This window comes from Shewanella schlegeliana (assembly GCF_016765635.1).
Taxonomy (GTDB): domain Bacteria; phylum Pseudomonadota; class Gammaproteobacteria; order Enterobacterales; family Shewanellaceae; genus Shewanella; species Shewanella schlegeliana.
In genome coordinates this window covers 288,357-403,699 of sequence record NZ_JAESVD010000001.1, presented here as the reverse complement: position 1 = coordinate 403,699, position 115,343 = coordinate 288,357, and the positions used below count along the sequence as shown (strand labels likewise).

Below are 115,343 nucleotides of genomic sequence, written 5' to 3'. Positions count from 1 at the left end.
AGAGGACTGCGTGAGCAATTTCCTGCGCCTGACCAAGTCTTTCCATTGGTACCTGAGACATAATAGCTTGTTGCTGCTCTTCCGTCAGCTCATCCGTCATATCTGTCTGGATAAATCCAGGGGCAATAGCATTAACTGTAATCTGACGAGATGCAACCTCTCTTGCAAGAGATTTTGTAAATCCAATCAGGCCAGCTTTAGCTGCAGAGTAGTTAGTCTGCCCTGCATTACCCATGGTGCCTACAACTGAGCCAATGTTAATAATACGCCCATGACGTTTCTTCATCATAGGTCTCATCACCGCTTTCGAGGTACGGAAGATAGATGTAAGGTTAGTATCTAGGATATCATTCCATTCATCATCTTTCATGCGCATTAACAAATTGTCACGAGTAATACCTGCGTTGTTGACTAAAATGTCTACATCGCCAGCTTTTTCTTTTATTGTTTCAAACAAAGCTTTAACAGAGTCAGCATCAGTCACGTTTAAAACAAGACCGTAGCCCTTATCGCCTAAATAGGCTTGTATCGCTTCAGCGCCACGTTCACTGGTTGCAGTACCGATAACGACTGCACCAGCTGAAACTAATGTTTCTGCAACTGCACGTCCAATACCACGGCTGGCACCTGTTACTAAGGCAACTTTACCAGTCAAATCAAAACTTATACTCATCAGATTTCCTTATTCGGTCAACGCCGTTAATGATGCCACATCGTTTACAGCTTGCGCTGAAAGCGAGCGATTAATACGTTTTGTTAGACCTGTTAATACTTTACCAGGTCCCATTTCAAACAGATTAGTGATCCCCTCTTGAGCCATTAACTCGACAGTTTCAGACCAACGTACAGGACAATATAATTGACGCACGAGTGCATCTTTAATATCTGCAGCAGACTGAGGTCTAGCAACATCAACATTGTTGATCACGTTAACTGAAGGTGCACTGAACTCAATTGACTCTAGTGCCACTGCAAGTTTATCTGCAGCAGGCTTCATTAGTTGGCAGTGAGATGGCACGCTAACTGGTAGCGCAACCGCCATCTTAGCACCGTTGGCTTTACATAATGCCGCAGCGCGCTCAACAGCAGCCTTTTCACCAGCGATAACCACTTGGCCTGGGCTGTTGTAGTTAACAGGGCTAACCACTGCGCCTTCTGACGCCTCTTCGCACGCTTTGGCAATAGCGTCGTCTGCTAATCCAATAATGGCAAACATAGCGCCAGTACCAGCAGGAACCGCTTGTTGCATCAGTTGCCCACGGAGCTCAACTAATTTAATCGCTGCCTCAAAATCAATCACGCCGGCACACACAAGTGCAGAGTACTCACCCAAACTATGGCCAGCCATAACACTTGGTAAGCCTTTACCCGATGCTAAATATGCACGGTAGATTGCTACGCTTGCAGCTAACAATGCAGGCTGAGTCTTATCGGTTTCATTTAGGGTTTCAACAGGTCCTTGCTGAACCAGTTCCCATAAATCGTATCCAAGAACTGAGCTTGCCTGAGCGAAAGTCTCACCAACTACCGGATGGGTTTCGGCTAGCTCAGCTAACATTCCTAATGCTTGAGAACCTTGTCCTGGGAATACAAAAGCTGTATTTTCCATATTAATCTACCTTCTAAATCGACGCCTATTGACGGTTATCAACCAACCGTTATCTTAAGATATTATCTAAGACGATAATTAAAAACGAACTAAAGCACTTCCCCAGGCAAACCCTGCACCGAAGGCTTCAAGTAGCAATAGCTGACCACGCTGAATACGACCATCTCTTACCGCTTCATCGAGTGCAATTGGCACTGAAGCCGCAGAGGTATTACCGTGCTTAGCCAGCGTTAGCACGACTTTATCTAAACTCATATCGAGTTTCTTAGCCGTAGCTTTAATAATTCTAAAGTTAGCCTGATGTGGCACAAGCCAATCAATCTCAGACTTATCTACGTTATTATGGCGCAAAGTTTCTGTCACGACATGAGATAACTGAGTTACCGCAACCTTAAATACATCGTTGCCTTTCATTGTCATATAACCCACGGCTTCAGAGGTTTCTCCTTTACGCGGCGGGATAGAACACTTTAGCAGGTCGCCTTGACGGCCATCGGCAAAGATATGCGTCGAAATAATACCTGGCTCGTCAGCTCTACCGATGACCGCAGCGCCAGCTCCGTCACCAAATAGAATAATCGTTGAGCGGTCTTCTGGCTCACACAAACGAGAAAGCACATCGGCACCGATCACCAACACATTTTTAGCCGCACCAGATTTTACAAATTGATCCGCCACAGATAAGGCATATACAAAACCTGAGCAAGCCGCAGCGATGTCAAAGGCCGGAATAGTATGAACTCCTAACATGGCCTGTATTTCACATGCTGCCGCAGGAAATGCGTTACTAGCACTGGTAGTACCGCAGATGATCATATCAATTTCAGTTGCTTCGATACCCGCCATCTCAATGGCTTTTAACGCAGCTTGATATCCCATGGTCGAAACGGTTTCGTCCGCTGCTGCGATTCTACGTTCTGAAATACCTGTGCGCTCCACAATCCATTGATCAGTGGTTTCGACCATCTGTTCAAGATCGTGATTACTACGCACCTGCACCGGTAGATAGCTACCAGTACCAAGAATTTTTGTATGCATAAGGAATTTATCAGCTATTAATGTCTAAAAGAATCGACTCTAGACGATCTTCGATCATCTGAGGGAGTCGACGTTGCGCTTCGGTTACTGCCAAAGTAATTGCTTGTAAAAAAGCAGCTTCATCTGCGCACCCATGACTTTTTACTACAATTCCGCGCAATCCTATCAGACTTGCGCCATTATAGTGGTCGGGGTTCATCTGATTTAACAAAGAACGTATACGTGGGGCGATGATTTTAGCAAGGATCCGAACGAAAAATCCGTCACCTAAGCCTTTCTTCAATTGATGGATCAGCAAACGAGCAATGCCCTCTGAGGTTTTCAGAGTGATATTACCCACAAAACCATCACACACAATCACGTCTACATTACCCGAGTAAATCTCATCACCTTCAATAAAACCGGTATAGTTTATTTGAGGAATTTGTTGCAGTAACTGACCAGCCTGTTGAACTTGATCATTACCTTTAATCTCTTCGATACCAACATTGAGTAACGCGACCTTAGGTGACACCGTTTTATCAACAGTTTCACTGAGCACCGAACCCATAACCGCAAATTGGAATAAGGTTTCGGAATCACATGAGATATTTGCGCCCAAATCGAGTAAATAAACAGGTGTATTATTTACCGCGGGTAAACAGCTTACTAATGCTGGACGGTCGATACCCGGCAGGGTTTTAAGCAATACTTTAGACATCGCCATTAGCGCGCCTGTATTACCTGCGCTCAGACATGCCTGCGCCTTTCCGTCACGTACTAACTCAATGGCTAAACGCATCGAGCTTTGCTTACGATTTCTTAAGGCATGAACAGGCCGATCAGACATAGTAACCACTTCGGTCGTATGTTTAATCTCAATGCGGCTTTTTATTGCTGGTTCGGCAGATGCTAAATGTTCGTCGATCTGGGTTTTATCACCCACGAGTACGATTTTTAGGAGGGGGTTTAAGCGAAGTGCCTGCAAAGTTGCAGGCACTGTGATGCGGGGACCAAAGTCGCCCCCCATCGCATCTAACGCAAGCGTCAGATTTGTCATAAGGGTCTCAACAAATTACTTGTTGATAACCTTTTGACCACGGTAGAAACCGTCCGCAGTCACGTTGTGACGACGGTGTAGTTCACCACTCGTTGCATCCACAGATAATTGAGCTGTGCTCAAAGAATCGTGTGAACGACGCATACCGCGCTTAGAACGAGATTTTTTATTCTGTTGTACAGCCATTGGCCCTGTCTCCTAGATTACTTGCTCTTCAGTTTTTCTAACACTGCAAACGGATTTGGACGCTCCTCTTGAGCGGGTTCGATCTCGCCTACTACTATATCTTGTTTGCCTAGATGACAATCTTCATTCTCATGCATGGCAATCAAAGGCATAGCAACTATCAATTCATCTTCAATCAATTGATGCAGACGAATTTCGCCAATTTCATTGCACTCAATAGGCTCATACGCATCCGGGAGCTCATCGATTTCAGCTTCAGTCTTACAAAGTCCAAAACTAAACTCGACCGTAACCTCAGTGGTAAATAGTGTCATACAACGTTGACAATCCAGAGTGAGCTCCGTCACAGCCTTCCCGTTAAGGTAGACTATCCCCTGTATATCTACGCCGCATTCAAGCGACACTGCCACGTCAGAACAGTCGCCGGCACATAATTCATTTAATCGCTTTAACTGCTTACCAGGTACCATGCCTTCATACGAAATCTGGCTACTGGCAGCGCGAACGGGATCAATTGAAACCGGTATCTTTACTGTTTGCATAAGGCGCGCATTTTAGGTGAATTTTAGCAGAAGTCAATACTCTTGTACGTTCAAGATGAATAACCACTGTTTGATTCAGCTAAGTGAGTTGTTAGGTGACCGCATTGTACAAGAAACAAAGCCGCCAATACATTATATTTCACCTATAAATGCGTTTAAGTGTTCGTAAATCCATCGGCGACATCTTTTTTTGTGACCTTGTTAATAAAGCAGCTCTATAAACAGTTACAACAAAAGAGTCATCACTATCGATTAATGGTTCAATTTTAAGCCAAGCGTTTTAATCTAAGCAGTTGAATAGTTTAATAACACCTTCGACTCGGCATCTAAATTAGGATGCCTCGCCCTTAGAAATGACTTTTCAAGCATCACTCATTTGCATTCAAAGGCACTATATTAATATAGTTTAACTTTCAGGTTTGTTGGCGTGCTTAACACCTGATGCCCAGTGCACTACCACATGGTCAAGCCTTGCAATGCCTTCCCTCGCAAGCGCTCCAAGCACCATTGCAAACAAGATTGTTGGATAAAATGGACGGCTAACATCGCCACTTAAGTGAACCACTACAGACAACATAATCAAAATTGCAATCCATAATTTAAGCATAACCATACTCCTATCTATACTGTCTTAATCATCTTAGTTCCAATACACAATACGGTTTACCTCCTGTATGCCAGCTGAATACGACCTATTGATATCAATTTCAGTCGAGTTACGATATAAATAGCACTTAACTAGTCAGTGTTAACCTTTTATCTACCTACCAATTACCATAGATAACGATTGATATAATTATTCCATTAAAAAATCTCGATAAGACTTGCCCCGATGTAGCAAGTTTAGTGACAATATCATCTTTATCTTGAGCGAAAGCCTCTCGATAGCCGCAACAAGGTTTGGCTCACTCACTAAACTTTAGGCAATCGTAAACATCACAAGGTCCACTATGTCTACATCCATCGTTTTAGCTTCAACCTCCCCTTTTAGGCAACAACTGCTCGAAAAGTTAGCATTGGAATTTGACAGCTGCTCTCCTGAGGTCGATGAAACTCCGCTTGATAACGAATCCCCGACCGAATTGGTTTTGCGCTTAGCGAAGCTAAAAGCGGCTGCAGGAGCGAAACAAAAGCCAAACTCGATTGTGATTGGCTCAGATCAAGTTGCCGTGATAAATAATCAAATCATTGGTAAGCCACTTAAACGTGAGACGGCCATCGAGCAGTTAACGGCTGCCAGTGGTCAGTCAATCACCTTTTATACAGGTCTTGCCCTGCATAACGGCAACACTGGTGAAGTCGAAGCGATTGTAGAGCCGTTCATCGTGCACTTTCGAAGCCTGACCCACGAACAGATCTGCAATTATGTCGACATGGAGCAACCTTATTACTGCGCAGGCAGTTTCAAGAGCGAAGGGCTTGGAATCGCACTATTTGAAAGACTTGAAGGTAAAGACCCAAACACATTAATAGGCCTACCATTAATCTCACTTATCGACCTTCTCCACCGTCAAGGCGTCAACGTGCTTTAAACGCTCAAGTGAGCTGCAACAGGCTTCTTGCGAATAACGAGCTGTTCTAGCGCTATTACCCCAAATTAGCGCTAGTAGCCCTGTTGCGAATGATTTACTGAACCTTAAAAACGGTTAGATTAACGACATCATCATTAGCTTGGTTACGAACAAATACGCCGTCTACGACTATTTCAACTTAGATTTACAGTCGAATAAGGCAATGCTTAGCGGCTTAAACTCACCGTATATGGTTTAGGGATTGGGATAAGAACGGCACTGAACAAGCATTGCTCTACTAGTCACACCTTGTTCCTATGACACCTTATGCCGACGAACAGTTTTACTCGAGTATTAAAAGCACTCACTCTTATCAGTAATTGTCGCTGGGCGGGCTTTGCTCAGTCCTCATACAAGAAAGTATACGGGGGAGTCATTGCATTTTTCGATGGTGATAGATCTTCCTCGTTTTGAGTTAATAGCAAAATTGCGAGTTTATAGTTACCAAGCTGAGAAAGCGTTAAACCATAATAGGGAGGATTTGGCCACAAAATGAGGAACAGCACAAACATCTGACTTCACTTAGTGAATACTCCTTTAGACGCCCTCTCTTCATTAATCAATTATGTCGATAATGAAATGTTCGAACAGAAACAAGGATACTGACTTAGGGGGAGTACAGACCAAGTTTCCATTGATAGCAGGAATTCTCATCGGACAATGAAAATAGAGTTATAAGGTAATAGAGGCGTAAAGTTTTAGCCCCGGGTTTATATTATCGGGGCTAAACTCGCAGACAGGCTATGAAATTAGGAGCTAAAGTTAAGAGCTATCAGAATTGGCCAAAGCTAGTTCAATTAGCATTAAAGCTATAGAAGCTAGGCTAATACACTTAACAATTCTATCGGCCTGTGAATAATAGCCTTTGGCTGGGCCAAAAGTAGTTTTGATTCACTATGAGCACCATAACTGACACCAACCGCGTCGATACCGGCATTATTAGCCATATTTAGATCATGTAATGAATCACCAACCATTATCGCTCGATGAGGCTTAACTTTCAGCTCATCCAATAACTCATGGATCATATCAGGGTTAGGTTTACTCTTTGACTCATCCGCACAGCGGCTTGATTCAAAGTGATGACCTAAACCTGTTTCAGTTAATACTCTATTTAAGCCATTACGCCCCTTCCCTGTTGCCACAGCTAAGCGGTAACGATTCGCGCTCAGCTGGCTCAGTAACTCTTCACTACCGTCAAACAGGGGGCTTGGTGTCGTATTTAGCGTTAAGTAATGCTCTTTGTACGAATTAATCATGGGTTCGAAGTCGACTGACGGTAACGTTGGATACAAGGTTTTAAGTGCCTCTTCCATCGATAAACCGATCACATCGCGAATTGCTAACTCTGAAGGCGTGGCAATAGATAACGATTGCGCCATCTGCTGCATACAGGTAACAATTTTACTGATGGAGTCCATTAAGGTTCCATCCCAATCAAAGATGACTAATTCGTAAGGCTTCATACTTTCTTTAACTTCTTTAAGGTTGATTCGAGTATTGTGTCTAATGGCGCTTTAACCTGCATCACCTCTTCCGTGTCGGGATGAGTAAACTTAAGCTGCGCCGCGTGTAAAAATAGTCGATTTAGTCCTTGTGCTCGCATCGAGTCATCAAACTTCTGCTCACTATACTTCTCATCACAAGCAATTGGGTGACCCGCATATTGACAATGCACACGAATTTGGTGAGTACGTCCCGTCACTGGACTCGCCTGTACTAGCGTTGAATCGCTATAGCGCTGCAAAACTTTAAAGCGGGTTTCAGACTCTTTACCCTCTTTATTAACACGAACGATACGCTCACCAGATTTAAGCGTTAATTTAAGTAAAGGTGCTTTTATCACCTTATCGTGGCTCTGCCACTCGCCTCTGACCAGTGCGACATAATCCTTTTGCATCTTCTTAAAGCGAAGTTGATCATGTAGGTGTCTTAGTGCGCTACGTTTCTTGGCAATAAGCAACACGCCCGATGTTTCTTTATCGAGTCGGTGAACCAATTCCAAAAACTTCTGTTGTGTACGTAAAGAACGCATCGCCTCGATAACGCCGAACTCCACACCACTACCACCATGTACGGCGATCCCCGAAGGCTTGTTTAGCACAATAAGAAATTTGTCTTCATACAAAATCCGCTCTTCGAGCTGAGACACTTTGGTTAACTTTGCTGATGGACCAGGTCGGCCTTCCGATTCAGAAACCCGGACTGGGGGAACACGCACAACGTCACCATCGGCCAACTTGTATTCTGGCTTGATGCGTTTTTTATTGACTCTGACCTCGCCCTTACGCACGATCCGATAGATCATACTTTTAGGGACGCCTTTTAGTTTTGTCAGAAGAAAATTGTCAATACGTTGTCCAACGTGGTCTTCATCAATCGTGACCATTTGAACTTGTGCTTTTAAAGGTGGAGTATTCATGCTGCGCCATCGTGTATTTCGTTGCCACGCATTGTACACAACTCAAAAGATTTATGCCTTTCCATTTGCTGATTTTATCTATTATTGCTATATTTCCCCGGCTATCGGTGATAAATAGTGGATAAAGTGTCCATAACTCGCCGCAGCATAGCGTTACAGCACGAGACTAAAAATGTTTTAATTTTGATAGTAAATCATTGATTTACGGGTCGTTGTATCAATTAAAAAGCTTAACATATGCTTTCACGACTAAATCGAAATGAAAACCCAACTTACAACTGGTTTCTCTGCTGCATACGCCCCCATTTCGAAGAATAATTTTAACTCGTCGTCAGACGCTACCGTTTCGAATTGGCATTACTGGAAAGTATTTAAAGAATTTATGGGGTTGGTTGACGTTTAACAACGAATTCCTTGTTTTTGTAAACATTAAAAAATAAGCCATAAATAGGATGCGACACGCAGAGAATGCGTCTAACAGCAATGCGCACCTTGCCTAGAGGCCGACCGTGAGGTCCTGTTTAATAATCCTAGGCCCGTAATGCAGTGAAATAAGTATCGTTTGATGACCTACTATTAAAGAAGAATTACGTCATCATGAAACGGATGTTAATCAATGCGACTCAATCTGAAGAGTTGCGCGTTGCCCTTGTTGATGGGCAACAACTGTATGATTTGGATATCGAAAGCCCAGGTCATGAACAAAAGAAAGCCAATATTTACAAAGGCACAATTACACGAGTAGAACCGTCTCTTGAAGCGGCCTTCGTTGATTATGGTGCTGAACGTCACGGCTTCCTACCTCTTAAAGAAATTGCTCGTGAATACTTCCCTAAGGGTTACTCTTTCCAAGGCCGTCCTAGCATTAAGGAAGTGGTTAAAGAAGGTCAGGAAGTTATCATTCAAATTGATAAAGAAGAGCGCGGCAATAAAGGCGCCGCACTGACTACCTTTATCAGTCTAGCGGGTTCTTATCTTGTTCTTATGCCAAATAACCCTCGTGCCGGCGGTATTTCACGTCGTATCGAAGGTGATGAGCGTACTGAACTTAAAGCTGCTCTAGCAGAACTTGAAGTGCCACAAGGCATGGGTCTAATCGTTCGCACCGCAGGTGTGGGTAAAGATCCAGCAGAACTAAAGTGGGACTTAAAAGTACTACAGCATCACTGGGCTGCAATCAAAGAAGCTGCAGAGAGTGCACCAGCACCTTTCCTAATCCATCAAGAAAGTAACGTTATCGTTCGTGCTATCCGTGACTATTTACGTCGCGATGTTGGCGAGATCTTGATCGACCACCCACGCATCTATGAGCAGGCAAAAGAGCACGTTTCACTTGTTCGTCCTGACTTTGTCGAGCGTATTAAGCGTTACGACGCTGAAGTACCACTATTTACACATTACCAGATCGAAACTCAAATCGAGTCTGCATTCCAACGCGAAGTGCGTCTACCATCTGGTGGCTCGATTGTAATCGATCCGACTGAAGCGCTAACCTCTATCGACATTAACTCAGCCCGCGCAACGAAAGGCGGTGATATCGAAGAGACGGCACTAAATACTAACCTTGAAGCCGCTGATGAAATTGCACGTCAATTACGTCTACGTGACTTAGGTGGTTTAGTTGTTATCGACTTTATCGATATGACTCCAGTACGTCATCAACGTGAAGTTGAAAAACGTATGCAAGATGCCGTTCATCACGACAGAGCTCGCGTACAACTAGGCCGTATCTCTCGCTTTGGCTTGATGGAGATGTCGCGTCAGCGTCTACGCCCTTCACTTGAAGAGTCTGCAGCACATTTATGCCCACGTTGTCATGGCCAAGGTACAATTCGTGGTACAGAATCTCTTGCGCTCTCGATTCTTCGTCTAATGGAAGAGGAAGCAATTAAAGAGAACACATCGCAAATTGAAGCGGTTGTGCCTGTCGATGTTGCCGCTTTCCTACTAAACGAAAAGCGTAAAGCTATCCGTATCACTGAAAAACGCCATAACGTTGAAGTGTACGTGATCCCAGATCCAAATATGACCACACCGGATTACCGTGTTGTACGTCATCGTAAGGATGATGAGATCAGTGAGTCTAGCTACAAGTTACTTGAAAAAGAAGAGTCTAAGCTATACGAACCACGTAAGCTTGAAAGAGCTGCGGCTCCACAGCCAGCACTAAAAGGTTTCTCTACGCCAAAGAAAGCACCAATAGTTGAAACTAAGCCTGCTGCACCAAAGAAAGAAGAACCTGGTTTCTTTGCTAAGATTGCTGCAGCTATTAGTTCTCTATTTGGTAGCAAAGAAGAGCCAAAAGCTGAACCTAAGAAGCAAGATAAAGACAGCCGCAGCAGCCAAGGCCGTAATAATAACCGTCGTAATAGTAATCGCCGTAATGACCCTCGTCGTAACCGCAATGAAAACCGTAACGACACAGAGCAGACTAAAGAGAAGCGTAGCAAGAACAGTCGTAACGATAGAACCGACGATCGTTCTCAGTCTCAAGAAGATACAAGCAAACGTCAACCTCGCGCCGAAAAAACACGCTCTCGCCAAGAGAGTAGCAACGAGAACGAGCAGCCTAAGCAAGAAGCAGCACGTGAACGTCGCCAACGTCGTAACATGCGTCGTAAAGTGCGTGTAAGCAACGAGACTGAAGAGGTTAAAGCGGAAGCCGCTAAAGTTGATGCTCCAGCACCAACTTTAGCGACAAACGAAGATAAGCCTGCACGTCCAAAGCGTCAGCCACGCAAACCTAAGGCTAAAGTTGAAGCGACTGAAGTAGCAGAACAAGTTGAAGCGACAACTACGGTTGAAACAGCTGTTGAAGCACCAAAGCCTGCTGTAGAAACGCCAGTTGAAGCTAAGGTTGAAAAAGTTGCTGAAACAAACGTAGAGGCTAAAGTTGACTCAACTGAAGAAGTGACTTCAGAAGAGAATGCACGTGAGCCACGTGAAGGCCAGCGCAGAAGCCGTCGTAGCCCGCGTCATCTTCGCGCTGCAGGTCAACGTCGCCGCCGTGATGGAGACGCAGCTCAGCAAACAGAAGAAGGTCAATCTGCAGTTGCAGCCATTGAGCCTGTAACGACTGTCGTTGAAAGCACTTCTGATGTTGTAGTTGTTGCACCAGCTGAAGCAAAAGCTGCTGTTGAAGCTCAACCTGTAGTTGAAACTAAGCCAGAAGTTGAAGCGAAACCTGTAGTCGAAGCTAAGCCAGAAGTTGAAGCGAAACCTGTAGTTGAAGCTAAGCCAGAAGTTGAAGCGAAACCTGTAGTTGAAGCTAAGCCAGAAGTTGAAGCTAAACCAGTAGTTGAAGCTAAACCAGTAGTTGAAGCTAAACCAGTAGTTGAAGCGAAACCTGAAGTTGAAGCGAAACCTGTAGTTGAAGCTAAACCAGTAGTTGAAGCTAAACCAGTAGTTGAAGCGAAACCTGAAGTTGAAGCTAAACCTGAAGTTGAAGCGAAACCTGTAGTTGAAGTGAAACCTGAAGTTGAAGCTAAGCCTGTAGTTGAAGCTAAGCCAGAAGTTGAAGCTAAGCCTAGCGAACCTGCTAAAAAGGTAGAGGCCTCTTCTAAGACAGCTTCAGCCCCAATGGCAAAACCTGCTGCTATTCAGGCAACTCAACAATCAACAGTAGAAGCCATTGCTGAAAAAGCACCGGTTGTCGAGACTGCAGTTGAAGTTAAGTCTGTCGCTAAAGCAACTAGCCGTTTTGGTTCTATGGTTATGTCAGATACAACTAAGCCTACAGTTGAAACCAGAGCAAATATTGCTACCCCTACAGGGCGTCAATATGAAGCGAGCGAATCAGCCGAAATTGCAAAGCCAAGAACTGCAAACAGTGCTAATTCAGAAACTGTCCGCACATAAACTGAGTTAATCGGTTTACCTAAAAGCCATGCTTTATAGCATGGCTTTTTTATTTAAAAACAGGCCGAAATTTGTTAGTATTCGCGGCCGATATTCATTACTACTACAACAAAATTATAACAGAGGCTAAATGTTCGATCTTATTCGTCACAAAACTGCCAGTCACAGAGCTGACTTACTTTCAGGGCTAACCGTTGCCCTTGCATTAGTCCCTGAAGCGGTTGCATTTGCATTCGTTGCAGGTGTTGAGCCTATGGTTGGCTTATATGCAGCTTTCATTATGGGTCTTATTACGGCGCTTATTGGTGGTCGTCCAGGTATGATCTCAGGTGCCACCGGAGCCATGGCTGTGGTCATGGTTGCCCTTGTTGCCGAGCATGGGGTTCAGTACTTATTTGCTGCCGTAGTGCTTGCGGGATTAATTCAAGTTTCCGCGGGTGTCTTTAAACTCGGTAAGTTTATTCGTATCGTTCCCTACCCTGTAATGATAGGTTTTGTGAACGGCTTAGCAATCGTGATCTTCTTAGCTCAGCTTGGTCAGTTCAAAACACCCGATGCCAACGGCGTGCTCAGCTGGCTGCCACAAGATCAACTCCTGTTGATGCTTGGTTTAGTCGCGTTAACGATGGCTATTATTCAGTTCTTACCAAAGCTTACTACTGCAATACCGTCGTCATTGGCTGCAATATTAACTGTGACGTTACTGGTTACCTTCTTTAACCTAGATACTCGCACCGTACTAGACTTTTTAAAGTCAATGAGTGGTAACGACAATGCGACCATTGCAGGTAGTCTGCCAACCTTCTCTATTCCTGCCGTTGAGTTCAATCTAGAGACGCTTTATATCATTCTTCCTTACTCGCTTATTCTTGCGGCAGTGGGCTTGATTGAGTCACTGTTAACCCTAACGGTTATTGACGAGATGACTGGTACTCGTGGACGTGGTAACAAAGAGTGTATTGGTCAAGGCGTGGGTAATATTACTAGCGGCTTCTTCGGTGCCATGGGTGGCTGCGCCATGATTGGTCAGTCAATGATTAACATCAACTCAGGTGGACGTGGACGACTATCGGGCATAACTGCAGCGCTTGCTTTACTTGCATTTATCCTGTTCGGTTCAGCATTTATCGAGATGATCCCACTAGCGGCTCTCGTTGGTGTGATGTTTATGGTGGTTCTCGGTACATTCGAGTGGGCAAGCTTTAAAGTGATGCGCAAAGTGCCTAAGCACGATGCATTCGTTATCATCCTTGTGACCATAGTGACGGTATTTACAGACCTTGCATTCGCGGTATTTGTTGGTGTTATCGTTTCTGCATTGGTATTTGCTTGGGAACATGCAAAACATATCAACGTAGAGATCAGCGAAGATCAAAATGGCTGGAAAGTGTATAAGCTAAACGGCCCGCTATTCTTCGGTTCAGTTGCTGAATTCTTAGAGCTATTCCACGCTAAGACCGATCCACAAGATGTTATTGTCGATTTCCAAAACTCACGAGTGTGCGATCACTCAGCCCTAGATGCTATCGATACGCTAGCCGAGCGTTATGTAGGTGCAGGCAAACGACTGCATTTACGCCATTTAAGCCGTGACTGTAAGAAGTTGCTAGATAAAGCGGGTGATTTAGTTGAGGTTAACTTGATTGAAGATCCTCACTATAAAGTGGCCGATGATAAGCTAGACTCGTAAATCGATTCAGGCTAATAGCTAAAGTGATAAAAAAGACGGGTATAGCCCGTCTTTTTGTTTTCGATATTACAGTTAAAAAGAAAAGCTACTTTAACCTATCTGCAAACAGGGCTTTAATTTTATCGACCTTAGGTTTCACCACCATTTGACAGTACGGCTGCTCTCCATGGAGCTCAAAATAGTCGTTGTGATAATCTTCAGCAGCAAAGAAACCATCATAGGCAACCACTTCAGTCACAATTGGATTGGGCCACGCCGCAGCTTTAGTTAAGTCAACTATCATTCTATTGGCGATTAAAGCCTGCTGCTCATTATGAATAAAGATCACCGAGCGATATTGCGCCCCCACATCATTGCCTTGCCGATTTAATGTCGTCGGATCGTGACTTTGCCAAAACACTTCAAGCAAACTTTCAAAACTGACTTCTCTTGGATCAAACGTTATCTGTACTACCTCAGCATGTCCTGTCATACCACTGCATACGGCTTTATAATTAGCGTCATCAGCAGCGCCTCCCGCATAACCAGAAGTGACTTTGCTTACGCCCTTAATCGCGGCAAATACGGCTTCGATACACCAAAAGCAGCCTCCACCCAATGTAGCTAACTCTGTGGCGCTTGAGTTATCTATAAGCTCATCTGCAGATTTAAAAACCATGGAGACAGAATTGACGCAGTGCCTGATGTTGTTCGGCGTTAACTGTTCGCCTTCAAACACATGACCAAGATGACCATCACAATGGGCACAAACAATTTCAACTCGCATGCCATCGGCATCCATATTGCGCTTTACCGCACCTTCAATTTCATCATCAAAGGCTGGCCAACCACAATGGGCGTTAAACTTACTTTCTGAGCGATATAAAGGCGCATCGCACTTTTTACAACAATATACCCCCGGTGCATCATGTTGATAATACTCACCACTAAAAGGTCGCTCGGTGCCCTTCTGCTCAATTACATGCTTTTCAAATTCTGTTAATTTACGCATCTATCACTTCTCTATCTAGGCTCATTGGTCTCTAATGTTCTGGGTCCGCAATCAGTAGACCCTACAGATTAACAAAAGCTTTCAAATGGGTTAGCGAACTAATCATGATAAATTATCACCTCCTCACAGGCTGCGCTTCTGACTATCGTTAAGTACGATAATTTTAGCCCCCTAATTTAATGACCATAACTTAAGTGGCGTAAATTAAGGGGGATAACCAAGAGTAACGCAAAAAAACCTCCACTTTTAAAATTAAATTCTCCTCCCCTTGTTGATAGCTAAACAGTTAACCCATATCGATTTATCGAGAGCCTCGGCCACACTTTTTTTACAGCTAAACAATCAGCAGCGTGATCTACATCACATCTGTTTGCATCGCGAATTTGTCCTCGTTACACTTGCCTTGGGTTTAATAATAAGAAGAATCAAAATGAGATTAGAAACAATAGATTACCAAGCAAGCGATGCAGCAGAGAGATTTGTATCCTCACTAAAAGAAACCGGTTTTGGTGTGTTAACTAACCACCCTATCGATAAAGATCTGGTTGAGAGCATCTATCAAGAATGGCACGCATTTTTTAACACTGCAGAAAAGCGAGCATTTCTATTTAATCCTCAAACACAAGACGGTTTTTTCCCAGCCGAAATATCTGAGACAGCTAAAGGCCACTCAGTTAAAGATATCAAGGAATACTTCCATGTTTACCCGTGGGGACGCATTCCAGACTCACTGAAAGACAATATCTTAAAGTACTACGATAACGCCAACGCCTTGGCTGCAGAGTTACTACAGTGGGTAGAGAGTCACTCACCAAGTGAAGTAAAACAAAGATTTTCAATCGCACTGCCAAAGATGATTGAAAACAGCCAAAAAACACTATTACGAGTACTGCACTACCCTCCAATGTCTGGCGATGAAGAGCTAGGGGCGATACGCGCAGCTGCTCATGAAGATATCAATCTACTAACCGTGCTTCCAGCAGCAAATGAACCTGGATTGCAGGTGCAGCTAAAGGATGGCAGTTGGATAGATGTCCCTAGTGATTTTGGTAACTTAATCATTAACATTGGCGATATGCTGCAAGAGGCCTCTGCGGGTTATTATCCGTCAACAAGCCACCGCGTGATCAATCCTGAGGGGATGGACAAAACCAAGTCTCGTCTTTCACTACCGCTCTTTTTGCATCCAAACCCTGAAGTAAAGTTGTCAGACAAATACACCGCCGACAGCTACCTGATGGAACGTCTCAGAGAATTAGGGGTAATTTAGGCTCATTCACACTCAATAAGTACCCAATAAGCGCCTTAGGGCGCTTTTTGTTTGTTAAACTTAAGCAGAACAAGGTAAAATCCCCTTAATTTAGTAATTTGATAGTAGAGCGCACACATGGCAATTCAGTGGTATCCAGGACACATGCACAAGGCACGAAAAGAGATCGAAGAGGTTATGCCTCAAGTCGATTTGGTGATAGAAGTGCTTGATGCGAGGATCCCTTACAGTAGCGAAAACCCTATGGTGCAAACGCTGCGTGGCGATAAGCCCTGTATCAAATTACTCAACAAATCTGACTTAGCCGATCCAGAAACAACGCAGCAGTGGATTGAATACCTTGAGCAAGAGCAAGGTGTTAAGGCAATGGCAATTACCACTTTACAAGCATCACAAGTGAAGAAGATCCCGGACTTGTGCCGTAAGTTTGTGCCTAGCCGAGATAAGATAGAAAAAGATATTCGTACCATGATTATGGGGATCCCAAACGTAGGTAAATCCACCATTATCAACACGCTTGCAGGCCGCATGATTGCAAAAACTGGTAACGAGCCTGCTGTGACTAAAACCCAGCAGCGGATCAATCTTAGAAACGGTATTGTTCTATCTGACACACCTGGTATTTTGTGGCCAAAAGTCGATAACGAAAAGAGTAGTTACCGCCTTGCTGTAACGGGTGCGATTAAAGATACCGCGATGGAGTATGAAGATGTGGCTATGTTCGCCGCAGAATACTTCCTTCAAGCGTACCCAGAAGCGATTGCTGAGCGTTACAAGATCAAGCAGATGCCTGATACTGACATTGAACTGCTAGAAGCGATTGGCCGCAACCGTGGTGCACTACGCCCAGGTGGACGAATCGATCTGCATAAGGCATCAGAAGTGTTATTGCATGACTTCCGAGCGGGTCGTATCGGTCAACTATCGCTAGAAACACCGGCGATGGCTGAAATTGAAAAAGCAGAAGTTGCGAAAATTCTTGCAGAGAAGCAAGCAAAAGAAGATGCTCGTAAAGAGCAAGAGCGCTTGAAGCGTTCAGGAAAACGTTTAAGCTAACCTCTTATCTACCGAGTACTAAAAAAGCGCTATTTAGCGCTTTTTTAGTACTTCATTAATATAAACCCATCTCGAGTACTTGCAGTAAACCAGCAATATCCAGCGTTCTATATTCTACTATATGCTCAGTAGGATAATGCTTACAGCAAGCCTCTTTGAATACGCTGCAGCAGATGACTAGAACTATTCTCAAGCAGGTCTAAAACTAACTCAAAACCATCACCCGCACCATAATACGGATCGGGCACTTCTGTGTACACTATCTCGTGACTTTGAAAATCACAAAAATCCAGTATCAAAGCTAATTTATGCTGATGTTCCATCGGGCAGATCCGCTTTAAGTCCTGTAGGTTTTGCTTATCCGCAGCAAGAATCAAGTCAAAATAAGTAAAGTCAGTCTGCTCTACCTGTCTCGCTCTCATGCCATCAAAGTTTAAACCGCGCTTAACCCCTGCTGCAATCGAGCGTCTATCGGGTGCATTACCTTGGTGATAGGCAATAGTCCCCGCCGAGTCGATCTCAATTTCTAGCCCAGCTACATTCGCTTTCGCTCTAAACATCGCCTCAGCCGAAGGAGAGCGACAGATATTGCCCATACATACAAATAGAACAGAGGAAATTTGTTTCATATCAGTATCCTAACTAAATGTTGTTAACTATCTATGCGCTATTGAGCCATCATTTTGTGCCCTAGTTAACTACAATTTGCATTCAGTGAATTAACAATATCATGCCCAACCTTTTTATAGCTTCAACGTACTAATAAGCAATAATTATCAAAAAAAAATTGATGATAAATCAACAAACAAACACTATTTCATTGCTTTAGATACAGGTAGGATAGCAGCAACTAATTTATTGATTTACCTTGCCACATTAGGACACAAATATGACACACCAAATTATTACCGATCTTGAAAACCGCTACACAACAAAGTGTTATGATGCGTCAAAGCGTATTCCTCAGGCTGACCTTGATGTGATCTATCAGGCAATGAACCTATCAGCATCATCTATCAACTCACAGCCTTGGAAGTTCATTGTGATTGAAAGTGATGAAGCTAAGCAACGTATGCACGATACATTTGCCAATAAATTTCAATTTAATCAGCCTCATATTAAATCAGCTTCGCATATTGTGCTCTTTGCTCACAACCCACACTACAGTCGCGAAGATTATGCAAAAGTGATTGATAAAGGTATTACCGATGGTCGCATGGGAGCAGAAGACAGAGAGCAAGCATTTGGCGCTTTTGCTTTTGTTGAGCTCAATACCGATGATACTGGTAACAACGCCGCTTGGACTAAGTCTCAGGCCTACCTAGCCTTGGGCAATACGCTGCATACTCTTGCCCGACTTGGAATTGACTCCACCACAATGGAAGGGGTTGACAGTGAATTAATCGGTGAGATCTTTAAAGAGGAACTTGGTGGTTATCAATGTAATGTTGCATTAGCCATGGGCTACCACAATGCTGAAAAAGATTATAATGCAGCCCTACCTAAATCACGTCTGGCCATTGAAGATGTGCTTCAGGTGCTTTAGACCTACTTTAATAGCTCACTTACTTCAGGTTCGAGAGAACGCCCGAACCTGAAGTCGTTTTTTTATTCACTACTATTGAGCCTTTCTCACGCGTAAAAAACTCGCAAACCTGGGTGTACCTTTTTGCGTCAACCCATAGTATTTATAGGTCACTAAACTTCCAATTCTTGGCGGGCTTTGTCTTTGCTCTAGGGTGAAACCGGTTCCTAGATTAAATGTTTTACCCTGTTTATTTTTAACGATTAACGCCCCCATCATGCCACTAAAGCGCCCCTTTCCTGGGGAATAACCAATTACCTTTGCCTCAGCATCATCAAATGGCTTAACTTTGACAATATCTTTACTGCGCCCAGCTGTATAGAAGGCGCTTTTCTTATGTAACATTAGACCTTCGCCACCTTTGGCTATCACCTCTTGTAAATCAGTATCTAATGATTGGTAATTCTCAACCTGGTATTGAGTTATCACCTTTAGGTATGGACTGATATGACTTAGCTCCTTTACCGCTCTATGGTAGCGTAATTCAAAAACGCTAGCCTCTCCAGGCAGGTCAAACACCATAAATTTGACGGTTTGCCACTCCTCTTTGGTCGCTTGGGATTTTCTAACTATTGCGGATACTTGCTCGAATGCGCCACGTTTAATCCATAACTCGCCATCTAATGAGTAGTTTGGAAACCCCTTAACAAACCAAGCTGGCACAGCTATTTTTCGGCCTGAACGGCTATACATAAACTTACCATCCCAATGACCTCGTACTCCATCGAGCTTTTCACTGACTAGATACTCGGTAATATCGGCAACAGGTTTTTGTAATGTTGAGGCTAACTGAATAGAGGGTTTATCTGGTGCTTTATCGTGAGACTCTTCGGCGTAAAGCTTGTCAATACAGCCAAGGTAAGCCAAAAGTGACCAGAATATGAATCCGTTGAACTGTCTCAATAACATCATACTTGCTCCTTGCATGGGTCCGCACATCCTGTGCACTCTATCGACTAGCGATAGTTCTTGCTCACTAAAGCTTAAGCCTAGACCCATTTAACCGAGTTAGCTAAGTTCAACAGCATTGACGGGCTTTAAGTTACGACTTTTAGGTTTCGTTTTTTGAATTAAATCAAAAGTGGAACATGCTATACTCCGCGGCAAATGTTAATCATCAGACCAAAGATATCGTTATCAAATGAGTCCCCAACGATGAAACACTATTATGAATACTATTTTGGAATGCTATGAAACCTGCTAATAATCATGGAATAAAGCGCATCATCAGAGCTACTGGGTTTTCAATACAAGGCCTAAAGCTCGCGTGGCAGCACGAGGCGGCGTTTAGACAAGAGTTGATCTTAGCGGCGATTATGTTACCCATCGCGTTATTAGTCGATGTAACAACAGTGGAGCGAGTTTTGCTTCTGTTAGGACTATTTTTAGTATTAATTGTCGAACTTCTTAATTCTGCAATTGAAGCCGTCGTCGATAGGATTAGCGATGAGCACCATCCTTTAAGTGGCCAAGCTAAAGATATTGCCTCGGCAGCGGTATTTATGAGCCTCGCATTCTGTGGCTTGACCTGGGCAATTATCTTATTGCCTAAGCTTTTTGATATTCTATCGTTTTAAACCCTACTTCGATTTTAATGCCTAGAGGTCGATGAACTCTAGGCATTAAATCTATGAACTTCTCAGCATAACCACAGTTAACTCAATATTCACTCTGTAATAATCGACCTTTTGATAATGAGTGATAAATCTTACCCCAACTCTACAGTTTGCTTCTTCTCTAGTGTATTTATCGGTTTGCTAACTCGAATTTATTGATAAAAGCTAACCCGCCAATGCCGGGACACACTATTCTTGCATTAAATCAAACAACCAACACATTTTTTGAAACAATTTATTCACATCACCAATAATCCTGCTATGCTAAAGGCCGAATAATAAAAGCGCTTTATAAATTAAGTGCTAATAAGAACAAGAAAAACGGAGTGACTTTTAATGGTTAAAAGTTTCATCATTCGCAGTGCCGCTACAATGGCTTTGGTCGCGAGCCCTATAACTTTTGCGGATAACAGTACTGTCATCCGGGTCGGTGGCTTTTATGCCAATACTGACTCAACCATTGATGTTAACGATCCTATTTTAGGTAATGAATTTGTACTGGATTTCGAAGCCGATCTAAAACTAGAAGAGTCTCAATTTTTACCCTTCTTCGAGTTTTCTCATCACTTTAACGATCGCCACACCTTATATGCCGATTGGAAACAGCTTCACCGCAGTGCTTTAGTTCAGTCGGTTGAAAAACCATTCCAATTTACTTGGGATGACACTACCTACGATATCAAATCTGGAATTTCGTTAGATAGCACCCTTAATATCGATATTATGCGAGTGGGTTATGGCTACGATATTTGGCAAGGTCATAACTATGATGTGGGTGTTTCAGTAGGCTTACATGCCATGTTTATCAAAACAGCATTTAAGGGAAACATCGGGATCTGTGACGCTGCCACGGAGACTCGCTGCCCCGATATGGTAGAGATCCCAAAAGTGGTAGATGAAAAGCTCACAGCGCCGCTACCCGATGTTGGTCTTTATGGCTCCTATGAGTTTTACCCCGGCTTTAAACTTAATGGTCACGCACAATATTTTTATATCACATTAGACGATCTTAAAGGTGGTTTAGTCGATGTTAGAATGGGCGTAGAGGCCGCTATCAGTGAGAACTGGCATATGACCGCAGCCTTTAATTATTATGAGGTTGATGTCGAATACACATCAACCATTACAGCTGCCGATATCAAAATTGCCGATTACAACATCTATTACAGCTTTATAGGGCCTATGCTTTCGGTCAGTTATCAGTTTTAAATCTGCACTTCCAAGCCAAAATATTTAGCACAGGAGGCAAGTAAAGAGATTTTCAAATCGAAGGATCTTATTTACTCTCTTGTCGTTAGCTCTTTTGGTTTTGCACACCTACTTGCTCATTTATTGTTCTGTTTGAGTTTTTTAAAGTTCTGTCTCGGCGAAAAACATAATAGAATGACTATATATAATGCACAACGGTATCACCAGCTCATTGCATGCAAACAATAAAATCAAAAACTAATACGCAATTAAGGCACCGCAATGGCTAATCCACTGCTAAAGGAGTCGGCATTAAAGTTAAAAAAAGCCATTCCCCTGATGCTTAAGCACCAAATCCCAACCACACCGACAAACTATGCTCTATGGTATGCCTATGTCGGCGAGAAAAACCCTAAACTCAATCAACACCTAGATGAGATTGTTGGCCAATATAACACTTGTCCTCCCAGTCACAGTGAGCGCCTATATCGAGAGTATTTAGCGGATCCGGCTGCACTGAATGTGGTCGATATGCGCCTTAATCTCGATGCTATGGTCACAGAACTGTCGCAGTCACTCAAAGACACTAACCTTGATGCGAGTCAGTTTCATCATAAGATAAACAATAATTACGATAAGCTAAATAAAATTGACAATGAAGGCTTTACCATTGAAGAGGTTTTAACAGTTGTTAAAGGCCTAGTACGAGACTCCAATGAGATCCGAGTCAGCGCTCAGCATTTCTCCGCTCAGCTAGCAAAAGCGCAATCAGAAATCGATGTACTAAAACAGCAGTTAAAGCAATCCGAACATGAGATGCACTATGACGCATTAACGGGATCGCTGAACCGCCGAGCATTTGATAATGATCTTAAAGGTATTTTAGCGCAACATCCCGATGGACTTTGCCTGATTATTGCCGATATCGATCACTTTAAAGCCTTTAACGATACCTACGGCCACCAGCTAGGTGACCAAGTGCTAAAAGCCGTTACCAAACGTTTAACTGAGGCCTGTAAAGACGGTACTAAGTTGTATCGATTTGGTGGGGAAGAGTTTGCGCTTATCGTACCAAAGAGCCAATTAAGACGTGCACGCCAACTGGCAGAATCTATGCGCCGTAGTTTAGAAAAGCTGACCTTAAAAGATAGACGCAAAGGCGAAACAATAAATAACATCAGCGCATCTTTTGGTGTTGCCCAGTATCAAGTAAACGATAACCATGGCTCGTTAATTGATCGGGCAGACAGCCAGTTGTATCAAGCGAAAAATCTTGGCCGAAACCGAGTCATGCCAATAGTGGGCTAAATGCCAGCTCAAGCTTTAGTCCGCTCAGGCGTAAAAATACTTAAACATGAGTTAGCCAAGAATGTCGACCTGCTTCATGACTAAAACAGGTCGATATTTTTAAATGGGTTCTGCCTTAACCACAAACCGCAGCGGACCACCAGCAAAGCTTGCGCCAAATGGATAACAGGTTACTAAGGTCAACTGCTTCTCTCCCCGCTCTTGGGTCACACTCATATCTGACTCATGGGTCACTTGAGTTACAAACACACGATAAAGACTGTGTTTACCAGAAGCGCTCTGCACTTTGATTAACTGCCCGACTTTAACGCCATTGAGCCTAGCGAAGTGGGTGTCTCTATGGCCTGCGATAACTGTATTACCTTGGGCATCAAATTCTGAGCTCGATAACATCAATGCAGGACCGAACGCCAAGTTTCTCCCTGATGCTCCCGACAGAACATAAAGACTGTCACCTTGCTCACTATCATCTAACGGCTTGCTCCCCTTATTTGTGCTACTCGATAGAAACTCTAACTTTGCAACGGGATAGGTATCGGCCCATGACCAAGGTTTATGAGGTTTACTGTCTTCGAGTGTTTTTTGCCAAGCTTGCTGAATAAGAAACTGGGCAAAATGTGCTTTAACTTGCATATATCCGCCTTGGGTGACTAACACCACTCCCATCGCCAGTAGCAGCCATGGGAAATATCGATGGAAGCTCTTGCTGAGCTTTTTAGAAAGTCTTTTATCACTATTCGAGTAAATGACCTGCTCAACAGTTTTTGTCATCACTCTAAATCCTTGAGGCACGCCCGGCTAAATGCTCCTCGACTAAAAGACAGACGATAGAGTACCGCTAGAAACAACAACACAGATCCAAAAATAATGAAGACATAACTGTTGGTGCCTGTTTGTGGTAGCGTTTGTAACTGATTTTGTAACGACCCTCGCCAACCGTCGGGTAGATGCTGCATCACCTTGGCAGATTTAGCGTCAATGCCTTGTGGTTTTGAGGGGGTTAAATCTACCGCCACCAAACTGGTATAGGCACTCATAATATGGAAATTCATCGCGATAGCCGTGATCTGTTTTTCAATACGCTCTCGATTAGCTCTCTGCTTGCTGAGTTCCAGCGCAGCTATCTGCTTACGCGCCCAAACTAGGTCTAACCCTTTTGCCACTTTGGTGCCATTGACCGATAACCGGCGTTGCCAAAACTGTCCCGCTAACTGCCCTTGAATTAACAGATCGTGACTCACATAACTCGGTAACTTAACCGCTACCAAGAGGGGGTCGTGAGCATAAAGATCCGGAATACGCACTGGCCAATAGTCTGGAACGCTACCATCGCTAAACCTTAGATCCACATCTGTCACCTGAGGCTTCTCAATCTTCTCAAGTAAGTTCACGACTTTTTGATTGACCTCATCTAGCTTACCAATGTAGGTATAAGTACCGCGACCTAATTGCGCAGCCCGTTGCATGAAGTGGGCATTGGGCGCAGAACCAATCCCTATGGTGAACAAACGACTTTCACCTAGTTGCGCTTCAATCTGTTCAAATAACATCGCCTCATTCGCAACCGCGCCGTCAGTAATAAATAACACCTGACGCAGCCAGTCTTCTTTAGATAAACTTTCACTGCCTAAGTTTTCACTATATAAGTTCTCACTGTCTAAGATGTCGCCATTCTTACTGATTATTGCAGTGTCGCTACTCAACGCCGCATAAAGTGCAATCGACATCTCGGTGCCACCATTAGCCTGCAAGTGATTAATATAGTTTTGCGCTCGACCGAGATTTACTGCCGTTGCGGGCATGGCAACATCAGACCACTTATCAACCACCGAATTAAACTGCAAAATATTGAAGCGGTCTTGCGGCCTTAAGCCTGCAAGGGCATATTTGAGTGCGGTTTTGGCTTGAATAATCGCATCTCCAGACATAGAGCCAGACGTGTCGATCACTAAGATTAACTCCCTTGGGATCGCTGAATCATGTTCAGTAGCCCCTTGAGGTGGCATCAACATCACTAGGGCATATTTATCGCTGGTCGTTAACGGTTGAGCCGCTCCCACTGATGACGGCTCAACAGTTGAGTTTGATAAGGCCTGGTTTAAGGGAGCAATATTTGAGCCCGCAGGGTCTGAATAAATGTTAGAGGCATGTGTTTTGCCCACTTGAGCAAACACCGCAGCCATAGGCTCACTGCCTTGAATAGGCCGCCAACTCAATACGAAATCTTTGTTCGCGATAGCCTCTCTTTGTAAGCTAACTAACACACCACTATCCTCAGCTATCCGCACATTAATTTGATGATAGGGACTACGGATCTGCTCAATGGGCATCGCGCTATCAAATGCCACCTTCAATGTCACTCGATTGTTATTACGCTGCTCAGCAACTGTCGCCTCCTCAAGCATTAGATCTGGGGCTACGACTTGCTCATGAATATCAAATGAGTGGCGTTGCTGAGTATAATACTGCACATATTCAGCAGGCTTAATACTGCTATCAATCTCATCACTTAAGGCTTTCGCATTATCTTTTAAATAAGCACTATCTTTTAAATAGCCACTGCGAGTTCGCTTTGGCGCGTACCTTGGCGCAATAACCATAGGAAAGCGCAAGCTAAACTCCCCGTCTCGATAGTCTATGGTTTCTTGGTAGGTCAGCTCTACAACCAACATCTGATTGGGGGCGAGATTTGCCACTTTTGCGCTAAAGATATTGGGCCGCTTCTGCTCCAACAGACTGGCCTTCTTTCCCTGAGACTTGGCTTGTTCAAATATCGCCTTTGCCTTAGCTTTAGGCTGAACTTGTCCCTCTATAACCCTATCGCCAATATGCAGTTTAAGCTGGTCAACGGCCGCTTCATTAGGCAAAGGAAATAGATACTCGCCATTAACCCAATCGCTGCTGTTATTTTTAAACTCGTGCCGCACTGAAACTCGATTGGTCCAACCGGAAACTTGCATACTGACCTTGGTTTTCATTGGCAGTGTTAAGGCTATCTCACCTTGAGCGTTTTCAAACACTAGGCTCCCCTGCTTAACATCATCGATTGAAAAGGTTTCTGTCGCTTGCATCGCCATTGCATTGATTGGCAACAGCAAACAAACCACTGACAACATCGCTACTTGCAAGTTGATTTTTGCTGCCATCAACGCCCCAATACGGGGGCCTCCTTGGCGATGACTTAGCTTTGATAAATACACAGTCATCGATTACTCCTCTTTATAATCACTTATTACTTTTTACTTGCTACTTAGCCGCATTGGCAGCCAGTGCACTGTTTTGATTCTGCAGTTTCAGTGTCACTCGACGATCAAAGAAGTCGTTCTCAAAGCTTTGCTCGGCCATCAATGGCGAAGAGTCACCAAAAGCCTGATTATGCAGACGCTCTTCGGCTACGCCCTGTTCAACTAAGTAACTTTTAACTTCAGCAACCCGTTGCTCAGACAAGGCTTGGTTGTAATCACCATCACCTCGGCGGTCTGCATAACCGGTAAGATCCAGCGTTAGCTCTGGCGATAACGACATTGCATAGGCGATATCATTAAGCTGTTGTTGGAAATGAGGCTCGATAACTGATGAGCCGGTTTTAAATTGCACATTAAGCCCCAGTGCCAACTCGGTTAGCTTCTGCTCCTGTGCCATCTTCAATGTGGTTAATTGCTGCTGCGCTTGCTCATATTGATCTGATAGTTCAACCAGCGACTGCTTTTGTTGATTTAAGGCGACAAGCTCTTGCTCTTGTTCGGTTAACATAGCTTGCTGGGTTTGTAATGCGTCATCATCGCCAACAGACTTACCCAGTAACGTGCCGGTAAACGCGCCAATGATTGCCCCTACAGGGCCGCCGACTATAGCCCCGACAACAATGCCCGAGCTCAGGCCAATTAACTCTTCGTTGTGACTGCGATCCGTTTCAACAACCTGCTCTGCAGAGGCGGGAGTTGAAAGCATTAAGGCGCCGATAACTAGAGTAGAGATAAGTTGCTTTTTCATAGGTAGTTCCCTTTTATGTCGCTATGTAATTGGCGGGCTTAAACGCCATAATTTGGTTTAAGAAGTTGTATCTATTCGATGAGGCTATTAAACCGCAGTGAAATGGCTTTTAAGGGGAGTAAAAGTGGCAAATTAAATATCAATTGTGGCAACAAAATGGCAATCGCTGCTCGCATCTTTAAACGCGACTGATTTCCTGTATAGTCACAATCAATTAGACAGTTAATGCCAAATACAAGAAGTCATGAAACGAATTGCCATAGTAGAAGATGAAGCTGCGATTAGAGAAAACTATAAAGAGGTTTTGCAGCAACAGGGTTACTGCGTACAGGCTTATGCCAATCGCCCCGAAGCCATGTTGGCGTTTAACACACGCCTGCCGGATCTGGCGATTATCGATATCGGTTTAGAAAATGAGATCGATGGCGGCTTTACTCTCTGCCAATCATTAAGAGCCATGTCGAGTACCTTGCCGATTATTTTCCTAACTGCACGCGATAGTGACTTTGACACCGTTTGCGGCCTTCGCCTCGGGGCAGATGATTACTTGAGTAAAGACGTGAGTTTCCCCCACCTGATTGCAAGGCTAGCGGCACTATTTAGGCGTTCCGATCTTAAAAATGTGGGCAGCGACGACAGCCATATTATCGAGCACGGTCTGCTCACCATAGATGTTAATCGTATGCGAGTGTGCTGGAATGCCATACAGATTGAACTGACGGTAACCGAGTTCTGGATGGTACATGCACTAGCGAAACGCCCTGGGCATGTGCGTCAGCGTCAAGAGTTGATGCAGGAAGCAAAAATATTCGTTGATGATTCGACGATTACCTCCCATGTAAAACGCATTCGAAAAAAATTTATTGCCCAAGACCCTAACTTTAACTGTATTGATACCGTCTACGGGATGGGCTATCGCTGGGATTCACACAGTTAATACTCTTTTATTATTAAAGTGCCGCTTTATCGCGTCACGAAAGCAACTTCATTAAGATCATTAGGTACAAGATTCATCTATGTTTAATTTGCCCATAGGTCTGCGCACTAAAGTCGCAGTGTTATCTCTGTTTCTACTCTGCCTGCCTTGGCTTGGATATCAGTACGTATGGGAGATGGAGAAATACCTGCGTCACGGCCAAGAAAAAACCTTAGAGGGCACGACTCAAGCATTAGCGACAGCGCTTCACGAGAGACCAAAGCTATTTGATAGCCAAGCGAGCTTTTTGACTCAGGTCGAAAAAGGCCGCGATCTATATGCCTATCCGCTTTCTGGCCCTATTCAGCTCGATGGTAAGTTGGCAGATTGGAGCAGTTATCGTCATCGCGCGCTGAGTTATGGCAGTGACTACCAGATCTATAAACGCGATGAAACCCAGCCACTCGCACTGAGCTTTACCCATATGGTAGGCAAGTACGCGGGATATCTGTACGCCTTCTTTGAGGTCAATGATCCCCAGGTGATCTACCGTGGCAAAAACAGCCTTAGCATAGATAGAAACGATCATATTGCCATTGCCACGCTTGCTCCCGATGGCATGTTTCGCCGCTATATCATCGCCACGACCCAAGATGGTTGGATCAGTGCCTTCGAGCTGCCTGAAGATCCCAGCCTTACTAAACCTGTAAGCCCTGAGGTGAAAATTCAAGGTAAATGGACCAAGACTAAGCAAGGTTACAATGTCGAGCTGAGGATCCCACTTGATATGGTGGGCAGTAAGCTAGGCTTTGCCGTTTACGACGTCAATGATAACAAGACCCGTACCTTAGATGCCGTTGTTGGTACCTCGGCTATTGATGATGTCAGCAAGTTAGGCACTGTACTGGTGCCATCACCTGAGATAGAGAGCATCATCAAGGGGATGAGCCATAATAGCTCGCGAATTTGGGTGGTGGATAAACACGGCCGCGTACTAGCTAAGTCCGGTGACATTCGCTCCGACAACAGCGTTTGGTCGCGATCAACCATAGAAAAAGAGAGCAACTCGGGTTGGGAGAGGTTTAAGCGAGAGTATTTACATCCGCTGTATTATAAAATCCTCACCACCCCAGCCAAAGACTTTATCGACTCCTTGCAAGACTCCACCGTACTGCAAGGTAGCCATATCTCCAAAGCACTCAATGGTGAACAAGGCTCCACCTGGCGACTCACTCCAGATAACAAGGCAGTGGTGCTCGCTGCGGCAAGCCCTATCTGGATCGATGACAAGGTGATGGGCGTTGTTATCGCAGAGGAGACCACCCACGGCATTCGAACGCTTAGAAACAAAGCGTTAGAAAAGCTGTTCAATGTGATCCTCACCATTATGAGTATGGGCACCTTAGCGCTATTTTTCTTTGCTTCCAATATCTCTAGCCGTATTCGAAAACTGCGCGATGAAGCCGAGCAAGCTATCGACAGCCAAGGGCGAATTAAGAATGAAATTCAGGGCTCAAAGGTGCGTGATGAAATTGGCGACTTATCACGTAGCTTTGCAAGTATTGTCAGCCGCTTAAGTCAATATACTCATTATTTAGAGAATATGTCATCACGCTTATCTCATGAGCTCCGAACCCCTGTTGCCGTGGTGCGTTCATCACTAGAACATCTTGGGTTACAAGAACTTAACCCAGACACTCGAAAATATGTTGACCGGGCACAAGAAGGGGTTAATCGCCTCAACATGATTTTGAATAATATGAGCGAAGCAACACGCTTAGAAGAGAGCCTATCTCATGCTGAACAAACCGTATTTCCCTTAGAGAAAGTCATCAGCGGTTGCATGCAAGGCTATCAGATGACCTACCCTGCACAAACATTCAGTCTGGATATCGTCAAGGAAGAGATCGCAATTCTTGGGGTACCTGAATACATTGCACAGCTAATGGATAAGCTTATCGCCAACGCATTGGAGTTTAGTAATCCGCACACGCCGATTGATGTCTCACTCACGGTAAAGAGTAAGTTTGCCGTATTAAGTGTCAGTAATCAGGGGCCTGCCCTGCCAGAAAATATGGCTGAACAAATTTTCGAGTCGATGGTATCTGTTCGTCCGCAAAAGGCGCAAGACAAGCCTCATCTAGGTTTAGGTTTGTATATTGCACGCTTGATCTGTCAGTTCCATCAAGGTCAGATAAGCGCCAGTAATGTGCAGCAAAAGTCCGGCGAGATCACCGGTGTTGAGATAAAGATTAGACTGCCATTGAGCAAAGAGAGCCTGTCGTAAACTTAAGATAGCCCAAATATGGGCTTAAAGGCAGTGCCACCAATCAACACCAGTAAGCAATAAAAACAGATCATGAAAAGATAGACACTTATTCTGATAGGCACTTCTTGTTAAAGACACTTTCCTTTAGCCGTTTAGATGTTAAGATGGCTAAAAAATTAAACTGATGGAATTTGCCCTATGAAAAAAGAAACTCAAATAGTCAGTCTTGGTCGCGATAAGAAATGGACACAAGGGGTGATCAACCCACCAGTTTACCGCGCCTCCACCATGGTGTTCGATACCATAGAGGATATGCGCTTTGCAGCAAAGAACAAGGCTAATGGCGAGATGTTCTATGGTCGCCGCGGCGGTCCAACTCACTTTGCCTTTCAAGCAGCTATCGCCGAGCTTGAAGGCGGTGTGGGTACGGCGCTCTACCCATCGGGCAGTGCAGCTATCAGTAATAGCCTACTCTCTTTCTTAAAAGCGGGAGATCATCTACTGATGGTCGATAGCGCCTATGAGCCGACTCGCGATCTTTGTAATAAGTTGCTTGCGGGATACGGTATCGAAACCACCTACTATGATCCTATGATAGGTGATGGTATTGAAGCTTTGATCCAGCCAAACACTAAAGTGCTGTTCTTGGAATCCCCAGGCTCTATCACCATGGAAGTACAAGATGTACCTAGGTTAAGCCGCATCGCCCACCAGCACGATATCGTTGTGATGCTCGATAATACCTGGGCATCGCCTATAAACAGCCGTCCATTTGAGATGGGCGTTGATATCTCTATTCAAGCGGCGACCAAATATATTGTAGGCCACTCAGATGTGATGATGGGCACCGCGACTGCAAACGAAAAGCATTGGGAACAGCTGCGAGAAAATAGCTACCTACTTGGCCAGTGTACCTCTCCCGATGATGTATATCTTGCCAGCCGCGGTTTGAGAACCTTAGGTATTCGTTTAGCCCAGCATGAACAAAATGCGCTTAAGATTGCCAATTGGCTAAATAGCCGGCCAGAAGTCGATCATCTACGCCATCCCGCTTTCGAGTCTTGCCCAGGCCATGAGTTCTTTAAACGTGATTTTAGTGGCTCAAATGGCCTGTTTTCATTTGTGCTCAAACAAGGCAATATCAAGTCGGTGACCGCCTTTGTTGAAAATATGCAGCACTTTAAAATGGGCTTCTCTTGGGGCGGATTTGAGAGCCTGATCTTAGGCGTATTTGGTATAGAGAAACTGCGTACAGCCACCGAGTGGGACAGTAGCAAACCACTTATTCGTTTACATATTGGTCTTGAAAATGTTGATGACTTAATCGCCGATCTCGATGCTGCATTTGAGCGTTATAATCAAGTATTGAATAGCTGATATTGTATTACTGAGCTTTGAACGCTTATTAGTTAATAGTGACAAACTGTATCACTACAAGCCGACTTAAATGTCGGCTTGTTTGTATATATCACTCGAAAAAGATTATTTATTTTAGCTATTAGATTAAATACTTTATTATTAAGTAACGTAAACTCCCTAATTCTAGAGATTTTTTCAATGCAGCGCACAATGGCCTCCAAGGGCTTTACCCTAATCGAACTTGTCATCGTGATTATTGTGCTGGGTATTTTAGCTGTTATCGCAGCCGCCAAATATGTCGATTTAAAACGTGATGCCGAGATTGCGCGGGTAAAAGCCACCGCTGCGGCGCTACAGCAAGCTGTCACCTTCTCCCATACCAAGTGGCAGCTTATCGCTGGCAATGGTGCATTAAACGATCTGCCTGATTACGCTGGGGGGGAACTCGATATGAATAGCTATGGCTACCCGTTAGGCATAAATAAAGGTAACCCAATGAGCCAACCTAAAAATATCGGTAAAGGTGAGAGGGGCTGTGTCGATCTTTGGAATACCCTACAGCAGGAGCCAGCCTCGGTGTCACTGTCGAGCGTCAATGACGATAGCGACTTTCAAGCCTACCGTCATCAGGCGGACGTTAACCCCGATGGTGAGACACAATGCACCTATGTGCTGCGCACTCTTGGCGATACCAAAGGCCGCCAACAAGCTGATATCAAAATTATTTACGACTCTGTTGCCGGTAGTGCTACAGCGCTTATTAATAACTAGCGGTTAGCAGAACAGTAAAACACATAACAAAAAGGGCGAATACTATTCGCCCTTTTTAATGCATCATCAATCTCACCATGAAGTGAGTTAACCAATCAGTGAGTGTTAACGGCACCGCCAGCAATCCATGCCTGTGTACCATACAGAGGTACCGTTGAAAGCGCATGTTTATGGCTACCGTTGGTCTCTTTAGTCGAGTACGACAGGTACAGTAAGGTTTGATTTTTAGCGTCATATATTCGGCGAACCTTAAGCGACTTAAACAGAATACTTAAGGACTCTTTAAAGACCACTTCACCGTTTTTACTCTTATCGATATTAGCAATTTCAGCTGCGGTAATTGGCCCTGTTTGACGGCAAGAGATACTCATATCTGATGGATCTGCCAAGCTTAAGTCCGCTTCAATACGGCTAATATGACAAGTCACACCAGGTATTTTAGGATCGTGCCGCGCATCAATAATCACATCCTTTGTGGTAAATAAGCCTAGACTCACCTTACCCACATCATCGCCGCACCCACTAAGACCTAGAGCAAGAAGCATAGATAACCCAACGCCTGAAACTAGCTTTTTTGTTAACCCTGTCATATCCATTTCCTTAAGATATTGAGCCAATAATATGATTAAAATGTTTAAATCAAAAACGGTTAAGCAAACACTCTTTGCGCCCAACGTGTTAAACCTGCGGTCACACTACCGAAGTGATCGCCGACGACGATTGGGATCTCAGGGAATAGCCCAGAGATCCGCTTATAGATAGCAGGACTTCGCGCCGTACCACCAGTCACATAGATCCTGTCAGGCATCACACCCGCTTGCTCAAGCGCTTCTCGCATCAAGGCTTCGACTTTTGATAGCGGGATCGTAATCGCATTTTCAAAATCTTGTTCGCTCACCCTAGCATGTAACCCACCGTGGATATATTCCAGCGGCGTATCCACGCTTGCGTCACTAGACAGTGCAATCTTACTCTGTTCGGCGCTGCGTACTAATTTATAACCTAGCTGCTCTTTTTGAACTTTAAGCAGGCGCAGAATAAGTTCTGGCTTTTGCGCATCTTTTATCAAGTCTTCGATTAACTTCTTCGACGCCAAAGCGCTAAAATCTCGCTGCGCACTAATATCATTTACCGCAACAGCATTCCAAAAAGGTTTACTTGGCACTGGCAGTTGATTAACCATTAAACTACCTAGACCGAGATGCGGCATAAATGAAGCCATAGACAATGCGATATCTAAGTCATTACCACCGATGCGCTGACCGCTGTGACCCAAGAAGTCGGCGCTTCTGTCGCGGTTATCGATATGATTCGGTCCCATTTTTACCATAGAGCAATCGGTGGTACCACCGCCTACGTCCACCACCAATACAGTGAGGTTTTCATCGAGTGAAGCTTCATAGTCCATCCCAGCCGCCAAAGGCTCAAACAGAAAATCGACTTCGGTAAAACCTGCGCGCTTAGCAGCTAAAGAGAGAATGGCTTCGGCTTGCTGATTACTCTGCTCACCGCCTATGCCCTGAAAGTTTACCGGACGCCCAATCACCGCATGGGTGATCTGCACAGCTTTCGAGAAGTTGCTTTCAGCTTGCTGCTTAATATGCATCATCATTAGAGTGACAATATCTTCAAACAAGGCTATTTGGCTGTCTCTCAACCCTGTCGCGCCGAGAAAAGATTTTGGCGAACGAACATAAAACCCTTCATCAGGCAGATCTAAATAGGCTTCAATTGCCTGCTCACCAACAAATACCGCTTGCTCATTAGGCAACAGATCAAGCTCACGACGCGCCGCTTGTGCTCGACTTAATTGTGCCGCACGCGCCCTTGCGTACTCGGCTTTTTGCTCTTGAGGTAGTTGATTGAGTACCGCCTCGGCAATCAATTCTCTATCCATCGCATACAGCGTCGAACTTAAATACTTAGAGTCACCAGATAAGGGAACCAAGCGCACTTCACCGTCTTCAATAACACCAATAGCGCAGTTAGCACTACCGTAGTCAAAACCTACAAACATCCCCTATCCCTCAAACGGTAAAAAAGCCGTGCAAAATAGCACAGTAAGACGCGAGGCAAAAGTGCATTTTGGAAATAATAAAGCGCTCTTTTAAGGGAAAGCATTAACTTGTGTACAGGTTAACGAAAACTGAAGTTTGAACAAATTTTGCCATCACTAATTCTTGCTATTGCAAGACTGGCATCCTATTGAAAGAGATAAATGAGCATTATTGATTGTCATTTAAGCCTTATCGGTTAAAAATAACGCTAACCTCACGAATAAACAGTTAAAACATGTCTCTACCTGTACTCTATTCCTTCAGACGTTGTCCCTACGCTATGCGTGCCAGACTCGGCATTTTATTATCGGGCCAAAAAATCAGCCTCAGAGAAATCGTCCTCAAACACAAGCCCGAAGCGATGCTTACCGCCTCTCCTAAGGGCACGGTTCCGGTGCTTATCTTGCAAGATGGAGCTGTTATTGAACAGAGCATAGAGATCATGTGTTGGGCACTGATGAAAAGTGATCCACACAATCTGTTGCTTAATGATATGCCACAGCAGCAAGAAGTTGCTCAGGCGCTTATTCACTGCAACGATAACCAGTTTAAACCTTGGCTGGACAGATATAAGTATGCCGATAGACACCCAGAGCATAGTGAGCAATATTATCGTCAGCAAGGGGAGATATTTATCGACCAACTTGATAGCTTATTGTCAAAGAATCCACAGCTATTAGGCCACAAACCTTGTATCGCAGATTACGCCATCTACCCGTTTATCCGCCAATTTGCCTCTGTAGATAGAACTTGGTTTGATAATAGCGGCTATTTAAATGTGCAGCGCTGGCTAAAAGCACATATCGAAAGTGATAATTTTAAAGCGATAATGAATAAATATCCCACTTGGCTTGAGAGTGGCCGGAGCTTTGAGTTCGGCTAGCGGCATAAATAATCCTGATCAAAGTAGGCAAGAATTGCCTACTTTGATGGCTTGTACACTAGTAGTCATCTAAACGGCGATTTTTAATGGCCTCGATAAATATTCTGGCTTTAAAGTATCTCCCTATTCCGGGCATAAAAGAGATGGGGTGTAGCACCCTTAAAACATTATAATGAGCAATCAGATCCGTTTTACCTATTTCAAAGCCTGCACTTTTCAATAAGTCACAGTTGCTCTGAAGATCCCGCACCGCTATATGTTCAGGAAACTGCTTCACAATAAAGTTATGTTTTTTCATTATTTCAAGAAAGAACTCAGCGTTGGGCGTGTGAATGTAAAGCCTGCCGCCCTCTTTTAAAGAGGAGTTGATCGCCTTCAAAATATTCAGCCACTCTTTGTCATACACATGCTCTGAGAAATCCATGGCAAATGCCAAATCAAAAACGTCTTGGTTTTCTGAACAAAATTTAGAAATATCCGCGCATACAAAGTTAATGTTAGAGCCTGAGCGCTGGTTTTTGATCTTAGCAGCCTTAATAAACTGCTCCGAAAAGTCGATGCCTGTATAGCTATCGACTCTATCTGAAAGCAAAGGAACAAGCATTCCACTACCACAGCCAAAGTCGGCGACGTTATGGCTTTTAGACACGGGTAACGAACTGATAAGACGAGCTAACCTTAATTGAGACTGTTCTTTTTCAAAGGATTCAACATATGCCTCTCCGTGCATCTGCTTTAACTTATCTTTTGATAACATTAAGCTTCCTCAATATGCTCGTTCCGTAATACACCATATTCCCGCTATAGCCGTAGATAGAAAAGAGTATAAAACCTATTCGTTGGAAATATTAACTCTGTTAGCTTCCATCCAACAAAGTCCATATAAAAACAAGTAATATACTCATGATAAGAACCCTGACACGGCTATTAATATCATTTTAGCTTCCTTGTTAATATTTTGAGTAAAAACTAATGCTACATGTAAACCACGAAGCGCAATCCACCCCTAACGACCACTCAAGATCCGCCAGTAAAGCCATTGACGAACATCGAACTCAAAACGACAAGGCCTTTATATTAAATTATGTATAGGGCTTAACAGCGCCATTTCGACTATGCCAAGCGCTTAATCCACCATCACCAAAAATATTAGCGAATAATCATCGGAATCGTCACTAGCAGTACCCCCCCCATCCCCCAGTTAAAGCTTTTTCTTCTGGTTGGTGTATTGAGCTTATTTCGAATCGCCGCCCCTAAAATCGCCCAGGCAAAAGATGCGGGAAAACCCACAATGTTAAACACTAATACTCCCATGATGGCACTGAACCAATAGCTATCACCCGAAGCAGTAAAAGCAGTGCATAATGTGATAGTTGCAAGCCAAGCTTTGGGGTTTATCCACTGAAATAATGCCGACTCTTTAATTGTCATCGGCTGACGCTCAATTACGGTTAGCTCATTATCAACTGGCATCGTAATAACCCGGTAGCTAAGAAATAATAGATAAGCGAGTGACGCCAATCTCAAAACTTGATGCATCATAGGCCAAGCCTCAAATATGCCACCTAACCCCAAGAGTATTGCGATATGCAGCAGTGTCTGGCCAACTCGGATCCCCACAAGGTGTGGCAAGGTGCGTCTAACACCAAAATTAGCGCCCGATGTCGCCAGCAGTATGTTGTTTGGCCCGGGGGTCATCGTCATCGTTGCACAAAATATTGCTGCTGAAATCATTAACGCCCATATACCATCCATCACTAACCTCTACTCTTTGACTCAAACCAAACACTTGCACCAATCTTGTCTTAAGCACACATTAACGCTCGTGATTAACTAAAACAGAACACATTTGTATGCATACAATTATTGACACGAAGCAACTAAGATCCGCATAATAATCAATACAAAGTCGAATACAATGGTTTTATTGTCATGGGTACAATTTGGAGTCCTAACTTAGAAAACTACACAGGTGCTAAGTATTCGCGCCTCGCACAAGCGGCAGAAGATGCCATAAAAAGCGGGGAGCTAACGGCGCACGCCAAGCTGCCCCCCCAAAGGTTGCTTGCAGATAAGTTGGGGATCACAGTGGGAACAGTTACCCGCGCTTATGCACTGCTAGAGCAACGCGGCTATGTACAGGCAAAAGTTGGCGCAGGGACTTTCGTCAAATCCAGTGATTTTCGGGCAACGGACCAAAAAGCAAACTTCGCCACCTGCCAACAGCCATTCACTAACCAAACTGCCGTTTTGAGCGATGCACTCAACCAACTAGCGAAAACACCACAGCGTTTAACTCAATTGATGCAATACCATGCCGAGCCGTTAAGTGAACATCAGCTCAAGTTCAGCCAATGGCTACATCGACGTAATATTCCACAAATGAGCGAACAAATAGTGTTTACTCATGGTGGTCAACAGGGGCTCTTTTCTATTCTTAACGGCTTAATGCAAGCGGGAGAATCGCTACTTTGTGAAGCGAGTTGCTATCCGGGGATCCATGTTGCAGCAGAGCAGTTAGGACTCAAAACGATACCCGTGTCATTGACTGATGAAGGGCTAAACTTAGCTGAACTGGAACAAAAGATGGTTCAGTGTAAACCCAAAGTACTGTACTTGACGCCAAATAATCAAAACCCAACCTGTATTCAATACAGTGCTGCTCAGCGTGAAGCAATTATTACCTTAGCCAGAAGCAATCAAGTCGTGATCATCGAAGACGATGTGAATTACTGCCTTCCCAATGAATGGCATACACCTATGTGGTCACTCGATCAAACTGCTAATGAAGATCAGCAGTGCGTGATTTACCTATCGAGCCTGTCAAAAATGTTCTGTGGCGGATTACGACAAGGCTTTTTACTCATTCCAAGCAGGATTATTGGCCCAGTGAAAAAAGCGATATATAGTCAATGCTGGATGGTATCTCCGCTCAATACCGAACTTGCTTGCCTGATCATCGAAAACAATGACTTCATGGGCCAACGAGAACAACTGATAGCCAATAGACAAGCGCTGTGCATTGCTATGGGAGAGCGACTTCAACTAAAACAAACCTGGCGCGGACTCAATGGTTGGCTGCAACTAAAAGCGCCGCTAAAGGCACACCATGTGGTTACCGCCTTAGCCCAAAAAGGCATACTCATTCGAAACGGTGATGACTTTAATAACCATGATAACTTCATTCGTCTCAGCACTGGTGCCGCCCTTGACGAGCAACAGTTTAGCCAGCAACTGAACATTATTGAGTCCACCATACGTCAGCTCAAGCAATCGGCCTACTCAGTGGTATAAACTCCTAGTGGAAAGTGCGCTAACGGCTATCACGTAGTGATTTATACGCTAGCAAGGTGATAACCCCACCATGGGATAGAAAAAGCCGCTAATTTAGCGGCTTTTCGTGATTAAGTATCTATTTGCTAGGCTATCGCTACAGCTACATCTGGCGATCGACTCTGACGAAGCCTTGCAAGTAAACCACTCTGACCTCGTCATTGACATTAAATATCATGCCGGGATCTAAATCTTGAAGAACCATCACCTGCTCGCCTGTGTCTAGGGAGATCATCATCTCCACTAACCTTAGCTCTTGATAGTAAGAACTATCGCCATATCGATTTCCCACTCCAGCGCCCAATAGTGCGCCTAAAACCGTTGCCACATCTTGACCTGAGCCGCCACCAAACTGATGGCCGATAACACCACCAATCAGCGCACCACCGAAGGTTTTCCAGCCAGTATTGCGATCTTCTACCAGCTGCTTCTCAGTGATATTGCGCACCGAAATGACTTGACCGAATTCCACTTTCTCCACCGGCACCGCCTGATTGCGATCATAGGGCGCAGCGAATGAGCTCGGTATAGCAAAAAATAAACAGATAACTGTGAAAACAATAAGATGATGTTTCAACATAAGCCTTTTTCCGCTAACTTTAAGGGTAAGTATATTTATTAATCTTACTCAATTGTGAACTCACTGTCCTATTTAAATCACACACAGCAAGGGTTTCCCCCTCCAGAACAAGCCTTGAGCGAGCCTAATGGTTTGCTGGCCGTTGGCGGAGACTTGCAGCCTGAGCGCTTACTAAACGCCTATTACAATGGTATTTTTCCTTGGTTTAATCTCGATGATCCGATTTTATGGTGGTCACCTGATCCCCGCGCGGTGTTTGTGCCCGGTAATATGAAAATCAGTCGCAGTTTAGTCAAATACCTTAAAAAACAAGATTGGACTTACACAATTAATCATGACTTTAGCGCTGTCACTACTGGCTGTGCGGAGCCTAGAGCTGGGCAAGATGGCACCTGGATCTCTAGTGAAATTCAACAAGCCTATCTGGCTTTGCATCAGCAAGGCCATGCCCACTCTCTAGAGGTTTGGCAAGGTAATGAGTTAGTCGGCGGTCTATATGGTCTCGCTATTGGACAGGTTTTTTGTGGCGAATCTATGTTTCATCGTACAACGAACGCCTCTAAAGCTGCTATGATCGTATTACAGCAACATTTGAAACGCAGTGGCTTTAAGCTCATCGATGCACAAGTGGTCAACCCACATTTAGACAGCCTAGGGGCTAAATCCATTAAGCGTGATGATTTTCTCAAGCTATTAGCTCACCTCAGAGAGGGAACTGTAAAAGCCGATAGCTGGCGCAAATCCGAGGTATTCATTGAACTCTAAATCTAGACCCGTCACCGTTGGCAGAACCAAAGTTTTTCCTTGTAGTTACCTAGACAGCCAGCAAGAACAGTTACTGGTATTGCAAGAAGAGGTGATCGACCCTAACTTGTTCGAGCAGCTGCTTGCACTCGGCTTTCGTCGCAGCGGCAGCATGATCTATAAACCCCAGTGCCCTCTGTGCAGCGCATGTCTTCCTATTAGGTTAGATATGGACGAATTTAAACTCTCCAAGAGGCAGAAGAGAACATTAAAAAACAATCAAGATTTAAGCTGGAAGATAATCGATCATAAAACAGCACAGCAATATGAACTATACGAGCGTTACGTCAATACACGTCATCACGATGGTCCTATGTACCCAGCAACTCCTGAGCAGTATGATAGCTTTGCTACTGCCGCTTGGATACAGCCTCTGTTTATTGAGCTAAGACTCGATGATGAGCTCGTAGGTGTAGCTGTTACCGATGTACTTCCCCATAGCTTGTCGGCTATCTATAGTTATTTTGCACCTGAGCTACATAGCCGCTCATTAGGCAGCCTACTCATTTTACTGCAAACCCAGATTGCTAAGATGATGAAGAAGCAATATTTATATCTTGGCTATCAGATTGATGAATCAAGAAAAATGAACTACAAACGCGATTACCGACCCCATCAAATTTTGACACATTCAGGTTGGGTGACCGAAATCGATATAAAAAACATTACCAATTAAGACGTAACGGGGCTTTACAGAGGGTGTTGTAGATAACTTTGCTTTACAGCAGCATGAATTTGCGGCATGATACGCCCGTTTTTATTATTTGAAGGCTAACAGGATAACTGATTAATGGCGAAAGAAGACAACATTGAAATGCAAGGCACAATCCTTGAAACCTTGCCAAATACAATGTTTCGTGTAGAACTTGAAAATGGTCATGTCGTAACGGCACACATTTCAGGAAAAATGCGTAAAAACTACATCCGTATTTTGACGGGTGACAAGGTAACGGTTCAGCTGACACCTTACGATTTGAGCAAAGGACGCATCGTCTTCCGTTCACGCTAAGTTATTAGCCAATGTAACGTATATTAAAAAGCCGGCACTGCCGGCTTTTTGTTATCTGTAATTTACGGTTTTTCACTTTAGAGCTTAAGCTGAACCAATAAATGACAGGCTAATGTCATACCAATCTGTATAAGAAGTTGATCTACTCAGAGCGTTTTTTGGCAAACTCATTCAAGGGGAATAGCTGAAAGAATGATTATTCCCTTGTGAAGCTTTTCAACGCAGAAGCAGGCAGCCAAAACGCTCCAGAATGGCGAGTTTTAGCGGCTCTGATACTGCGTTAACGAGCTTAACCGTAGAATAACTATGCTCTTCACTCGTTGTCTTGTCTCAGTGCCGCTAAACTCTCGCTGAGCGACCCAATCTTTATACTGATTGGTATCGCTTATTGAACCTTAACAGCTTGTATCAGCCTAATGAGCGACTTTCTCAAGAGACTCAGTGGTGATCACTATCTCATCACCTTTGGCATCGACTCGAGCAACACCACCCTTCTCTAGCTCACCAAATAAGATCTCATCGGCTAAAGGTCGCTTAATAAGCTCAGTCACCACACGCGCCATTGGACGTGCGCCCATCGACTTGTCATAGCCTTTCTCCGCGAGCAGCGTTCTGGCCTCATCGCTGACTTCAAGCGTCACAGACTTATCATCAAGCTGAGCTTGCAGCTCTACTAGGAACTTATCGACTACTTTGGCGATAACTGTCATATCTAGATGGTTAAACCAGATAATCGAGTCGAGACGATTACGAAACTCAGGTGAGAACACCTTATTGATTTCCGATAACGCATCTTGAGTATGATCTTGCTGCTTAAAACCGATCGATTTACGAATGGTTTCTTGAACACCCGCGTTGGTGGTCATCACTAAGGTGACGTGTCTAAAGTCAGCCTTACGACCATTGTTATCGGTCAATGTACCGTGATCCATCACCTGTAGCAGCAAGTTGTACACATCAGGGTGAGCCTTCTCAATCTCATCGAGCAGCACAACACAATGAGGGTTCTTAATCACGGCATCGGTTAACAAACCGCCCTGATCATAGCCAACATAACCCGGTGGGGCACCAATCAAGCGTGACACAGTATGGCTTTCCATATATTCAGACATATCGAATCGAACCAGATTCAAGCTTAAACATTTGGCGAGCTGACTAGTAACCTCTGTCTTACCCACACCGGTAGGGCCTGCAAACAAGAAGCTACCTACAGGTTTATTTTCACCGCCCAATCCACTTCGAGACAAGCGAATAGCCGAACTAAGGCCCTCAATGGCAAGATCTTGACCAAATACCACCATCTTAAGGTTACGCTCAAGATTTTTAAGCATATCCTTATCAGAGCTCGATACCGACTTCTCAGGAATACGCGCCATCTTGGCGATAATCGCTTCAATCTCTGGCTGACCAATGGTCTTTTTACGTTTACTCGCAGGCTGCATCGCCATACGCGCTCCCGCTTCATCGATCACATCGATAGCTTTATCAGGCAGATGTCTGTCATTAATGTGTTTATCCGATAGTCTCGCCGCAACACTCAATGCAGCCAAGGTATAGCGCACATTGTGGTGTTCTTCATACTTCGACTTCAGGCCTTGCAAGATCTTCGTTGTCTCTGCGACTGATGGCTCATTAATATCCACCTTTTGGAAACGACGGGCTAACGCGCGATCCTTCTCAAAAATGCTCTGATACTCTTGGAACGTAGTTGAGCCCATGCAGCGAAGCTTACCGCTTGATAATAGCGGCTTAAGTAGATTAGAGGCATCCATGACGCCACCTGAAGCAGAGCCTGCACCAATAATAGTGTGGATCTCATCGATAAATAAAATTGCGTGCTCATCGTTAGCCAGCTCTTTGAGGAGACCTTTGAAACGCTTCTCGAAATCACCGCGATATTTGGTGCCCGCAAGCAGTGCGCCTAAATCGAGCGAGTATACCGTCGCTGCGCTCATCACTTCGGGCACTTCCTCCTTCACGATGCGATAAGCTAAGCCTTCGGCAATCGCCGTTTTACCGACACCAGCCTCCCCCACAAGTAACGGGTTATTCTTACGACGGCGACAAAGAATTTGGATAGAACGCTCAATCTCATCGGTTCGGCCAATTAGCGGGTCGATATTACCGCTCTTAGCTAGCTCATTTAAATTGGCGGTAAACTGAGACAGGATGCTGCGCTCCTCTTCGGTCTCGGTTTGATCTTCAATACGGTTAGGTTCTGAATCGGTATCGATATCATTTTTCGAAAAGCCGTGGGAGATATAGTTGACCACATCTAGACGCGTTACATCGCCAGTGCGAAGCAGGTAAACAGCTTGAGATTCTTGCTCACTGAAAATGGCGACTAAGACATTAGCACCAGTGACTTCATTGCGGCCAGATGATTGCACATGAAATACGGCGCGCTGCAGTACACGTTGAAAACCGAGTGTCGGTTGAGTCTCTTTTTCATCCTCTGGATCGGAGATAATAGGCGTAGTCTGTTCAATGAAGTTTGAGACTTCATCTCTTAATTTCTCAAGATTTGCACCGCAAGCAACTAACGCCTCTTGTGCGGCTGGGTTATCAATTAATGCCAACAATAGATGCTCAACCGTCATGTACTCATGACGTGCATCTCTGGCTTGCTGAAAAGCCAGGTTTAAGGTGACTTCAAGATCTTTATTTAGCATAAGCACCCCCTAAAAATTAACTACAGAATCAGCCAAATCAGGCTTCCTCTAATGAACACAGTAACGGATGTTGGTTTTGTCTTGCAAATTGATTTACTCGCGCAACCTTAGTTTCAGCAATACCAAAAGGGTAAATTCCGCAGATCCCTTTTCCTTTGTGATGGATTGCCAGCATGATTTCCGTCGCTTGCTGCTCATCTTTCTTAAAAAACAGTTGTAAAATCTCAATGACGAAGTCCATCGGTGTGTAATCATCATTGTTTAAAATCACTTTATACATAGAAGGGCGTTTAAGTTCTGATTCAACACTCTCTTCGACATGCTCAATATTTTCTGTTCTGCTCATATTTCAATATTAGCCTCTAGTTTTGGCTTGTACCAATTGATTATGTAACTCAGTCTGTTTATTCAACAAATCATAACGAATCGCATTCAGGTACGACTTGTTACCATTTGTTGCTTTTTTGTTAATTTTATCTTGACAACCACTTATTCAGCTTTCATTCTGTTCATTAAGCGAGGAGTTTCCTCGTTGATAAGTTTTACTATCTTACTGGGAAGTAGACAACAGAAGGAAGTGGAAGTATGGCAAGCGGAACTGTTAAATGGTTCAACAACGCCAAAGGATTCGGGTTTATATGCCCTGATGCTGGCGGTGAAGACGTTTTTGCACACTATTCTACCATTGAAATGGAAGGCTATCGAACTCTAAAAGCAGGCCAACCAGTCAATTTTGAAGTAGAAGCAGGTCCAAAAGGGATGCACGCGTCAGCGATATCGCCAACAAACTGATACCAATCTAGCTAAGTATGCGTTCAGATCAAAATTGAGCAAATACTTGTTTAGCTTGGTATAGGTTGCGATAAGAGATAAAAAAAGCAGAGTGGTTAGCCTACTCTGCTTTTTTATTGTCTCAATCATTATGCAAATGAATAAAAAAGGCCTGTATCTGATAACAGGCCTTAGTCATGCTAACCAGCAATCAATGCATTGAGTGTGACACTCGGACACATTGCTGTTTTGGCCTTATTCGCGTCTAAACGGTAATAACCCCCTAAATCAACAGCAGGTCCCTGAACCCCATTTAACTCAGCGACAATCTTATCTTCATTGCTTGTGAGTGACTCGGCCAATGCGGCAAACTCCGCCTGTAGTTGTGCATCAGCAGCTTGTGCAACCAATGCTTGTGCCCAGTACATCGCCAGATAGAAATGACTGCCACGGTTATCCAGTTCACCCACTCGACGTGAAGGCGATTTATTGCTATCGAGGAACTGACCGATTGCAACATCAAGCGTATCGGCTAGAACCTGTGCTTTAGCGTTGCCCGTTGTTTGACTTAGGTGCTCTAACGATGCGGCGAGGGCGAGGAATTCGCCTAATGAATCCCAACGTAGATGCCCCTCTTTCTCAACCTGCTGAACATGCTTAGGCGCACTACCACCCGCACCAGTTTCAAATAAGCCGCCGCCGTTCATCAACGGCACGATAGATAGCATCTTCGCACTGGTACCTAATTCTAAAATAGGGAACAGATCGGTCAGATAATCGCGTAGAACGTTGCCCGTTACCGAGATAGTATCTTTACCCGCTTTGACACGGTCCAATGTGAAGCGTGTCGCTTCAACTGGTGACATGATGTGAAGCTCAAGGCCTGAGGTATCATGCTCCTTAAGGTAAAGCTCAACTTTCTTAATTATTTCAGCATCATGAGCACGAGACGCATCTAACCAAAATACTGCAGGTGTTGCCGACAGGCGTGAACGGTTAACTGCAAGTTTCACCCAGTCACGGATAGGCGCATCTTTGACCTGACACATTCTGAAAATATCGCCTTGCTCAACTTGATGAGACATTAAGACGTTGCCGGTTTGGTCAACAATGTTGACTGTACCAGCAGCTACAATCTCAAATGTCTTATCATGGCTACCGTACTCTTCTGCTTTTTGTGCCATAAGGCCAACATTTGGCACGCTCCCCATGGTGCTAGGATCGAACGCACCGTTATTAATACAAAAATCAATTGTTTCTTGATAGACACCAGCATAACAACGATCTGGGATCATCGCCTTCATATCTTTTAGCTGACCATCTGGACCCCACATCTGCCCAGATGTACGAATTGCCGCAGGCATTGATGCATCAATAATCACATCGCTTGGTACATGTAAGTTGGTGATCCCTCTATCTGAATCCACCATCGCAAGCTCTGCACGCTCTTTATAAACGGCGGCTAAGTCGGCTTCGATCTCGGCCTTCAGCTCTGCTGGCAAGTTGGCAATCTTTGCGTAAACATCACCCACACCATTGTTAACATCGACACCTAGCTCTTCAAATAGTGCGCCGTGCTTAGCAAACACGTCTTTGTAGTAAACTTTAACTGCATGACCAAACAAAATGGGATCTGACACTTTCATCATGGTGGCTTTTAAGTGCAGCGACAGTAATACATCCTGCTCTTTTGCCAGATTAGTTTCACGCTCGTAAAACTCAACCAGTGCTTTTTTGCTCATCACCGCAGAGTCGATAACCTCACCCGCTTGCAGTGCAATACCGTCTCGTAGCACAAGCTCAGAACCATCGGTCCTGTTTAGTACGATAGATACACTGCCCGCTTCAGCAACGGTGACTGACTTTTCGCTACCATAAAAATCCCCTTCACTCATATGAGCAACATGAGACTTAGAATCTGGTAGCCATTGCCCCATTGAATGTGGGTTCTTCTGTGCAAACTTTTTGACCGAACTTGGTGCGCGGCGATCTGAGTTACCTTCACGTAATACTGGATTTACCGCACTGCCTTTAATCTTGTCATAACGCGCCTGGATCTCTTTTTCAACATCGTTAGCAGGCTCATCTGGATAGTTAGGGATATCGTACCCCTTGTTCTGTAACTCAAGAATACAAGCTTTAAGTTGTGGAATTGATGCACTGATATTAGGCAGCTTAATAATGTTTGCTTCAGGCTTTTTCGCCAGCTCGCCCAATTCTGCAAGTGCATCGCCGATGCGTTGCTCAGCGGTTAGCTTCTCAGGGAAGTTAGCAATCACACGACCCGAAAGAGAAATATCGCGAGTTTCTACATCAACGCCCGCGGTTTGAGTGAACTTTTGAATAATAGGTAACAAAGAGAGTGTGGCTAATGCTGGTGCTTCATCTGTTTCGGTATAGATGATCGTTGATGTCTTATCGTTCATTTTGTGTCCTACATTGATTTGAATTTATGATTTTTATAATAATTATTGTGTTTTTCTTAGATTAAAAATCAGTCGTGGGCTAACCCTATCGTTTTGTTTTATTGATGATAACTTATGCTACTTTGCGCGTAATAAGCCAACAAGATTATTCGCCGCAACTCTCACAAATAAAAAATATTAGTTGCGGATCACACTTTTAAGATGCCGACATCATAAAACATTCCACGCAATATTCAAATTCCACTAATAGCCAATGCGCAGTACAATAGGTAAATATCATTCAAAGATGAAAAGTATTGTAGCGTGACACAGCCATTTTCAAAAAAAACACCAACAAGAAAAAGCAACAAGACTCGCTCTTCAAGCTTTACCAATAGTGCCAGTAACAAGACTGCGGCAAAGCCTCAAAGCAGAGTCAACAATAGAAACCGACCGAAAGCTAAAACAGTTGCCAATCCTGTCATAGTGCTATTTAACAAACCTTTTGACGTTCTGTGTCAGTTTACCGATGAACAAGGTAGGCAAACGCTTAAAGATTTTATTCCTGTGCCCGGTGTATATGCCGCAGGTCGCTTAGACAGAGATAGCGAAGGACTACTCCTGCTCACCAACGACGGTAAGTTACAATCCCAAATTACTGAACCCAAAAAGAAAACTTATAAAACCTATTGGGCCCAGGTCGAAGGAGCACCAACAGACGAAGATCTCGAGAAACTACGCCAAGGCGTTGAGCTAAAAGATGGCATGACTCTCCCAGCTAAAATCCAAATTATGAATAAGCCAAAGGTATGGGAAAGAACTCCACCGATCCGTGAAAGAGCCAATATTCCGACCACTTGGTTAGAGATCCAGATCTGTGAAGGCCGCAACCGCCAAGTTAGACGTATGACGGCGCACATTGGCTTTCCAACCTTAAGATTAATCCGCTATAAAATAGGCCAATGGAGTCTAGATGATCTTAAAAATGGTGAATTTAGACAGATCGATATGAAAAGTACTCCTAATGGCTGAGCGTTATAGACCCTATACCACAGTCGCCTGCGTTATTGAGGCTCAGGAGAAGTTCCTTATTGTAGAAGAGTTGATTGCTGGTGAACTTAAATACAATCAGCCTGCGGGACACATTGAAGCCGATGAATCGATAGTCGATGCCTGTATTCGTGAGGTTAAAGAGGAGACTGGTTTAGCTCTCCAGCCTCAAGGACTCGTTGGGATCTATCAATATCGTGCCAGTGAGGTACTCTCATTTGTACGGTATACCTTTTTTGTCAAATTAGACAAAGTGTTAACCTCAAAACCTGAAGATCCGACTATCAATGCGCTCAAGTGGTTAAGCCTTGATGAAATCAACCAGTTAAGCAGCTGTCATCGCAGCCCTTTAGTCCTTAAATCTATCGATGATTACTTGGATGGGAAACACTATCCATTGGAGATTATCGATGATGAATATGTATAAGCTTAACTAAAAGCGCCTAGGAGTTGACGAGGTAGCCTCTATTGGTAAACTTTCTCTCTGTTAGCCCTTTGAAAACAGCTCACAATGTCACTTTCAGTCCCTGTTAAACCCAAATATTTCTCCCTAAGATTGATAAAGGCAAAAGATAAAGACCTGCTAGATAGCCCAGTCCCATAATGCATGATAGAATATGCACCCGCAGAAAGCCGCGGTCTGATACCAGCACATTGTATGAATAAGCCATTCAGCGATCTGCTGATTCGTAGCACTATTCAGTAAACACAAAGGTTTTTTTAGGATTTATGACGTCAATCGAACCCACTCATCTTGGTAAAAAAGTCATCGTCGGCATGTCCGGTGGTGTAGATTCATCAGTTTCAGCCTACCTGTTAATGAAACAGGGCTATCAGGTTGAAGGCCTGTTCATGAAGAACTGGGAAGAAGATGACACGGATGAATATTGCGCGGCAGCCGAAGACCTTAAAGATGCACAGGCTGTCTGCGATAAGCTTGGTATTAAACTGCATACAGTTAACTTTGCCTCAGAATACTGGGATAACGTGTTTGAGTATTTCTTAGCCGAATACAAAGCCGGCCGCACTCCAAATCCCGATATCATGTGTAATAAAGAGATTAAGTTTAAAGCTTTCCTCGAATTTGCAGATGAGATCTTAGATGCCGACTATATCGCCATGGGCCATTATGTGCGCCGCCGCGATGTTGATGGCACTAGCCAGATGCTACGCGGTATCGATGGAAATAAAGATCAAAGTTACTTCCTCTACACCTTGAGTCACGAGCAAGTCGCACGCTCTCTATTCCCTGTCGGCGAATTAGAAAAGAGTGAAGTGCGTGAAATCGCCAAAGAAATGGGGCTTATCACCCACGATAAAAAAGATAGCACCGGGATCTGCTTTATCGGCGAGCGTAAATTTACCGATTTCCTACAAACTTTCTTGCCAGCCCAACCGGGTAATATCGAAACCAGCGAAGGCGAAGTGATTGGTACCCACCAAGGTTTGATGTATCACACCCTTGGACAGCGTAAGGGTCTAGGTATCGGCGGTTTGAAGAATAGCAACGAAGATCCTTGGTACGTGGTCGAGAAAGATCTTGTACGCAATGTGCTAATCGTAGGCCAAGGTGGTAACCACCCTCGCCTAATGTCTGATGGCTTGATTGCCAACCAATTACATTGGGTTGACAGAAAAGGCCCTGCTGACGGCGCCCAAATCACCGTCAAGACTCGCTACCGTCAGCACGATGTACCTTGTCGTGTAACCTACGACAGTGACGATGTTTTACGCGTCATGTTTGATAACCCAGTTGCGGCTGTAACGCCAGGGCAATCAGCAGTATTTTATGATGGTGAAATTTGTCTTGGTGGCGGCATTATTGACGCACTAATAAGAGATTAATCAATGAGTGATCAGCTGTTTGAACGTACGATGGCCTTTGCGGGTATTTTACAAGCAGTGGCCCAAGTTCAGTATATTGCAAGACATGGTGACTCAGATAAAGAGGCATTAGCAGCCAGTCTACAATCAGTTTTGGTAACTAATCCTGAAAGCACCAGTGATGTTTATGCTGACAAATTTGCCTTACGAAAAGGTTACGAACTGATTGTTAGCCAGCTTGGCGATTCAAAGCAGAAGGATGTCGAGGTAACTCGTTACCTCGTGGGTATTTTAGCATTGGAGCGCAAACTAACGCGCTCTTCTAATGCCATGGGAATGCTTGCTGAGCGCATCAACCAAATTCATCGTCAATTGAATCACTTTGAAATCACCGACGAGCAAGTTATTGCTAATTTTGCCGGTATTTACAGCGACATTATTAGTGAGCTTGGCCCTAAGTTACAGATCTCTGGCAACCCAGAGTTTCTAAAACGTACCCAAACCCAACAAAAAATTCGTGCCCTATTGCTGTCAGCTATGCGCAGTGCAGTACTATGGCGCCAATTAGGAGGCAAGCGTAGGCACCTTGTCTTCGCTAGAAAAACAATAGTAGATACAGCTATGAAAAGCCTCACCCTATAATTTTAAGCTAAGTTCATCCAAGGAGCTTCTAATGGAACTTTCCGCACTAACTGCTATCTCTCCGGTAGACGGTCGTTATGGTAGTAAAACCGCCTCATTAAGAGGGATTTTCAGCGAGTACGGCCTGACCAAATACCGTGTTCAAGTCGAAATTAACTGGCTAAAGCTGCTTTCAAGCTGCCCAGAAATTGAAGAAGTTCCACCTTTTAGCGAAGCTGCATTGGCTTTGCTCGATCAAATCAAAGATAACTTTAGCGAAGCAGACGCACTGCGCGTTAAAGAAATTGAAGCGACCACCAACCACGACGTTAAAGCGGTTGAATACTTTATTAAAGAACGCATCGCCGATAATGCAGAGTTAGTTGCTATTGACGAGTTTGTTCACTTTGCTTGTACCTCTGAAGATATTAACAACCTTTCTCACGCATTAATGTTAACAGAAGCACGTGACCAAGTGGTTGTGCCTTATTGCCAGAAGATTGTTGATGCTATCAAGACATTAGCAAGAGATTACAAGTCAGTACCACTGATGTCTCGTACTCACGGCCAGCCAGCTTCACCTTCAACTCTTGGTAAAGAGATGGCTAACGTTGCCGTGCGTCTAGAGCGCCAGCTAACTCAGGTTTCAAACGTTGAAATCATGGGTAAAATCAATGGTGCAGTTGGTAACTACAATGCTCACCTATCTGCTTACCCTGAAGTTGACTGGCATGCACTGTCACAGCGCTTCGTAACAAGCCTTGGGATCAACTGGAACCCATACACCACTCAAATTGAGCCACACGACTACATCGCAGAACTGTTTGATGCTCTAGCGCGCTTCAATACTATTTTGATCGATTTCGACCGTGACATTTGGGGTTACATCGCACTGGGCCACTTTAAACAAAAGACGATTGCGGGTGAGATTGGTTCTTCAACCATGCCACACAAAGTCAACCCAATCGATTTTGAAAACTCTGAAGGTAACTTAGGCATTGCTAACGCATTAATGCAGCACCTAGCGGCTAAACTACCCGTATCTCGCTGGCAACGTGACCTTACTGACTCTACAGTACTACGTAATCTAGGTGTCGGTATTGCTCACTCGCTAATCGCTTATCAATCAACATTGAAAGGGATCAGCAAGCTACAAGTTAATGAAGAGCAACTTCGTAAAGAACTTGATGGTAACTGGGAAGTGCTAGCAGAGCCTGTGCAAACAGTTATGCGTCGTTACGGTATCGAGAAACCTTACGAGAAGCTAAAAGAGCTGACTCGCGGTAAGCGTATCGATGGCGAGCAGCTAGCAGTCTTCATCGATGGTCTAGAGCTACCTGAAGAAGTAAAAGTTGAGCTTAAGAAGATGACGCCAGCTAACTATATTGGCCGTGCTGAAGCTTTTGTTGACGAATTAAACTAAGGCGTTATCGCGTGATTAGTTAGCCCATCGACTATAAATGGGTCAAATAAGGCGTTAAGCTTAGGCTTAACGCCTTTCTTTTATCTATTTCATCAACTTCTGGCCCCCTAGTACCTATGTATTATCTCAATTTCGATCTAAAAACCTTTATCGACCAATATTGGCAAAAAAAGCCGCTATTGATTAGAAATGCCTTTGAAAATTTTGAAGATATTATTACTCCTGATGAACTCGCCGGTCTTGCCTGTGAAGAGGCTGTTTCGTCACGAGTCGTGGTGACCAAAGAGAATGACTGGCAAATGATTGAAGGGCCCTTCGAGGACTACACTCAATTTGGCGATAAAAATTGGCAATTACTCGTACAAGCACTCAACCACTGGCATCCTGACTCTGCAGACTTCATTAATGCCTTTCGTTTTCTGCCAGACTGGCGCTTCGATGACTTAATGGTCTCTTTTGCAACCCCAGGTGGTGGCGTCGGTGCCCATATCGATAACTATGATGTGTTTATTATTCAGGGCGAAGGTGAGCGCCATTGGACCGTCGGTGATAAAGGCCAATACGCCCCAAAGAATAACGACCCTACCACGCCATTAATTGAAGGCTTTGAGCCCATTATCGATGCGATTTTACAAAAGGGCGATCTACTTTATATTCCACCGGGTTACCCACACCAAGGTCAAACCATTACTACGGCAATGAGTTACTCCATGGGTTTTCGCGCTCCAAGTCAACAAGAGCTGTTTAGTGAAATAGCCGATAACCTTATCGATAACGCTATAGGGCTAAAACGTTTCACATCCAATAGTGAACCAACCCAACCAAGCCAAGTAAGTGCAGACCATCAACAGGGAATGATGGCACTGATCTCAGAATTTGCCTCTTCCCCAACTCACTATCAAGCAGTCCTCGGCAAGATGCTGAGCCTAAACCGCTTTGAGCTCGATATTTGTGAACCACAAGAGGTCTATCGCGCTGAAGAGCTAGATGATTATATTAACCAAGGCGCACTTCTCTACCGTATTGGTGGACTCAAGTTATTACAACTAGAGAGTGACAGCGTATCACGAGTATTTATCAATGGAGAGGCATTTGAGTACCCTGAGGCTATCGCGAAAAATGTCACTCAATTAGCCGAAAAGTTGAGTTTTGATAATGAGCAAGCAACGCTCTTACTTCAATGCTCAGCAACAAAAGCGCTTATACTCACTCTTCTTAATCGAGGCTATTTCTATTTCGGTGAGTAATATGGGTAAAGTCTCAAGATCAAAAAAGGCATCTTAATGATGCCTTTTATTCAATAGGTGTTGGCAGCTATGCCGAGCTAAGCGCTTGGGCCCCAGATAGAATCATCAGCCTGCATCTTATAGAGGCTCTCAGCTCGTGATACTAACAGCTGAGCAAATTTTGCCTGAGCAGGATCTTTAGTCAAGCCTGAGCGCTGAATGTTTTCAGCCTTCATCTGCCACATCATTGAAAAGTGACGCACTGCGTCACGAGCAGTGGCGGCAACACTAATATCGACATAATCAGATGGCAGATCGCCTGACATCACCCAAAATGTTTTTTTGTTTGGCTTTTTAGAGTCGATTTTCCAGATTGCAACATAAGGTGCTAAATAGCGGCTTTCATCAGGGTGAACTTTATCAGGCATGATGCCTTTTTCAGCCAAAAACTTATTCGCCTTTTGGAACTGAGTTCTAATCCATTCTTGTCTAAGTTGTTCTTGGTCTACTGCTTGTTCAGCCATTTACACTTCCTTTCTTATTGTTATTTTTGTTTCTGTCTATCAGACAGACAAAAACCTTGCACACCTATCACGCTCAAATCAAGCCAATACTTTACGTTAACGTAAAGTGGAAAGCAAAATTGCCAGATAGGTCACAAATATTCCGAATCTTTACTTTGTTGAGAGTATCGCTAAATGCTATCGTTCTGCAATAAATATAACAAGCAGACCACACTGTATTAATATAGTCGTGGTAATTCGATGCTCACAGCGGAGATCAACAAGTGGCAGTTTTTAATCACATCTCTTTCGACGACCATGAACAGGTCGTATTTTGTCATGATAAAGAAAGCGGCTTAAAAGCCATTATCGCCATCCACAACACTAACCTTGGCCCTGCTGTTGGTGGCTGTAGAATGTGGAACTATGAGTCTGATGACGAAGCCATCACAGATGTATTACGCTTATCACGTGGTATGACTTATAAGAACGCCCTTGCAGGCCTCGCTATGGGTGGTGGTAAATCCGTGATTATCGCCGATCCCAAAGTTGAAGATAGAGAAGCACTCTTTAGAGCCTTTGGTCGTTGTATTCATACCTTAGGCGGTAAGTACTACTCAGCAGAGGACGTGGGAGTTTCAACCGCTGACATCATGATTGCACATCAAGAAACCCCCTATATGGCAGGTTTAGAGGGCAAGAGTGGCGATCCATCACCGTATACCGCTCTTGGTACCTATTTAGGAATTAAAGCAGCCGTTAAGCACCAGCGTGGTCTAGATAGCCTTAAAGGGCTTAAGATCTCTGTTCAAGGAGTTGGCCATGTAGGTTATTACCTCTGTCGTCACCTACATGCTGAAGGTGCCCAGTTGATTGTTACCGATATCCATCAATCATCGCTAGACAGAGTGGCTAGCGAGTTTGGTGCAACAGTTGTAGCTCCACAAGATATCTACCATCAAGAAGTTGATGTGTACGCTCCTTGTGCCTTAGGCGCAACAATTAATGATATTACTATTCCACTGCTTAAAGCGACTATTGTTGCAGGCTGTGCTAACAATCAGCTTGGTGAAGTGCGTCACGGTGAGATGCTAAAAGATCTCGGCATTCTGTATGCTCCAGACTACGTCATCAATGCAGGTGGCATCATCAACGTTTCATTTGAAAAAGACTATGATGCTAGTGCGGCAACCGCAAAAGTTGAAGAGATCTACAACACCCTGCTCACCATCTTTGCCCAATCTGATGAGCAAAATCGTCCTACCGGTGACGTTGCCGACGAAATGGCAAGAGCCATTATCGACGCCGCAAAATAGACAAACAAAACATTAAAAAATACCCGGCTTACATTGCTGGGTATTTTTTTGCCTACAATTGCTATGCTCAACAAATAGATAACAAGCCAAGTTAAGCAATCGAAACTAGTACACTGGAAAAGATGACTTCCCTCTGCTTGAATTAAGGCCACAGCAATTAGAAAAAGGCCGCATCATGGTGACATTTAAGTTCGCGATCAATCAGGATGACATCGAGCTACAAGCCAGTGACTGGTGTGGGTTAGAGAAGATCTATATCAATGGACAACACATCTCGAGTAAGCTTAATTTTAGCCAACAGAGCGAGTACACCCTGATGTTAAACGATGGTAAAGCGGCCAAGTTACACTTACTACTAGACCCTATAACAGAGCAACTTGTCTGCCGAATTTACAAGCAAAATAACTTAGTCGCGAGCCTAAAACAGGGCAAGAGAGAGTTGTACCGTAGCCGTCTGCAGATCCAGCAAGGGATGTTGGCCATTGGGGTTACAGCTGTATTCCTGCTAATTCTTGGGTAACTGGCGCTGAAACCTCCCTTGTACTAAAGAATGAATTAGCACAGTTTGATATTGTCACCTTCGATGCAAACTAACTGGCTCGCTTGATAATTTCCACTACCCGCAGTCACTGTGGTAATTGATAACTTCTGTTTATTACTGCCGTTTTCTATGAGCAGCGCTTTTAAGATTGTGCCATCACGGGGAAAGCTCACTGCACCAGCAAAATCGCCGACATTCAAGTCACGATAGAGCTTAACGGTCACACTGCCTATAGAGCGTGGCTCTAACCGCCCCTCTTCCACCACTAAACTTGCGCCGCTAGCTAACTTAATAGACTGGATAAAGCTGCCACTGCCAACGCATTCTTGACTAGATGACGGCTGTTGAGACTTAGGCTTTGACTTATTGATATTAACCGAGCAGGCGCATAATAGTGGGATAACACATAATGTGACAAATAGCGTTCTCATAACGGCTCCTTAGAAAGGTTTACCATTATTAGAGCCTAGGCAAAAGAAGTGTGCAAGTGTTACCAATAAATTGTCGACAAAACGAAGAAAACGCTAAAATCGATTTATCTTATTAAGAAGCTTCAAAAAGGTTGTGCGCTCATCCAAGGCCAAGTTATCTAAAAAGGCTTCATTGACTCGCTCAGCCTCTCTAACTAAGTCCTGCTCGAGTGCTTTACCACTATCGGTGAGATAGATTTGAAAGGCGCGGCGATTCTCCGCATCTTGATGGCGAGTAATTAGCCCTTGTTGCTGTAACTGATCGAGCAGTCGAGTCATAGTGTAATTTGCAACATCACATTGCTTAGAGAGTGTCGTTTGAGTAACGCCCTCTTCTTGCCAGAGTGAAAACAGCACTGGCCACAGCTTAATATCTAGCTGGTATCTTTTAAGGCGTTGATCTAACAAATTTTGTAGATCGACATTCAGATGAGACACCAAGTAGCCTAGACTCTCAAAATGATTCAATCAGCACCTCCAAGGCTCTTTTAGGCTTCACCTAATCTTATCACTTACACCAAAAGAAACTAGTTTTCGAGAGAGTTTATTGCCAAGTCTCAGCCAAATGACCTATAAATCACAAGGTTAACATTAAACTATTTGGCTAATCGATTTGCTCCAGTCAGACAACAAACTCGTTAATAAAACGGTAAAAACAAGCACGATTTAACTTGGCCATAATGCCTCTATCTAGCGTTAAGGTGACACTCTCTTCACCAATAATAAACTGTTCAAAATTTGCAATAAGGTGTTCGGTATCAATACTCGATTTAAGTGCAAATGGGCCATCGGGATGGCACGTATAATCCACTATAACCAAGGCCTGCTGCACCACTGCTACCCGTAGTTTTTCAACTGGAGTAATGAGGAAATATTGATTATCTATTCGATTTAAAATACTGCTAAATAGCTTACAAAATTTAACCGGCAACGGGCTGTCACGATAAAACCAGTCACCATTCGTGCGGATCTCAAATAGGGCCTCCTCGTTACATAGCGAGGGAAACGCCCCTAGGGCAGATACCGCTTCTGTAGCTTTGCTGAATTCGGCTCTTTTAGCCGTTTCAGCTAACTGTGTTTTGTTAGGTGTCATAAGCCCTCCTTTCTATCAACCAATAGTAAAAAACTAGCCATTGGCTAGTTTTTTACTCGGTACGATTAAAGCAAATTGAATAAAGCTTCAACAGGATGTTTAGGCTTAAAGCCACTAAATCGCTTAACCTGACTTCGACAGGAGTAGCCGGAGATCAATACCTGTGATTGAGGTAACTTGCTAAGTGTTTGCTCCCATGACATTTCAAAAAGCGCTTTGGAACGTTCAAGGTTTTCCGCTTCATGGCCATAAGTTCCCGCCATGCCGCAGCAACCTAGATTCACCGTGTGCAGCGTTGCACCAAAGTGTTCAAAAATCCCTTTCCATTCGTTTGCTGTATTGGGTTTTGCCGTGGATTCTGTACAGTGACTAAACCAAGTAAACTCTGTCTTGGCTGAATCAGATTTTCGTTCTTGAGGTGCCTTCTCCTCAAGTACCTCTAATAACCATTCATTAGCAAGTTTGACATGGAAGTCTCCGCGCGCACCACCTAATACTTCTGCATATTCATCGCGATAACAGAGCACCAGAGCAGGATCGATCCCAACCATTGGCATCTCGAGCTTTGCCACCTGATTAAGAAAATCAGCAGTCGACTTTGCCGTACGAGCGAACTTATCTAAGAAGCCCTTAATATGAATAGGCTTACCATTGGGTTTAAATGGCAGTAACACAGGCTTTAAGCCCAGCTTTTCGATTAACTGTACAAAATGGTAAACAGTCCCCGCCTCATAGAAGCTATTAAATGGGTCCTGTACCACTAGCACATATTGACTGCGCTCAGTCTCAGGAATTTGCTGTAGCGCAGCTAAATCATAGCCGCGGCTAGCATGGCCTTCGAGTCGTTGCTTTAAGGTGGGTACCGACAGCGCAGGCGCATCCACATAACCAAGAGATTTTTTGATGACCCACTTGCTTAAGCTGTTTTGAGAAACCGCATTGACTAACCTTGGCGCAGAAGCCATCAAAGGTAAAGAGTCTTCAATCCCCGCAACTAAGTAATCTTTTGCAGGGCGCAGATAACGGCGATAATAAAGGTCAAAGAATTGCGCTCTAAATTTTGGCACGTCGACTTTAACAGGGCACTGGCTCGAGCATGCCTTACAGGCTAAACAGCCCTTTAATGACTCCATGACCTCATGTGAGTAATCGTACTCTTTATCGATTTTTAACGAGTTTTGCGCTCGCTGCAGCCATCCAAGTGGCTTACTGCGACTTAGCTCATTAACATCAATACCTTCTGCCTCAAGCAATCTTAGCCATTCGCGCATCAAGCCTGCACGACCTTTTGGTGATTGCACCCGATCCCCCGTGACCTTAAACGATGGACACATAGGCGAGTAAAGACTGTAGTTAAAGCACAGACCGTTACCGTTACAATTCATCACATCGGGAAACGCTTCACGGGTTTTAATAGGGATTTGTCTATCAAACGCTCCACGCTTAACACTGTCGACGTTATAGAGCATCGGGCCGCTGTTTTTAGGTGCTACCAGCTTGCCTGGGTTGAGCTTATTATATGGATCGAATAGGCCCTTCACCTCTTCTAATAAATCATATAGATGCTCACCAAAGACTGCTGGGCCATATTCACCGCGCACTCCTTTGCCATGCTCCCCCCACATCAAGCCGCCATACTTAAGAGTCAGCTCAGCCACTTGGTCTGAAATGGTTTTTAACAGTCGCTCATCGTGTTCATCACACATATCCAGCGCGGGGCGCACATGAAGCACACCGGCATCCACATGGCCGAACATGCCATATTGCAGCTGATGGCTATCGAGCAGCGCTCTAAACTCTAAAATAAAGTCGGCCAGTTTCTCTGGCGGCACAGCAGTATCTTCGGCAAACGCGATTGGCTTACGCGCCCCTTTTGCTGCGCCTAACAAGCCTACGGCTTTTTTACGCATAGCATAGATGGTATTGATGCTAGCCTTATCGGATGTAACTTGATAACCAAGCAAGCCCGCTTCGCTTTGGTTTATTTGCGCCGTTAACATGGCTTCAAGTTTAGCGACTCGCGCTTCAACATCTGCTTGCTCGCCTGCAAACTCCACCATGTTTAGACCATCAATCTCTTTACCAGGTACATCTTGGATAAGTGATGACACCGAATGCCAAATGATGTCCTCTTTTGCAAGGTTAAGCACTTTCGAGTCCACGGTTTCAACTACGGTGGCATTCGCTTTAACCAGATCCGGCGCGTGGCGCAATGCAGACTCAAACGAGTCATACTTGATATTGACCATCATGCGGCATGTGGGCAGAGGGGTGATATTGAGCTTTGCTTCGGTGATCACCGCCAGCGTGCCTTCGGATCCGGTTAAAATTCTCGATAAATCAAAGTATTCTAATTCATCATCCCAGACATTTTTCAGATCGTATCCGGTCAAAAAGCGATTCAATTTAGGAAAGCGTTGCTCGATCTGTTCACGATTACCTTTACAGATCTCGGCAATACTAGAGATTAACTGCTGTCCTAAAGGGTTATCTGTAACAGCAGCAAGATCGGCGAGTTGTTGGTGATTTAATGGCTGAGTTTCAAGCTCACTGCCATCAAATAAGGTGCTAGTTAAGCCAAGAACATGATCGGAAGTTTTACCGTAAACTAATGAGCCAGCACCGGATGCATCGGTATTGATCATACCACCCAATGTGGCACGATTTGATGTCGATAAATCAGGACTAAAGAAAAAGCCATGGGGACGAAGCGCATCATTAAGGGCATCTTTAATCACACCCGCCTGCACTCTTACCCAGCCTTCTGCGGCATTCACCTCGAGCACTTTGTTCATATAGCGTGACATGTCAACAATAATGCCATGGGTTAGCGACTGACCGTTAGTGCCTGTACCACCGCCTCTCGCGCTAAAGACCACTTGCGCAAACTCATCTTGGCTCGACAGCTTTAATGCTATCTGAACATCTAGAGCGGACTTGGGATAGATGACCGCCTGAGGTAAAAACTGATACACAGAGTTATCGGTCGCCTGCGCAAGACGCGCGCTGTAACGAGTATCGATATCTCCAGAAAAAGCCCCTTCTTCAAGAGTCGTTAAAAAAGAAAGATAAGTCGGTTCAAGGGTCTGCTGATGCGATAACTTGGGTAACATGATTACTTCTGTCAGTTGTTATTCTTAAGTTTGTGGGCTCATTATAAACAAAAAAAAGCCGCTAAATAGCGGCTTTTTTCATGTTTTTAACAAAATGTTAAATCGCGCAGATTCAACACTTCATTTAGGCTATAAACCTACACGGAAAATATTAACCGTGAGCTTCAGCTAGATATAACCAAGTATCGATAACGGTATCTGGGTTTAGCGATACTGTATCGATGCCTTGCTCAACTAACCAAGCCGCAAAATCAGCGTGGTCAGATGGGCCTTGGCCACAAATACCTACGTAAGCACCTTTAGCTTTTGCCGCTTTAATTGCCATTGCAAGTAAAGCCTTAACCGCTTCATTACGCTCATCGAATAGGTGGCTGATGATGCCTGAATCTCGGTCTAGACCAAGAGTTAGCTGAGTTAAGTCGTTTGAACCGATAGAGAAACCATCGAAGTGCTCAAGGAACTGGTCCGCAAGTAGTGCGTTAGATGGTAGTTCACACATCATGATAACGCGTAAGCCGTCTTTACCACGCTCAAGGCCTTGCTCTTTAAGAAGCTCAATCACCTGCTCTGCTTCGCCTAATGTACGCACGAATGGGATCATGATTTCAACGTTCTTAAGACCCATCTCATTACGTACACGCTTAATCGCTTCACACTCTAGTGCAAAACAATCGCGGAACGATTCAGAGATGTAACGGCTAGCACCACGGAAGCCCAACATTGGGTTTTCTTCTTCTGGCTCGTAACGGTCACCACCAACCAAGTTAGCGTATTCGTTTGACTTAAAGTCAGACATACGAACGATCACTTTCTTTGGATGGAAAGCAGATGCGATAGTCGCAATACCTTCTACTAAACGCTCAACATAGAACTCAACTGGAGATTCATAACCCGCAATCATCTCGTGGATCTCTTGCTGAAGCTCTGCAGTCTGGTCGTTGAATTCAAGCAAGGCTTTAGGGTGAATACCGATCATACGGTTAATGATGAACTCAAGACGCGCAAGACCTACACCTTCATTAGGAAGACGGGCGAAGTCAAATGCGCGGTCTGGGTTACCCACGTTCATCATAATCTTCATAGGTAGTTCAGGCATTGAATCTACACGTGATGAAATCACTTCAAAATCTTGAAGACCGCTGTAAATGTAACCTGTATCGCCTTCGGCACAAGAAACGGTAACTTCTTGACCATTTTGGATGCGCTCGGTTACGTCACCACAACCAACAACTGCAGGAACGCCAAGTTCACGTGCAATAATCGCAGCGTGACAAGTACGACCACCACGGTTAGTTACAATCGCGCTTGCACGCTTCATGATTGGCTCCCAATCTGGGTCAGTCATGTCTGTAACTAATACGTCACCAGGTTGGATTTGATCCATATCTTCGATTGACTTAAGTACCTTAGCGACACCTTTACCAATCTTGTGGCCGATTGCGCGACCTTCACAAACCACATCACCTTGTGTTTTAAGGTGGTAACGTTCAATTAGCTGCACATCTTCACGAGAACGAACAGTTTCAGGACGAGCCTGAACGATATACAACTTACCGTCGTTACCATCTTTAGCCCATTCGATGTCCATTGGACGACCGTAGTGCTTCTCGATAGTCATCGCCTGCTTCGCAAGCTCTTGTACTTCTGCATCATTGATTGAGAATTCGCGGCGCTTGTCTGCTGCAATATCTTCAATCTTAACTTGCTTACCATGAGATTCATCGTCTGAGTAAACCATCTGAATAAGCTTGCTACCGATATTGCGGCGTACAACCGCTTTATGGCCCGCAACTAGTGTTGGTTTATGAACATAAAACTCGTCAGGGTTAACCGCGCCTTGAACAACCATTTCACCTAGGCCAAATGAAGAAGTAATAAATACGACATCATTGTTACCAGACTCAGTGTCCATGGTGAACATAACACCAGAAGCTGCTTTGTCTGAACGCACCATACGCTGAATACCAGCAGATAGTGCGACGCCTTTATGGTCATAACCTTGGTGGACACGGTATGAGATTGCGCGGTCATTAAACAAAGAAGCAAATACATGCTTAGTTGCTTCTAAAACGGCATCATAACCCTTAACGTTTAGGAAAGTTTCTTGTTGGCCAGCAAACGATGCGTCTGGCATATCTTCTGCTGTCGCTGAAGAGCGAACTGCAAAAGATGCATCAGTTGTTTCAGAGCTAAGCTTATCGTAGGCTTCGCGAACCGCTTGCTCAAATTCTGGATGGAATGGGGTGTCGATAACCCACTGTCTGATCTGTGCACCTGCTGTAGCGAGTGCGTTCACGTCATCTACATCTAGAGCTTCTAGAATTTCGTATATCTTCTGGTTAAGTCCACTTTGTTCAAGAAATTCATTGAACGCAAAAGACGTTGTCGCAAATCCACCAGGCACTTGAACACCTGCATTTGAAAGATTGCTAATCATCTCACCAAGAGAAGCGTTCTTACCGCCTACCTTGTTAACATCGCCCATGCCTAATTCTTGATACCAGAGTACGTATTGCTGCACAGTTTTTATCTCCGCAAGTATATTTTAGTGTGGCTCTTCACACGAGAGCAGCAGCATCTTACACTCCACGGCAAGAACCGTAAATGTATAATTTTATTTGTAATTTTATTACTACAAGAGGCCGAAATGTTGCGTAAAGTATTTTATATCTCAGATGGGACAGCGATCACAGCCGAGGTATTTGGGCATGCCGTTCTTTCTCAATTTCCACTTGAGTTTGATGCACTTACAATTCCGTTTGTAGAAACAGAAACAAAAGCCGAAGCTGTTAAAGCACAAATAAATGATTGTTTTATTACAACAGGTGAAAGACCGCTAGTTTTCCACTCAATCGTAAAACCGGAGATCAGAGACATCATCTATAGCAGTGAAGGCTTAGATTATGACTTTTTGAATACTTTTGTCGCGCCATTAGAGAAACAACTAGGTGTTGCTGCTGCTCCAGCAATGCATCGTACTCATGGTAAAACAAATGAAAGTTATGAAGCCCGTATCGATGCGATTAACTACGCCATGGAAAATGATGACGGCCAAACCATGAAACATATGGATAAGGCCGACCTGATCTTATTGGGAGTGTCTCGCTGTGGTAAGACACCATCGAGCCTCTACCTTTCTATGCAATTTGGTATAAAGGCAGCAAACTACCCGTTTACCGAAGATGACATGGACAACCTCAAACTGCCTGAAGCATTGAAGCGTAACAAACATAAACTGTTTGGACTGACTATCGATCCTGAACGCCTCCATGAAATTCGCCACAGCCGAATGTCCAACAGCCGATACTCTTCACTGCGTCAATGCCGCGTTGAAGTTAAAGAAGTTGAAATGATGTATAAAAAAGAGCGCATTCCTTTTGTGAACACCACCAATCATTCGGTAGAAGAGATCGCCACAAAAATTCTAGAAGAAACCGGATTAAAGCGTCATATGTTCTAATCTTAAGGTCAATTTTATCTGTTCCAGATTGAAAGGCTTTTATCATAAAGCCTTTCATTTATATCAAGTAATTATCGCGATTATGAAAATTAGCCTCAATTTTAAGGCAATTGCCACTGTGCACAGCCAAACTATTAGTTATAATCCGAGGTAATCAGGCGATAGCCCATACGAACGCTCGGTATTTTGAATGACCATTAAAACAGACGAACTCCGCACTTCCCTTTTATGTAAGGTAATTTCACCTGCACAACTCGCTTCTGAATATCCTTTAACGCAAGATGCCGCTGACTACTTAGTTCAGCAACGTCATGAGGTTGAAGCCATTATTAATGGTGAAGACCAACGCTTACTTGTGATTATTGGTCCTTGCTCAATCCACGACACTGAAGCAGCTTTAGACTATGCCCAGCGCCTAGCCAAGCTTCACCAGCAATATAAAGATGATTTATGTATCTTAATGCGTGTCTATTTTGAAAAGCCTCGCACCACTGTAGGCTGGAAAGGACTCATTTCCGATCCAGACTTAGATGGTAGCTTTAGCCCGAACAAAGGCCTACGTAAAGCGCGTCACCTACTGCAGCAAATAACTGAACTTAAATTACCTATCGCCACTGAGTTTTTAGATATGGTCAACGGCCAATATATTGCAGACCTTATTACTTGGGGCGCAATTGGTGCACGTACTACAGAAAGTCAGATCCACCGCGAGATGGCTTCGGCTCTTTCTTGTCCAGTGGGCTTTAAAAACGGTACCAATGGCAATATCGATATTGCTGTCGATGCAGTACGCGCCGCGCAGGCTCCTCATATCTTCTACTCACCAGATAAAGATGGTGCGATGGCTGTGTACCGTACTCACGGTAATCCATTTGGTCACATCATTTTACGTGGTGGTAAAGAGCCAAACTTCCACGCCGAAGATATTCAAAAAGCTGCAGCGCAGCTCGATAGCGTCGGTGTGACTCAACGTATGGTTGTTGACTTTAGCCATGGTAATAGCCGTAAGATGCATAAGGAGCAGCTAAATGTAGCAGAATCTATTATGCAGCAGATGGCTAATGGTGAAACCGCTATCGCCGGCATTATGGCTGAAAGCTTTATCGAAGAAGGTAACCAAAAGGTCATCCCAGGTGAAAAACTGACCTATGGTAAGAGCATCACCGATGCCTGTATTCATTGGGAAGATTCTGAAAAGCTATTAAGTGATTTAGCCAAGGCGTCACGTGCACGTATGGAGCAGCTAAAGCAGAAGTAAAGCTTATTTCAGTGAAGAGAACGTACCCACTCTCCGAGTCGGTACGTTTTTTTATTACATTTTTTTGAACTCACCATATTCTGCCTCAATAACAGCTAAACACATATCGTTTATTTTCAACCAGTTAACATTCAAGTAATCACCTTACGATGCCATCTGTTTAAACTATAGCTCGCTCAAACTGTTATAAAATTACCAAAAAGGCTATAATCTAGTCTCCAAATGCATAACCATAGGTTGCCGTATGCCTTTCACTCAAACTTCCACGCAGTTTCCTGAAGACGTTGCGCTTCGAATCGAACAATCTGAAGCCCGTGTAATTAAAGCTGTTTTCCCCTCTATCACTAACCATCACAACACCCTATTTGGTGGTGAAGCACTCGCTTGGATGGATGAAACCGCTTTTATCGCCGCAACCCGATTTTGCCGTAAAACCCTAGTCACGGTGAGCTCTGATAGAATTGACTTTAATAAGCCGATCCCAGCAGGAAGCCTAGCCGAACTCATTGCCCGCGTGATCCATGTTGGTAATACTTCGATTAAAGTCGAAGTGAATATTTTCGTAGAAGATATGTATCAAGACCTAAGAGAGCATGCTATTCGTGGTGTATTCACCTTCGTTGCGGTAGATGAGCAAAGAAAGCCAACTGCTGTTTGGCCGCCACATAGCTAACACATAGCACTTTAATAAGCGAAAGCAAAACAGAGGGCTATAATCCTAGCCCTTTGCTATATACCTAACTAGGTAACAGCACTTAATCATCCCAAAAAAGCTCAGCCCCCCGCTTTAGACTAAAGTCTAACTTCTGCAGTTATTTTACTAAATAGTCGCTTTTCAGGCTTTAAGCCATAGAATCCCTTATCATTTATCTGTTACATTGAACTATCTTCACGCGCAACCAAAACAACCTTATAAAGCCATGAAGCCTGAAAATTTAAATATTATTATTGCTGATGACCATCCGTTATTTAGAAATGCACTGAGACAAGCTTTATCGTCTGAGTTTAAAAATACGCAATGGTTTGAAGCTGATAGCGCCGATGCGCTACAAGCCCTACTCGAAAGAAGCGACATTGAATATGATGCGGTGTTATTAGATCTGCAGATGCCTGGGTCCCATGGCTACTCGACGCTGATCCACCTAAGAACGCATTTTCAAGACTTGCCAGTGGTCGTTATCTCCGCTCATGAAGATAACCTCACTATCAGTCGCGCAATTCATTATGGTAGCTCCGGATTCATTCCAAAGTCTTCTTCAATGGAAACCTTGGCCGAAGCACTGGAAGCGGTTTTATTTGGTGACATTTGGTTACCCCAAGGCGTTGAGCTTCAAGAGATCAACGAAGATGAAACCAATCAGATGGCCAGTAAGCTCGCCGATCTCACGCCGCAGCAATATAAAGTCTTGCAGATGTTTGCCGAAGGCCTGCTTAATAAGCAGATCGCTGAAGATCTTGAGGTGTCTGAAGCCACCATTAAGGCACACGCGACGGCGATATTTAGAAAACTAGGCGTTAGAAACCGCACTCAAGCTGTAATCGCCCTACAACAACTTGAGATGGAAAAGGTCGATATCTAACCTTACCTATCGAATATTATAGATAAAAGCCCGCTTGCGATTAATCGAAGCGGGCTTTTTTATTCGGCTGGTTTAGCGGTATTCAAATTAAGCTCTTTGGGATCAACGGAAATTCTCCATCACCTTGTAATACATCATGCCAAGCGCTAACGCTTGGTTACCGAACCATTCATTCAACGGAATACGGTAATGGGACATCTGTGCAAACAGGTCAAACTCTTGTAACTCCCCAGCCACTGCATTGGCCATAATCTCTCCCATAATATGAGATGTCGCCACGCCGTGACCGGAATAACCTTGGCAATAATAGACATTGGGTGACACTTTACCTAACTGCGGAATACGATTAAGCACAATCCCCGCCATGCCAGTCCAGCCAAACTCAATATCAACACCTTTTAGTTGTGGAAAAGTTTTTTCGATAGCTGGGCGCAGTTCCGCCGCCACATTTTTTGAATCTCGGCCAGAGTAATTAGTCCCACCACCAAACATCAAGCGGTTATCTGCCGTTAAGCGATAATAATCGAGTACAAATCGCGTATCGTAAACGGCAACATCTTTAGGGATAAGGTTTTGTGCTAGCGCCTCAGGTAACTGTACCGTAGCACAGTTGCCCAAGGATGCAGGGAACAACATCCCGCGTAATTTTTTACGGGCCAACTTATGGTATGCGTTACCAGCTAGTACCACACGATTGGCGACCACTTTACCTTTGGCCGTTGTTACCGTGGCCAATGCACCGTCGCAAATATCAAGCACGGCAGAGTGTTCAAAGATCTGTGCTCCAAGTCCCGCTGCAGCCCTCGCCTCACCGATGCAGAGGTTAACTGAATGTAGGTGCATATTGCGCTTATTAAGCAGTCCGCCATGATACAAGGGCGTACCGATATATTCAGCTAACTCGGCTTTGTTAAGCATCGCTAAATCATTGGCCATGCCACGTCGACAGCCTTCAACATAGGTTTTCTCAAGCTCTTTTAAGTGGCTAGGCTTATATGCAGTATGAAGATGGCCAAATTTTAAATCGCAGGCAATGCCATACTTTGTTACTCGCTCTTTAATGATCTCATGTCCACGCCAGCGCATGTTCCACACATACTGCTCGGCATCACTGCCGATCCGCTTACGAAGCTGTTTGGTCATCGCCTCATCACCTGAAAGACTTCCGGTTACTTGGCCGCCGTTACGTCCGGTTGCACCCCAACCAATTTTATTGGCCTCAAGCAGCGCCACTTTATAACCTTTCTCACTCAGCTCTAATGCCGTTGCCACGCCAGTAAAACCACCGCCAACAATTACCACATCAACCCTTATCTCCCCCTCTAGCTCAGGAAAATTAGTTTCATCATTAATCGTGGCGTTATAATAAGAGTTGCAGCGAGGTTCAGACATCTTCCATTCCTTTTGAGTAATCGGTTACTTCTTGTTTTATATATTTTACAAAAAAAACAATTTGTTCAGTATATCCATCAAAAACTAAGCAGGTCAAGGTTTAAACAACTTTCACTCTCTGCCTAGGTTACTTAACCTATTGCTTCGTATCACATAAAGTAGAATAAGCTCCATCCGACAACTTGTACAAAGCTCTAAAGTAGAGCAATCCCCGCATAAATAATGGATTTTAGCAGTGTAGTTGGGGGCCAAAATAAAAAAGGTACGCTATTGCGTACCTTCATTTATGGGTAAAAAGTCACTATGCATTTTTTACTAAGCTTGAGATCAAGGCTCTTAACGCGGCAGGTTTCACCATCTTCGCCATATAGTGATACCCTCGGCGCTGCATATCGTCAATCAACTCCTTTTGAGTATTGGCGGTAATTACAATACCTGGCAGGTGCTCACCGTAAAGGCTTCGGATCCCATCCATCGCATCAACACCATTTTGACCATTATCCAAATGATAATCAGCAAGGATAATATCGGGTGCGACCCCTTTTAATCCGAGCTTTATCCGCGCATCAGCAAGATCACACGCACAAATTACCTCACACTGCCAACGACTCAATAAACTCTCAAGCCCAGCTAAAATAGCCTTCTCGTTATCGATACACAGCACCTTTACTCCTGCGAGGGGCTGTAATAGTGAAGAAACTTTCTTAGGCTTAGGCGCGGTATTCTTCTTACCAATAGGGACTCGTATTGAAAACATCGAGCCTTTGCCTAGCTCCGAGCTCACATTGATCTCATGGGATAGCACCCGGCTAATTCGGTCTGCAATCGCCAGCCCAAGCCCTAAGCCACTGACGCTCTTACTCTCTGGGTTATCCAACCTTTTAAACTCTTTAAAGATTTCCGTGGTTTCACTTTCATCGATACCACAGCCTGTGTCTATCACCTGGATCTCCAGCTCTTCACCACGGCGGCGACAACCTAATAAGACTCGATTACCCTTAGCGTAACGATAAGCATTGGTCAGAAAGTTTTGCAGCACTCGTCGCAGCAAACTCGGATCAGAGTTAATGGTTACCGAACTAGAGACAAAACTGAATTTAATCAAACTGTCCTTAGACATAGCATCAAACTCAACCGCTAAGCCATCGATCAGATCGGCAATAGCAAAATCACGTCGATTAACTTCCACCATGTCGGAATCAAGCTTGGAGATATCCAGTAAGTCGGTCAGCAACTCACCTGCAATTTTCAGCGAGCTATTAACATGATTTAGGGTGGTTTTCCCCTCCAAATCAAGGTTGGGGTACTGAGATAAAGAGGCGGTAAACAACCTTGCGGCATTTAGAGGCTGCATCAAATCATGACCAACAGCGGCTAAGAATCGACTTTTAGAAGCATTGGCATTTTCTTCTTGTGCCTTCGCCTCTAACAGCTGGCTGTTCAGCATAGATAGCTCATAGGTCCGCTCTTTAACTCTGGCTTCTAATGTCTCATTCGCCTGCTGCAGTTCCATGGCTTGCTGACGATACTGAGTAATGTCGGTAAAGGTCATGACAAAGCCACCGCTAGGCATGGGATTACCTTGAATTTTGATCACCTTGCCGTCTTTACGCTGTCGCTCTGAAACATGAGGCGTACCATTGCGCATATGCTGTACCCGCTTTTCGACTTGCTCCTCTATCTCTCCCTCACCACAAAAGCCTCGGGTTGCATTAAAGCGCACCACATCGCTGATAGGCATTCCCGCCTGAAGGAAGTTTTCAGGGTAGTCATATAACTCGGCATACTTAAAGTTCCACGCCACCAAGTTTAGATCTTTATCGACCACACTCATGCCTTCATAGGCATGTTCAATAGCACCACGTAACATATCTTGACTCAAGATAATCTTCGATGAGGCCTCATCAACTAGACTAAAGACTTCATCTAGGGCCAAGTCACGCCCCTGAAGCACTGAGTCGAGTACCAAGGAGGCACTCGAAGCCCCTAATACCCCAGCTAACATATGCTCGGTATGGGCAATTAACTCTGGTGGCGCCGCCTTATGCCAGCTGTCACTTTTTACCGCATCTTCCGAGAAAGCAGAAAAACTCTCATAGGCGCGCGTTGGGCTAACAAAACGACTGGCTAAAATAAGTAAATCCTGTTGAGAAACCGGTGCACTTTTGCGATTGATATCCTTTTTAAGCTGACCAGGCGTCACAAAAGCACTTGCTTGCATTCGCTCAGCGACTCCAGCCCTGAACCAAACTGAGCCCAACATATAGCAAGCGCAGTTGGCTAATAACGCGATGAGAATGTCGCGCACATTGGGCGTGATAGAATCAAGTAATGCAAAATCTGCGGTAACAATTGCTGGAGAGTCGACAGCTCCCTGCAACAAGATGTAACACCACAAGCTAAAGCCAACACCAAGGCCTAAAAATACACCACTGCGATTACCATGTTTCCAATACATACCACCAATCAATGCTGGAGCCAGCTGCGCAAATGCGCCAAAAGACAACATTCCCAAGGAGGACAGTGAGTCGTTGTCCATAAAGGAGAGATAACTGAAGTAACCTAAGGCTAAAATTAACACAATCGCTAGACGGCGCGCATTCAAAAGCAGCTGTGAAAACTGACTAAAATTCTTCTCTTTTATTTGCCCTGTACGCAACATCAATGGCACCAGCCATTCATTACTCACCATCACACTAATCGTCACCACCGCGACTATCACCATGCCTGTGGCTGCCGATAACGTACCTAATAGCGCCACAACGGCTAACCATGGTTGGTTAAGTGCTAGCGGCAAGTTAATCACATAGGTATCGGCCGCAACGGCATCACCCAGCAATAATTTCCCCGCCAGTGCTAAAGGAGCGACAAACATACCGAATAACAGCAAGTAAAGTGGAAATAACCAACGTGCTTTTAAGATGGTTTTCTCATTCTCACACTCCACCATCATTACGTGAAACTGGCGTGGCATACATAAAAATGCCGCCATTCCAACAAGTAGTTCAGGCATCAGCGATTCAATGCGGATATTAGGTGCATTGATTAACTCTCGCTCGTTGGCCTGCTGCCAAATGTCACCAAAACCATCAAACACACCGAAGCTAATCACTATCCCCACCAGTAAGAACGCCCCAAGTTTAACTAGTGACTCAAAGGCGATAGCCAGCATCATCCCAGGGTTATGCTCGGTCGCATCAAGCTTTCGAGTACCAAATAGAATGGCAAAAACCGCCAAGATAGCAGTAATAATCAGTGAGACGGTTGCCCCGCTAAACAAGGCGCCGTCGGGTTGAAAAAGGTTAAGACTAAACACCATAGCTTTTAGCTGTAGTGCGATATAAGGCATGATCCCAAACAGGGCGATTAGCGTCACAATTGCAGCCAGCACCTGAGACTTGCCATAACGGGCCGCAATAAAGTCGGCAACAGAGGTGATATTTTGCGCCTTAGACACGATCACCATCTTGCGTAATAAGCTAAAGCCAACAGTAAAAATAAGGATTGGGCCAATAAAGATAGGTAAAAATGACCATAAATCTTGCGCCGACTGACCGACGGTACCGAGAAAGCTCCATGAAGAGCAGTATACGGCGAGGCTTAGACCGTAGACCCAAGTCTGGATCCGCTTTGTGATCCCACCAAACCATCGCTCCGCGCCCCAAGCGAGAAGAAACAGCAGCAACACATAAACGATGGCAATGGTTCCAACCAACACGGTTAAGTTCATAGAGTTCTCTTTTTTTTAACCTATTTTGCGGTAAAAAACGAATGAAATCCAGCCGAATTAAAATTACAAGCAACTAAAAAATAAGGATATTTAATTACTAGACCAAGGTCTAATAGAGAAAGTGCCCTATCCCAATCCATACTCAGCTTACGCATTATTAGATAAGGGAAGCCCAATGAGCACGCAGTCTCTCTATAAAGTACCTAGTGAAATCGCCGCAAACGCACTTGTAAACGATGAACAATATAAAAAATGTATCAGGAGTCGATTGTAAACCCTGAAGGTTTCTGGAGAGAACACGGTAACCGTATCGACTGGATTAAACCTTTTACTAAGGTAAAGAAAACCTCGTTCGATGATCACAATCTCTTTATCAAGTGGTTCTATGACGGCACGCTCAACGCCTCCGCCAACTGTTTAGACAGACACCTTGAAAACAATGCCGACAAGCTGGCTATTATCTGGGAAGGCGATGATGCAAAAGATCAACGTACGCTGACCTATGGTGAATTACACACCCAAGTGTGTAAATTCGCTAATGCACTGCGCAGTCAAGGCGTGCGCCGTGGCGATGTGGTAACCGTTTACATGCCAATGGTGCCAGAAGCGGCGGTTGCCATGCTTGCTTGTGCCCGTATTGGTGCTATCCATTCTGTTGTTTTTGGTGGCTTCTCACCAGACTCTATCGCTTCCCGTGTTATCGATGGTAATTCAAGAGTCGTTATCACAGCAGACGAAGGTGTACGTGCTGGGCGTATCATTCCATTAAAAGCCAATATCGATGAAGCCCTCTCGCACCCCGATGTTAACTGTATCGAAAAAGTGATCGTAATGAAGCGCACTGGCGGCGATATCAACTGGGTTGAAGGTCGTGATGTCTGGTGGGAATCATTAATGGAGACTGCATCAGAGCACTGTGTTGCCGAAGAGATGGGCGCAGAAGATCCACTGTTCCTACTCTATACCTCAGGCTCTACCGGTAACCCTAAGGGTGTACTACACACCACAGGTGGTTACATGGTTTATGCCGCCATGACCCATGAATATGTATTCGATTACAAAGAAAATGAAGTCTATTGGTGTACAGCGGATGTGGGTTGGATCACTGGTCACTCTTACATGGTTTATGGACCTTTAGCCAACGGAGCGACTGTGCTTATCCATGAAGGGGTACCAAACTACCCAAGTCCAGCCCGTTTAGGTGAAATGATTGACCGCCATAAAGTGAATATCCTTTATACGGCACCTACGCTTATTCGCGCCTTAATGGCTGAAGGCAAAGACCAATTTGAAGGCTTTGACGGTAGCTCTCTGCGAATTATGGGCTCGGTAGGTGAACCGATTAACCCTGAAGCTTGGCGCTGGTATAACGATGTTATCGGCCATGAAAAGTGCCCTATTGTGGATACTTGGTGGCAAACTGAAACTGGCGGCATTTTGATTAGCCCATTACCTGGTGCAACTGATACCAAGCCCGGCTCAGCCACTCGCCCCTTCTTTGGTGTACAACCTGCGCTTGTTGATAATATGGGTAATATTGTCGATGGTGCTAACGAAGGTAACTTAGTTATCCTAGATTCTTGGCCTGGACAGATGCGTACCGTGTTTGGCGACCACGACCGATTTGTACTGACTTACTTTAAGACGTTTAGAGGTATGTACTTTACTGGTGACGGAGCAAAACGCGACGAAGATGGTTACTACTGGATCACTGGCCGTGTAGATGATGTGATTAACGTGTCGGGTCACCGTTTAGGTACAGCAGAGGTCGAGAGCGCGCTGGTTGCTCACGAGCTTGTAGCTGAAGCGGCGGTTGTAGGTTATCCACATGACATTAAGGGACAAGGGATCTACGCCTATGTAACCCTAACCAAAGGCACGGTTGAAACCGAAGAACTGCGTCAAGAATTACGTCAATGGGTTAGAAAAGAGATTGGCGCACTAGCAACGCCAGATCTTATCCAATGGGCAGGCGGCCTACCTAAGACTCGATCGGGCAAGATCATGCGCCGCTTCCTGCGTAAGATTGCAGCTAATGAGGTCACTAACTTAGGAGATTCATCGACACTCGCAGATCCAGCCGTTATCGATACCTTAATTGAGACGCGTCTTAACCGTAGCGAATAAAAACTCGACCCGTTAACAATTTCTATTGTTCGACTCCCTAGCCCCTCATTGAGGGGCTTTTTTTTTCCCCTTTTACCGTGAATACGACAATATTAAGATCAATTAAGATTTTACTTACCGCGTTGAAACAAATATGGGATCATCGCTTCAATAACATCGTTTTCAATTGGGTTCGTTTAGTGCAACTGAGAGATTATCAACAGCAATCTGTAGACGCGGCCATTAGCCATTTTAGAACAAGTTCTGACTCTGCCGTTCTCGTGCTACCAACGGGGGCAGGCAAGAGTATTGTCATCGCCGAGCTCGCACGAATAGCGAAAGGCCGCGTACTTGTTCTCACCCATGTCAAAGAACTCGTTGCGCAAAATGCCGAAAAGGTCGGCTTGCTCACCACAAAAGCGGAGATCTATTCGGCAGGCCTCAATCAAAAATCCACAGACGGCAAAACGGTTGTCGCCAGTATTCAGTCGGCAGTAAAGCAACCCAATCAATTTGATGAACCATACAGCTTAGTCATTATTGACGAATGCCACCGTGTCAGCCCTGATAAAGATAGCCAATACCAACTGCTGCTCACACACCTTAAATCAAAAAATAGTAAGATCAGATTACTAGGCTTAACAGCTACTCCTTACCGCTTAGATTTAGGCTGGATCTATCGTCATCATTACCACGGCAAGATTGGTAATACTGAAAAGCCGGTATTCGAAAAGTGCATTTTCGAACTGCCGATGCGCCCCTTAATTAAACGTGGGTTCCTAAGCCAACCTAAGATGTTTGATGGTCTCAGTGCACAATATGATTTTAGTGAGCTAACAACATCGGCAACAGGTGAATACAATGAAAAAGAGGTGAACTCGATTCTCAATCATTGTGGCCGCGCAACCACCGCTATCGTTAAACAGTTAATCGCTCTTGGCGAACATCGCCAAGGAGTCATTATTTTCGCGGCAACGGTAAAACACGCCGAAGAGATCGTCACTAAGCTTGCAGGTCAGGCCGTTGCGCTTATTACCGCCAAAACTTCTCGCGATGATAGAGACACCTTAATCGATGCCTTTAAAGCAAAACAAATTAAGTACCTAGTTAACGTTGCAGTATTGACCACAGGTTTCGATGCACCCCATGTCGATCTTATCGCCATATTGCGCCCAACCGCCTCTGTGAGCCTTTTTCAGCAAATGGTGGGCCGAGGGCTAAGAATCGATAAAAATAAAGATGAGTGCCTTGTCATTGATTATGCAGCCAATGGCTATGACCTGTTTTACCCCGAAGTTGGCCAACCTAAGCCCAATAGTAAATGTAAACCTGTGCAGGTTCACTGCCCCGTATGCGATTTTGCCAATATTTTTTGGGGGCTAACCGACAATGATGGTGACATTATCGAGCACTTTGGGCGTCGATGTCAGGCGCTAGTAGAAATAGATGGGCGCAAAGAGCAATGCGATTTTCGCTTTCGCTCTAAAGCTTGTCCTAATTGCGGTGAAGAAAATGATATCGCAGCCAAGGTCTGCCACCATTGCCAATCTATTTTAGTCGATCCAGATAAACGTCTAAAAGAAGTCCTCCAGCAGAAGCACCACCACCTATTTAAGTGTCAGAGTATGATTCTCGAACCTCAAGAGGATCGCTTAACCGTGCGTTATATCGATATTGATGGCAATGACTTCTGTCGGTATTTTAAGATGCAAACACCAGCTCAGATCCGCGCAGTATTTGCGTTATTTGTTTTCCCTCATAGCCGCACTCCAGGAATAAAACACAAGAAATACAAGACACCACAGCAACTGTGCGATGACGCCCCTCTTTTCAGAAAGCCAGATTTATTACTACTCAAGAAAGGAAAAAGAAGCTGGGAACTGATGGACACAATATTTGATTACAAAGGTCGTTACCAAACAGAGAAGTCCCATTTTTAGTTAAATGATTAACTAGACCTCTAATATCGATTAGAACTATTGCAATGGCTATGATATAAAGTGCTCAAGCTAAATTTGAGGAAGCTATCATGTTTGTAGTAATTTTCGGTCGTCCAGGTTGTCCTTATTGTGTACGTGCAGTACAAGTTGCTGAGCAACTAACTGAAAAGAGAGATGATTTTAAATTCAAATACGTAGACATTCATGCAGAAGGGATCAGCAAGGCTGATCTTGAAAAAACTGTAGGCAAGCCGGTTGAAACCGTTCCACAGATCTTTGTCGACAAGGAGCACGTTGGCGGATGCACTGAGTTTGAGCAGTATGTAAGAGAAAACGAACTTATGCCTGCAGCTTAACAATGACTTGCAGCCATATATAAAAAGGAGGCTCATGCCTCCTTTTTATTGACCTCAGCTCAACTAGAGCACGTACTTCATCGAAAATATCACTCGATTTAACTCTCCATCCATGCCATTTTCCTTGGTGTTTTTGGCATACATATACTCTATTCCGACCGTTAGCGGCTTAACGGGTGAATAAAGCAAGTTAATATAACCAGAGTAGGAGTCTTTATTGACGTTATTACCTATTAAGTTAATATTGTTTTCGGCTTTAAAGCCTGAGCCGGTAATGCTTGTTCTCCACTTATCATTCCACCAATGACGGTAAGAGATAAAGCCACCATAGGATTCGATAGTTTCAATGTCTCCGTTAGCATCAAGTACACCAGCATTAACATAGTTAAGTGCCATGTAACGCCCTAATCCTTCACCGTAGGTCGCTGACATCTTAATATCATCCTGTCCAACAGGAATGACACCTGTAAAGCTCACACCATAACCAAGCTTGGAAGCATCAACAGGGTTTGCTGTATCTTTATTCATTTCAACATTTAACTGGCGCGCGATACCCGCAAAAGTAAATGCCATTCCGCTCTCAGTTTTCATATTGTAACGAGCAACAAAGTCTGGCACCACGCCACTGCCACTCGTAATACGACTTCCAGTTGGATCTCGATAACCATTTAATGTTGTTTCAGGGTTCTCAACTGAGAACTGAAAGCCACCATTGGTGTACCGAACCATTGCTTGACGAACAAATGGCGTACCTTCAGCTGCGCCAACAAAATCTAAGTTCTCAGGTAACGCACCTGGATTTTGGAATGTGGTCCACATCTGTCCCGCAGCCCAATTATCAAAGCTAACGAAGGCTTGACGAATACGTGGGGAATAACTATTTGATACGCGTTCATTACCATCAGTATGAGTCATAAAATCAAGTTCAATAAAACCTGTAAGTTTATGACCATCAAGATCTGTGGATGTTTTAAAGTTAAAACGCGATTCTCTAGCCTGAAAATCGACAACTTGCTTACCGTTGCTCGGATCACCATATATCGTACCAGGTACATAGAATTGGCGAGATAAGCTACCGGAGCCAGGAGCACCGTTGCTATAGTCACTAAACATCACATCGGCCTTAACATATCCACCAAATTTAAACTCAGTATCAGCTTGAGCACTGAAACTCATAGCAGCGATTGTTGCTGCAACCAACGCTGTTAATTTTTTTTGTTTCATTCCCTTTCTCCCAGATATTTTTATTATCCCTACAAAATATGACCGAGTTAACAACCCGACAACATTAGCAATAGGTCTATCAGACGAAGGTAGAATACCAAATACTAATTAATCACACTCTCATTTAACGGAACAAATACTAGTCAACAATTTTGCAAAGTGTTAATTTTCTGAAAGATATTAGTTAAGTGATAATTTATACCGCCGAGTATCCGAGGCTGGCGGTCAATTTAAAATCAAGTTAAAACAATAATGGATCGCCACTAACTCCTTGCAATATCAAAAACTTAGCAGGATTGCTTATTTTTATAAAAAGAGAGACTTAAAAGCACTGGCATTAGTTCTAAGTAAGATTTAAATAGATAAAAATTCCATTTATAAGTCGCAAAGGAGGTAGCCATACACCTTATCCCCCAAATGGTGACCGAATTATCTAGCTCTCTTTTTACTAGCTAAAACGAATTCATTGGAACTGATTTAAGACAAGTTAACGTCCTTTTAAATTGAATTGTTACTCCTAAAAATCCGCTCAACTATCTACAATCTCGTCGCTCAGATAAAAAGCAGCTCGATAACGATGAGTGCTAGAATTAGCTTTTACCACCAAAAGGAAGCGGTGGTTCGTGAAGAACTCAAGCCTAGGTCAATGTGGATGTTAAGATTAAAGCCTACTGCACTATTATTTTAAAACAACGCGACTGTGCAAGTATTTATTAGGTTATCAATTAGCAGGTACTGAAATGTCTTACTGAGGTGATGCTAGATATTGAAGAAGGTATTACGGGGTATTTCAAGAAGTGGTGGGTCGTGAAGGATTCGAACCTTCGACCAATTAATGTGGATGTTAAGAGTAAAGCCAACTGCACTATTATTTTAAAACAACGCGACTAAGCAAGTATTTATTAGGTTATCGATTATCTGTAACGGGAATGGCTTACGGAGGTGATGCTAGATATTGAAGAAGGTATTACGGGGTATTTAAAGAAGTGGTGGGTCGTGAAGGATTCGAACCTTCGACCAATTGGTTAAAAGCCAACTGCTCTACCGACTGAGCTAACGACCCATCTGGTTTTGCTTTCTACTTGTTTAGCCACTGGCAGAAAAGTGGTGGGTCGTGAAGGATTCGAACCTTCGACCAATTGGTTAAAAGCCAACTGCTCTACCGACTGAGCTAACGACCCATCTGGTTTTGCTTTCTACTTGTTTAGCCACTGGCAGAAAAGTGGTGGGTCGTGAAGGATTCGAACCTTCGACCAATTGGTTAAAAGCCAACTGCTCTACCGACTGAGCTAACGACCCATCTGGTTTTGCTTTCTACTTGTTTAGCCACTGGCAGAAAAGTGGTGGGTCGTGAAGGATTCGAACCTTCGACCAATTGGTTAAAAGCCAACTGCTCTACCGACTGAGCTAACGACCCATCTGGTATAACCTGTATCTTTAACTCACCAGTTAGTCAGACTAACTTTATGGGTTAAGATACCCTCAAGCGACTCTCTCGCTCCGAGGGCGCCTATAATACCTTTTTCATCTTCGCATGCAAGCGCAAATTTCCCATTTCTCCTCGTTTGCATGAAAAACAATCTAAGGTTTTGTTTTCTGAATAAATGAGCATCAAAGTGCTGAAAGTTGCTGCAATGCAATTCGGGCTGCAGCGCTGTTAGCATATTCCTGAGTTACTTTTTGATAATATGCTTTGGCTTTTACTTTATCTCCGGTCTTTTCAGCTATCATACCTAGCTTGACCAAACTTTCACCACGCTTGCCTGAATCCTTGTATTTCTCAACAACAGTAGTAAAAGCTTTAGTGGCTCCAGCAAACTCATTCTTATTATAAAGTAGCTGCCCTAACCAATAATTAGCATTAGGAGCATAGCTTGAGTTGGGGTAACGCTCAATAAATTGTGCAAAAGCAGGAATCGCCGCCTCGTACTTCTTCTCTTTTAAAACTAGATTTACTGCTTGTTCATAACTAGCAGTTTCACCTAGGCTTGATGATACTGTAGAGCTTGAGCTCGTTGTATCGACTGCAACAGCAGCGGCAGGCTTTGAAGAAAGGTTAGCGATGTCTTCATATAATTGACGTTGTCTTTGTAACATCTGTTCAATTTGATAAGACTGCTGCTCACTTAGGCCGCGTAAATCTAACACTTCCTGCTGAAGCGTTTCTAAACGCTGCTGCATTTGAAACTCAGTTTGTTGTTTAGCTTTAATAACTCGCTCTAAGCGAGCAACTCTATCATCGGTAGAGCCACCAGCAATATCCTCAACCGGAGCAGGTGCTGCATAAGCAGAACCTGCAACTAGGATAATTGCCGCTGATAATACGGCATGTTTCATAAGGTAAACCTTTTACCTGTAAGATTAGTAAACAAGAACTGCGCGACGGTTCTTTGCAAAACCTTCATCAGAGCGAGAAAAGTCTAATGGCTTCTCTTCACCATAACTCACAATGCTCATTTGGCTTGGCTGAACGCCCATACCTTGTAAGTATTTAGCAACGGCTTTAGCACGGCGTTCACCTAGTGCGATATTATATTCAGGAGTGCCACGCTCATCGGCATGACCTTCAATCATCACTCGTACATTTGGATGCTCAACAAGGTAATCGCCATGTGCATTCAATACCTCTGCAAACTGCTGAGAAACTGAACTACGGTCAAAGTCAAAATAGATAATGTGCTCTTTTCTCAACTCTTGATACTTAAGGCGCTGCTGCTCTTCAGGAGTTAACACCGGTGCGACACCACCAGTTTCAACACCATTGTTAGCATATTCACTAGATGAAGAAGACTCTGTTGAGCTTGTTGCATCTGTTTCTGACTCAGAAGTAGAGCTACATGCACTGATAGCCATAATAGGAAGAACGACTAACATGGCTTTAAATAGCTTATTCAGATCCATTTTTTAAATCCTTAATCTTTTTAGTTAGAGAAATGGTGACCAAGATGGTGATTTAACTTCACCCTGCCCTACAGGCAATCTTGCTTTAAAACGTCCATCCATAGAAACCGCAGCTAATACCTGCTTCCCTTGGTATGTCGTTCCGTAAATAACCATGGTGCCATTTGGCGCCACGCTCGGAGATTCGTCTAGTCGTGTACTAGTCAACACTTGCATGAAACGGGTTTCTAAATCCATACGAGCGATATTAAACTTACCGTTGGTACGATTCACAAAAATAATACTACGCCCATCCGGAGAGATCGAACCACCTAAGTTCCACTCACCTTCAAACGTTAAACGAGAAATCTTACCTGAATCGAGAAAAACTCGATATAACTGAGGACGGCCACCGCGCTCAGAAGTAAGTAACAGTGACTTACCATCAGGGAACCAAGATGGCTCAGTATCAATTGCATAATGGTTCGTTACTCGCTTAAGCGCCTTTGTCTCAATGTCGACAACATATACTTCTGGCTGGCCATCTTTCGATAGTGTCAGCGCCAACTTTTTACCATCAGGTGAAAATACAGGCGCGCCGTTAATACCATCGAAACTGGTTACTTTAGTGCGTTGCTGAGTATAAATATTTTGTACAAACACCTCAGCTTTACGGTTTTCAAAACTCACGTACGCAATACGCTGACCATCAGGAGACCAAGAAGGTGACATCAATGGCTCTGGCGAGCGTAGCAACATCTGCTCGTTATAACCATCATAATCAGCAATCATCAGTTTATAAGGAGACTTTTCACCATGATTGACGACAACATAAGCGATACGCGTCAAGAATGCGCCACGAATACCAGTGAGCTTCTCATAAACTATATCGCTGATACGATGGCCATATTGACGGAACTGCGCGGCAGTAATAACGGTTTCACGGCTATCGATCACTAAATCTTTCGCCGATAAGCCGGAGTCTGACTGAAGCTGGGCTTTAACTAAGTCGATCAGTTCGAAACTAACTAAATACTTATCGCCGCCATAAGGCTTAACTGACCCCATAACCACAGCTTCGGCAGGCTGCGCCATCCAAGCGGAAGCATCAAACTGCGCCAAAGTACTAATTCCTCGCTGTGGCAAACTCAGCTCATCGGCAGGACTGAAAGTCCCGCTTCGCGCTAAGTCAGACATCACCACATCAGAGATCTGTGACGGCATAGGACCTGTGCCTTGCCAAACAAATGGAATAACAGCGATGGGTCTCGCGGCATCAACTCCTTCGGTGATGACAATATCTAATGCGGCTTTTACTGGCATACTGCAAATAAGCAGGCCTGTCAGCAACCACTTCCCCAAATTATTCATGAGACTCCTTTAATCAAACTCAGGTTGAACTGTTAAATTAATTTCTTTTAGCTTGTTATAAACATCTGGCTCATTCGATACTGGCAACCTGCCCGCCTTATTAATCGCAGCTTTTGTTGCTCGGCAAACAACACTATCACCATCGAGGGTTTGACTCGCTGTTACAAAACCATCATTAGCCAGGCGAATGAAGACTCTACAGCTCTTACCTCGCATTGACTCATCCACTACTAGATTTCGTTGAATTGTCGCGCGGATCATCGAAGTATACCGCTGTACTTCACTCATCACCTGCTTATTACGGGTTTGAGACAGTGCCGCTTGTTCAGCTGCCAGAGCTTCTTGCATCATCTGCTCTTGCTCACGCCTAGCTTGCTCCTCAGCTTTACGTTTACGCTCAGCTTCCGCTTTGCGCTTACGCTCAGCTTCCGCTTTCTTGGCTGCGGCCTCTTCTGCTTTACGTTTCTCGGCGGCCTTCTTAGCAGCTTCCTCAGAAGCTTTACGCTCCTTCTCTTTCTGCTTTCGCTCCGCTTCTGCTTTCGCCGCTTTCTCTCTTTCCTGCTTCTGCTTTAGCTGAGCTGCTTTTGCGTCATCCGCCGCACGTTTAGTTTCAATCTCTTTTTGCTTGCGTTCTTGCTCAAGCTTTTTAATTTGAGCCTGTTCACGTTCGCGCTCTTTTCGAGCTTCACGAACCCTTCTGTCTGCCTCATCTTGGCGAGCCTTCTCTTTACGTTCAGCTTCGCGCTTCTCAGCTTTTAGCTTCTCGACATGTTCGGCAACTTTTTTCTGATCGACCACGACAGCTTGCACCGCCGGAGCACTAGGTTGTGGCAACGGTTTGGGCTTTTCAGAAAAATCGACACCTAAGATAAGAATAACTATCACGCCAATATGAATTCCAGCTGAAATAACAACTGGAAGGGTTAAATCAGATTTAGCCGCCACTTACTTATCCTCCGGCGCATCTGTCATTAAGCCCACCGAAGGTACGCCTGCACCTTGCAAGGTCACCATCAGTTGGATCACTTTCTCATAGGGGATTGAGCGATCGGCTTTAACAACAACAGGACGCTCAGGCTCTAACTGAATAATCGCACCAACACGCACAGCGACTTCGTCTAACTCTAAGACTTCTTCGCTACTTGAGCTGCCCACATCTAAATAATATTCTCCCATCGCATCAATCGATGCGACAACCGGAGGTTTACTATCGGCAGGCAGAGTCTCTGCTGCTCCTTGAGGTAGATCGACTTTCACCCCTTGGGTGACAATCGGTGCTGTTACCATAAAAATAATCAGCAGTACCAACATCACATCGATATAGGGCACCACGTTAATTTCAGCAACCGGACGACGGCGCTTCCTCTGGTAGCCTTGATGCATTATGCCTGTTCCTTCTCGCTGTACGCTTGACGGTGCAAAATGCTTGAAAACTCTTCCATAAAGTTGGCGTAAGACATTTCAATCTTTTCAACTTGTGTAGAGAAACGGTTATAAGCGATAACAGCTGGGATAGCAGCAAATAAACCCATCGCGGTTGCGATCAAAGCTTCTGCAATACCTGGGGCGACCATGGCTAGGGTGGCATTTTCCACCGCGCCTAGTGCGATAAAGGAGTTCATGATCCCCCATACGGTACCAAACAGACCAATATAAGGACTAGTTGAACCGATTGTCGCCAATAAAGGGAGGTGAGTTTCGAGCTTTTCTAACTCGCGAGACAAAGACACACGCATCGCACGATAGCTACCGTCCATTACAGCTTCTGGCACGCGGCCATTTAACTTACTTAGACGCGCATACTCTTTAAAGCCAGTAACAAATAGAGATGACAGGCCCGAATTGCTATCTTGCCTTGCTGAAAGTTCTTGATAAAGCTTATTCAAGTCGACACCTGACCAAAACTTATCTTCAAACTTAAGCGCTTCTTTCTTTGCTGTTGTCAACAACCTGCGGCGCTGAATAATTACCGCCCAAGAGGCGATCGACAAACCTAGTAATGTCAGCATCACTAATTTAACTAATAGGCTTGCTTGTAAAAATAATCCAATAAAAGAAATATCAGCTTCCACCTTTAAACTCCTGCGCAATATGTTGGGGAATGGCTTTGGGTCTCATACGTGATAGTGCAACACAGGCAACAACAATGTCAGCCTCACAATACACCACACCTTGCTCATCAATTAAGCGTTGCTCGAATACCAATGAGGCTTTCTTAAGTTGTATGACCTTGGTTTCTACAATAAGGTTCTGTTCAAAGCGTGCAGCCTTACAAAAATCTAATTCTGCACGTTTAACAACAAACGCAGTGTCTTGGGCTAATAAGGCTGTTTGACTGATCCCCATAGCACGTAGCCACTCGGTCCGTGCACGCTCAAAGAACTTTAGGTAATTTGAGTGATAAACAACACCACCTGCGTCAGTGTCTTCATAGTAAACCGAAATAGGCCAACGAAACATAAACGGTAACTGCCAATTGATGAGATAAAATAGAGGCCTACTATACCTAGTAGGTATGCAATTGTGAATCGCGATATGTGATAAGCAATGCGCTTCTTCATAAAATATTGTTAATCAACTTTAATCTTTGTTGCATATATATCCAAGGCGATGACTCATATACAAAAACATCAGTTTTAATTAGCCGGGGAAATAAAAAAGGGAAGCCGAAGCTTCCCTTTTAAAATCGTTATATTTTGTTTAGTCGGCTATTTTTGCCGGGATCGCTAGCCCGAAGTTATGCCAAAGGAAACTGTAGATATCGGCAAACTCATCGATCTTCATTGAAGTTGGCTTACCCGCACCGTGGCCCGCTTTTGATTCGATTCGCATAATGACAGGCGCATCACCTTGCTGCTTCTCCTGCATCATGGCGCCAAACTTAAAGCTGTGCAGTGGTACAACACGGTCATCATGATCAGCAGTCATCACCATCGTCGCCGGATAAGCTTGAGCTTTAACATTGTGATATGGCGAATAAGCATAGAGTGCAGGGAACTGTTCGGCATTATCGGCACTGCCATATTCACTGGTCCATGCCCAGCCAATGGTAAATTTTTGAAAGCGCAGCATATCCAAAACGCCAACCGCAGGCAGAACCGCAGCAAACAACTCAGGACGCTGAGTCAAAGTTGCCCCCATCAATAGGCCACCATTACTACGGCCATAAGCTCCAAGCTTAGAAGAGTTTGTATAATCCTCGTCAATCAGGTACTCAGCTGCAGCATAATAGTCATCAAACACATTCTGCTTCTTATCAAACATACCCGCTTGGTGCCAACTTTCACCGTACTCGGCTCCGCCGCGTAGGTTTGGAACGGCATAGACGCCCCCCATATCCATCCAAGCGATATTGGCAGGGCTAAAGCGCGGCGTCATCGAAATCGCAAAACCGCCATAGGCGTACAGTAATGTCGGATTTTGCCCATCTTTCTTCATGCCTTTTTTATAAGAGATCATCATAGGCACTTTAGTACCATCTTTGCTGGTATAAAAGACCTGCTCCGAGGTGTAATCGCTTGGGTTAAATGAGACTTCAGGCTTGGAGTAAATGGTCGACTCACCGGTTTTAAAGTCAAACTTGTAGGTCGTTTGTGGTTGCACGTAACTATTAAAAACATAGTAGAAATAGTCTTTACTGCGTTTACCGTAAGGACCAGCGATCTTGCCTTTACCCGGTAGAGTGACATCTTGGCGCTTATCGCCATTCATATTGTAAATCGTCAGCTTACCTAATACATCATGCAGATAGCTCACTACAATGTGATCATTAACGATAGCGATGTTGCTAATAGGATCTTCAAGCTCAGGAACAATCGTCTTCCAATTGTCTTTGCTACTATTATTGATATCAACCGCAATCACCTTGCCATTTGGTGCGTTATAGTCGGTTTTAAAGTAAAACACTGAGTCGTCGTTGCCGATAAAGTTGTATTCGGCTTCAAGGTTAGGGATCAGTTCAACTACTTGAGCTTGAGAGTCAAGCAATGACTTATAAAAAAAACGGTTGCGACTATCGGTGCCTTGAGAGATATAAAGCAACAAGTAGTCGCCCTTCTCCGATACCTCTATACCAAAACCCCAATCTTTATTCTGAGGTCTTTCATAGACTAAGATATCATCACTCTGCGCTGTACCGATCTTATGAAAATACACTTTTTGATTAAAGTTAACATCGGCAAGAGCATTGCCGCCTTCTGGTGCATCATAACGAGCATAGTAAACGCCCGTGTTATCATGATTCCAAACCGCGCTTGAGAATTTAATCCAGTCAAGCTCATCGGCTAACTTCTTACCTGTAGCTACATCGATAAAGTGCCATGCTTGCCAATCAGAGCCAGACTTAGAGATCCCATAAGCCAGAGTTTTGCCATCATCACTAACCGACAAACCAGACAATGCAACCGTACCATCGTCTGATAAGCTGTTAGGATCGAGAACTACCCTAGCCTTGCCATCACCACTTTTAACATAGAGTACTGATTGCGCTTGTAAACCGTCATTACGGTAATAAAAAGTATTGTCACCCTTTTCAAACGGCGCTGAAATCTTCTCGTAATTCCACAGTTCGGTAATTCGGTCTACAATGGCCTGCTTGTTGTCAATATTAGCTAAGTAGGCGTGACCTGCATTCTGCTGTTCGCTCACCCATTTATGGGTCTGCTCTGACTCAACTTCTAGATAGCGATATGGGTCAGCAACCTCTACGCCATGGATCGTTTCAACCACACCGCTAGAATTGCTCTTAACGGCAGTTACAGACTCTTCTATTGTTGGTTGTGACTGGCAACCCACTACAGCTAAGCCTAAGCCTATGGCTAACAAATGCTTTTTAGTTAGTATCGAATGAATTCGCATTTTGTATCCCTGATTAACTGACTCTTATTATTTAATGAGTCTTCTATTTTTATCGTTAGGTTTTTTATAATTAGATAACTTATTTTTTATCGCTTTAACCTTAACACCTTCTTCACTGCGCACTATACAAACTAAAAAAATACATCGCAAAGTTTGTTTCAAAATTGTTTTTGCTAAATCGACTTAGCAACTGTTAATAATTTAGCAACATAGATAAATTAAATATCATGTGAAACTAAATACAAAACGTGACAAACCCCGCAATATTGGGGACTTAGTATCTTTTAGCAACAAGCCAGCAACCAAGTCGCATTAGCAAAACTAATGGCAAATGCTAATTATTCTAGTTTGTCAGCCATAAGCTCCAAGCCTATAATTCGTCTCGTTTTCAGGAAGTGTCTGCCTAGCAGATTCGGAAACAAAGAACTCTTAAACTTTCGTGGTCTCCACGGAAGTTATATCCCTGGTTCTTATGCTTGACTTCCTTCCTTCAATTTGTTGATTGCAATGATTTATTTTTGCGGCCCGCTTACCATGTAAGCGGGCTTTTTTTTATCTTTAAATCGCGGTAGATTTCTAACGGAGGCCATTTTCATACACAAAAAAGCCCAGCGATTAGGCTAGGCTCTTCAAATCTATGTTGTCAGCTAGAGCGGTTTACTAATTCTAATCACAACTCTACGGTTTCTCGCTCGCTCATCAATCGTCTCGTTAGAGGCAACATGCCTTCTCTCGCCGTGACCAAATGTATGAATACGGCTTTGGCCAATCCCGCTAGCCACAAAGAACTCCTTCACCGAATCCGCACGTTTTTCAGAAACAGTTTGGTTCACACTACGCCCACCATAACTGTCGGTATAGGCATCTATCAGAACCAAATCAACATTCTTGTCGTAAGCTAAATATTCTTGAACTCTTGCGATCTGCGACTTTGCATAACGGGTTAGCTCTGTGCCACCGGATTCATAAGTTAATACCGTAAAGGCGATATCTTCAAACGAATAAGGTAATAAAGAAGACAGGCACGACTTAAACTCTGCATATTGTCGTCTAAAGTTCACCGCCGATAAACCTACTGCAATCTTATTCGCTTCATTATACCAATCGGCATAATAGAAAGTTGGCTGCATGCCACTTTCTAGCTCAGCAAGCATTGACCAAGCCGCGTTACGGGGAACCTCACCACTAAAGTACTTCTGATAAGTCAGCTCAGTGATCTCTTTAGACAGCACACCTGGGCGCCATGCTGGAGCCATACTCATCAACTTAGCTTGAGTGACTTGATCGGGCTTAACCCACATATCTAAGGTGAAATTCAAGTTATGATCTTTACCTGCACGGCTGGTAAAGACCGCTTTACCATAGGCAGGAATATCATGCTCAAGACGGCACATTACCGGATTATTACCGCTTAAACGCCACTGCGACTCCTCTAAAGAAGCCACATACTGCCTCAGTTCTGCATTTGCAAAAAAAGGTAGGCACAATAATGATGCTAAAATAACCCTAAGCCGCATAAAATTACTCTCTAAATTTGTATCACTCCTATCTATCGGCAAAGAATTATCTTTCTTTAGCCTATAAAACAACCAAACGCACATGACAGTGATTATCAGTTGCAGCATAATAGTCGCCTGCACACTTTTGGGAAATTTTAATGACTGACACTTTTGACCCTAATTTAATGAAAAACCGCTTTAGAGGGTATTTCCCAGTGGTCATCGATGTTGAAACTGCGGGTTTTAACGCGAAAACTGATGCACTTTTAGAAATTGCAGTCAGCATGCTGAAAATGGACGAAGATGGTGTTCTCGGGCTCGATAAAACACTCCACTTTAATATTGAGCCATTCGAAGGTGCAAACCTTGAGCCTGAAGCGTTAGCCTTTACAGGTATCGATCCAACTAATCCGCTTCGTGGTGCCGTCAGTGAAAAAGAAGCCTTTTTAGAGATCTTTAAAGAGGTTAAAAAAGCACAAAAAGCGGCAGGTTGTCATCGCAGTATTATTGTTGCTCACAATGCAGCTTTTGATCACGGCTTTGTCACCCAAGCTATTGAGCGTAATAGCCTCAAGCGTACGCCATTTCATCCTTTCGCCACCTTTGATACCGCTGCATTAGCGGGGTTAGCGATTGGACACACTGTACTAGCAAAGGCCTGCGCGATGGCGGGGATCCCTTTCGATAACCGTGAAGCTCACTCGGCACTATATGATACCGAGCGCACAGCAGAGCTATTTTGTTTAATCGTCAATCGTTGGAAAGCACTTGGGGGCTGGCCTTTTATTGCTGATGAAGCAGAAGAAGAAAAACCTCAAGACACGATTGAGTCTTAAGCTTTCATAAATAAGCCTCCAAAGAGTCAACTTATCTCTGGACGGGACAAACGATAGACACAAAAAAAGCTGCGATTAACGCAGCTTTTTTATGCTTTCTGACTTACAATTTCATTAAGAAATTATAGTGCATCTGCATTGTCAGTTAGGTAAGAAGCAACGCCTTCTGGGCTTGCATCCATACCCTTGTCACCCTTTTCCCAACCCGCTGGGCATACGTCACCGTGATCTTCATGGAATTGAAGTGCATCAACCATGCGGATCATTTCGTCAACATTACGACCAAGTGGCAGATCGTTAACCACCTGGTGGCGAACCTGACCTTCTTTGTCGATTAGGAAAGAACCACGGAATGCAACACCTGCTTCTGGATGCTCGACATCATATGCTTTACAGATCTCATGCTTAACGTCAGCAACCAGTGTGTATTGAACTTGGCCAATACCGCCTTTGTCTACTGGCGTGTTACGCCATGCGTTATGAGTGAACTGAGAGTCGATTGAAACACCGATAACTTCAACACCACGCTTCTTGAACTCGTCCATGCGGTGATCGAAAGCGATCAACTCAGATGGGCACACGAAAGTGAAGTCAAGTGGGTAGAAGAATACTACAGCAGGTTTGCCTTTAATTGCTTCTGATAGGGTAAAGCTATCAACAATTTCACCATTACCTAGTACCGCAGCAGCTGTAAAATCAGGGGCCGGGCGGCCTACTAATACGCTCATTTTATTTCTCCATCTATGGATTGCTAAAAACGCTGTTTCGTTTTAAATCTAAAGCATTATAGGCAGTGTATTTCTTTGCACAAGCTATTTGAGAACAATATCACCATTTTAAATGAACATTTAATTAACCGATTACAGTCTGAACAATAACACCAAATCCTCACATTACCATTCACACTTTATTTGCATGTTTAGCTACAGCTAATTCACAACCCAGATTGAATTCAAGATATACGGCTTAGATGCTGGACATTTTGTAGGTTAACAGGCAAAAATGTCGACCAAACTACAGGTAATTAAGAAACTATTAAAATGAATGCTGTTGTCATCGCTGTATGCCTAATGTTAGGTCTCAGCTTAGCTAGAGTTAATATCGTCATTGCACTTACCATCTCTGCATTAGTCGCAGGGCTTGTAGGAGGCATGGATCTGCACCAAACGGTCGCTGCCTTTAACACGGGTCTTGGTGGAGGTGCACAAATAGCTTTAAGCTATGCCCTACTCGGCGCTTTTGCCGTTGCCTTGTCGCATTCGGGCCTGACCACGTTACTTTCAAATAAGGTCATTAGTTTATTAGGCAAAGAGCAAAATAGTACAAACAACAACCGTGTACGTTGGACTTTACTTCTAACGATTCTATCGATGGCTATCGCCTCGCAAAATATTTTGCCAATCCACATTGCCTTTATTCCTATTTTGATCCCACCGTTACTGCATGTGATGTCTAAGCTAAAAATGGATCGTCGCTTAGTAGCCTGTGTACTTACCTTCGGTTTAGTAACAACATATATGGTGTTACCTGTTGGGTTTGGCGGCATCTTTCTTTACGATATTTTGCTAACGAACTTAAATAGCAATGATCTAAACGCGGTACAACAACAAGTGGCTCCAGCCATGGTTATCCCGGCTATGGGCATGTTGTTTGGTTTATTGGTTGCCGTATTTATCTCTTATAGAAAGCCAAGAGAATATAAAGAGGAATTGATTTTACAAGCTGAGCCTGAAGAGGGACTAAATCGTCGTAATATCATCATCGCACTCATCGCTGTTGTTTCGACCTTAGCGACTCAACTCTATACAGGTTCGATGATTTTCGGTGCCTTGATAGGTTTTATTGTTTTCAGCTTTTCCGGTGCACTTAAGCATGTTGCCGATCAAGATATCTTCAACCAAGGCGTGCGTATGATGGCCAATATTGGCTTTATTATGATCTCTGCTGCTGGTTTTGCCGCTGTAATTAAGGGCACTGGTGATGTCGCCAGCTTAGTTGAGATTATGAATACGGCGATTGGTGATAATAAGGCCCTTGCAGCCTTCTTAATGCTACTGGTTGGTTTACTGATTACTATGGGTATTGGCTCATCATTTTCGACCATCCCGATTATTGCCGCTATCTATGTACCTTTGGCGATGAGTTTTGGTTTCTCTGTTGAAGCAACGATTGCCTTAGTCGGTACTGCTGCAGCACTTGGGGACGCAGGCTCACCAGCTTCTGAGTCAACTTTAGGACCAACAGCGGGTCTAAATGCTGATGGTCAGCATGACCATATGAAAGACAGCGTTATCCCAACTTTTATCCACTACAACATTCCACTGCTAGTGTTTGGCTGGATTGCCGCAATGGTACTCTAGACTAAGTTATGTAAGAAAGATAAAAACAAAAAAGGAGCCGTTTGGCTCCTTTTTTACTATACGATTTAGACTAAAACTTATTTAGTACCGAAAATCTTATCACCCGCATCACCAAGACCAGGTAGGATATAACCTTGCTCGTTTAGGCAGTCATCAATTGACGCTGTATAAAGCTCGATATCAGGATGTGCTTTCTCAAGTGCTGCAACACCTTCTGGCGCAGCTACGAGTACAAGTGCTTTAATCGCTGTACAGCCACGCTCTTTTAGTAAGTCGATTGTAGAGATCATCGAGCCACCAGTCGCAAGCATTGGGTCAACAACTAACGCCATACGCTCAGGCATGTTGCTTGCGAGTTTTTCAAAGTATGGAACTGGCTCAAGTGTCTCTTCGTCACGGTAAATTCCCACAACAGAGATACGCGCACTTGGAACGTGCTCTAATACGCCATCCATCATACCAAGGCCGGCACGTAAGATTGGTACTACAGTAACCTTCTTACCTTTGATCTGTTCAATTTCAACAGGACCATTCCAACCTTCGATAGTGACTTTTTCAGTTTCAAAGTCAGCCGTTGCTTCATAAGTTAGTAAACTGCCCACTTCTGCCGCTAGTTCGCGAAAACGCTTGGTACTGATATTAGCTTCGCGCATTAATCCAATTTTATGACGGACTAAAGGATGTTTAACTTCAACGACTTTCATCTTGTTCTCCTAGTTTTCTAACGTATTTTTTACGGTAAATTTTAACGATTTTAGTAGATTTGTTCGCATAGGCAAACTTAAAGTTTCAAAAAGGCGGTAAATCGTGACCTCTGTCGCTAAGTTTATTGAAAAACTTAGCTTTCGACGCTACCCACAAGCTGGTAGAATGGCGCCGCATAAAATCCTATAACAATCTATACCCGTACCCGAAGAGGATCTCCGTGAGCACTCCTACTACCCCACTAAGCTATAAAGATGCAGGTGTTGATATCGACGCCGGAAATGCACTAGTTAACAACATCAAGTCAGCAGTAAAACGTACCCGTCGTCCAGAAGTCATGGGCAACCTAGGTGGTTTTGGTGCCCTTTGTGAGCTACCAACTAAGTATAAGCATCCAGTACTGGTTTCTGGTACTGATGGTGTTGGCACCAAGTTACGCCTAGCTATCGATTTTAAAAAGCATGATAACGTTGGTGTCGACTTAGTCGCCATGTGTTCAAACGATCTCATCGTTTCAGGTGCAGAGCCCCTGTTCTTCCTTGATTACTATGCGACAGGCAAACTCGATGTTGAAGTTGCCACCGCAGTTGTTAAAGGGATTGCCGAAGGCTGTGTCCAATCAGGCTGTGCACTTATCGGCGGCGAAACTGCTGAAATGCCAGGCATGTATGAAGGCGAAGATTACGACCTCGCAGGTTTCTGCGTCGGCGTCGTTGAAAAAGAAGAGATCATCGACGGCACTAAGGTGCAAGACGGTGATGCACTTATCGCACTCGCGTCAAGCGGCCCTCATTCAAATGGTTTCTCACTTATCCGCAAAGTATTAGAAGTAAGCAAAGCTGATCCAGAGCTAGAGCTTGCGGGTAAGCCACTGATTGACCATTTATTAGAACCTACAAAAATTTATGTAAAGTCACTGCTTAAATTGCTTGAACAACATGATGTTCATGCAATGTCGCACATTACAGGTGGTGGATTCTGGGAAAACATCCCACGCGTACTGCCTGAAGACTGTAAAGCAGTGGTGAACAGCGACTCTTGGCAGTGGCCAGTCGTGTTTAACTGGTTGATGGAAAACGGCAACATTTCTGAATTTGAAATGTACCGCACCTTCAACTGTGGCGTTGGTATGGTTATCGCCCTACCAGCTGATAAAGTCGATTCAGCCTTAGAATTGCTAAAAGCAGAAGGCGAAAACGCATGGTTAATCGGAAACATTGCCAAGCGTAACGGCGAAGAAGAGCAAGTGGAGATCCTGTAATGCCCCAGAGTTGTCGCGTTTTAGTATTAATTTCAGGTAATGGCAGTAATTTACAAGCCATTATCGATGGCTGTGATGATAACCTGCAAGCCGAAGTAGTCGGTGTGATCAGTAATAAGCCCGACGCCTATGGATTGATTCGTGCCCACCAAAATGAGATTGATACCAGCTGCGTGATAGCTCACACCGGCGAAACAAGACAAGAGTACGACGCAAGACTTCTGAATGCGATTGAAAAGTACCAACCCGATCTTATCGTGTTGGCTGGCTTTATGCGTATTTTAAGTGATGAATTCGTTCAGCGTTTTGAAGGCAAGATGGTCAACATCCACCCTTCGCTCTTACCTAAATATACTGGACTACACACACATCAACGTGCAATCGATGCAAAAGATCCTGAGCACGGTGCTAGCGTACACTTTGTGACGCCAGAGCTCGATGCAGGCCCAGTCATCTTACAAGCTAAAGTGCCAGTTTATGAAGACGACACAGCAGATACATTAGCTGAACGTGTTCATGAACAGGAGCACGCCATTTATCCACTAGTGGTGAAATGGTTCAGCCAGAAACGTCTTGCTATGGTTGATGGCGTTGCAATGCTTGATGGTCAAGTATTAGCAATCAATGGCTATGCAGCTGACTAATCTGTTTCAGAAAATATAACAGCATACAAAGGGCACCTATGGGTGCCTTTTTTATTGCCCGTACTTAAGACACCTCACTAAATCTGCACAACTCATACTACTTAAGCGATTAATACCATTTAAGTGACTAATACCATTTAAGTGACTTAGGCTTACCGATTGTGATAATAACTTAAAATATGAGAGCTCATTTTAAACGATGAAAACATCTGTTACTCTGGTACCACAGATACAGATAAGAAACTAAACCTGAAAATTCAGCTGTTTATTCTATAATCGTACACAAAGCTGTTGTGATCACACCAGCACAGCATATACGCGCAACATGTATACACTAAACTTGCACACTAACTCTTATAGACAACCTAGGCTAAGTTCGTTTTGATAACATTCAATGAGTGGCGTCATAAAAGTCTGCTAATTTGGCAGCATCAGCGATACAAGCTCAGTGCTATCACAGTACTGCTTAATAGCTTGTTGATATTTAAAACCGTTTACGGAATGTCGGCTCAGGTATTTAGCCCACAGCAGCTCTCACACCTTGCAGATATTGATTTTACAGTACTCACTAATGCACCTTGGTTTATGCTTGGGGCATTTTTACTGCTGAACTCAATCGGTTTATTGTTTCGTGCACGTATCGCTTGGGTAATGAGCCTTGTACTACTGCTAACGACCTTAGTTTTTACAGTACATTATTATTCTAATCTACTATTAAATATCGTTTTCTGTAGCTTCAGCATTATCTTATTATTGTTCCAAAGTCGAGATTTCAATCGCAGTAGTGCAACTGCAGCAGGGATTGTCTCAATCATCAGCTTTGTCATTCTAATCATCTACTCGACGTATGGTAGCTTGTATTTTGGTGACGGTTTTTCGCCAAAAATAACTGACTTAAGTATGGCATTTTATTTTGCCATGGTGACGATGACCACTGTGGGTTATGGCGATATTTTGCCCGTGACAGAAACCGCAAGGCTCTTCACTATTTCGATGATTATTGCCGGAATTGCCGTGTTTGCAACATCCGTGAGTACTATTTTTGGGCCTTTCATTAGAGATGGTTTAAGCAAACTTATACAAGGAAAAAAACACACCATGAAAAGAGCCGATCACTTTATTGTTTGTGGTACGTCAGCCATGGCGACAAATACCATAATTAAACTACATCAGCGCGGATTAGCCGTCACGATTATCACAGTAAGACCCAGTGATGAGTTCGAGATTATTGAACAAAGCTTAGAGGGGAAATTTGATATTATCTCCGGTGACAGTAGCGACACAGCCGTATTAAAACAAGCTGGCTTAGAGCAATGTCGAGCTATCTTAGCATTAACTGATAATGATGCTGATAATGCTTTTATCGTGTTATCGGCTAAAGACTTAAGTGCTAATGCGAAGACAGTGATTATAGTCAATGACAGTAAAAATTTATCTAAAATACAAAGGGTGCAGCCTGATGTATTACTGTCGCCACAGCTGTTTGGTAGTGAAGTTCTGGCACGCATGCTAAATGGAGAAACGATGGATAATAATGATTTAGCAGAACTACTTCTCAACTCTGCTCATGGTATACCATCAAAAACTAATTTATAGCACTCGGCTGAAATTATAGAGTAAACAACTTCTGTTGATTAAAGCTCGGTGTGGGCGTTATCAGTTACGTCGAGTTCTTACCCCAAGTTAGCACTTGCAACTTGGGGTTTAGTTTTTTTGGGTATAAAAGTTATGCAGCTTTACTTTATCACTACTAGTGCATTTGCCTTCTGATATACCTGATAATCCGGCTATCCACATAACCGTATGAAAATACCTCGGTGAGAAGCTTTTAAAATTGATTACCGCCCAACAACTCGCTATCTCACTGAGATCACTTCAGAGCTAAGAAGCGTATTATTCTAGAAGTAATGCTAAAAAAGTAACATAAAGTGCAAGCATTATAACCAAGCACCATATGCTACTTTAGTATTTATTCTACCGATACCCTTCTATTGATCCCTCTACTTAATTTCAACAATATCACCGGGTTGCCAACTCTTATCAAACCAAGTTTCCAAAGGACCATAGAGGCGTAGCAAGATAAACCAGCCTTTATTGGGTACCGTTTGGATCCAGTTACTCTCTTTCCCCTCTGGCGCATTTGGACCGAAGTAAATATCCACAGAACCATCAGCGTTTTGGGCCAAATCATCACGCTGATTATTACGACTTGGGAACTGCTGTCCCGTCTGCAACTCCGAGCGAGTTTGCGTATCGTAAGCCACTATCGACCAGAAGTTTTTTGCGGGTACATTGGCAGGGATATTCAGTTTATAGGTCTTGCTACCGCTCAGGTACGCCGAGTCTTTTGACTTGTCCAGCATTGCATATTGCGATCCCTTGCCGATAAGCTTAAGCGCCATTGCCGGAGTATTGACTGTCGCCATATAGAAGAAATAGGTACGGGCATCCAAATTACGTCCCCCCTCACCGTCATCGATTAACCAACGATAGTCACCGCCAATAAAGGCCGTTTTCCAAAGCCTGTTGGGATAGACGTAAACACTATCATCTTGTGGTTGAAACATCAGGGATCTTGCTGTGGCGTTACCGATAGCGACACCGTCAGAGAGTAGCTCAGTCATGTGTTCATCCGGCGCAAAAGGCTTACCCTTTTGAATACCAATACTCGCCATCAAGCCGCGAAGCTCAGGGTCAATAAAGGACACTGGCTCCTTCTCCAAAACAGGTTGGATCTCTTTGAAGAAGTGAAAATCATTGGCATGAACCGTATTAAACTCTAAGCCACTACCTGACTTAAACACCATTTTTGGCGGCTGAGTCTGCTTGGCCAGAGGATAAATTTTTAGGTGTTGCTTAAACGCTTGAACAGCAGAATCTGTCTTGCCATCTTTGAGAAATCCACGTGCAATAAACCAATTGGTATAGCTTGTTGACTCAGAGACAAAGTAGCCTTTTGGCACTTCTCCTTTGTATCCAGGAGGCAAAACCAGGTACTTACCGCCCTTACCTTTATCGGGGCCTACAATCCCCATATCGGTTACAAAGCGAAAAAAAGCGTCATTTACGGTCGTTGGTCCCATTCCTGCTGGAACCTCGACGACCGTCGGACCATCACGTTTAAGATCTAAAAACGCTGATGCGTAAACCGTGTCAGTATTACCCGTTAAGAAAAGTGGATTTGAGTCCATTAATTTATCGAACAGTAACACTTGATTTGATTGAGTTATCCCAAGGTTTTCATGTCCAATTCGCAGTGCTTCCACCGAAGCCATAGGGATCGCATTTAAAAAGGTTTCAGTTGCACGAATAGTATTGAGGTTATCATAGATTTTACGGCTGGTTTTAACTGTCGGCGCTCCATCATGAAACTCCAATGTGCCGATACTCGTCTCAACCTTATTGGGAGTCATAATACTCGCAGGGATCTTGTTATTATAACCAGGAGTGGGAGCTTCTGCTGCCACTAACGGTGATGACATTCCCAGTAATAGAGCGATAGATGCTACGGCTGATTTGAACTCAAGTTTGGTATTCATTATCTTCCTTTTTCATTGCACTATAATTCCTTCAGCTTACAGACTATGAGCTGAATAAAAGCTGGTCAATACGAAACCTTGCCTCTAGGCTAGTAGCTAAAGCATTGTTACTTTATTACTTACCTTCAATCACTTCCCAATGAAAGTGATGCTTCCTGAGCTAGCACCACACGGTTTCGCCCCAGTCTCTTAGCGAGATAGAGCGCCTTATCGGCACCATCAAGCACTCGCTGCCAGGAATCGACTAAGGTGCGTGCATCTAATGGCTGTCCCACTCCAATCGAAACGGTTAAATGCAACTGCTGCTCTTCAACCTCAATAATGGTATCGGCGATCGCCTGACGAATACGCTCAAAATAGTTAGATAGCACTTTCGCAGATTTAGGACTGGATGCCTCAGGCCAACATAGCAACAGAATAAATTCTTCACCGACCCAGCGAATAAGCAGGTCATCTTCACGAGTTTTGCTCTGGATCAGTTGTCCAACCCTAACTAGTACTTCATCCCCCATATCATGGCCATAGGTGTCATTGACCCTCTTAAAGTGGTCAATATCGATAATGGCCAAACACATTCTAGTGTCTTTCGATGTTGATAGTTGCCCTTGCTGGGCTAAATAGTCTAAGAAGTAGCGACGATTATACAGGCCCGTTAAGGTGTCGAGGTTGGACTGCTTATATAGTTCCCGATTAGAGCTTTGTAGATGCTTATTATCGCTTTCCAAGCCATAGCGTTTTTTTATTAGTAAAGAAATGAAAATGATACCAACGAGAATAATAACGAAAAGTAGCTCTTCACGAAGTTGCTGCTCCGCAAGGTGGGCGTCTTGCGCATCGTTCTCAGCTTTTAACACTGCCAGCTCTTGTTGACGATATTTCTCTTGATAACTTTTACTCAGCTCAAGACTCATTTGGGCTCGTCTATCGAACAACAAAGCTTTATCTTCTTCGTTAGCCTTACGCTGATAAAGCAATGCGGTTTTGTAATCCCCCAGCGCCTCAAAAGCGAGGGTATAGGTGTTATAGGTATCAGCTAACCCTGCACGTGTACCAATCTGACGATACAAGGCCTCACTCTTTGTTAGCGCCACGAGCGCATCATCAACCAATCCTAAATTAACCAACGCCTTAGCTAATATTCTGCTACAGTCACTTTCAAGTAGCAGGTAGCGATTAACGGAGGCGAGTGCGACACACTCTCGACCTAAATCAGCAGCCGACTGATACTGTCCTATCGAAAGGTAGTAATGAGCCCAAGAGATCTTGGTATTCATCTTCACGTTCAAATTACCACTTAACTCAGCATTTTTCTGGGCAGCGATCAAATAGGGCTTACTCTCACTAACCCTACCTAACTGCTCTAATATAAAAGCGGCATTGTTGTTAAAGACACTGAATTGCTCATAGCTACCGCCATACTGGTCAACATGCGCTAACGCCTCATTATTAGAGTCCCAAGCTTTATCCCACTGCTGAAGATCAACATAGATAACCGCAACATTAGACAGTACCTTGCTAACATAAGGATCTTCTGGTTGTACTCTAAAGATATCGAGGGCTTTCAAATAATATTCAAGTGCGACATAGTACTGATCTTGAAAATAATAAAGCGCCCCCTTGGTATTAAAAGCACGCCCAGTTAAGTGGTCGAAATTAGCGGCCTTCGATAAACGAATCGCTTCATCAACTAAGGTCAATCCATCATCAAAGCGACTCTGTTTAACGGCAAAAGTCGCCTGCCACATTTTCGCTTCGGCAATTAGCCAAATTTCATTTAGTCTTTGCCCCACAGATAACATCTTTGATATCGCTAGCTCTGCAGCCTTAGGAGAGCCATTTGACATCTCTATGTCATGTAAAATGCGATAATAGGCAAATGCATAATAGGCAGACAACTGTGCCTGTTCTTTGGGGATCTCTTGCATCAATTGTTGGCGTTTATAGGCCGTATCGAGGGTTTTGTCATTAAGCAAAGCCAAGATCCGCTGGCCATTGCTCAACTTTCCGATGGTATCTAGTGGTGAAAATTCAGCCGCATTCACTGCAAATGAGCTGCATGTCAGTACCAAAAAGATAAAAAACGTAATAAACTTTTCCATAAGAGTATCACTGATTTTGTATAAAAGTGGCAACACAACCTAGGGTTTACAAACCTATATTAGGGATGTAAAACATAATGTTAGTAGCTATCTACCTTCATAATTGAGTCGATAAAGACACAGTATCTTAAATATCGTTAAGGTCAATCAAATTATAACAATTAATCAATTACCACCAACAATATCAACTCAAACATATAACCTTATTTTGAGTCATATTCACTCTATTAAGTGATGATACGGAAGATAGCACCGTTAGCTGTCGGCCCAATTAGTTTAGATGACTAATGTGGCGAATAATCTATTAAACCAAGCTTTAACTGAGTTATTACTCATGCAATATTAAGTAACATTTTTACCAAGGGATTTTCAGCTCGCCCTCTTGCCATAGGGGGTATTCTTCCGCCATCATAAATTCTGCTAAAAAGTCTAAAACAATAATAATAGGACCTATCTATGCGTTCGATTTTACCTCTTTGTGTACTCACCTTGCTGAGTGCTTGCAGCCAACATCCAAGTAATATAAGCAATCCAAGCGATGTCACCTTCGATGAAGCTCGCTTTCGCCAAGACATTAAAACCCTTGCTTCAGATGAATTTGAAGGTCGCGCTCCGACGACAAAGGGTGAACAGCTGACACTGGATTACCTAAGTAATGCGTTCACACAAATGGGTTTAGAGAAACCAAACGGCAAAGATTACCTCCAGGCTGTACCAATGGTGAGTTATACCGCATCGGAGCAGCAGGTAATTCGATTGGGAGAGCTGCAGCTTAAACATCGACAAGATGTGGTTTTAGGCAGTCGTCATGATATTGCTAAGGTCGATATCAATAAGGCACCGCTGGTATTTGTCGGATACGGCATTAACGCGCCAGAGTATCAATGGAACGATTACCAAGATATAGATATGCACGGAAAAATAGCAGTGATCCTAGTCAATGATCCAGGCTTTTCACGGCCCGATTCAGGCAAGTTTAACGGTAAAGCCATGACCTACTATGGTCGCTGGAACTATAAGTTCGAGGAAGCCAGTCGCCAAGGCGCCCTAGGCGCTATTATCATTCACGATACGAAGCCAGCTTCTTATCCTTGGTCTGTTGTGGAGAACAGTTGGAGCGGCGCTCAACAAGATCTAGTTCGTAGCGAACCCGAACAAACGGAGCGGGTAAAAGTCGAAGGTTGGATCACCTATGATGTCGCCACAGAGCTATTTGATAGATCAGGTTTGTCATTAGCAACGATTTCTGACCGTGCTGCCGCCAGCGCCATCAATCTACCACTGAACCAAACCGCCTCTATTGCCTTTGAAAATCAAGCGGAGTATGCCAATAGCTACAATGTCGTAGCGACCTTGCCCGGTAGTAGCCGTCCAGATGAACATATCCTATTTACCGCTCATTGGGATCATATTGGTGTCGATGCCAGCAAAGATGGCGATCAGATCTACAATGGTGCCCTAGATAACGCCTCTGGCACCGCCGGAATATTGGAAATTGCACGCCAGTTTGCCGAGCAAGCTAACAACGGCCATCCACTCGCCCGCTCGCTGACCTTTATCGCCACGACAGGCGAAGAACAAGGACTATTAGGTTCTCGTTATTACGCAGCCAACCCTATCTACCCTCTCGATAAGAGCGTGGCGGTATTTAACTTAGACAGCACTAATATTTACGGTCGTACCACCGACTACACCATCGTAGGCAAAGGTAAATCTGAGCTAGAAAACTATCTAGTAGACGCCCTCAAGAGTCAAAACCGCACCGCTAAACGTGAGAAATATCCCGAATCCGGCGGTTTTTTCCGCTCAGATCATTTCAGCTTCGCCAAAGAAGGGGTACCCGCCGTGTTTGCAGGGGGCGGTAGTGAGCCTGTAGACGAGGCTACCGCACAATATAAGGCACAGATGAAACTGAAAATGAAAGGCTGCTATCACAATGTCTGTGATGAGTATCGCGAAGATTGGGATCTATCTGGCGCGCTGGAAGATCTCGCCATCTTCTACCAAGCCGCCTTCGTATTAGGTAACAACCGCGACTGGCCCGGCTACTACAAAGGCACAGAGTTTAACGCACTGCGCCCAGCACAAGAAAAACAGCCAAACCAACAAAGCGTCCAGAAGAGCAAGCAACTCACCAACTTCTGACGAACAATGAAATAATGTTTTCCAACACGCCGACTCACACATTACGAGTCGGCGTTTTTTTTGTTATCCCTTAATACAATCAGCTGCAAACTTCTCCTAACGGTGGTTATTTCGTTCAGTATTCAATCTAAAAGCTGAAATTTTTCGACTAATTCTGCCAAAGCAGTTTTAAACGGTTGTCATTGATAATTCTCCAATCCCTAACGTACTTAAACACCTTCAAAATAAACAATCCACACAAAACCACACTAAAAATTAAATAAAACTTATTTTTTAAACCAAAAAAACAGAACTTACACCAGTGAAAACACAAAAATACAGACGATTCATCAAAAACAAGTTTGAATTATTAAATTTTCGATGGCAGAGTAATACTCAATTGAGTTTAAGACAGAATTTTTTTGGAGTGACCTATGTGTTCAATTTTTGCAATTTTAGATATTCAATCTGACGCGACGCCACTGCGCCAAGTCGCTCTAGAGATGTCCAAACTTCTACGCCATCGCGGCCCAGATTGGTCTGGCATTTACAGCAGTGATAAAGCCATATTGGCTCATGAACGTTTGGCCATCGTTGATATCGAGCATGGCGCACAGCCACTACTTAGCCAAGATGAATCTATCGTATTAGCCGTCAACGGTGAGATCTACAACCACAAAGAACTTAAGGCCGAACTTGGCGATAAGTACAGTTACCAAACAAACTCAGACTGCGAAGTGATCTTGGCACTATATCAAGAATACGGCACCGAGTTTTTAGATAAGCTCAACGGTATTTTTGCCTTCGTACTTTACGATAAGGCGCGTGATACCTACCTCGTTGGTCGCGACCATATGGGAATTATCCCGTTGTACACTGGCCGAGATGCTGAAGGTAACTTCTACGTTGCATCAGAGATGAAAGCACTGATGCCTGTGTGTAAAACGGTAGAAACCTTTACCCCTGGTCACTATCTTTCTAGTGAACAGGCCGAGTTATCGCATTATTATCAACGTGACTGGCGCGAATTTACCGCAGTGCAAGATAACCCTGCCAGCGCTGAAGAGGTACGAGAGGCACTGGAAGCTGCTGTTAAGCGCCAGTTGATGTCTGACGTCCCCTACGGCGTATTGCTATCCGGTGGACTCGACTCCTCTGTGATTTCAGCTATCACCCAAACCTTTGCTAAGCGCCGCATTGAAGATGATGGTGAGAGCAACGCCTGGTGGCCACAGCTTCACTCATTTGCCGTTGGCCTCGAAGGTGCGCCAGATTTAGTCGCTGCACAAAAGGTTGCCGATGCTATTGGCACCATTCACCACGAGATCACCTTTACCTTCCAAGACGGTATTGATGCGATTAAAGACGTAATTTATCACCTTGAAACTTACGACGTCACCACCATCCGCGCTGCAACGCCGATGTACTTGATGGCACGTAAGATTAAAGCCATGGGCATTAAAATGGTGTTATCAGGCGAAGGTGCCGATGAGCTATTTGGTGGTTACCTATACTTCCATAAGGCACCGAACGCTCAAGCTTTCCACGAAGAACTCGTGCGTAAGCTAGACAAGCTACACCTATTCGATTGCCTACGCGCTAACAAAGCGATGGCAGCTTGGGGTCTTGAGGCTCGCGTACCTTTCTTAGATAAAGAGTTTATGGATGTGGCGATGCGTACCAACCCTGACGCAAAAATGTCTAAGAACGGCAAGATTGAGAAGCACATTTTACGTGAGGCCTTTGAACACAAATTGCCTAAAGAAGTAGCTTGGCGTCAAAAAGAGCAGTTCAGTGACGGTGTTGGTTACTCTTGGATCGATGGTCTTAAAGAACACGCCGCAGAGAAGGTGGACGATCTACAATTAGCCAACGCTAAGTTTAGATTCCCATACAACACGCCTGAAACCAAAGAAGCCTACTTCTACCGTACTTTCTTCGAGGAGTTGTTCCCACTGCCTACTGCAGCAGAAACAGTACCTGGCGGTAAGTCGGTTGCCTGCTCAACTCCTGAAGCCCTTGCTTGGGATGCGAGCCTACAGGGGATCATCGACCCATCGGGCCGCGCGGTGCAATCGGTACACGACAGCGCGTACTAGCCAGAGTAGATGAGTCATAGTAGCCTAGTTAAGAAAGCCACTCTTTTGAGTGGCTTTTTTTTATATTAAGCGACTGAAATACAAGGCTCTGCGTTAATTCATCGCCTTAAAATAGTGCTGATTAATATCTACCACCTCAATAGTGACACTCGAGACCGAAGAAGTGATAAGCGCAATGGCATCATACACTCGCTCAAGCAACAAAGACTTCTGCTCATCGCTGCGGCCAGGCATGATAGCGATATTAAGATGAATAAAACTTGCCTCATCTGATTCGCCCACTTTGAAAAATTCACAGCTATGCGCACGGGTTTTGATAGCCTGAGGTTCAAATAACTCTGACTCAACAAGGCCACGATGACACGCGGTCACTAGGGCTTCCATCGATAAAACATCGGCTAATGGTGCGGAATACTCAATCGTACAATGGGGCATATGCAACTTTCTCATTGCTAGTGATAAAGGATAATAGGCGTTTATTCAGACCAGACGGCATATTCATTACCATTAGGATCGAGAAAGTGGAATCGCCGTCCACCGGGAAAAGAAAAGATAGCTTTGCAGATCTTTCCTCCCGCTTGCACAACGTTAGCTTGTGACGCTTCGAGCGTTTGAGAGTAAATCACAATTAATGGGCAGCCTGCTCCCGTGGTAAATGACTTGTCACTAACAAAGAATCCCCCCGTAATACCCACATCGACAAAGCAACTGTAGTCAGGGCCGTAATCGACAAACTCCCAACCAAAGACTTGATTAAAAAATGTCTTAGTCTTATCGAGCTCCCTAACAGGGATCTCCAGATAATTAATACTATGATGTTGAGTTTGCAGCATATGTCACTCCTGTGAAGCCGTTTTCATTCCACCCTTTGGTGATTAAAACATATCCAACTACAGATAACAGCACCTAGATAAATGGATTACTCATGACACTTAATATCAAACCTCAAGTTTCTCGGTATAAAAAAGGGAGCCTTAGCTCCCTATTTCATATATTTTCATCATTAACGATTTAGCCTTGAATAAGCGCTGCCGCTAAACCTATCAATCCACCAAACACGCCGCCCCAGACGACTAACCAACCAAGGTGCTCTCGGATCATCTCCTGCACTATCTCTTTAACAAGTTGTGGTGTTAACTCATCGAGTCTTTGAGTCACAATCTCTTCAACTTTGGCACGCATATCGGCAATCATATTGGGTTGCTCAAGTTCGGCTTTTAGTAACTCGTAAAAATCATCACCTTGGGCTATTTCACTCAAGGAACTTTTCATTTTTTCAATGAAAGGTTCACGTAGTGGCGTTATGGCATCAGTGCCGCCAAACATAGCCAACATACCACCAAAAGAGGATTGCGACACAGTGGTAACAAGTGCATCAAATGCAGGTGAAAGATCAATTTTCTCAATAACAGGCTGCAGATTTAACTGCTTTTCCATGCCGCCTTTCTCAGATAGGAAACGATCAATATTTTCCTCAGTAAAAAACTGCTTCATCATAAGATGAGCAATCGCCGCTTTAAACTCCTCAAAGCGTGAAGGCACGACACCTGAGCCATATAAGCCCGGCACCTTTTCAAACAGCATATGGATAGCGAGCCAGTTGGTCACTGCACCCGATAGCGCAAATAACCCCACTGTTAATACGATCGGCAAGGCAAAAAAATAGCCCACTGCAACAAGAATGGCAGCAAGCAAATTGGTGATAACACTCTTATTCAAGCTAATTCCCCAGAGCAAAATTGAAAACGCGCTATGGTATCAATCAAGAAAGACCCTAGGCAATAGGCTGACTGTTATCGATTTAGCTTAACGCTACAAATTGCTCATTAAACACACAACAAGGCCATCAACAAGAGTGATATCTAACCATTTGTTTTAAAGAAGGTTTCCCCTATTAAGCCCCACACACCATTTATCGGTAACAACTATTTTCATAAAATAAGCCAAAACCATATGATACAAGGCCCATTTCAATGATAATAAGGCTAAAATTGAAATAGGTGTATCACACTTTAACAGGCTCACACTAAGCTTCCGTTAAACCGATAAACACTCTGCCACATTTAATTCGACGAAGGTCAGTATGTCTTTTATCAAAAATTTACTTAAACCTATACTCAATGGCTATCAGCAGCGCCCTAGATACCAGCGCATGCTCATCATACTTTCTGCCATTTACTTTAGCTTTACCGCGCTTTTAGGTCTTTTAGTTCCCTATCTTGTTGTTAAGCAAGTGCCTAAGCAACTATCTGAATTACTGCAGCGACCCGTAACCTTAGAGCAAGTAAAGATTAATCCTTTTACCCTAGAAGTCGCTATTGATAACTTCGAGCTTCACGAAACCAATAACCAGCCCTTTATCGGCTTTAAGCAACTCACATTTGAATACCAATTTTGGGACTCGATTTTTAATGGTGCATTTAGCGTTGCCGACATCACATTATCAAATCCAGCAATTAATGTTGAGCGTATAAAATCACCGCAAACCTTGCGCTTTAACTTCTCAGATATTATCAGCACATTGGCGAGTCGTACCAAAGAGAAAACCAGCGAGGAGTCAACAAAAACAACTGTCATTCCGCATTTTATCATCTCCAACCTCGCTATCGTAAATGCCGACTTAAGCTTTATAGATCAGGTCACTAATAGCCAACTACACTACTCAGATCTAAACCTTAACGTTAAGTTTTTCGATTCAGAGTACGCCATAAAAACAGCGCTAGAAAACTTAGGCGATCAACAAAAAACCAATCACTACTCGATGAATGTAGTCGGCCGTCAAGGTGGTAAAATCGCAACTCAAGGTCTAGTCCAGCTAGCTCCCCTTAACATTGTCGGCGATGTGCAATTGAACGACATACGGCTGCCACAGTTCTGGTCGTTTATCTCTGAACATTTCGCGCCTGACCTTACCTCTGGACGTTTGAGCCTATCGAGCAATTATCAGTTACAGATGCAAGACGACAAACTCGAAGTCACCACCGACCTTGGGCTAGTCAAACTCGATGATATTAACTTTGATTACCAGAAACAGTCGATAATCAAGCTGCCCATGATTGCTCTTAAAGGCATCGCCTTCAATCTACAACAGCAAACAGTTACTGCAGAAACCTTAGATACTAATGGCTTGGTGCTTAATGCTAAAATTAATAAAGACGGCGTCAATCTTGCCACGCTATTCACACCATTAGGTGAATCAGGCGCCCCAGCGCACAAAGCTAACACAACTCCCACAACACAAGCAGCAACCGACACAAGCGACAACCAAGGCCAAGAGCAAAGTAAAACCAGCTGGACGGCTGTGCTTAAGGGGATCAATCTTAAGGATTATCAAGTCAACCTCACTGAGCAGCTGGTGACCAAAAACACCCTTTGGCAGATAGACGACATTGAACTCATCACTGGTGCAATAGAGGCAAGCCTTGCCAAGCCCATAGACTATCAACTGTCGCTCAACATCAACCAAAAGGGGGTTGTTAAATCTAGCGGCAGCATAGATACATTAAAACAGTTAGTGAGCGCCAAGGTATCTGTTGCCGAGTTTGCCCTGCCACAAATACGTGACTACCTGAAACCTTATGTGAATATCGAGCTTAAACAAGGTGACTTCAATACTCAGGGGGAGCTGGTAATCGATGCTAAAACCGAGCAGTTAAGCTATATCGGTAACCTAGCGATTAACGATCTACTGATTAAAGATACTGTGCAGAAAAAAGAGTTACTCAAGTGGAAAGCGCTAGAAGTCAACCACTTAGCATTCGACAAGCTGGATAGCCGCCTCGAGATCGACCACGTAACCCTTAACCAGCCCTATGGTCGTATCATTATCGCCAAAGATAAGAGTACCAATATCGGTGATCTGATTGTTAAATCTGCTGCAGACCCAAAGGAGCAAAAATCCAAAGCGGTCACAGCCCGCGTTTCAACGAAACAAATCAGTGAAAACGTTCAAGCTCAGGCTCAGAAGCCTGCAGCTAAACCATTGGCATTAACTATCAACAAAATCACTTTTAAACAAGGCTCAACCTTCTTCGCCGATAACTCTTTAACGCCTAATTTTGCGGCGAGTATTGTGCATTTAGACGGTCAGATCAGCAAGCTCTCCTCAAACAGTAAGCAAACCGCATCGGTGGATATCACAGGTAAAATCGATCGCTACGCACCTGTTACCCTAAAAGGCGATATCAACCCATTACTTGAACAGCCCTACTTAGATTTAGACCTTAGCTTTAAACATCTAGAGCTCACCTCAGTCAACCCCTACTCTGGCACCTACGCAGGCTATTATATAGATAAAGGGCTATTATCACTCGACCTTAACTATAAACTCGATAACAGCCAGCTCGTCGGCGAAAATCACTTAGTCATCGACCAACTAAAGCTCGGTAAACCTAGTGATAGCAGTCTAGCTACAACCTTACCAGTCACCTTAGCCATTGCCCTACTGCAAGACAGACACGGTGTGATTGATCTTGGCCTGCAGGTTTCCGGGGATGTTGACGATCCAAGTTTTAGCATAGGCAGCATAGTGATGACCGCCTTTACCAACGTGATCACCAAAGCGGTAACCGCGCCGTTTAGTCTGCTCGCTAATTTGCTTGGCGCCAATGAAGGAGAACTCGATAAGATCAATTTTGCAGCAGGCAGTGCGACTCTTGATGGTACAGAGCAGGAAACCTTAGACAAATTAGCCAAAGGACTGAATGACAGACCTATGCTTACCCTCAATATTGAGGGTGGCGTTAACATGCTTAAAGACAGTCACGCACTCAGTGAGCAACAGCTTAAGCGTAAAATAGCCCAAACTGCTAAGCTTGATCTCACTGCGCTTCCAGCAGTTCTTTCACCAAGTAGCTTCCCAACATCAGGGCCGCTATCTGATGCACTCATTAAACTCTATGAAACTGAATTTAGCAGCTCGGCTCAGGCTATAAAAGATAAAATAGCAGCAGAACATCAAGGGAAAGAGAAGCTAACCGATGAACAACTATCTCAGCGTTGGCACATAGCCCTGTATAACTTTACTTTAGGAGCCCAGCGTGTCACCGAAGAGGCTCTAGGAAAGCTAGCACAAACGCGCGCAACAGCAGTCAAAAGTTACTTAATCGAAAAGGAACATATCGCACCACAAAGAATTTTCCTGCTCGATAGCCGCGTGGAGCTTAATACAGGCGCAAGCCAAGCTTTGCTAACCTTGTCAGCAGCAAAATAAACTTATCTCAGGGCTAAGCATACAAGCCACAGAAGGCACACTTATGTTAGTGTGCTTTTTTATGCTTAAAAATAGCGTCTTTTCTACTTTTGTAATTAAACTGAATTAATACCAATCGGTATAAGCTTATGCACAAATATCCATGAAATATGGATTTAATTCATCTCACTGGTAAAACGTTCAAAGGAGTGAACCATGAAACTCGCCCTACTGAGTGACCCTAGTACCAAAAATGGCCAAATGGCGCTTAATGTATTACTCCAATCACTCGTAAAGGTCGACAAACACTCGCCGCTAAGGGTTGGCTATATTGCATCACAGCCCGACCCACATCGAGAATTCTTTCAACAAGCTCAGCAAATGTATCAAGTGCTCGGTGCCGAACTCAGCGTTTATCTCGAACTAGAGGCTGGATTTTCTCAAAGTGCTCTTGATCACTTGTTAAGCTGCGATGCCATTCATCTATCTGGTGGCGATACTTACCGCTTCTTAAAGGGTCTTAAACATAGAAAGCTGCTACCAGTTCTGCGCCAATATGCCATTAATGGCGGTGGTCTTGTCGGCGTCAGCGCAGGAGCGATGATAATGACCCCCTCGATTGCCAGTGCCAGTCTCTGTGGCGATATCAACCACTGTGAACTCGATGATTTAATTGCACTTAATCTAGTGGACTTTATGTTTAGCCCCCATATTAACCAAGCACTACTACAGAGTGAGCGATTTCAACAACAGTTAGCACCATTCAAGCAGCAAGTCTGTTTATGCCCAGATGATGCCAGTCTGCTATTAATTACTGATAAAGTTGAACAACTCGGAGATTGTCAGTGGCATTTGCAGTAAAAATGAAAACGGTTATTTACTCAATACTTTCAACCCTGTAACACTTGAGTTAAAATCTGCGCGAGTATCAATATATCAGAGGTAGTTAATGTTTATTATTCGTTGGGTATTAGGCCGTATCATTTTGTTTTTAAACTTTGTTTTTGCACCTAAAAAACTAAAGCGCCCACAAGAAGAGCAACAAAGAATCGACAACGCAACCAGTAACATGACTATTTACGAGTATAGGGCGTGCCCGTTTTGCGTTAAGGTTCGTCGCTCACTGCGTCGCCAAGGCTTAAACATCATCACACTCGATGCTAAGCAAGAGCCGCACAAAAGTACATTACTAAATGGTGGTGGAAAGTTGCAGGTTCCTTGCATGAAGATTGAAGAAAATGGTCAGTCTACTTGGATGTATGAATCATCAGAGATCATCAACTTCCTCGATAAAAATTTTGCATAAGCAAAGCCTAGTTTAAGCAAAAGGCAGCATAAAAATGCTGCCTTTTTCATATCAATTAAACCCGACTTCACTCTATATCAGGCCCACTCTGCTATAAACTACCTAGCATTCGTCGGCGCAGTCAGTACGGCCTTGCCTAAAAGGTGCTGATAGATATTGTATCCCGCCAGCGCAGCAGTTCCATTTTCTGGTAATTCTAGATGGGCAACGTCTAGTGCATAAACCGTGACTTGGTAATTATGTGGTGCAGCACCTTCAGGAGGGCAGCCACCACCAAAGCCTTTAAAGCCGAAGTCATTAGAGACCATACTTGCCCCTTTAGGAAGATTCGCCCCTCCCTCTAGACCCGAGTTAGCAGGCAAACTCTGAGTGCTTGCAGGCAAGTTAACAACCATCCAATGCCACCAGCCGCTACCAGTAGGCGCATCAGGGTCATACATTGTCACAGCAAAACTTTTAGTCCCAGCAGGGACATCACTCCAACTGAGCTCAGGAGAGACATTCTCTCCTGTACAACCCCATTGATTAAATAATTGGGCATTTTTAAGCGTCTTACCTTCAGTGACACTGGTACTATTTAGCTCTATCGCCTGACTAGAAAATGCAAATAAACTACATGCAGCGAATAACACGACTTTATTGAATCTCATATATTCTACCTATATTGATTTGATTAATGTCTACGTCACTATGCTATAAGCATAGTAGGAAAAATGATAGCGCCCTTATAGTTTAAATTGCCATAAACACCTAACCAGCAAGAATAAAATAACGACTTAATATATCATTTACCGATATTAACCTGCACCTTTAGAGTATAGCCACATCTTTGATTGCGCAAGATAGTGTTCCAAATAGTGATTATTTGACGGAAACCAAGCTATGTATTATAGCTTTAGAAAAGAATAATTTCGGTACTCAAGGATGGAGTAATCAATTTGAAATGTTCAAAAAAGGTCCCAGCACATTTCTTGTAAAGGCAAGCTTCCGGCACACTTCGATTGCTATATCGCGCTTGGCATAGACAAGGTCATGAAAGCCAACGCCTTACCTAATGACATCGGAATAAAAATAGCCACATCACTCATCGAAAAATTAAATGCAGCCTACTTCTATGGCCAAGTTCATTGAAACCTTCAACATAAATCGTCTACTAGAGGGCGAATACTCGATCGACTCATCATGGATAAATTTGAGGGGTACCACACTCAGGTTATTGAGATGATTTCGAGAAAAAAGCATAAAGCCCGGCGCATTGGCGAATCATTTGATGTTATTCCTCGAGGAGAGTGTCTCGATCTTTTCTTATCTTTGCTCAAAGAACACTGTATGGGCACGGAGCAAATTAAAAAATACTCCCAAGATATTGACTTGTTAGCTCTGAGTTTTTCCGAACAGACCAGGATCCATTGGGAGCGGCTATATGCTAGCGATGAGTATGAAGCCTGCATGTCGGAGTTATTTTCGACAATTTTCCATCACCTTATCGATAGAAGCGTACCGAGCCCCACACTAAATACAAAACTAAATGATAAATACCAAGCCGAAAAGAACAACAAACTACTACGCCATATGAGCAAGCTGTGGTTAAACCAACATAACGACTACTCAATATAAGATCGTAAGTGATTATTCTATTACATTATACCAATCAGTATAAAGATTTGGTCGCTCAGCGAGAGTTTAGCGGCACTGAGACAAGGTAATTAAATGCTCCTGCATTAATGACATTCACCACATCTGACCTCCATGGATGGAGGAAATGTCTTATGTATGTCTGGAACATACAAGACCATGTGGTTTGCAACGAGTGAAGAGCATAGTTATTCTACGTTTAAGCTCCCTCTTGTTCCTTAAGAGTCACAGTATCAGAGCCGCTAAAACTCGCCATTCTGGAGCGTTTTTAGCTGCCTACTTCTGCGTTGAACAACTTCACAAGGGAGCAACCATTCTTTCAGTTATTCGCCTTGAATTAGTTTGCCAAAAACGTTCTGAGTAGATCAACTTCTTATACTGATTGGTATTACTCATCATCTGGGCTCATCGCTTCTTTGATCTCATCACTGCTAAACCCTTTACGGGATAAGTAGGCGTAGGCTTTAGACTTTTCTTTATAGTCCGATAAGTCATAACGCTTTTTAGTTAACTCATCTTTGCAGCTTTGATAAAAATCGACTTCACCTACGAGTGTCAATTGGTGCAAAGTGTCTTCAAAGTCGCTCAAATCGATCTGTCGCTGCTTAAGCTCCTGCTCAATCAAAGTTTGCCCTTTGCCTTTGTTATGTAACTTGATTATTTCACGGCTTAAGTCGACTTTATCTGCCTTGATGGCCAATTTACTACGTAGCGTGTCACGCATCGGATGTAGTGATAAGGCGTGCTCAATCTCTACTCGAGAAAAACCTTTTGTGGTCATCTGAGCGTAGACTTTCTCTTTATTAGTACCATGAAAGTTATCATATCGACCAAGGAGTCTAGACGTTGCCATCTTATAACTATCGATATTTTGCTCATCCATCACCCGCTCTATCGCGCAGTCAATCTCAGTAAGGGATACACCGCGCCGTTGTAACTTGCGCCTTATTGCGCCGGCCCCCAACTCATGACTAAAAGCCAGCTCGCAATAGCGTACAGCAAAGTCAAAATCATTTTTTAGATAGCCACTCTCTATCAGCCTCGCGAGTACCGTATCGATCCACTCTTGGTTTTCGGTTTTTCGCTCAAGCTTGCTGCGAATTTCATTAATGGTGAAGTCTTGCTGGCTCAGATGCCAATAGGCACTATTAAATACATTATCGATGGTTTTGGCTTGACGTAGTGGTGGGCGCTGCATAACAAATTGAGCTTAAATTGAAAAATAACCAGAGCCAGTGTAGCAGAATACAGCTCTCTTAAAGAATAAAGTGTAAGGAATAAGAGGGAAGAATAAGTCTGAGCTAACAGCTTAGTAGTAACAGGCGCCGAATTAACCCTAACTCAGCGCCTATTTACAAAAGACTAGCTCACCTTATTGATCATGCCTTTGAGTACTATGTCGTGGTAACTTACCAAACCGGCTATCTTACCGCTCTCTATCACTGGAGCCTTGGTAATGCCGAAACGCTCAAATAGCCGCGCACTGTAACGCACATCCATCGTGCCGGGGACACATAGTACAGGCTTGACCATGATCTCATAAACGTTGACTCTCTCGGGCGATCTATCCTGCGCCAGCACCTTCTTGGCAATGTCACTCATCAATACCATACCGAACTCATCATCGGCATGGCGCTTATTAACAAACAGCACATTCACCCTGCTTTTCACTGCGTGTTCAATGGCCTCAGCCACGGTTTGCAGGCCATCGATCATGGCGTAATCTTGACTCATGACATCATGATTTCTTACCAGATTTTCAGTCTTCATATTTGATCCTCAATATCATGAGTTAGTTTTTGTACTTGGTGGGCAACCCCTACGGCGTCTTCCACATCAATTTGAATGGCAATACCTTTACCCGAATCACTATCAAAGCCGCCCACTTCACTGACAGTTTCTAAAATCGCTCGACATAGGTGCTCTTCAACCAGTAGCAGCACCACATCACGCTGCACGTCTAAAGACAGACCCATAAAGGTTTTCTGTTTATTCAAACCTTCACCGCGCGCATGATTAATCACAGTCGCTCCCGTCGCTCCTTTACTGCGTGCAGCATCAAGAATCGAGTCGGTACAGGCGTCATCAATAAACACCAAGATCAGTTTAAAGCGCATTATCTCGCTCCTTTTGGGTTTTATTCTTAAGTTCCACTAACTGGGCATAGCCCATCACAGTGATCATCGGAAATAAGCTGGCAAAGGCGATAAGGCCAAAGCCATCAATTAACGGGTTACGACCATCCACATTGGTGGCAAGCCCCAAACCTAAGGCTGCCACTAACGGCACGGTTACGGTGGAGGTAGTCACTCCACCTGAGTCATAGGCCAGTGGCACTATGGTTTTAGGCGCGTAAAAAGTCTGGATCACCACCAATACATAGCCCGCCATAATGTAGTAATGAATAGGATCGCCCACAACGATACGAAAACAGCCTAATGCGATACCAAAGGCAACACCGATAGCCACCGAAATGCGCAAACCCTGAATGCTGATGGTGCCACCAGAAACCTGATTAGCTTTAATGGCAACCGCAATCAAGGATGGCTCAGCAATGGTTGTACTAAAGCCTATCGCCGCCGCAAAAATATAGACCCAATAATAGTCCTGCCAGCCATTAACGGTATTTTCAAGATCATCTTCATGGATAAACTCATGGGAGGTGAGCTGCTCAGCCATACTCTCACCTATCGGAAATAGCGCCATCTCAAGACCCACTAAGAAAAAGCTTAGCCCTAAAATGACATAGACAAAGCCAGCAGCTACGCGGCGCCAATTCGCCACGGGTCTTCTCAGCACGCCAAGCTGAAAGCCAAATAGAATGATCGCAATGGGGACAACATCACGTATGGTGATCAGCAAAGTATCAAGCAGTTGCTGCAACATATCCATTAAAGCACTCCCATTAAAGCACCAGCATTCCGTAGATAAGCACAAAGATCATCGGCATTAAGCTAGCAAACGCTATCAAACCGAAACCATCAAGCATGGGGTTGCGCCCTTTAATCACCGTTGCCAAACCCACACCAAGCGCAGTCACTAAGGGCACGGTAATCGTAGATGTCGTCACCCCGCCCGAGTCATAGGCGATACCTATGATGTTTTCTGGGGCAAATGAGGTCAAAATCATGACGATGATATAACCAGAGATAATCAGATAATGAATAGGCCAACCTTTTAAAATTCTGACCACCCCAAGTAAAATTGCCAGCCCGACCGATAACGCAACCGTAAGTCGCAACCCCAAAGCGTAGTCATCCATTGACTCTTCAGTAGGTGTTATCGCCCCCGCTTCTGCAGCAACCTCTGCCGCCTCATTGGCCACCGCCGTTAATGCGGGTTCGGCCAGCGTGGTGCCAAAACCAAGAGAGAAGGAAAAAACTACCAGCCAAAAAACACTACCTTTACGCGCTAAGGCATGTGCTAAAGACTCACCGATGGGAAACAGCCCCATTTCGAGACCAAATACAAAGAAGGTTAAACCGACAACAATGAAGACAAGACCGATAAGAATCGACAACAGATTATCTGGCGCTTGCTGTAGAACAAATACCTCAAAGAAGCAGACCACCAAGATTATCGGGATCAGATCTTTAAAACTATTAAACAAGGCTTTGAAAAGCTGATTAATTGAAGCCATAGTCACTCCTTTGGGGCCACATTTTCAGTTTGCCAAAACCAGCAAAAACCACAACAAACAATTAACAAACATTGCAATAAATTTGAGTTAGATCAAGCCTGACCTTGCTGACACGAGCCTAAACGCACGTTTGCTAAGTAGAAGATAGCAGTGCGCTTAACGAAAAAAGTGGCCACTGGATATATTACATCATGCCCGTCAGCTCCTTGATTGGCGTATTATCGCCCACAGAGTTTAATTAACAGGCTGATTGCTACAAACACCTAAACTCAATGAGCAG

Annotated in this window: 98 protein-coding genes, 4 tRNA genes and 1 pseudogene (1 of these 103 only partly in view); 45 read left to right on the top strand and 58 right to left on the bottom strand. The window is 44.0% G+C overall.

Annotation, left to right across the window (positions count from 1 at the left end):
* The 7 genes from fabG to JMA39_RS01805 form a co-directional block, all read right to left on the bottom strand.
* Positions 1-673: the 5' portion of a 3-oxoacyl-ACP reductase FabG gene (gene fabG / locus JMA39_RS01835; RefSeq protein ID WP_220741554.1), read on the bottom strand. It extends 74 nt beyond the left edge of the window; 673 of the gene's 747 nt are visible here — the first part of the coding sequence; the start codon lies at positions 671-673; the stop codon falls past the left edge of the window.
* Positions 674-682: 9 nt separating this feature from the next.
* Positions 683-1,609: an ACP S-malonyltransferase gene (gene fabD, locus JMA39_RS01830; protein ID WP_202720130.1), complete on the bottom strand. Its 927-nt coding sequence runs from the start codon at positions 1,607-1,609 to the stop codon at positions 683-685.
* Positions 1,610-1,687: 78 nt separating this feature from the next.
* Positions 1,688-2,647 carry a beta-ketoacyl-ACP synthase III gene (locus JMA39_RS01825; RefSeq protein ID WP_202720129.1) on the bottom strand — a complete coding sequence of 320 codons (960 nt, stop codon included), beginning with the start codon at positions 2,645-2,647 and terminating at the stop codon, positions 1,688-1,690.
* 10 nt (positions 2,648-2,657) lie between these two features.
* Positions 2,658-3,686 carry a phosphate acyltransferase PlsX gene (gene plsX, locus JMA39_RS01820; protein ID WP_202720128.1) on the bottom strand — a complete coding sequence of 343 codons (1,029 nt, stop codon included), beginning with the start codon at positions 3,684-3,686 and terminating at the stop codon, positions 2,658-2,660.
* Between the two features lie 15 nt (positions 3,687-3,701).
* Positions 3,702-3,872 (bottom strand): 50S ribosomal protein L32, encoded by a 171-nt coding sequence (gene rpmF, locus JMA39_RS01815; RefSeq protein WP_020913118.1) that lies wholly within the window; start codon positions 3,870-3,872, stop codon positions 3,702-3,704.
* Positions 3,873-3,889: 17 nt separating this feature from the next.
* Entirely contained in the window at positions 3,890-4,414 is a 525-nt protein-coding gene (yceD, locus tag JMA39_RS01810; protein WP_202720127.1) for a 23S rRNA accumulation protein YceD, read from the bottom strand.
* A gap of 406 nt (positions 4,415-4,820) precedes the next feature.
* Entirely contained in the window at positions 4,821-5,021 is a 201-nt protein-coding gene (locus JMA39_RS01805; RefSeq protein WP_202720126.1) for a hypothetical protein, read from the bottom strand.
* Between the two features lie 343 nt (positions 5,022-5,364).
* Between JMA39_RS01805 and JMA39_RS01800 the strand changes: the two genes are divergently transcribed.
* A complete protein-coding gene (locus JMA39_RS01800) occupies positions 5,365-5,946 on the top strand; it encodes a Maf family protein (protein ID WP_202720125.1) in 582 nt (193 codons plus the stop codon).
* An 857-nt stretch (positions 5,947-6,803) separates the two neighbouring features.
* Here JMA39_RS01800 and JMA39_RS01795 read toward each other — a convergent pair.
* Both JMA39_RS01795 and rluC read right to left on the bottom strand, forming a co-directional pair.
* Positions 6,804-7,451, bottom strand: a complete 648-nt coding sequence (locus JMA39_RS01795; RefSeq protein WP_202720124.1) for an HAD-IA family hydrolase — start codon at positions 7,449-7,451, stop codon at positions 6,804-6,806.
* Positions 7,448-8,407 carry a 23S rRNA pseudouridine(955/2504/2580) synthase RluC gene (rluC, locus tag JMA39_RS01790; protein ID WP_202720123.1) on the bottom strand — a complete coding sequence of 320 codons (960 nt, stop codon included), beginning with the start codon at positions 8,405-8,407 and terminating at the stop codon, positions 7,448-7,450. The genes JMA39_RS01795 and rluC overlap by 4 nt, the downstream gene beginning before the upstream one ends.
* A gap of 597 nt (positions 8,408-9,004) precedes the next feature.
* On the opposite strand from rluC, the gene rne reads away from it, so the two are divergent.
* Positions 9,005-12,265, top strand: coding sequence for a ribonuclease E (rne, locus tag JMA39_RS01785; RefSeq protein ID WP_202720122.1), 3,261 nt, complete (start codon positions 9,005-9,007; stop codon positions 12,263-12,265).
* A 130-nt stretch (positions 12,266-12,395) separates the two neighbouring features.
* Positions 12,396-13,955: a SulP family inorganic anion transporter gene (locus JMA39_RS01780; RefSeq protein WP_202720121.1), complete on the top strand. Its 1,560-nt coding sequence runs from the start codon at positions 12,396-12,398 to the stop codon at positions 13,953-13,955.
* 85 nt (positions 13,956-14,040) lie between these two features.
* Here JMA39_RS01780 and JMA39_RS01775 read toward each other — a convergent pair whose 3' ends face one another.
* On the bottom strand, positions 14,041-14,946 hold the full coding sequence (locus JMA39_RS01775; protein WP_202720120.1) for a bifunctional methionine sulfoxide reductase B/A protein: 906 nt from the start codon (positions 14,944-14,946) through the stop codon (positions 14,041-14,043).
* Between the two features lie 430 nt (positions 14,947-15,376).
* Between JMA39_RS01775 and JMA39_RS01770 the strand changes: the two genes are divergently transcribed.
* Positions 15,377-16,216: an isopenicillin N synthase family dioxygenase gene (locus tag JMA39_RS01770; protein WP_202720119.1), complete on the top strand. Its 840-nt coding sequence runs from the start codon at positions 15,377-15,379 to the stop codon at positions 16,214-16,216.
* Positions 16,217-16,333: 117 nt separating this feature from the next.
* Positions 16,334-17,272 carry a ribosome biogenesis GTPase YlqF gene (gene ylqF / locus JMA39_RS01765; RefSeq protein ID WP_202720118.1) on the top strand — a complete coding sequence of 313 codons (939 nt, stop codon included), beginning with the start codon at positions 16,334-16,336 and terminating at the stop codon, positions 17,270-17,272.
* Between the two features lie 140 nt (positions 17,273-17,412).
* Here the strand turns inward: ylqF and JMA39_RS01760 are convergent, their stop codons facing one another.
* On the bottom strand, positions 17,413-17,901 hold the full coding sequence (locus JMA39_RS01760) for a low molecular weight protein-tyrosine-phosphatase (RefSeq protein ID WP_202720117.1): 489 nt from the start codon (positions 17,899-17,901) through the stop codon (positions 17,413-17,415).
* 260 nt (positions 17,902-18,161) lie between these two features.
* On the opposite strand from JMA39_RS01760, the gene JMA39_RS01755 reads away from it, so the two are divergent.
* On the top strand, positions 18,162-18,818 hold the full coding sequence (locus tag JMA39_RS01755) for an NAD(P)H-dependent oxidoreductase (RefSeq protein ID WP_202720116.1): 657 nt from the start codon (positions 18,162-18,164) through the stop codon (positions 18,816-18,818).
* Positions 18,819-18,890: 72 nt separating this feature from the next.
* On the opposite strand, the gene JMA39_RS01750 is transcribed toward JMA39_RS01755, so the two are convergent.
* A complete protein-coding gene (locus JMA39_RS01750; RefSeq protein ID WP_202720115.1) occupies positions 18,891-19,769 on the bottom strand; it encodes a DNA ligase in 879 nt (292 codons plus the stop codon).
* A 278-nt stretch (positions 19,770-20,047) separates the two neighbouring features.
* Here JMA39_RS01750 and JMA39_RS01745 point away from each other — a divergent pair, with 278 nt between their 5' ends.
* The 3 genes from JMA39_RS01745 (at position 20,048) to JMA39_RS01735 (ending at position 22,969) form a co-directional block, all read left to right on the top strand.
* A complete protein-coding gene (locus tag JMA39_RS01745) occupies positions 20,048-20,434 on the top strand; it encodes a diacylglycerol kinase (protein WP_202720114.1) in 387 nt (128 codons plus the stop codon).
* 375 nt (positions 20,435-20,809) lie between these two features.
* Positions 20,810-21,682, top strand: a complete 873-nt coding sequence (locus JMA39_RS01740) for a hypothetical protein (RefSeq protein ID WP_202720113.1) — start codon at positions 20,810-20,812, stop codon at positions 21,680-21,682.
* A gap of 261 nt (positions 21,683-21,943) precedes the next feature.
* Positions 21,944-22,969 carry a GGDEF domain-containing protein gene (locus JMA39_RS01735; RefSeq protein ID WP_202720112.1) on the top strand — a complete coding sequence of 342 codons (1,026 nt, stop codon included), beginning with the start codon at positions 21,944-21,946 and terminating at the stop codon, positions 22,967-22,969.
* Positions 22,970-23,068: 99 nt separating this feature from the next.
* Here JMA39_RS01735 and JMA39_RS01730 read toward each other — a convergent pair whose 3' ends face one another.
* Genes JMA39_RS01730 through pdsO form a run of 3 tightly spaced genes read right to left on the bottom strand, consistent with a single transcriptional unit; the run spans position 23,069 to position 26,962 of the window.
* The gene (locus tag JMA39_RS01730) at positions 23,069-23,740 is read right to left on the bottom strand and encodes a class GN sortase (protein ID WP_202720111.1); all 672 of its coding nucleotides are present in this window, start codon (positions 23,738-23,740) and stop codon (positions 23,069-23,071) included.
* Positions 23,740-26,175, bottom strand: a complete 2,436-nt coding sequence (locus tag JMA39_RS01725; protein ID WP_202720110.1) for a marine proteobacterial sortase target protein — start codon at positions 26,173-26,175, stop codon at positions 23,740-23,742. Before JMA39_RS01725 ends, JMA39_RS01730 begins: the two co-directional genes overlap by 1 nt.
* A 40-nt stretch (positions 26,176-26,215) precedes the next feature.
* Positions 26,216-26,962, bottom strand: coding sequence for a sortase-associated OmpA-like protein PdsO (gene pdsO / locus JMA39_RS01720; protein ID WP_202720109.1), 747 nt, complete (start codon positions 26,960-26,962; stop codon positions 26,216-26,218).
* Positions 26,963-27,206: 244 nt separating this feature from the next.
* On the opposite strand from pdsO, the gene pdsR reads away from it, so the two are divergent.
* The 4 genes from pdsR to JMA39_RS01700 all read left to right on the top strand — a co-directional run bounded on the left by pdsR (position 27,207) and on the right by JMA39_RS01700 (position 32,277).
* Positions 27,207-27,899 (top strand): proteobacterial dedicated sortase system response regulator, encoded by a 693-nt coding sequence (gene pdsR / locus JMA39_RS01715; protein ID WP_202720108.1) that lies wholly within the window; start codon positions 27,207-27,209, stop codon positions 27,897-27,899.
* A 79-nt stretch (positions 27,900-27,978) separates the two neighbouring features.
* Positions 27,979-30,165, top strand: a complete 2,187-nt coding sequence (pdsS, locus tag JMA39_RS01710) for a proteobacterial dedicated sortase system histidine kinase (RefSeq protein WP_202720107.1) — start codon at positions 27,979-27,981, stop codon at positions 30,163-30,165.
* Positions 30,166-30,345: 180 nt separating this feature from the next.
* Positions 30,346-31,524, top strand: a complete 1,179-nt coding sequence (locus JMA39_RS01705) for a cystathionine beta-lyase (protein ID WP_202720106.1) — start codon at positions 30,346-30,348, stop codon at positions 31,522-31,524.
* 180 nt (positions 31,525-31,704) lie between these two features.
* Entirely contained in the window at positions 31,705-32,277 is a 573-nt protein-coding gene (locus JMA39_RS01700) for a type II secretion system protein (RefSeq protein ID WP_202720105.1), read from the top strand.
* A 95-nt stretch (positions 32,278-32,372) separates the two neighbouring features.
* Here JMA39_RS01700 and JMA39_RS01695 read toward each other — a convergent pair whose 3' ends face one another.
* Positions 32,373-32,822, bottom strand: a complete 450-nt coding sequence (locus JMA39_RS01695; RefSeq protein ID WP_202720351.1) for a CreA family protein — start codon at positions 32,820-32,822, stop codon at positions 32,373-32,375.
* 104 nt (positions 32,823-32,926) lie between these two features.
* Positions 32,927-34,294, bottom strand: a complete 1,368-nt coding sequence (gene yegD, locus JMA39_RS01690) for a molecular chaperone (protein WP_202720104.1) — start codon at positions 34,292-34,294, stop codon at positions 32,927-32,929.
* A gap of 275 nt (positions 34,295-34,569) precedes the next feature.
* Here yegD and JMA39_RS01685 point away from each other — a divergent pair, with 275 nt between their 5' ends.
* The gene (locus tag JMA39_RS01685; protein WP_202720103.1) at positions 34,570-35,217 is read left to right on the top strand and encodes a glutathione S-transferase; all 648 of its coding nucleotides are present in this window, start codon (positions 34,570-34,572) and stop codon (positions 35,215-35,217) included.
* 58 nt (positions 35,218-35,275) lie between these two features.
* Here JMA39_RS01685 and JMA39_RS01680 read toward each other — a convergent pair whose 3' ends face one another.
* On the bottom strand, positions 35,276-35,974 hold the full coding sequence (locus JMA39_RS01680; protein WP_202720102.1) for a class I SAM-dependent methyltransferase: 699 nt from the start codon (positions 35,972-35,974) through the stop codon (positions 35,276-35,278).
* Between the two features lie 392 nt (positions 35,975-36,366).
* Positions 36,367-36,972 carry a LysE family translocator gene (locus JMA39_RS01675; RefSeq protein ID WP_202720101.1) on the bottom strand — a complete coding sequence of 202 codons (606 nt, stop codon included), beginning with the start codon at positions 36,970-36,972 and terminating at the stop codon, positions 36,367-36,369.
* A 177-nt stretch (positions 36,973-37,149) separates the two neighbouring features.
* On the opposite strand from JMA39_RS01675, the gene JMA39_RS01670 reads away from it, so the two are divergent.
* Positions 37,150-38,511 (top strand): aminotransferase-like domain-containing protein, encoded by a 1,362-nt coding sequence (locus JMA39_RS01670; RefSeq protein WP_202720100.1) that lies wholly within the window; start codon positions 37,150-37,152, stop codon positions 38,509-38,511.
* A gap of 142 nt (positions 38,512-38,653) precedes the next feature.
* Here JMA39_RS01670 and JMA39_RS01665 read toward each other — a convergent pair whose 3' ends face one another.
* Positions 38,654-39,130 (bottom strand): outer membrane lipoprotein, encoded by a 477-nt coding sequence (locus JMA39_RS01665; protein ID WP_202720099.1) that lies wholly within the window; start codon positions 39,128-39,130, stop codon positions 38,654-38,656.
* A 54-nt stretch (positions 39,131-39,184) separates the two neighbouring features.
* Here JMA39_RS01665 and aat point away from each other — a divergent pair, with 54 nt between their 5' ends.
* From aat to infA, 3 genes are all read left to right on the top strand, one after another.
* Complete coding sequence (gene aat, locus JMA39_RS01660) at positions 39,185-39,895, top strand: leucyl/phenylalanyl-tRNA--protein transferase (protein WP_202720098.1); 711 nt, start codon at positions 39,185-39,187, stop codon at positions 39,893-39,895.
* Positions 39,885-40,610: an arginyltransferase gene (locus JMA39_RS01655; protein ID WP_202720097.1), complete on the top strand. Its 726-nt coding sequence runs from the start codon at positions 39,885-39,887 to the stop codon at positions 40,608-40,610. Before aat ends, JMA39_RS01655 begins: the two co-directional genes overlap by 11 nt.
* A 114-nt stretch (positions 40,611-40,724) precedes the next feature.
* The gene (infA, locus tag JMA39_RS01650; RefSeq protein ID WP_005500725.1) at positions 40,725-40,943 is read left to right on the top strand and encodes a translation initiation factor IF-1; all 219 of its coding nucleotides are present in this window, start codon (positions 40,725-40,727) and stop codon (positions 40,941-40,943) included.
* Between the two features lie 413 nt (positions 40,944-41,356).
* Here the strand turns inward: infA and clpA are convergent, their stop codons facing one another.
* Positions 41,357-43,615: an ATP-dependent Clp protease ATP-binding subunit ClpA gene (clpA, locus tag JMA39_RS01645; RefSeq protein ID WP_202720096.1), complete on the bottom strand. Its 2,259-nt coding sequence runs from the start codon at positions 43,613-43,615 to the stop codon at positions 41,357-41,359.
* Positions 43,616-43,652: 37 nt separating this feature from the next.
* On the bottom strand, positions 43,653-43,961 hold the full coding sequence (gene clpS, locus JMA39_RS01640; RefSeq protein WP_202720095.1) for an ATP-dependent Clp protease adapter ClpS: 309 nt from the start codon (positions 43,959-43,961) through the stop codon (positions 43,653-43,655).
* A 239-nt stretch (positions 43,962-44,200) separates the two neighbouring features.
* Here clpS and cspD point away from each other — a divergent pair, with 239 nt between their 5' ends.
* Positions 44,201-44,407, top strand: a complete 207-nt coding sequence (cspD, locus tag JMA39_RS01635; RefSeq protein ID WP_202720094.1) for a cold shock domain-containing protein CspD — start codon at positions 44,201-44,203, stop codon at positions 44,405-44,407.
* Between the two features lie 179 nt (positions 44,408-44,586).
* Here the strand turns inward: cspD and JMA39_RS01630 are convergent, their stop codons facing one another.
* A complete protein-coding gene (locus JMA39_RS01630) occupies positions 44,587-46,812 on the bottom strand; it encodes an NADP-dependent isocitrate dehydrogenase (protein ID WP_202720093.1) in 2,226 nt (741 codons plus the stop codon).
* A 303-nt stretch (positions 46,813-47,115) separates the two neighbouring features.
* Between JMA39_RS01630 and JMA39_RS01625 the strand changes: the two genes are divergently transcribed.
* The 6 genes from JMA39_RS01625 (at position 47,116) to JMA39_RS01600 (ending at position 52,956) form a co-directional block, all read left to right on the top strand.
* Positions 47,116-47,823, top strand: a complete 708-nt coding sequence (locus tag JMA39_RS01625) for an rRNA large subunit pseudouridine synthase E (protein WP_202720092.1) — start codon at positions 47,116-47,118, stop codon at positions 47,821-47,823.
* The gene (locus JMA39_RS01620; protein ID WP_202720091.1) at positions 47,816-48,268 is read left to right on the top strand and encodes an NUDIX hydrolase; all 453 of its coding nucleotides are present in this window, start codon (positions 47,816-47,818) and stop codon (positions 48,266-48,268) included. The genes JMA39_RS01625 and JMA39_RS01620 overlap by 8 nt, the downstream gene beginning before the upstream one ends.
* A gap of 302 nt (positions 48,269-48,570) precedes the next feature.
* The gene (gene mnmA / locus JMA39_RS01615; RefSeq protein WP_202720090.1) at positions 48,571-49,686 is read left to right on the top strand and encodes a tRNA 2-thiouridine(34) synthase MnmA; all 1,116 of its coding nucleotides are present in this window, start codon (positions 48,571-48,573) and stop codon (positions 49,684-49,686) included.
* 3 nt (positions 49,687-49,689) lie between these two features.
* Positions 49,690-50,307 carry a high frequency lysogenization protein HflD gene (gene hflD, locus JMA39_RS01610; protein ID WP_202720089.1) on the top strand — a complete coding sequence of 206 codons (618 nt, stop codon included), beginning with the start codon at positions 49,690-49,692 and terminating at the stop codon, positions 50,305-50,307.
* 31 nt (positions 50,308-50,338) lie between these two features.
* Complete coding sequence (purB, locus tag JMA39_RS01605) at positions 50,339-51,709, top strand: adenylosuccinate lyase (RefSeq protein ID WP_202720088.1); 1,371 nt, start codon at positions 50,339-50,341, stop codon at positions 51,707-51,709.
* Between the two features lie 116 nt (positions 51,710-51,825).
* Positions 51,826-52,956, top strand: coding sequence for a cupin domain-containing protein (locus JMA39_RS01600; protein ID WP_202720087.1), 1,131 nt, complete (start codon positions 51,826-51,828; stop codon positions 52,954-52,956).
* Positions 52,957-53,033: 77 nt separating this feature from the next.
* Here JMA39_RS01600 and JMA39_RS01595 read toward each other — a convergent pair whose 3' ends face one another.
* On the bottom strand, positions 53,034-53,459 hold the full coding sequence (locus JMA39_RS01595; RefSeq protein WP_202720086.1) for a DUF4826 family protein: 426 nt from the start codon (positions 53,457-53,459) through the stop codon (positions 53,034-53,036).
* 263 nt (positions 53,460-53,722) lie between these two features.
* Here JMA39_RS01595 and JMA39_RS01590 point away from each other — a divergent pair, with 263 nt between their 5' ends.
* Together JMA39_RS01590 and JMA39_RS01585 are read left to right on the top strand one after the other, a co-directional pair.
* Positions 53,723-54,754: a Glu/Leu/Phe/Val dehydrogenase gene (locus JMA39_RS01590; protein WP_202720085.1), complete on the top strand. Its 1,032-nt coding sequence runs from the start codon at positions 53,723-53,725 to the stop codon at positions 54,752-54,754.
* Between the two features lie 175 nt (positions 54,755-54,929).
* On the top strand, positions 54,930-55,274 hold the full coding sequence (locus tag JMA39_RS01585; RefSeq protein WP_202720084.1) for a hypothetical protein: 345 nt from the start codon (positions 54,930-54,932) through the stop codon (positions 55,272-55,274).
* Between the two features lie 35 nt (positions 55,275-55,309).
* Here JMA39_RS01585 and JMA39_RS01580 read toward each other — a convergent pair whose 3' ends face one another.
* From JMA39_RS01580 to ppsA, 5 genes are all read right to left on the bottom strand, one after another.
* Complete coding sequence (locus tag JMA39_RS01580; RefSeq protein ID WP_202720083.1) at positions 55,310-55,726, bottom strand: PliI family lysozyme inhibitor of I-type lysozyme; 417 nt, start codon at positions 55,724-55,726, stop codon at positions 55,310-55,312.
* 93 nt (positions 55,727-55,819) lie between these two features.
* Complete coding sequence (locus JMA39_RS01575; RefSeq protein ID WP_202720082.1) at positions 55,820-56,233, bottom strand: MarR family winged helix-turn-helix transcriptional regulator; 414 nt, start codon at positions 56,231-56,233, stop codon at positions 55,820-55,822.
* Between the two features lie 154 nt (positions 56,234-56,387).
* A complete protein-coding gene (locus JMA39_RS01570) occupies positions 56,388-56,858 on the bottom strand; it encodes a DUF1285 domain-containing protein (RefSeq protein ID WP_202720081.1) in 471 nt (156 codons plus the stop codon).
* Positions 56,859-56,923: 65 nt separating this feature from the next.
* Positions 56,924-59,971, bottom strand: coding sequence for a D-2-hydroxyglutarate dehydrogenase YdiJ (gene ydiJ / locus JMA39_RS01565; RefSeq protein WP_202720080.1), 3,048 nt, complete (start codon positions 59,969-59,971; stop codon positions 56,924-56,926).
* Positions 59,972-60,122: 151 nt separating this feature from the next.
* A complete protein-coding gene (ppsA, locus tag JMA39_RS01560; RefSeq protein ID WP_202720079.1) occupies positions 60,123-62,492 on the bottom strand; it encodes a phosphoenolpyruvate synthase in 2,370 nt (789 codons plus the stop codon).
* Positions 62,493-62,618: 126 nt separating this feature from the next.
* On the opposite strand from ppsA, the gene ppsR reads away from it, so the two are divergent.
* The 4 genes from ppsR (at position 62,619) to JMA39_RS01540 (ending at position 66,269) form a co-directional block, all read left to right on the top strand.
* Positions 62,619-63,431, top strand: a complete 813-nt coding sequence (gene ppsR / locus JMA39_RS01555) for a posphoenolpyruvate synthetase regulatory kinase/phosphorylase PpsR (RefSeq protein ID WP_202720078.1) — start codon at positions 62,619-62,621, stop codon at positions 63,429-63,431.
* Between the two features lie 190 nt (positions 63,432-63,621).
* Positions 63,622-64,689, top strand: coding sequence for a 3-deoxy-7-phosphoheptulonate synthase (locus JMA39_RS01550; protein WP_202720077.1), 1,068 nt, complete (start codon positions 63,622-63,624; stop codon positions 64,687-64,689).
* 244 nt (positions 64,690-64,933) lie between these two features.
* Entirely contained in the window at positions 64,934-65,362 is a 429-nt protein-coding gene (locus JMA39_RS01545) for an acyl-CoA thioesterase (RefSeq protein ID WP_202720076.1), read from the top strand.
* Between the two features lie 247 nt (positions 65,363-65,609).
* A complete protein-coding gene (locus JMA39_RS01540; RefSeq protein ID WP_202720075.1) occupies positions 65,610-66,269 on the top strand; it encodes a response regulator transcription factor in 660 nt (219 codons plus the stop codon).
* A gap of 102 nt (positions 66,270-66,371) precedes the next feature.
* On the opposite strand, the gene JMA39_RS01535 is transcribed toward JMA39_RS01540, so the two are convergent.
* Positions 66,372-67,661: an NAD(P)/FAD-dependent oxidoreductase gene (locus tag JMA39_RS01535; protein ID WP_202720074.1), complete on the bottom strand. Its 1,290-nt coding sequence runs from the start codon at positions 67,659-67,661 to the stop codon at positions 66,372-66,374.
* Positions 67,662-67,962: 301 nt separating this feature from the next.
* On the bottom strand, positions 67,963-71,391 hold the full coding sequence (locus JMA39_RS01530) for a hybrid sensor histidine kinase/response regulator (protein WP_202720073.1): 3,429 nt from the start codon (positions 71,389-71,391) through the stop codon (positions 67,963-67,965).
* 175 nt (positions 71,392-71,566) lie between these two features.
* Here JMA39_RS01530 and acs point away from each other — a divergent pair.
* From acs to JMA39_RS01515, 3 genes and pseudogenes are all read left to right on the top strand, one after another.
* A pseudogene (acs, locus tag JMA39_RS01525) lies at positions 71,567-73,518 on the top strand (acetate--CoA ligase).
* A 179-nt stretch (positions 73,519-73,697) separates the two neighbouring features.
* Entirely contained in the window at positions 73,698-75,437 is a 1,740-nt protein-coding gene (locus JMA39_RS01520; RefSeq protein WP_202720072.1) for a DEAD/DEAH box helicase, read from the top strand.
* Between the two features lie 89 nt (positions 75,438-75,526).
* Positions 75,527-75,793 carry a GrxA family glutaredoxin gene (locus JMA39_RS01515; protein WP_202720071.1) on the top strand — a complete coding sequence of 89 codons (267 nt, stop codon included), beginning with the start codon at positions 75,527-75,529 and terminating at the stop codon, positions 75,791-75,793.
* 63 nt (positions 75,794-75,856) lie between these two features.
* On the opposite strand, the gene JMA39_RS01510 is transcribed toward JMA39_RS01515, so the two are convergent.
* From JMA39_RS01510 to JMA39_RS01445, 14 genes are all read right to left on the bottom strand, one after another.
* A complete protein-coding gene (locus tag JMA39_RS01510) occupies positions 75,857-77,017 on the bottom strand; it encodes a DcaP family trimeric outer membrane transporter (protein WP_202720070.1) in 1,161 nt (386 codons plus the stop codon).
* A 987-nt stretch (positions 77,018-78,004) separates the two neighbouring features.
* Positions 78,005-78,080: transfer RNA gene (locus JMA39_RS01505), tRNA-Lys, on the bottom strand.
* 42 nt (positions 78,081-78,122) lie between these two features.
* A tRNA-Lys gene (locus JMA39_RS01500) sits at positions 78,123-78,198 on the bottom strand.
* A gap of 42 nt (positions 78,199-78,240) precedes the next feature.
* Positions 78,241-78,316: transfer RNA gene (locus JMA39_RS01495), tRNA-Lys, on the bottom strand.
* A gap of 42 nt (positions 78,317-78,358) precedes the next feature.
* Positions 78,359-78,434, bottom strand: a tRNA-Lys gene (locus JMA39_RS01490).
* Positions 78,435-78,628: 194 nt separating this feature from the next.
* Positions 78,629-79,354, bottom strand: a complete 726-nt coding sequence (ybgF, locus tag JMA39_RS01485) for a tol-pal system protein YbgF (RefSeq protein ID WP_202720069.1) — start codon at positions 79,352-79,354, stop codon at positions 78,629-78,631.
* A 24-nt stretch (positions 79,355-79,378) separates the two neighbouring features.
* Positions 79,379-79,918: a peptidoglycan-associated lipoprotein Pal gene (gene pal, locus JMA39_RS01480; RefSeq protein WP_202720068.1), complete on the bottom strand. Its 540-nt coding sequence runs from the start codon at positions 79,916-79,918 to the stop codon at positions 79,379-79,381.
* A gap of 24 nt (positions 79,919-79,942) precedes the next feature.
* Positions 79,943-81,268: a Tol-Pal system beta propeller repeat protein TolB gene (tolB, locus tag JMA39_RS01475; RefSeq protein ID WP_202720067.1), complete on the bottom strand. Its 1,326-nt coding sequence runs from the start codon at positions 81,266-81,268 to the stop codon at positions 79,943-79,945.
* A gap of 9 nt (positions 81,269-81,277) precedes the next feature.
* A complete protein-coding gene (tolA, locus tag JMA39_RS01470) occupies positions 81,278-82,213 on the bottom strand; it encodes a cell envelope integrity protein TolA (protein ID WP_202720066.1) in 936 nt (311 codons plus the stop codon).
* A complete protein-coding gene (tolR, locus tag JMA39_RS01465) occupies positions 82,214-82,651 on the bottom strand; it encodes a protein TolR (RefSeq protein ID WP_202720065.1) in 438 nt (145 codons plus the stop codon). It lies immediately after the preceding gene.
* Complete coding sequence (gene tolQ / locus JMA39_RS01460) at positions 82,651-83,340, bottom strand: protein TolQ (RefSeq protein WP_202720064.1); 690 nt, start codon at positions 83,338-83,340, stop codon at positions 82,651-82,653. The genes tolR and tolQ overlap by 1 nt, the downstream gene beginning before the upstream one ends.
* The gene (gene ybgC / locus JMA39_RS01455; RefSeq protein ID WP_202720063.1) at positions 83,330-83,728 is read right to left on the bottom strand and encodes a tol-pal system-associated acyl-CoA thioesterase; all 399 of its coding nucleotides are present in this window, start codon (positions 83,726-83,728) and stop codon (positions 83,330-83,332) included. Before ybgC ends, tolQ begins: the two co-directional genes overlap by 11 nt.
* 240 nt (positions 83,729-83,968) lie before the next feature.
* Entirely contained in the window at positions 83,969-86,125 is a 2,157-nt protein-coding gene (locus JMA39_RS01450) for a prolyl oligopeptidase family serine peptidase (RefSeq protein WP_202720062.1), read from the bottom strand.
* A gap of 647 nt (positions 86,126-86,772) precedes the next feature.
* On the bottom strand, positions 86,773-87,642 hold the full coding sequence (locus tag JMA39_RS01445) for a flagellar protein MotY (protein ID WP_202720061.1): 870 nt from the start codon (positions 87,640-87,642) through the stop codon (positions 86,773-86,775).
* Positions 87,643-87,782: 140 nt separating this feature from the next.
* On the opposite strand from JMA39_RS01445, the gene rnt reads away from it, so the two are divergent.
* On the top strand, positions 87,783-88,460 hold the full coding sequence (gene rnt, locus JMA39_RS01440; protein ID WP_202720060.1) for a ribonuclease T: 678 nt from the start codon (positions 87,783-87,785) through the stop codon (positions 88,458-88,460).
* A gap of 122 nt (positions 88,461-88,582) precedes the next feature.
* Here the strand turns inward: rnt and JMA39_RS01435 are convergent, their stop codons facing one another.
* Positions 88,583-89,188 (bottom strand): peroxiredoxin, encoded by a 606-nt coding sequence (locus JMA39_RS01435; RefSeq protein ID WP_202720059.1) that lies wholly within the window; start codon positions 89,186-89,188, stop codon positions 88,583-88,585.
* A gap of 312 nt (positions 89,189-89,500) precedes the next feature.
* Between JMA39_RS01435 and JMA39_RS01430 the strand changes: the two genes are divergently transcribed.
* A complete protein-coding gene (locus tag JMA39_RS01430) occupies positions 89,501-90,820 on the top strand; it encodes a Na+/H+ antiporter family protein (RefSeq protein WP_202720058.1) in 1,320 nt (439 codons plus the stop codon).
* Positions 90,821-90,897: 77 nt separating this feature from the next.
* Here JMA39_RS01430 and upp read toward each other — a convergent pair whose 3' ends face one another.
* A complete protein-coding gene (upp, locus tag JMA39_RS01425) occupies positions 90,898-91,524 on the bottom strand; it encodes a uracil phosphoribosyltransferase (protein ID WP_202720057.1) in 627 nt (208 codons plus the stop codon).
* 221 nt (positions 91,525-91,745) lie between these two features.
* Here upp and purM point away from each other — a divergent pair, with 221 nt between their 5' ends.
* The 3 genes from purM to kch all read left to right on the top strand — a co-directional run bounded on the left by purM (position 91,746) and on the right by kch (position 95,026).
* Complete coding sequence (gene purM / locus JMA39_RS01420) at positions 91,746-92,786, top strand: phosphoribosylformylglycinamidine cyclo-ligase (protein WP_202720056.1); 1,041 nt, start codon at positions 91,746-91,748, stop codon at positions 92,784-92,786.
* Positions 92,786-93,430 carry a phosphoribosylglycinamide formyltransferase gene (gene purN, locus JMA39_RS01415; RefSeq protein WP_202720055.1) on the top strand — a complete coding sequence of 215 codons (645 nt, stop codon included), beginning with the start codon at positions 92,786-92,788 and terminating at the stop codon, positions 93,428-93,430. Before purM ends, purN begins: the two co-directional genes overlap by 1 nt.
* Positions 93,431-93,811: 381 nt before the next feature.
* Entirely contained in the window at positions 93,812-95,026 is a 1,215-nt protein-coding gene (gene kch, locus JMA39_RS01410; RefSeq protein ID WP_237732528.1) for a voltage-gated potassium channel protein, read from the top strand.
* 404 nt (positions 95,027-95,430) lie between these two features.
* On the opposite strand, the gene JMA39_RS01405 is transcribed toward kch, so the two are convergent.
* Positions 95,431-96,969 (bottom strand): DUF1254 domain-containing protein, encoded by a 1,539-nt coding sequence (locus tag JMA39_RS01405; RefSeq protein ID WP_202720054.1) that lies wholly within the window; start codon positions 96,967-96,969, stop codon positions 95,431-95,433.
* Positions 96,970-97,094: 125 nt separating this feature from the next.
* Positions 97,095-99,068 carry a tetratricopeptide repeat-containing diguanylate cyclase gene (locus tag JMA39_RS01400; RefSeq protein WP_202720053.1) on the bottom strand — a complete coding sequence of 658 codons (1,974 nt, stop codon included), beginning with the start codon at positions 99,066-99,068 and terminating at the stop codon, positions 97,095-97,097.
* A 456-nt stretch (positions 99,069-99,524) separates the two neighbouring features.
* Here JMA39_RS01400 and JMA39_RS01395 point away from each other — a divergent pair, with 456 nt between their 5' ends.
* Positions 99,525-101,213: a M28 family metallopeptidase gene (locus JMA39_RS01395; protein ID WP_202720052.1), complete on the top strand. Its 1,689-nt coding sequence runs from the start codon at positions 99,525-99,527 to the stop codon at positions 101,211-101,213.
* Between the two features lie 413 nt (positions 101,214-101,626).
* Positions 101,627-103,291 carry an asparagine synthase B gene (asnB, locus tag JMA39_RS01390; RefSeq protein ID WP_202720051.1) on the top strand — a complete coding sequence of 555 codons (1,665 nt, stop codon included), beginning with the start codon at positions 101,627-101,629 and terminating at the stop codon, positions 103,289-103,291.
* A 93-nt stretch (positions 103,292-103,384) separates the two neighbouring features.
* Here asnB and JMA39_RS01385 read toward each other — a convergent pair whose 3' ends face one another.
* The 3 genes from JMA39_RS01385 to JMA39_RS01375 form a co-directional block, all read right to left on the bottom strand.
* On the bottom strand, positions 103,385-103,726 hold the full coding sequence (locus JMA39_RS01385) for a 5-carboxymethyl-2-hydroxymuconate Delta-isomerase (RefSeq protein ID WP_202720050.1): 342 nt from the start codon (positions 103,724-103,726) through the stop codon (positions 103,385-103,387).
* Between the two features lie 41 nt (positions 103,727-103,767).
* Complete coding sequence (locus tag JMA39_RS01380; protein WP_202720049.1) at positions 103,768-104,124, bottom strand: VOC family protein; 357 nt, start codon at positions 104,122-104,124, stop codon at positions 103,768-103,770.
* A gap of 178 nt (positions 104,125-104,302) precedes the next feature.
* Positions 104,303-105,010: a DUF445 domain-containing protein gene (locus JMA39_RS01375; protein WP_202720048.1), complete on the bottom strand. Its 708-nt coding sequence runs from the start codon at positions 105,008-105,010 to the stop codon at positions 104,303-104,305.
* Between the two features lie 364 nt (positions 105,011-105,374).
* Here JMA39_RS01375 and JMA39_RS01370 point away from each other — a divergent pair, with 364 nt between their 5' ends.
* The 3 genes from JMA39_RS01370 to JMA39_RS01360 all read left to right on the top strand — a co-directional run bounded on the left by JMA39_RS01370 (position 105,375) and on the right by JMA39_RS01360 (position 109,788).
* Positions 105,375-108,503: a DUF748 domain-containing protein gene (locus JMA39_RS01370; RefSeq protein ID WP_202720047.1), complete on the top strand. Its 3,129-nt coding sequence runs from the start codon at positions 105,375-105,377 to the stop codon at positions 108,501-108,503.
* Positions 108,504-108,698: 195 nt separating this feature from the next.
* Entirely contained in the window at positions 108,699-109,343 is a 645-nt protein-coding gene (locus JMA39_RS01365) for a Type 1 glutamine amidotransferase-like domain-containing protein (RefSeq protein ID WP_202720046.1), read from the top strand.
* Between the two features lie 88 nt (positions 109,344-109,431).
* Entirely contained in the window at positions 109,432-109,788 is a 357-nt protein-coding gene (locus tag JMA39_RS01360; protein WP_202720045.1) for a glutathione S-transferase N-terminal domain-containing protein, read from the top strand.
* A 98-nt stretch (positions 109,789-109,886) separates the two neighbouring features.
* Here JMA39_RS01360 and JMA39_RS01355 read toward each other — a convergent pair whose 3' ends face one another.
* Positions 109,887-110,438 (bottom strand): YbhB/YbcL family Raf kinase inhibitor-like protein, encoded by a 552-nt coding sequence (locus JMA39_RS01355; RefSeq protein ID WP_202720044.1) that lies wholly within the window; start codon positions 110,436-110,438, stop codon positions 109,887-109,889.
* A gap of 532 nt (positions 110,439-110,970) precedes the next feature.
* On the opposite strand from JMA39_RS01355, the gene JMA39_RS01350 reads away from it, so the two are divergent.
* Positions 110,971-111,405 (top strand): hypothetical protein, encoded by a 435-nt coding sequence (locus tag JMA39_RS01350; protein ID WP_237732526.1) that lies wholly within the window; start codon positions 110,971-110,973, stop codon positions 111,403-111,405.
* A gap of 406 nt (positions 111,406-111,811) precedes the next feature.
* Here JMA39_RS01350 and JMA39_RS01345 read toward each other — a convergent pair whose 3' ends face one another.
* From JMA39_RS01345 to JMA39_RS01325, 5 genes are all read right to left on the bottom strand, one after another.
* Positions 111,812-112,621 (bottom strand): RecX family transcriptional regulator, encoded by an 810-nt coding sequence (locus JMA39_RS01345; RefSeq protein WP_202720043.1) that lies wholly within the window; start codon positions 112,619-112,621, stop codon positions 111,812-111,814.
* Between the two features lie 164 nt (positions 112,622-112,785).
* Positions 112,786-113,193 (bottom strand): CBS domain-containing protein, encoded by a 408-nt coding sequence (locus JMA39_RS01340; protein ID WP_202720042.1) that lies wholly within the window; start codon positions 113,191-113,193, stop codon positions 112,786-112,788.
* Positions 113,190-113,540: a P-II family nitrogen regulator gene (locus tag JMA39_RS01335; protein ID WP_012276765.1), complete on the bottom strand. Its 351-nt coding sequence runs from the start codon at positions 113,538-113,540 to the stop codon at positions 113,190-113,192. Before JMA39_RS01335 ends, JMA39_RS01340 begins: the two co-directional genes overlap by 4 nt.
* On the bottom strand, positions 113,530-114,315 hold the full coding sequence (locus JMA39_RS01330) for a DUF1538 domain-containing protein (RefSeq protein WP_202720041.1): 786 nt from the start codon (positions 114,313-114,315) through the stop codon (positions 113,530-113,532). The genes JMA39_RS01335 and JMA39_RS01330 overlap by 11 nt, the downstream gene beginning before the upstream one ends.
* A gap of 13 nt (positions 114,316-114,328) precedes the next feature.
* Positions 114,329-115,063, bottom strand: coding sequence for a DUF1538 domain-containing protein (locus JMA39_RS01325; protein ID WP_202720040.1), 735 nt, complete (start codon positions 115,061-115,063; stop codon positions 114,329-114,331).
* Positions 115,064-115,343 lie beyond the last annotated feature (280 nt).

Bases quoted from the DNA above. Each gene is read 5' to 3' on its own strand.
- fabD (WP_202720130.1), bottom strand. From the start codon at position 1,609: ATGGAAAATACAGCTTTTGTATTCCCAGGACAAGGTTCTCAAGCATTA.
- JMA39_RS01825 (WP_202720129.1), bottom strand. From the start codon at position 2,647: ATGCATACAAAAATTCTTGGTACTGGTAGCTATCTACCGGTGCAGGTG.
- plsX (WP_202720128.1), bottom strand. From the start codon at position 3,686: ATGACAAATCTGACGCTTGCGTTAGATGCGATGGGGGGCGACTTTGGT.
- rpmF (WP_020913118.1), bottom strand. From the start codon at position 3,872: ATGGCTGTACAACAGAATAAAAAATCTCGTTCTAAGCGCGGTATGCGT.
- yceD (WP_202720127.1), bottom strand. From the start codon at position 4,414: ATGCAAACAGTAAAGATACCGGTTTCAATTGATCCCGTTCGCGCTGCC.
- JMA39_RS01805 (WP_202720126.1), bottom strand. From the start codon at position 5,021: ATGCTTAAATTATGGATTGCAATTTTGATTATGTTGTCTGTAGTGGTT.
- JMA39_RS01800 (WP_202720125.1), top strand. From the start codon at position 5,365: ATGTCTACATCCATCGTTTTAGCTTCAACCTCCCCTTTTAGGCAACAA.
- JMA39_RS01795 (WP_202720124.1), bottom strand. From the start codon at position 7,451: ATGAAGCCTTACGAATTAGTCATCTTTGATTGGGATGGAACCTTAATG.
- rluC (WP_202720123.1), bottom strand. From the start codon at position 8,407: ATGAATACTCCACCTTTAAAAGCACAAGTTCAAATGGTCACGATTGAT.
- rne (WP_202720122.1), top strand. From the start codon at position 9,005: ATGAAACGGATGTTAATCAATGCGACTCAATCTGAAGAGTTGCGCGTT.
- JMA39_RS01780 (WP_202720121.1), top strand. From the start codon at position 12,396: ATGTTCGATCTTATTCGTCACAAAACTGCCAGTCACAGAGCTGACTTA.
- JMA39_RS01775 (WP_202720120.1), bottom strand. From the start codon at position 14,946: ATGCGTAAATTAACAGAATTTGAAAAGCATGTAATTGAGCAGAAGGGC.
- JMA39_RS01770 (WP_202720119.1), top strand. From the start codon at position 15,377: ATGAGATTAGAAACAATAGATTACCAAGCAAGCGATGCAGCAGAGAGA.
- ylqF (WP_202720118.1), top strand. From the start codon at position 16,334: ATGGCAATTCAGTGGTATCCAGGACACATGCACAAGGCACGAAAAGAG.
- JMA39_RS01760 (WP_202720117.1), bottom strand. From the start codon at position 17,901: ATGAAACAAATTTCCTCTGTTCTATTTGTATGTATGGGCAATATCTGT.
- JMA39_RS01755 (WP_202720116.1), top strand. From the start codon at position 18,162: ATGACACACCAAATTATTACCGATCTTGAAAACCGCTACACAACAAAG.
- JMA39_RS01750 (WP_202720115.1), bottom strand. From the start codon at position 19,769: ATGATGTTATTGAGACAGTTCAACGGATTCATATTCTGGTCACTTTTG.
- JMA39_RS01745 (WP_202720114.1), top strand. From the start codon at position 20,048: ATGAAACCTGCTAATAATCATGGAATAAAGCGCATCATCAGAGCTACT.
- JMA39_RS01740 (WP_202720113.1), top strand. From the start codon at position 20,810: ATGGTTAAAAGTTTCATCATTCGCAGTGCCGCTACAATGGCTTTGGTC.
- JMA39_RS01735 (WP_202720112.1), top strand. From the start codon at position 21,944: ATGGCTAATCCACTGCTAAAGGAGTCGGCATTAAAGTTAAAAAAAGCC.
- JMA39_RS01730 (WP_202720111.1), bottom strand. From the start codon at position 23,740: ATGACAAAAACTGTTGAGCAGGTCATTTACTCGAATAGTGATAAAAGA.
- JMA39_RS01725 (WP_202720110.1), bottom strand. From the start codon at position 26,175: ATGACTGTGTATTTATCAAAGCTAAGTCATCGCCAAGGAGGCCCCCGT.
- pdsO (WP_202720109.1), bottom strand. From the start codon at position 26,962: ATGAAAAAGCAACTTATCTCTACTCTAGTTATCGGCGCCTTAATGCTT.
- pdsR (WP_202720108.1), top strand. From the start codon at position 27,207: ATGAAACGAATTGCCATAGTAGAAGATGAAGCTGCGATTAGAGAAAAC.
- pdsS (WP_202720107.1), top strand. From the start codon at position 27,979: ATGTTTAATTTGCCCATAGGTCTGCGCACTAAAGTCGCAGTGTTATCT.
- JMA39_RS01705 (WP_202720106.1), top strand. From the start codon at position 30,346: ATGAAAAAAGAAACTCAAATAGTCAGTCTTGGTCGCGATAAGAAATGG.
- JMA39_RS01700 (WP_202720105.1), top strand. From the start codon at position 31,705: ATGCAGCGCACAATGGCCTCCAAGGGCTTTACCCTAATCGAACTTGTC.
- JMA39_RS01695 (WP_202720351.1), bottom strand. From the start codon at position 32,822: ATGCTTCTTGCTCTAGGTCTTAGTGGGTGCGGCGATGATGTGGGTAAG.
- yegD (WP_202720104.1), bottom strand. From the start codon at position 34,294: ATGTTTGTAGGTTTTGACTACGGTAGTGCTAACTGCGCTATTGGTGTT.
- JMA39_RS01685 (WP_202720103.1), top strand. From the start codon at position 34,570: ATGTCTCTACCTGTACTCTATTCCTTCAGACGTTGTCCCTACGCTATG.
- JMA39_RS01680 (WP_202720102.1), bottom strand. From the start codon at position 35,974: ATGTTATCAAAAGATAAGTTAAAGCAGATGCACGGAGAGGCATATGTT.
- JMA39_RS01675 (WP_202720101.1), bottom strand. From the start codon at position 36,972: ATGGATGGTATATGGGCGTTAATGATTTCAGCAGCAATATTTTGTGCA.
- JMA39_RS01670 (WP_202720100.1), top strand. From the start codon at position 37,150: ATGGGTACAATTTGGAGTCCTAACTTAGAAAACTACACAGGTGCTAAG.
- JMA39_RS01665 (WP_202720099.1), bottom strand. From the start codon at position 39,130: ATGTTGAAACATCATCTTATTGTTTTCACAGTTATCTGTTTATTTTTT.
- infA (WP_005500725.1), top strand. From the start codon at position 40,725: ATGGCGAAAGAAGACAACATTGAAATGCAAGGCACAATCCTTGAAACC.
- clpA (WP_202720096.1), bottom strand. From the start codon at position 43,615: ATGCTAAATAAAGATCTTGAAGTCACCTTAAACCTGGCTTTTCAGCAA.
- clpS (WP_202720095.1), bottom strand. From the start codon at position 43,961: ATGAGCAGAACAGAAAATATTGAGCATGTCGAAGAGAGTGTTGAATCA.
- cspD (WP_202720094.1), top strand. From the start codon at position 44,201: ATGGCAAGCGGAACTGTTAAATGGTTCAACAACGCCAAAGGATTCGGG.
- JMA39_RS01630 (WP_202720093.1), bottom strand. From the start codon at position 46,812: ATGAACGATAAGACATCAACGATCATCTATACCGAAACAGATGAAGCA.
- JMA39_RS01620 (WP_202720091.1), top strand. From the start codon at position 47,816: ATGGCTGAGCGTTATAGACCCTATACCACAGTCGCCTGCGTTATTGAG.
- mnmA (WP_202720090.1), top strand. From the start codon at position 48,571: ATGACGTCAATCGAACCCACTCATCTTGGTAAAAAAGTCATCGTCGGC.
- hflD (WP_202720089.1), top strand. From the start codon at position 49,690: ATGAGTGATCAGCTGTTTGAACGTACGATGGCCTTTGCGGGTATTTTA.
- purB (WP_202720088.1), top strand. From the start codon at position 50,339: ATGGAACTTTCCGCACTAACTGCTATCTCTCCGGTAGACGGTCGTTAT.
- JMA39_RS01600 (WP_202720087.1), top strand. From the start codon at position 51,826: ATGTATTATCTCAATTTCGATCTAAAAACCTTTATCGACCAATATTGG.
- JMA39_RS01595 (WP_202720086.1), bottom strand. From the start codon at position 53,459: ATGGCTGAACAAGCAGTAGACCAAGAACAACTTAGACAAGAATGGATT.
- JMA39_RS01585 (WP_202720084.1), top strand. From the start codon at position 54,930: ATGGTGACATTTAAGTTCGCGATCAATCAGGATGACATCGAGCTACAA.
- JMA39_RS01580 (WP_202720083.1), bottom strand. From the start codon at position 55,726: ATGAGAACGCTATTTGTCACATTATGTGTTATCCCACTATTATGCGCC.
- JMA39_RS01570 (WP_202720081.1), bottom strand. From the start codon at position 56,858: ATGACACCTAACAAAACACAGTTAGCTGAAACGGCTAAAAGAGCCGAA.
- ydiJ (WP_202720080.1), bottom strand. From the start codon at position 59,971: ATGTTACCCAAGTTATCGCATCAGCAGACCCTTGAACCGACTTATCTT.
- ppsR (WP_202720078.1), top strand. From the start codon at position 62,619: ATGTTGCGTAAAGTATTTTATATCTCAGATGGGACAGCGATCACAGCC.
- JMA39_RS01550 (WP_202720077.1), top strand. From the start codon at position 63,622: ATGACCATTAAAACAGACGAACTCCGCACTTCCCTTTTATGTAAGGTA.
- JMA39_RS01545 (WP_202720076.1), top strand. From the start codon at position 64,934: ATGCCTTTCACTCAAACTTCCACGCAGTTTCCTGAAGACGTTGCGCTT.
- JMA39_RS01540 (WP_202720075.1), top strand. From the start codon at position 65,610: ATGAAGCCTGAAAATTTAAATATTATTATTGCTGATGACCATCCGTTA.
- JMA39_RS01535 (WP_202720074.1), bottom strand. From the start codon at position 67,661: ATGTCTGAACCTCGCTGCAACTCTTATTATAACGCCACGATTAATGAT.
- JMA39_RS01530 (WP_202720073.1), bottom strand. From the start codon at position 71,391: ATGAACTTAACCGTGTTGGTTGGAACCATTGCCATCGTTTATGTGTTG.
- JMA39_RS01515 (WP_202720071.1), top strand. From the start codon at position 75,527: ATGTTTGTAGTAATTTTCGGTCGTCCAGGTTGTCCTTATTGTGTACGT.
- JMA39_RS01510 (WP_202720070.1), bottom strand. From the start codon at position 77,017: ATGAAACAAAAAAAATTAACAGCGTTGGTTGCAGCAACAATCGCTGCT.
- ybgF (WP_202720069.1), bottom strand. From the start codon at position 79,354: ATGAAACATGCCGTATTATCAGCGGCAATTATCCTAGTTGCAGGTTCT.
- pal (WP_202720068.1), bottom strand. From the start codon at position 79,918: ATGGATCTGAATAAGCTATTTAAAGCCATGTTAGTCGTTCTTCCTATT.
- tolB (WP_202720067.1), bottom strand. From the start codon at position 81,268: ATGAATAATTTGGGGAAGTGGTTGCTGACAGGCCTGCTTATTTGCAGT.
- tolR (WP_202720065.1), bottom strand. From the start codon at position 82,651: ATGCATCAAGGCTACCAGAGGAAGCGCCGTCGTCCGGTTGCTGAAATT.
- ybgC (WP_202720063.1), bottom strand. From the start codon at position 83,728: ATGTTTCGTTGGCCTATTTCGGTTTACTATGAAGACACTGACGCAGGT.
- JMA39_RS01450 (WP_202720062.1), bottom strand. From the start codon at position 86,125: ATGCGAATTCATTCGATACTAACTAAAAAGCATTTGTTAGCCATAGGC.
- JMA39_RS01445 (WP_202720061.1), bottom strand. From the start codon at position 87,642: ATGCGGCTTAGGGTTATTTTAGCATCATTATTGTGCCTACCTTTTTTT.
- rnt (WP_202720060.1), top strand. From the start codon at position 87,783: ATGACTGACACTTTTGACCCTAATTTAATGAAAAACCGCTTTAGAGGG.
- JMA39_RS01435 (WP_202720059.1), bottom strand. From the start codon at position 89,188: ATGAGCGTATTAGTAGGCCGCCCGGCCCCTGATTTTACAGCTGCTGCG.
- JMA39_RS01430 (WP_202720058.1), top strand. From the start codon at position 89,501: ATGAATGCTGTTGTCATCGCTGTATGCCTAATGTTAGGTCTCAGCTTA.
- upp (WP_202720057.1), bottom strand. From the start codon at position 91,524: ATGAAAGTCGTTGAAGTTAAACATCCTTTAGTCCGTCATAAAATTGGA.
- purN (WP_202720055.1), top strand. From the start codon at position 92,786: ATGCCCCAGAGTTGTCGCGTTTTAGTATTAATTTCAGGTAATGGCAGT.
- JMA39_RS01405 (WP_202720054.1), bottom strand. From the start codon at position 96,969: ATGAATACCAAACTTGAGTTCAAATCAGCCGTAGCATCTATCGCTCTA.
- JMA39_RS01400 (WP_202720053.1), bottom strand. From the start codon at position 99,068: ATGGAAAAGTTTATTACGTTTTTTATCTTTTTGGTACTGACATGCAGC.
- JMA39_RS01395 (WP_202720052.1), top strand. From the start codon at position 99,525: ATGCGTTCGATTTTACCTCTTTGTGTACTCACCTTGCTGAGTGCTTGC.
- asnB (WP_202720051.1), top strand. From the start codon at position 101,627: ATGTGTTCAATTTTTGCAATTTTAGATATTCAATCTGACGCGACGCCA.
- JMA39_RS01385 (WP_202720050.1), bottom strand. From the start codon at position 103,726: ATGCCCCATTGTACGATTGAGTATTCCGCACCATTAGCCGATGTTTTA.
- JMA39_RS01380 (WP_202720049.1), bottom strand. From the start codon at position 104,124: ATGCTGCAAACTCAACATCATAGTATTAATTATCTGGAGATCCCTGTT.
- JMA39_RS01370 (WP_202720047.1), top strand. From the start codon at position 105,375: ATGTCTTTTATCAAAAATTTACTTAAACCTATACTCAATGGCTATCAG.
- JMA39_RS01365 (WP_202720046.1), top strand. From the start codon at position 108,699: ATGAAACTCGCCCTACTGAGTGACCCTAGTACCAAAAATGGCCAAATG.
- JMA39_RS01360 (WP_202720045.1), top strand. From the start codon at position 109,432: ATGTTTATTATTCGTTGGGTATTAGGCCGTATCATTTTGTTTTTAAAC.
- JMA39_RS01355 (WP_202720044.1), bottom strand. From the start codon at position 110,438: ATGAGATTCAATAAAGTCGTGTTATTCGCTGCATGTAGTTTATTTGCA.
- JMA39_RS01350 (WP_237732526.1), top strand. From the start codon at position 110,971: ATGGATAAATTTGAGGGGTACCACACTCAGGTTATTGAGATGATTTCG.
- JMA39_RS01345 (WP_202720043.1), bottom strand. From the start codon at position 112,621: ATGCAGCGCCCACCACTACGTCAAGCCAAAACCATCGATAATGTATTT.
- JMA39_RS01340 (WP_202720042.1), bottom strand. From the start codon at position 113,193: ATGAAGACTGAAAATCTGGTAAGAAATCATGATGTCATGAGTCAAGAT.
- JMA39_RS01335 (WP_012276765.1), bottom strand. From the start codon at position 113,540: ATGCGCTTTAAACTGATCTTGGTGTTTATTGATGACGCCTGTACCGAC.
- JMA39_RS01330 (WP_202720041.1), bottom strand. From the start codon at position 114,315: ATGGATATGTTGCAGCAACTGCTTGATACTTTGCTGATCACCATACGT.
- JMA39_RS01325 (WP_202720040.1), bottom strand. From the start codon at position 115,063: ATGGCTTCAATTAATCAGCTTTTCAAAGCCTTGTTTAATAGTTTTAAA.